Source organism: Algibacter sp. YIN40 (assembly GCF_057219435.1).
Map to the genome: position 1 here is coordinate 576,712 of NZ_JBXVVC010000001.1, position 115,343 is coordinate 692,054.

The window sequence follows — 115,343 nt, forward strand, 5'->3', positions numbered from 1 at the left end:
TTGTCAATAATTCCGGAAAGAATATTCTTTTTTGATATTTTGGATGCATATATTTTACCCATTCACTTCCTCCAGTTGCTTTTGCGGTTTCTCCACCAATATTCAAATAATGATTCGCTGTATTATAATGTGCCATTACCCATTTAATGTTAACAGTATAATCATAATGCCTCATGGCCTCAACTAATTCTTTGTTTTCCTTGGCTTCTTTAGGTAAACTTTTAAACTTAGACCAAAGATTGTTTTTATTATAAAAACGAGTGAATCTAATAAACTCATCTTTATATTTTTCTTCAAAGGCTTCTAATAGGTAGCTCTTTTTTCCTGTTTTATAATCTTTACCAGCTGCTTGCCAATACAGATGTTCGAATGCATTTTCGTACGATGAATTTCTATCTATTGTACTTCTAAAACGTTTATCAATAAGGTTAATTAGTTCGGTAGAAGCAAATTCGATTTTTCGATATTGTGCGCTTTGAAAACCGCTTGCTGGGGTTAAAGTTGTCCTAAACTTATTGTATTGATCTATGTCCATTCCATCTCTCATAATATTGAAAGAGGAAGTAAGCATATCGAAGTAGCGACTAATTCGCATTAATTTTGAAGTAAACAAACGTGCATCAACCTCACTTTTCTCTGCTATTTGATGAATTTCACCTAGTATCATCTTAAACAATAACTCGTTTATTTGATGATACATTATAAATACCATTTCGTCTGGAAGAACTGTACGTTGCACCTGAAGATTTAAGAGTGCATCTGTTTGAATGTAGTCCCAATAATTAATAGGTTTGCTATATAACAATCCTTCTAAATGGGTTTCAACGTCTTGACCAATTTGGTCGTATTTTTCTTTGAGCTGGTTGGTTATTTTTTTGTCCAAAGTTCCTTTAATTATCTACAAATATTCTAAAAGGATGTTTTAAGCCTTTAAAGGCTTCTAAATCTGCTCTTAGTGACCCAACAGCAAGATCTGCCTTGATGCGCAAAGGTACTTTATTTTTGTCTTTTGACACCCATAGCGTTAAACTTTCTTCCTCCTTAAAAACTCTTCCTGCCATAACATATGGTCTAAATTTTAAAGACTCTACTTTACCAAAATCTGTACTTATGGTTTCTTCTCCTAGGTACTTTAGTTTAAACCCGTAATTTTCACCATCAAAAAACATATCTATCATTACCTCATCTCCAATTTTTAGATTGCTAGTATCCAAATTATTACGCAAATAATAAAACGTTGAAACCATATCTTGAATGTTTGGTTTCGTATTGTAAACAGACTTTTTCTTGTGTTTTTTATCATTTACATAAGCTTTATTGGCTTCTTGGTCAAAATCTATTTCTAAGTTTTTAGTGTGACCTCCTTCATCTATATTTCTAATAAACCTATATGGTATGATAGTTTGTTTATCAAAATAACTTTCATACCTGTCTTTTACCTTAAAAAACCATTTAATCATACCCGTAGTCCAGCCCTTGCCTACAACATGATAAACATCTTTATTGTTTACTTTGGAATCTTTAACGGTTAAAGTTGCATTTCCCGCTTTTAAAAACCCGCTATAGCTCATCTTGAATTTGAACCACTCTCCTACAGCAAAAGAAGACTCTTTACTTGCAATAGGCGTAGTAATGTCTTGTGAAAAAGACAACTGCATTGTACACAATGTAATTATTATAAGTAGTATTCTTTTCATTTAAATTGGATAATTGTAATATAACTTTAAGCATATTACTTTATTGTTATACTCTAGAAATTACAATTACTGTTCCAAAAGTATTAAAACAAAAAAACTCCATCAAAATTATTTGACAGAGTTTTCATAAATAATATTAACTTTTGCTAAAGTGTACCGCGATTTGCTTGTTCTCTTTCAATAGATTCAAATAAGGCTTTAAAGTTTCCAGCTCCGAATCCACGAGCACCCATGCGTTGTATAATTTCAAAGAATAACGTGGGGCGATCCTCAACCGGTTTTGTGAAAATTTGAAGCAAATAACCTTCTTCATCAGCATCAATCATTATTCCCAAACTTTTAAGAGTTTCTATATCCTCTCTTAATTCATGGCTATGTTCTTCCAGTCTGCCTGGAACCGCTCTATAATACTCCTCTGGCGGAATAGATAAAAACTCTACACCTCGTTCTCTTAAACTGGTGACTGCTGTTATAATATCGTCTGTAGCCACAGCAATATGTTGAACACCAGCACCTTCATAAAAATCGAGATATTCCTCTATTTGAGAACGTTTTTTACCTTTTGCTGGTTCGTTAATTGGGAATTTTATTCGTCCATTCCCATTACTCATTACTTTACTCATAAGTGCTGAATATTCGGTATGGATTTGCTTATCATCAAAAGACAAGAAATTCTCAAACCCCATAACATCTTCATACCATTTAACCCATGTATTCATTTGTCCCCAACCTACATTACCAACCATATGGTCAATAAACTTTAAACCTATGGGCGTTGGATTATAATCACTTTTCCATTCTCTAAAACCTGGTAAAAAAGAGCCTTTATAATTTTTTCGCTCAACAAACATGTGCACGGTTTCTCCATAGGTGTAAATTCCGGCTCGAACTACTTCACCATTATCATCCTTTTCTACAAAAGGTTCCATATAAGATTTTGCTCCTCTACTCGTGGTTTCTTGATATGCTTTTCTGGCATCTTCAACCCAAAGCGCAATAACTTTAACACCATCTCCATGCTTAACAATATGATCGTTAATTGGTGATGTACTATTTAATGGTGTTGTTAATACTATCTTGATTTTATCCTGTTTTAACACATAACTTACCGAGTCTTTTGAACCCGTTTCTAAGCCTTTATAAGCGTAGGATTGAAATCCAAATGCTGTTTTATAAAAATGTGCCGATTGCTTAGCGTTACCTACATAGAACTCGACATAATCTGTTCCTAAAAGCGGCAAGAAATCTTGCGCACCTTCAAATATTTTTTCTAAACCGTAGTTTACTGTTTTTATTTCTTTACTCATTGTTTTAAAGTTTATTCGATTATGAGTTTAATTGTTTATTCGTAAATTTAAATTTCAACACTTATTTAATAGCCCTGATTGAAGTGGCATCCTTTTTTGGTTTTTCTTCAAAAAAGATACAACGGAAAGCAGGAAATGGCTTCTAATAAACAATTTATTCTAACCAAGATTTATAATAATCTTCATCGGCTATTTTCATAGCTTCCTCGGTAACCATTAATGGCTTAAATGTATCTACCATAACCGCAAGCTCATCTGTTTTTATTTTACCTATACTACGCTCTGTAGCTCCTGGGTGTGGTCCATGTGGAATACCCGCTGGGTGTAACGAAATATGACCTGCATCGACATCATTTCTACTCATAAAGTCTCCATCCACATAATATAAAACCTCATCACTATCTATATTGCTATGATTGTATGGAGCAGGAATCGATTCAGGATGATAATCGTATAACCTAGGCACAAAACTGCACACCACAAAAGCATCCGTCTCGAAAGTTTGATGCACTGGTGGCGGTTGATGAATTCGACCTGTTATTGGTTCGAAATCGTGAATTGAAAACGCATACGGATAATTATACCCATCATAACCTATAACATCGAAAGGATGTGAGGCATAAACCATTTCAATAATATCATCTTGTTTTTTTACTTTAATTAAAAAATCGCCAGACTCATTATAGGTCTCTAGTTCTTCAGGTCTGCGAATATCGCGTTCACAAAATGGCGAATGTTCTAATAATTGCCCGAACCAGTTTCTATAACGTTTTGGCGTGTATATTGGTCGGCGTGATTCTACAATAAAAAGTCTATTATCTTCTGTATCAAAGTCTATTTTGTAAATAATTCCACGAGGAACCAATAAATAATCTCCATATTTAAAATCAAGATTTCCCAACATGGTTCTTAACTTTCCAGTACCTTTATGGATGAAAATTAATTCGTCAGCATCGGTGTTTTTATAAAAATAATCGCTTGTAGATTGCTTAGGTGCTGCCAATATAATAGAACAATCACTATTAATTAAAACTGTTTTTCTACTTTCTAAAAAATCTTTCTCTGGACTTACTTGAAAACCTCTTAAACGATAGGACTTAATATTATTTGCTTTAGCAATCTTAGGCGCAACACTATATTGATTTTTTATTTCTTTAACCTGTGTTGGTCGTTGCTCATGATAACTGTTTGTTGACATACCGTCAAACCCAATAGTTCCAAATAATTGTTCATAATATAAACTACCATCTGGTTTTCTGAATTGAATATGTCTCTTATGCGGTATAATTCCTAATTTATGATAAAATGGCATATTTTAAAATTTAAAAAATGAATAATAAATGCGGTCTTAAGTTGAACTTAAACTGCTAAATAACTCGTATTTATAAAGATACAAAAAGTATACTCATTCAGGATTTCTCTTGATGAGATAGTGAAGATATGATAGTAAGTCTTTCCAAAAGAGCTTCATAGTGGTACAAATATCGTAAATAATATTGATAATTAGATATTAGATGATTTTTATGAGACCCCTCACGCTAGCCATCGGGATTCAGGAGAATGAAAAAGCGAAATAGTTTAAAACCAGAAACCAATATTAAAAAACCAAGTGCTTTGTTTCTGCTCTGGAGAATAACTATATTTTGTTTGAATGGGGCCAAGAAATGTATCAATGCCATACCCTAGTGCATAACCTCTGTAATCTGGAAGTGTGAACCATTCTCCCGTTTCAAAGATATTGTCATCTATATTAGCCCAATTTGCTTCTGCAGTAATATGGTGTTTTTTAATTATTTCATAATCAGCTATAAAAGATGCTTTAACAAAACTATTTCCTGTAAGTGACACAAAATCATAACCTAAAAATGGAATAAAATTATTTATTAAATTGTTGCCATAACCCCCCAAAGCGAAATCTAATGCTTGAGTCGATTTATCTCCCAATTTAAACCCGCCGCCTACTTGTAAATTAAAAGCCAGCTTTTTAGAGACACTAAAAGCATATCCTAAGTCTGCTTTTGATATGGAAAAATTATCAAAAGTCTCGTTAAAATGCGATGCAAATAAATACATATGCATATCGCCGTCAAAATAAAAACCTTTTTTCGGGAAATATTTATTATCGTAAGTATCTAACTTAAGCCCTCCAAATACACTAAAATAGTCGGTGTTTTCAAACTGAAATTCATCTCCAACGTTATTACCTAATAATGTTTCAGAATCTATTTTTAAACGCTTATGTTCAGCTCCAATACTAAGTGCAAAATCTCTTAAAAATATAGTTTGTAAATAAAATTGATTGGTTTGGTCTCTGAGTTTTACATCAATTTTATTTAACTCTGATGTTACTATTTGCTCTTCATCCAGCAATAATTGCGCACTAATATTTTTTTCAAATTGATTGTACCTAGATCTTATACCCACACTCCAATAAAAACCTTTATCAATTAAATATTCGAAATTATAACGCACATTATCCCCAAGAATAATATCTAATGAAGCCAAATCATTTTTAAAAAGTAAACGTTTTTTAGTTAGATTTAGAAGAGCCGCACTCTTATATAAATCGTCATAATGAATTCCTAATTTGAAAAAAGTATTGACCTCAGACTCCTTTATGTTTGAAACTAAATCATAGCCTTCTTTATCTTCAGAGTTCTTTAATTGATATTCGAATGAATCAAAATTATTTGTAGCGACTACATTATTAATGCCTTTTCTAAAATCCTCATAACTGATAGTTTCTTCATTTTTAAATTTGAGTTTTCCTAATACATAAGACCTAGTATAATTCTTATTACCTGTTATTGTTATACTATTAATTTTAATACTATCTGTTACAGGTGGTTTTAACTTTAAGTTATCAATCTTTTTTCTTGACGCTAACTCTCTAAAAATGTTTAATTTAGACATGGCGGCATATCTGCCTGCTTCTATAATTTTATCGCCATCATTAAACGACACTACATTAAAATCCTTGATATTAGGTTTAATATACACATCAGTTTTCGGGACCTTGAGCTTCATATCTTTAATCGTCCTAAAATTATTAATTTGAATGAGTACATCCGGAGCCGATGTTAACTCCTTTCGATTAAGCAAGTCGTCTTGTACATCAACTCCAATTATAATATCAACGTCTTTAGCGCGTAACTCATCAATTGGATAATTATTCACGACACCACCATCAATTAGAACGGTATCATCAATTTCTACTGGCTGAAACAATGATGGTAAAGCCCCACTAGCCATAATTGCCTGTGTTAAATTACCCTCATCTAAAATTACCTGTTTACCTGTTTCGGCATTTGTAGCAATACAGAAAAACGGAATTGGGAGTTTACTAAAATCCTTTATCTCATTTACATGCAACGTCAATTTTAATAATAAACTATAAGTATTATAACCTTTGGAAAGCGCCGATGGTAACTTAATTTTAAAATTATCGAAAGGCAACTTTATCGCATACTTTTCATTATTGTCTCTTTCTGAAAATGACTTGGATGCTCTTGGTAAGTCATCGTTAATAATCTCATCAAAATTGATTTCTTGAAACAAAGAATCTAATTGCTTTCCTGAATACCCAGATGCATATAACGCCCCAACAATAGCCCCCATACTTGTTCCTGCTATATAATCGACTTTAACGCCTAAACTATCCATCACTTTTAAGACCCCTATATGTGCCAACCCTTTTGCACCACCGCCACTAAGTACTAGACCAACTTTGGGTGTTTTTTCTTGTGTTTCATTTTGCGCTGGTGCGGAAAACAAAACAAATAAACATAGGGTTAATATGATAATTTTATGATTCAATAAACACTTTTTGTGATTTTAATTTTCATGATAATAATTATAAATCTTTTCAGCTCTTGATAAACCAACAACTGCTTCCAATTCATCCAATTTCGCATTGGCAACTCGTTTTGCCGATTTAAAATGCTTTAGCAGTTCCACTACTGTTCTTTCGCCTACGCCATTTATGGTTTCTAGTTCGGTATTTAACGCACTTTTACTTCGTTTATTCCTATGATGCTCAATACCAAAGCGATGTGCTTCATTACGTAATTGTTGTATTATTTTTAGTGTTTCACTTTTTTTATCTAAATATAACGGAATTGGATCGTTTGGGTAATATAATTCTTCTAAACGTTTTGCAATACCAACAATGGCAATTTTCCCTATTAAATTAAGAGCATCCAAACTTTTTAGTGCAGAAGATAATTGTCCTTTCCCTCCATCTATGACGATTAATTGTGGTAAATGTTGCGCTTCTTCTTGCAATCTTTTATATCTACGATACACCACCTCTTCCATAGAAGCAAAGTCATCTGGTCCTTCAACAGTTTTTATATTAAAATGGCGATAGTCTTTTTTACTAGGCTTACCGTTTTTAAAAACGACACATGCCGCAACTGGATGGGTTCCTTGGATGTTTGAATTATCGAAACATTCTATATGTCGAGGTTCTTTTGAAAGGCGTAAATCAGATTTCATCTGTGCCATAATTCTATTGGCATGTCTATCGGGGTCAACGATTTTCAATTGTTTGAAACGCTCCATTCTATAGTACTTTGCATTTCTAAGCGATAAATCTAAAATATGTTTTTTATCACCCAATTTAGGAATAGTAACTTTAATACCTTCTCCCAAATCAACCTTAAAAGGCACATAAACTTCTTTGGAATTAGAATGGAATCGCTGCCTAATTTCTGTTATTGCTAATTCTAGCAGTTGTTGGTCGGTTTCGTCTAATTTCTTTTTTATCTCTAATGTATGGGAACGAATAATAGAACCATAGGAAAGTTGCAAAAAGTTAATATAGCCATAACTTTCATCACTCATTATAGAAAACACATCTACATTGCTAATTTTAGGATTTACAATGGTCGATTTTGCTTGATAATTTTCAAGAACCTCAACTTTCTCCTTTATTTTTTGAGCCTCCTCAAACTGCATGTTATCGGCGAACTGCTTCATCTGATTTTTAAACTGAGAAAGCGAATCTTTGAAATTTCCTTTTAAAATTTCCTTTATCGCTTTTACACTTTCGTTATACTCAGTTACAGTTTCTAACCCTTCGCAGGGTCCTTTACAATTTCCTAAATGATATTCTAAACATACTTTATACTTACCAGCTTTTATCTTTTCTTCAGCCAAATCATAATTACACGTTCTCAGGCTGTATAATCCTCTAATCAAATCTAATAAGGTATGAACTGTTCTCCCACTTGTATAAGGCCCAAAATACTCACCACCATTTTTAAATACACGCCTTGTTGAAAATACTCTAGGGAATCGTTCATTTTTTATACAAATCCAAGGATATGATTTGTCATCTTTAAGCAGTACGTTGTAACGTGGTTTATGTTTTTTGATGAGATTGTTCTCTAGTAAAAGAGCATCGGTTTCTGTATCTACTACAATATGCTTAATACTATCAATTTTTTTTACAAGGACTCTTGTTTTTCCGTTTTCATGCGTTTTGGTGAAATACGAACTAACTCGCTTCTTTAAATTTTTAGCTTTTCCAACATATAAAATAGTGCCTTCAGAATCAAAATACTGGTAAACTCCCGGTTGATTTGGCAAGGTTTTTAATTGTATGTCCAAGGTAGGTTTACTCATCTTTCTCAAAGGTATACTAAAAGTAACATAGTTAAAAATTCGATATGCTTTTTTAGTATATTGCAGTTAAATTATAGGTAATTAGTGAACATTGTTATTCTTTCTCGGAACGAAAATTTGTATTCTACAAGAAGACTTATAGAAGAAGGTGAAGGTCGTGGTCACATTATAGAGGTCATAGATCCGCTAAAATGTGATATTATAATCGAAAAAGAAAAACCTACTATATACTACAAAGATCGTTATCTAGATTACGTAGATGCTATTATCCCTAGAATAGGAGCCTCAGTTACTTTTTTTGGTTGTGCTGTAGTCCGACAATTTGAAATGATGAATGTGTTTACATCTGTTACTTCTGATGCCATTATTAGATCTAGAGACAAATTAAGAAGTTTTCAAAGGCTTTCGAAAGCTGGAATTGGGATGCCTAAAACAGTTTTCACTAATTATTCTAGAGATGTGGAAGAAGTGATTTCTCATGTTGGTGGAACGCCAGTAATCATCAAACTTCTTGAAGGTACTCAAGGCTTAGGTGTTGTTTTAGCTGAAACCAAAAATGCTGCGGAGTCTGTACTTGAGGCGTTTAACGGGTTGCAAGCCAGAGCACTTGTACAAGAATATATTGCGGAAGCTAAAGGTGCAGATTTAAGAGCATTGGTTGTTGATGGTCATGTTGTTGGAGCGATGAAACGCCAAGGGCGTGAAGGTGAGTTTCGTTCAAATTTACATCGAGGTGGTTCTGCGGAAATAGTAAAACTTACTGAAGCCGAAATAAAAGTTGCAATGAAAGCCTCTAGAGCTTTAAAACTCCCTGTTTGTGGAGTAGACATGCTAGAGTCTGGAAGAGGCCCACTACTCCTTGAAGTGAATTCGACACCTGGGCTAGAAGGAATAGAATCTGCTACTGGAAAAAACATTGCTAAAAGCATTATTACCTACATAGAAAGAAATAGACGTTAGTCTTCTTTAAAAAATGCCATAATACGAATGAGTGCTGAAAAAAATATACTGACGATTCTTAACGAAACTATTGCTCCTGGAGAAAGCAAAGAAGTCAACTTTGATGTTGCTAACTTGCATACCTCAACTCCCGTAAACGTTCCTGTTATTATTGAACGTTCTAAAAAACCTGGGCCAACAGTTTTATTTACTGCTGGTATTCATGGCGATGAGGTCAATGGTGTGGAAATTGTAAGACAAATAATAGCTAAAGGTATTAATAAACCAAAATGTGGAACTATTATCTGCATGCCAGTTATTAATATTTTTGGATTTATAAATTTAAAACGAGAATTTCCAGATGGCCGAGATTTAAATCGCGTATTTCCTGGTAGTTCAAACGGTTCTTTAGCTAGCCGTGTAGCCTATAAATTGATTAAAAAAGTCGTTCCAAACGTCGATTATATTATGGATTTCCATACTGGCGGATCCGGCAGATTTAATGCACCACAAGTAAGAATTATTCAGGGAGAACGAAAACTTAAGCAATTAGCCAAAACGTTTGGAGCGCCCTTCGTTCTATACTCTAAAAACCTAAATAAATCATTTAGAAATACTTGTTTTAAAAAAGGCATTCCTTTATTGCTTTTCGAAGGCGGCAAGTCATTTCATATAGACGATTTGGTAACTAATTCTGGAGTTAATGGCGCAAAGCGTGTTCTAAGTCATTTAGGCATGTTAAGTTCAAAATATAAGGCCTCAGCACCTAAGAAAAATTGCATATTTATTAGCGATAGTAAATGGAAGCGTGCTAAATATTCGGGTATGTTTAAAGCTGCTGCCAAAATTGGTTCTAAAGTAGAAAAAAATGATATTATTGGTAATATAACAGACCCTTATGGCAAGTTTAATTATTTTGTTAGAGCAGATAATTCAGGATATATAATTAATGTAAATGAAGCACCAATTGTATATCAAGGTGATGCTCTATTCCACATAACTACGAAACTTTCACGATAAAATGACTAAAAATGAATTACGTAAAAAATATAAATCATTTCGGAACGAATTATCAATAGACCAGATTGAAGATTTGAGTATCGCTATTGCTAATCAAACATTGAAACTTCCAATTTGGAGACATACATTTTATCATATTTTCCTATCAATAGAAGAACATAAAGAAGTCAACACTGATTACATTTTAAATATTCTATCTGGAAAAGACAAAAATATTCTTATTTCCAAAAGCGATTTTAAAACAGGTGATATGACGCATTTTTTACTAACCGATAATACTGTTATTAAAAATAACAACTACAACATTCCTGAACCTGTTGATGGGATAGAAATTTCTAATGATAAAATTGAAGTGGTTTTTATTCCGCTTTTAACATTTGATTTAGTTGGGAACCGTGTTGGCTATGGCAAAGGATTTTATGATCGGTTTTTAGCTCATTGCAAACCTGAAACTATAAAGATTGGCTTATCATTTTTTGATGCTGAAGATGAAATTAATGATGTTTATGAAAGTGATGTTAGACTGGATTATTGCGTGACACCACTAAGATTTTACAAATTCTAAGCAATACAAATAAACTATAATATATCTTTAGGTATAATCTTTCGTGTCCAAGTTTTTAATCTTTTAAACTTGTTCACTTCTGAATCTGGATTGAAATCTAAAGTGGTTTCCCAAGAATTTTCAGATTTAAATTCTTCTTCCATTCCTTTTAAAACTCCGCTTGCAATTTTTTCCGAATTTACAATAACAATACACTCTGTATTTAAATTGGCACTTCTGGGATCTAAATTAAAAGTACCAATTACAGTAATCTTATTATCTATCACCATAGATTTGGCGTGAAGACCAAATATGGGTTGATGATTCAATTTTTCTTGTAACTCTCCGGTCATTATTTTCTTTCGCTCAGCAGCATCTGGTCTAAATTCAAAAATTCGAACGCCTGTATTTAGCAATTTTTCTCTATCTGATTGATAACCACTAAACGCTTCCATGTTATCTGTAGACGCCAAACTATTTGTAAGTATTCGAACAGACACACCACGTTCTACAGCTTTTTTAAATAAATTTCTACTCAACTCTGTTGTAATTAAATATGGAGTTTGTATTTCAATAGACTTTTCTGCTGCTCTAATTAATTTAATTAAAGCATTTGTAGAAATCCCACCGCCACCTAAGCCTTCATTTCCATCATTTTTACCGGGTGCATCTGAAATAAAAGAAACATCATTTAACCATACCAAATCACCTGAATTTTTAATAGTGCTGAACGTTGCAGGTAAATTCTCTATCCTTTCTCTTACTTGTGGCCAAAAGTTCTCTGGGTTACAAGCATATTCATGCAAATTATTAAATGTGTTTTCAGGGTATTTTTTACTAGTGTCTTCCTTAATAATATTGGAAATCTTTGTACTCAAGGTATCATTCCAGAATTCGTTAAAAGACTTTTTCACATTATCTGATTCTTTTCCTAACAACAAAATATCTCTATCTCGAAAGTTATACTCATGATCGTAATCGAAATATTCATTAGCAATATTGCGTCCACCTGTTATAACAACTTTGCCGTCAACAATAAATGTTTTATTATGCATACGCTGGTTTGCATCTCTAAAATCTGTAGCAAATTTTTGAATTTTGCTGAAAATATTCTTACCTAAATTAACACCTGGATTATAAATTTTTACAGTTATATTTTCATGTGAATTAAAAGTTAGCAAATCTTCTATATCTGCATCAACCATAATATCGTCTACCAGGATTCTTACTTTAACACCACGGTCTGCAGCTCGAACTAAATAATCGCAGGCTATTAGTCCAACATTATCCGTTGAAAAAATGAAATACTGGATATCTATTGTTTTTTCTGCGTATTCACTTAACCATGCTCGAGCTACCATTGAACCACTCCCATCTTCCAGAACATAAACACCCGTTTTAGTTCGCATTAATTCAGACACATCTTCTAATTCTTTAGACAAAGAAACCTTATCATTTCTATGAATCTGTGAACAAAAATCGGTAATAACCTGTTGATTTTTAGATTCGTTACACGATACGAATAATACTAAAAGTATAATCCAAATATTATTAATTTCTAAGCTTGAATTCATTTTTTGAATAATAATTGACAATGCACTAATTATAACTGTTAAAAACACCCCAAGATAGTGAAATGAAAATACTTGTTAATCCCTACTTTATTTTAGAGACTAGTGGTTTATACAAACTGAAGTTAATCTATTGAAGTTTTTTTGGAAATGCTTTCTTATTAAAAACAATAAGCATTATAAAACCAGTGCTTATGGCCATATCTGCAATATTAAAAACAGGTTCAAAAAATGTAAAGAATTCTCCTCCATAAAAAGGCAACCAATCTGGCAAATACCCTTTATACAATGGAAAATATAGCATATCAACTACTTTACCGTGCAAAAAGGTATCATACCCTCCTGTTTCTGGTAAAAAGGATGCTATCTGTCCTTCGCTGCCACTAAACCAAACACCATAAAAAACAGAATCGATTATATTACCTAGAGCGCCTGCAAAAATTAATGTAATTGCTAATATCAATACTTTTGGGCTTAAGTTTTTGGTTGCTGTATAGAGCCAATAACCTATTCCAAAAATAGCGATTACTCTAAATAGAGTTAGAAATATTTTTGCAGAACGATCTGAGATAAAAGATACAAAATCACTAATTTTTGTACCCCAAGCCATACCATCATTTTCTATAAAATATATTTTAAACCAAGTAAATACTTCAACACTATCATGAAGCATGAAATGCGTTTTAATGTATATTTTACTAATCTGGTCGATAAGTAAAATTATTATAATTAGTATTATAGATTTTTTGAGTGACATCTTTTTAATTTAAGACCTTTCGACTTTAGTCTATGCTGAGCGCAGACGAAGTACTCAAGGTGAAAAAGTATTTAAACAAAAAACGCCTCAAAAACAAATGAGACGTTTCAAATATATAATTTAAATAGGATTATTGCATGTTTTTAGCTTCAATGCTTAATGTTGCATGAGGCACTAACTTTAAACGTTCCTTATTAATTAGTTTTTTTGTAACACGACAAATACCATAGGTTTTGTTTTCAATTCGAATCAATGCGTTTTTTAAATCGCGAATAAACTTTTCTTGTCTTATAGCTAATTGTGAATTAGATTCTTTACTCATTACCGCGCTCCCTTCATCAAAAGCTTTAAAGGTTGGAGAAGTATCTTCTGTACCATTATTGTGGTCATTCATGTACGCACTTTTAATAAGCTCTAAATCGTGTTGTGCTTTTTCTATTTTTTCTTGAATTAGCGTTTTGAATTCAGCTAAATCTGCATCGGAATATTTTACATTTTCTCCCATAATTTAATGTTTTTGAATAAAGAGTTTGGTATTTACATCATCAAAAGCAACATCTATACCTTCGTTTATTTGATCCTTAATTTCTAATTCTTCGGTTAACGTCTCCGTTTTAATATACTCAATATTGGTGTGAACGGCACTAATTATTTGTTCATCCTTTTGAAGTATGACATCAATTCTGTCCGTTACTTCGAAACCAGAATCTTTACGTAAATTTTGAATACGGTTTACTAATTCTCTAGCAATCCCCTCTTCACGTAATTCTTCTGTTATTGTAACATCTAAAGCCACAGTTAAGGCGCCTTCATTTGCAACCAACCACCCTTCAATATCTTGTGATGTTATTTCTACATCTTCAAGCCCTAAAGTAATATTTTTTCCATTAATTACAACGTCTAAAACACCCTTTTGCTCTATTTTTTTTATATCTGTAGAGGTTAGTTCTTTTATGGCATTGGCAATCAGTTTCATATCCCTACCAAATCGTGGTCCTAATGTTTTGAAATTAGGTTTAATCTGTTTTACCAAAATATCTGAAGCATCTTCCAAAAGTTCTATTTCTTTTATATTTACTTCATGTTTTATTAATGCTGAAACTGCTAAAATTTCTTCCTTCTGTTGTCTACTATCAATCGGAATCATTATTTTTTGAAGCGGTTGACGTACTTTAATCTTTTCCTTAGCCCTTAACGATAATACTAGAGAAGATATTGTTTGTGCGCTTTCCATCTTCCTTTCTAAACTCTTATCAACAAAAAGTTCATCATAAACTGGAAAATTTGCTAAATGTACACTCTCAAATGCTTCTCTTTTGGTAACTGAATTCAAATCTAAATACAGTTTATCCATAAAGAAAGGCGCTATTGGTGCTCCTAATTTAGCAATAGTAGACATACAATTATATAGCGTTTGATATGCCGAAATTTTATCAGCTTGATAATCCCCTTTCCAGAAACGTCTTCTACTCAGTCTTACATACCAATTACTTAGGTAATCTTGGGTGAAATCTGAAATAGCTCGCGCTGCTCTTGTAGGCTCATAGTCTGCATAAAATGCATCTACCTTCTTTATTAAGGTATGTAATTCTGATAATATCCATCGATCGATTTCTGGTCGATCTTCCAATGAAATTTCCTTTTCAGAATAAGTGAATTTATCAAGGTTTGTATATAACTGAAAGAATGAATAGGTGTTATAAAGTGTTCCGAAGAACTTACGTTTTACCTCTTCTATTCCCTCTAAATCGAACTTTAAATTATCCCATGGATTCGCATTACTAATCATATACCACCGTGTGGCATCCGCTCCATAAGTTCCTAATGTTTCAAAAGGATCTGCTGCATTACCCAAACGCTTGGACATTTTCTGTCCATTCTTATCCAAAACCAACCCGTTAGACACAACATTTTTATATGCTATAGAATCAAAAACCATAGTTCCTATAGCATGAAGCGTGTAAAACCATCCACGTGTTTGATCAACTCCCTCAGCAATAAAGTTTGCTGGGAAAGTGGTGCCTTTATCAATTAAATCATTATTCTCAAAGGGATAATGCCATTGCGCATAAGGCATCGAGCCAGAGTCAAACCACACATCTATTAAATCACTTTCACGGAACATTTTCTGTCCAGAAAGTGACACTAAAACAATATCGTCTACAATGTTTTTATGCAAGTCGATTTTTGCATAGTTTTCTTCGGAATTATTTCCAACTTCAAAGTCTTCGAATATATCTTTTGCCAGCACTCCTGCTGAAACAGCTTTAACCATTTCTGTTTTTAGTTCTTCAACAGAACCAATGCAGATTTCTTCTTTACCATCTTCTGTTCTCCAAATTGGTAGCGGAATTCCCCAATAGCGTGAACGCGATAAATTCCAATCGTTTGCATTTGCCAACCAGTTTCCGAAACGTCCCGTTCCAGTAGCTTTTGGCTTCCAATTAATCGTTTCGTTCAGTTCAAACATACGATCCTTAACATCGGTCACTTTAATGAACCAAGAATCTAAAGGATAATATAGAATTGGTTTATCGGTTCTCCAACAATTTGGATAACTATGCTTATATTTTTCAACCTTAAAGGCTTTGTTTTCTTCTTTTAATTTTATCGCTAACTCAACATCTATTGATCGTTCTGGTGCTTCACCAGTATTATAATATTCATTCTTTACATACTTGCCAGCAAACTCTTTCATTTCTGGTCTGAATCTACCTTGTAAATCAACGAGTGGGACCAAATTACCATTATCATCTTTTACCAACATTGGTGGCACTTCTGGTTTTGCCAGTTTTGCAACCAAAGCATCATCTGCTCCAAATGTAGGTGCGGTATGTACTATTCCCGTGCCATCTTCAGTTGTAACAAAACCTCCAGAAATTACTCTAAACGCATCTTGAGGGTTGTCATTTGGTAAAGCGTACTTTAATAATTGCTCGTATTTAATTCCAATTAAATCAGCGCCTTTACATTCTGCAGCTATTAAAAATGGAATCTTTTTATTTTCTTTTGAATACTCTGAAAATTCAGAAACATCTTCAGTCTGATAATATTTACTATCGAATTGTTTACCAACTAAATTTTTGGCAAGAATGACATGAGTAGGTTCGAAAGTATATTGGTTGTATGTCGCAACTACAACATAATCAATCTTTAATCCGACCGTTAAAGCAGTATTACTTGGTAAAGTCCAAGGCGTAGTTGTCCAAGCAAGAAAATGTAAATGATCAAATCTTTTTAAAAATTCTGGTAATGTGCTTTCTATTGCTTTAAACTGAGCAACAACAGTAGTATCAGTTACATCTTGATATGTTCCTGGCTGATTTAGTTCATGTGAACTTAACCCTGTACCCGCTTTTGGTGAATATGGCTGAATAGTATAGCCTTTATAAAGCAAACTTTTGTTGTAAATCTGCTTTAATAACCACCAAACCGATTCCATATATTTAGGCTCGTAGGTAATATATGGATCTTCCATATCTACCCAATAGCCCATTTTTTCGGTAAGATCGTTCCAAACATCTGTATAGCGCATTACCGCTTTACGACAGGCTGCATTATAATCTTCTACAGAAATGGTTTTTCCTATATCTTCTTTTGTAATTCCAAGTTCTTTTTCAACGCCTAATTCAATAGGTAGTCCATGTGTATCCCAACCAGCTTTACGTTTTACTTGGTACCCTTTCATGGTTTTGTAACGTGGAAATATGTCTTTTATAGCACGAGCTAGAACATGATGCACTCCAGGAAGTCCATTTGCCGATGGCGGACCTTCATAAAACACAAATGGTTCGTTACCTTCTCTTGTAGAAACACTTTTTTCAAAAATGTTATTTTCTTGCCAATACTGTAGTATATCATTTGCTACTTTTGGTAAGTCAAGTCCTTTATATTCAGGAAATTTAGCGCTCATTTACTATTAAAACTTATAAGTTCGCGAATTTAAGGAATTTTGATAAAAAAGAAGTGAAAAACACGAATGAAGTATATATCTTTATAATATTAAATAAATATGCAAATTGAAACTATACAATTAATTCTACCAAATCCTCAATCTTAGAAATCAATTGAATTTTAATAACGTTGTTTTTAAGTGAAATTTTATTGTATTTAGACACAAAAATGGTTGCGAACCCCAACTTTTCAGCTTCCAAAATACGCTGTTCAACTCGCTGCACTGGCCGAATTTCTCCTGACAGTCCAACCTCTGCTGCAAAACAAAAATCTTTTTGTATTGAAACATCTTCATTAGAAGATAAAATGGCGGCGACAACAGCCAAATCGATGGCAGGATCATCAACCGTGATACCTCCCGTAATATTTAAAAAGACATCTTTTGCTCCTAGCCTAAAACCAGCTCGTTTTTCTAATACTGCTAAAAGCATATTTAAACGTTTTGCATTAAACCCCGTAGCACTGCGCTGTGGCGTACCGTAAACCGCAGTACTCACCAAAGCCTGTACTTCAATCATCAAAGGCCGCATGCCTTCAAGAGTAGCAGCAATTGCATTACCACTTAATTCTTCATCTTTTTTTGAAATTAATATTTCTGAAGGATTAGAAACTTCTCTAAGTCCTGACCCTTGCATTTCGTAAATCCCTAATTCGTTAGTAGAGCCAAAACGATTTTTATGTGCTCTTAGAATTCTGAATACATGATTTCGGTCGCCTTCAAACTGTAAAACCGTATCAACCATATGTTCTAAAATTTTAGGCCCTGCTATGTTACCATCTTTTGTAATATGTCCAATCAATAAAACTGGAGTTGCTGTTTCCTTGGCAAATTTTATAAGCTCTGTAGTACACTCTTTTATTTGTGAAATACTTCCTGAAGAAGATTCAATATAATCGCTATGCAACGTCTGTATAGAGTCAATAATTACTACGTCAGGCTGGAGCGAAGCGATTTGTTTGAAGATGTTTTGAGTTTTTGTTTCAGTTAAAATATAGCAATTATTATTATCTGGATTAATGCGTTCAGCTCTCATTTTAATTTGTTTCTGACTTTCTTCACCCGAAACATACAAAGTTTTATACGGTAATTTTAATGAAATTTGAAGCAACAATGTACTCTTCCCAATTCCTGGTTCTCCTCCTAGGAGTGTTAATGATCCAGGTACAATTCCACCACCTAAAACACGATTGAATTCGGAATCAAAAGTATTTAGCCTAGGTTCTTTAGAAGTATCTATGTCATTAATTCTTAAAGGAACAGAAGCTCGTTTTGCATTTGAAGTTGGCGTTTTCCAATCACTCTTTTCAGGTTTTTTAATAACTTCTTCTACAATAGTATTCCACTCTTTACAAGCTGTACATTGTCCTTGCCATTTTGCATATTGGTTGCCACAACTCTGACAAAAAAAAGAAGTTTTTACTTTAGCCATTAATACCCAAAATCTTCCTTAATTAAATCGGCTTTTTCCAACATTAAATCTTTTGTCAAACCTGCAATTTCATCAAGGATATAAGCCGACTGATATGTTCTCATAGCCTTTTTAGGCTCACCGGTTTCTTCGTAAAAGCGTGCTAAATAATAGTTTCCTAACAAGGTTTTTGGGTATTGCTTCCTAGCTATTTTACCGAGCTCTTCATAATACTGAAAGTTCTCGTTTTTTTCGATAGACGCTGCTATTGCTTTAAAATCATTAATTAATATTTGCTTATCTATAGCAAACAAATCGTAAATAGTTTGATATTTTTCTTGTAAATAAGTGACCGGAGAATCTTCTAATTTTAGGATTGATTCTTTATACTCTTTTTTTGATATTGGTTGAAATACAAAAAATATGCTTTCTATAGCCTTTGGAATCGCATGCGCTGGGACTGAATAATGTGAAGCTCCTTCGAAAATATCATAATTGTATAAAACATTTTTATTGTCTACAGATGCTATGCTTGTATTTAGAGCTTCTGTCATTTGCCTTATAGACTTAGAATCATTACTCGTTCCAGCCAAATAATAAAAAACCTTTGATTGTAATTTGCCAAGTCTTTCGGGAATATAATCCAACATATTTGGTGCTAACTCTGGACTTATAGCTATATAGGCTTGAAATAACGGATCGGATTTCAACAAATAATAATTGATAAAATTAGCTGTTTCCCCATGCCCTACTGCAACTCTAAAGTCAACTGTTCTATAGGTGCTTTCTATATATGGAATAAGTTCCATACCTAAAAACTCGAAAAACGACGCGCCTGTTTCAATTGGCAACGAGTTTTGCTCAGAATACAAACAGTCGTCATAGCGTTTATCTAATTGATTTACCCCAACCACTATGGCTTCTGGCATATCTTCCCAATAGGAATAATAATCTACGTTTCCAGCTACAGCCTCAAAAATATAATCACCATCTAAAGCAAGAATTATAGGATAGCTTTTATCTTCATTACTATTATAGCCGCGAGGCACTTGTATTTTAATTTCTCGTGTTTCTCCTAGTTTTGAAGATTCTATAGTTTCGTATTTAACCTGAGCGGAGGCAATATTCAACATACAAAACAATACTAAAAAAAAGGGGATTGATTTTTTCATTTTATGACGATTTGAGATTTAATAATGGCAAGGTATGAAATTAAGTGAAAGATTAAAAAGCTGTTTTCATTACTTTTCTTTCTTGAAAATTAAAATTTTCTGGATAATTTTAATGCTTTTTTCTTTTCTGTCTATTATAAATGGGAAGGTAAATCAAAGATAATCCACCAAAAATAATAACCAACAATGTTTGCGAACTCCACATAATCCAGCCGAAAGCACGACTAGGATCTTCTGGAATATTAAACAATAGAAATGCTAATACGATAGCCTCTGGATAAGAACCTATACCTCCATTTGTTGCTGCAATACTAAAACTTGCTGCGATAAAACCAATTAATATAGCTGCAAACGGGATGTTTTGTGTTTGTTCTAACGAAAATGATGTCACATAAAACATGAGTACATACATACCCCAGATGAATAGCGTATGAAAAATAAATGCCCATTTCTTTTTCATTTTGAAAATACTTAGCGCGCCTTCAATTAACCCATTCACAAAATTTCTAATTTTTAAGGCAACTTTAGACTTGCTCTTTTTTATAAATCTTGTAAATAAGAAGAGTAAAACCAGTAATCCTCCTGAAGTCATTGCTATTTTGGTTGGATTAAATTTTTCTACTAAAAACTCATAAATAAAATCGAATTGAAGAAAAAGTGTTACCGCTATAATCCCTAACATAACTAGCATATCTGCAATTCTTTCGGCTACTATAGTTCCGAATCCTTTTTCAAAAGGAACACCTTCATAATTAGTAAGTATAGACGCTCTAGCTACTTCCCCTGCCCTGGGGATAGTATAATTTATTAAATAGGTAACGAAAACAGCCATAATACTATTTCCTAATTTAATATTATAACCCATTGGCTCTAATTGAAATTGCCATCTATATGCTCTAGATAGATGACTTAAAAGTCCTAGAAACATACCAAGTAAAATATAGGTGTAATCCGCTTTTTTAACGTATTCTAATAATTCATCAATAGAGATTTGAGATAAAGAATACCAGACCAAAAAAACTCCCAATAATAATGGGAGTGTAATTTTTAGTATTCTTTTAATATTAAATTTCAAAAACTTATTTTAATAAATTAGTAGCTTCTTCTGGAAATACTAACGAGGGTTTAAAAACTTTAGCTTTTTCAATATCCATAAAAGCATAAGTAATTAAAATAAGGGTGTCTCCAACAGATACTTTACGAGCAGCCGCTCCATTAAGCGTGATTTCCCCACTGGTTCTTGGTCCAGGAATACAATATGTTTCAAGGCGTTCACCATTGTCATTATTTACAATTTGGACTTTTTCTCCTTGTATTATATTAGCGGCATCCATTAAATCTTCGTCTATAGTTATACTACCTATATAATTGAGTTCTGCACCTGTGCATTTAACTCTATGAATTTTAGATTTTACTACTTGAATTTGCATGTGGCAAAGATAATTAATTTAGTGCGATATTATCAATCAGTCTAATATCATCTGCATATACGGCAATATAGGCTCTATATGCTTTTTTCTTTGATTTTCTTTTGATTGGCTTTAAGGTTTTAGCATCTGCTATTATAAAATATTCCAATTCTAATAAATCATGATTAGCAAATTGTTTATCAACCCATTCCGTGATTTTATTAGCACTTTTTGTGCCAAATTTTTCTTTGGCAGATTTTAAAGTTTTATAAATGAAAGGTGCTGCTTTAGCATACTCTAGTTTTAACCTTGTATTCCGAGAACTCATAGCCAATCCATTAGTTTCACGATGTATTTTACATCCTACTACATTAACTGGAATGTTGTATTTTTCAACCAACTTCTTAATGATTTGTAACTGCTGAAAATCCTTTTCTCCAAAATACGCACTGTGTGGTTTTACAATTTCAAATAAACGCTTCACTATAGTACCAACACCATTAAAATGACCATTCCGAAATTTACCTTCCATTTCAAACTCCAAACCATCGAATTCAAAATTATTAGAAACCGTATTACCTTCATATATATCTTCCACTGTCGGCGCATAAACATATATTTTGTCTTTACTAACAGTTTTCAATAATTGGACATCGCTCTCCAAAGTCCTAGGATATTTTTCTAAATCTTCTTTATTATCAAATTGTGTTGGATTTACAAAAATACTAACAACCACCTTGTCATTATCCTCAAAAGCTTTTTTTACTAGAGCCAGATGCCCCTGATGCAATGCCCCCATTGTTGGAACTAATCCAATATTAAATCCGTCGGCTTTTAAAGATTCTAATAATATCCCTAATTGATTTTTTTCTGAGTAAACTTCCACTTTTTAATAAAAAATTAACGCTTGCAAACTTAAGATTTTACAACCAATCTGCATAAATTTTTGTACTTTTGCGTGTTTTTTATTTTGAATCTTCAAAAGCAACCCATTTATGAAAGATAAGAGGATATTATATGTATCATCTGAAGTAGTACCTTATTTACCTGAAACTGAAATTTCTTCAATGTCGTTTGAAGCACCAAGATTGGTGAATCAACAGGGTGGTCAGATAAGAATATTTATGCCAAGATACGGGAATATTAATGAGAGAAGACATCAATTACATGAAGTAATTAGACTTTCTGGTATAAACTTGGTAATAAATGATTTAGACATGCCTCTTATTATAAAGGTGGCTTCAATTCCGAAGGAACGTATTCAGGTTTATTTTATTGATAATGATGAATATTTCAAACGTAAAGCTACATTAACCGATGAAAACGGCGAGTTGTTCTCTGATAATGATGAACGAGCTATTTTCTTTGCTAAAGGTGTTATTGAAACCGTAAAAAAACTCAATTGGTCACCAGATATAATTCATGTTCATGGTTGGCTTGCTTCTTTACTGCCTTTATATTTAAAAGAATATTATAAAGACGAACCGTTATTTAACGAAAGTAAAATTGTTACTTCAATATACAATCAAAGTTTCAACGATACGTTAAATAAAGATATGTTTAATAAGATTAAATTTGACAATATAGATGAAGAAGCTTTTAAGTCGCTTGAAGAACCTACATTTAATAATTTAATGAAAATTGCAATTGATTATTCTGATGCTTTAATAATTGGTTCTGAAGAACTTCCAGAAGCTTTAGATAATTATTTAAAAGACTCAGAAAAACCTATTTTAGAATACAAAAGTAAGGATGAATTTGGTCCAGCTTACACAGAATTTTTTAATTCAGAAGTTTTAAGCTAAACTATTCATTAATTAAGATATATGAAGAAGATATTCAAAGCCCTTAAATTTACTGGAGCCGTTGCATTTTTAATTTTAACATTTATAGCTTGCGATAAAGAGTTTAATTCCATTGATAGCGATGTTCTAGGAAAAGAAAACTCGAATTTTAGCACAAATAAATTTGAGATTACACCTATAGCTTACAATAAAAAGCTAGAAGCAGTTCAGGTTAATGGACTAAATTCGAGTCTTTTAGGTTATTATGATGACCCTTTATATGGTTCAACAACAGCAAGTATAGTTACTCAGTTAGAGCCTACAACTATTGATCCAGATTTTGGCGAGAATGTAAAAATTGACTCGGTTATAATGAATATCCCATATTTTAGTAGACCTAACGGGACTGATGAAGATGGGAATATTCAATACATTATAAATGAGCGTGATTCACTATATGGTGATAATGACATTAAATTATCTGTATACAGGAATAATTACTTTTTAAGAGATTTTAATCCAACTTCACAATCGCAAGAACCTCAAAACTATTACTCAAAAGCTGAAAACACGGCTAGTAATGTTCAAAACTTTATAGTTACTGAAAATACAGCAGTTAATTTTGATACTCAAAAGGCTGAATTAATTTATGAAGATTTAACATTTTTTCCAAGCAACGAAGCAATTAAAACAAAAACTGGAGAGGGAGAAAACACAATTACAACAAGTTCTATTCCTGCATTAAGAGTAAAACTAGACACCCTTTATTGGAGAACAACGATACTAGATAAGGGCGGGGAAAGTATATTAAGTAATGCCAATAATTTTAAAGATTATTTTAGAGGGCTTTATATTAAAGCTGAAAACATAAATAACAATGGACATATGTTGTTATTAAATCTTGCATCAACTGATGCAGGGATAACTATATATTATACTAGAGATTCTAGCACAGATAATTCGGTTAGAACAGAAGGTAATTATTCAATGCGCTTTTCTGGCATTACATTAAATACATTTATTAATGATTACAGTTTCAATGCATTGCCCCTCGCAGATGGTGATGAAGATTTAGGTGATGAAAAATTATTACTAAAAGGAACAGCTGGTTCTATGTCTATTGTAGATTTATTTGGTAGTGAAGATTTGGATGGCAACATGGTTCCTGATGTATTGGATGATATAAGAAATGAATTCATTGATTCCGAAAACAATCCTACTAAACTTATTAATGAAGTTCGTTTAACAATTTTCGAAGATGAATTAAGTATTTCTCCTTCAGATGAAAATCATAAATATGATAGACTTTATGCTTACGATATTAATAACAACAATATAATTGCAGATTATAGTTTCGACCCTACCGAAAACCCTACTGACCCCTTTAATTCTAGAATTATCAGTTTAGGGCAAAGAGATACCATCAATACAAACGGTGCAGAAAGAATGGGTTATAAAATACGTATCACCGAACATATCAAAAACATTATTTTTAGAGATTCTACGAACACAAAACTAGGTTTAATTATTTCTAATAATGTTAACTATATTACAGGCGCTGAAATCTTAAATAATGATGACCTCGAAAGAATTCCAGCATCTACTATTTTAACTTCAAGAGGCACTGTATTGCATGGCAGTAATGATGGCATTGATGAGGAAAAGCGCATGAAATTAGAAATATTTTATACCGATCCAAATAACTAAAAAAGTATGTGTGGCATTGTTGGTTACATAGGAGCTAGAGAGGCTTATCCTATTATTATTGAAGGTTTAAAACGGTTAGAATATCGAGGCTATGACAGTGCTGGAGTAGCTCTATTTGATGGTACAAAACTTAAGGTAAGTAAAACCAAAGGGAAAGTTGCAGATTTAGAAGACCGTGTTGAAGTTGAAATAGATAAAAACGGCAGCCTTGGTATTGGACATACAAGGTGGGCAACTCATGGTGTTCCTAATGATATAAATTCTCATCCACATTTATCAAACTCTGGTAATTTAGTCATCATTCATAATGGTATTATTGAGAATTATGAATCTTTAAAGCAAGAGTTAATATCAAGAGGTTATTCCTTTAAATCAGATACTGATACAGAGGTTTTAATTAATTTAATTGAAGATGTAAAAAAGCAAGAAAAAGTAAAACTTGGTAAAGCTGTACAAATCGCGTTAAACCAGGTTATAGGTGCCTATGCCATTGCTGTATTTGATAAAACCAAACCAGATGAAATTGTGATTGCCCGTTTAGGGAGTCCTTTAGCAGTTGGTATTGGTAATGATGAGTTCTTTATTGCTAGTGACGCTTCTCCTTTTTTAGAATATACCAAAAACGCTATTTATTTAGAAGATGAAGAAATGGCAATCATTAGATTGGGTAAAGAAATAAAGGTTAGAAAAATAAAAGATGATTCACAAGTAGATCCATATATTCAGAGGCTCCAAATGAATCTGGAAGAAATAGAAAAAGGAGGCTATGATCATTTCATGCTTAAAGAAATTCATGAACAACCTAAAGCAATTACCGACACTTATAGAGGACGCTTAAGAAGAAACGAAGCGATAATAAAAATGGCTGGTGTTGAGGATAACATGAAAAAGTTTCTTAACGCAAATCGAATTATTATTGTAGCATGTGGTACCTCGTGGCACGCTGGCTTGGTAGCTGAATATATTTTTGAAGACTTAGCTAGAATTCCCGTGGAAGTGGAATATGCTTCAGAATTTAGATATAGAAACCCTGTTATTACAGAAAATGATGTCGTTATAGCTATTTCTCAATCTGGAGAAACAGCAGATACTTTAGCTGCAATAAAATTAGCAAAATCTAAAGGAGCTTTTGTTTTTGGTGTATGTAATGTGGTTGGGTCTTCTATTGCTAGAGAATCTGATGCAGGTGCATATACGCACGCTGGTCCAGAAATTGGGGTAGCTTCGACCAAAGCTTTTACTACGCAAATAACCGTATTAACTTTAATGGCGCTTCGATTAGCCAGTGCAAAAGGAACGATAAGTAGAGTAGATTTCCGTCAACATCTTTTAGAATTGGAAATGATTCCAAAAAAAGTTGAAAAAGCATTAGAATCGGATGCACATATAAAAATGATTGCTGATATCTATAAAGATGTTAGTAATTTTCTATACTTAGGAAGAGGTTATAATTTCCCTGTTGCCCTAGAAGGCGCATTAAAATTAAAAGAGATTTCTTATATCCATGCAGAAGGTTACCCAGCTGCTGAAATGAAACATGGACCAATAGCTTTGATAGATGAAAATATGCCTATTGTAGTAATAGCTACCAAAAAAGGGCACTATGAAAAAGTTGTAAGTAACATTCAAGAAATAAAATCTCGCAAAGGAAAAATAATAGGTATTGTTACCGAAGGAGATGTTCAAGTTAAAGAATTAGCAGATCACGTTATTGAAGTTCCTGAAACTCTTGATTCCTTATCACCTTTAGTAACAACTATTCCCCTACAATTGTTATCTTATCATATCGCTGTACTACTAAACAAGAATGTAGATCAACCAAGAAATTTAGCTAAATCTGTGACTGTAGAATAAAATCTGTGTCTCACAAATAATTATGTTTAATTACACATAATATAATTAAATTGATGTTTTTTATTAAAATCTCAGTTTTAGTAGGACTTTTTTGTTAAAAAATACTATGCGCGCATAATTTTATATTGATTTTATTTAATAGTGAAGCATATTATATTTATATTGCTCGAACAAATTAACTTAACTAATTTCTAATGAAGACAATTCTCCCAATTTTAATGTTTTTCTTTTGTGGATTAACATTTGCTCAAACAACTGTAACGGGTTCTGTCGTTGACGACAACGACCAGCCTATCCCGGGTGCTAATATAATTGTAGTAGGTACATCTACAGGGACTGTTACCGATTTCGATGGTAAGTTCTCACTTACTTATAGTCAAAACCCACCGTTTTCTATTCAAGCAAGCAGTGTAGGTTTTGAAACAGTATCTTCAGAAATCACCACCAATCCACAAGCCGTAAGTTTTGTGTTAAAAGAAGGTAATGAACTTGATGAAATAGTAATTTCAGCTTCAAGAACACCTGAAAGTGTTAGAGAATCTCCCGTTACTATTGAAAGATTTGATGCCAAGGATATTCAATTAGCAACCTCTCCTGACTTTTATTCAAGTCTTGAAAACTTAAAAGGTGTAGATGTTAATAAAGGAAGTTTAACTTTTAATGCTGTTAATACTCGTGGTTTTGCAACTTTTGCAAACACACGATTCGTTCAATTAGTTGATGGTATGGATAATTCTTTACCTGGATTAAATTTTGCTTTAGGTAATATATTAGGGTTAAGTGAGCTAGATGTAAATAGTGTTGAAATATTACCAGGGGCATCTTCAGCTCTTTATGGTGCTAATGCCTTTAATGGTATTTTATTTATGACCAGTAAAGATCCATTTATGCATCAAGGAGTAAGTGCTTATGTTAAAACAGGATTGACGGTACAGGATGAGGCTGGTGACAATCAATTTCATGATTTTGGATTTCGTGTAGCTCATGCATTTAGTGATAAGTTTGCTGCAAAAGCTTCGTTTTCCTATTTGAGAGGTACAGATTGGTTTGCATCAGACGATAACCAATACACACTTGGAGCAGTTGGTACAGAAGATGCTATATCAGCTTTTAGATCAGATCCTGCACATGATGGATTAAATATTTATGGCGATGAGGTGAAAACTTTATTAGACTGGGATGCGATTGCGGGAACACCAGCAGGAACCTTAGGCAAAAGCGAAGTCGCCAGAACAGGCTACAAAGAATCTGATTTAACAGATTATAAAGCTGAAAGTCTGAAAGCGTATTTCACTTTAAACTACAGGCCTTTTGGAAATAATACTGAAGTTATTTGGAGCTCTAAAATTGGTTCAGGGTCTTCTATCTATCAAGGTTCCAATAGATATGCGATAAAAGATTTTGCATTGCAACAACATAAATTAGAATTTAGAGGTGACAATTTTTTCCTTAGAGGGTATACAACTATAGAAAACGCTGGTAACTCTTATGATATGCGTTTTACAGGAATTAACATGAATAAAGTAGGTGCTACACAGTGGTTTGGGATTTATGCTCAAAATTATTTAGGAGGCGTATTAGGTGGTTTAAGCCCAGAGCAAGCTCATAACGGAGCTAGAGTAGCGGCCGATGTTATTACTCCTCAACCAGGTACTCCAGAATTTACAGCTCTTTTTAATAAAGTCACAAATGACCCAGATGTGGCTACTGGTTCTAAACTAGTGGACGAATCTAAAATGAACGTTGCTGAAGGTAATTACAATTTTAAAGATTTATTAAATAATGCTTTAGATTTACAACTGGGTGGTCAGTACAGACAATATTCATTAAATTCAGGTGGTAGTATATTTACAGATTACGATGGATCCATAGATTATAACGAATATGGTGCTTATCTGCAAGGTATCAAAAAACTAATGGATGACCGATTAAAAGTAACGGCTTCAGTGCGTTATGATAAAAATGAGTTTTTTGATCCTAGCTATTCACCAAGGCTTTCTTTTGTTTACGCTGCCGGAGAAAATAAAGAACATAACTTCAGGGCATCTTTTCAAACAGGATTTAGAAACCCAGACACTCAAGCACTATTTATTGGATTTAATGTAGGTAGAGCTATTTTAGTCGGTTCTGCTCCAGATAATTTAGATAGAAGATTACCTGGCACAGATTTAACTGGTAGAGATGCTTACTTTAATTCTTATACAAGAACATCTGCAGAAGCATTTGGGGCAGCAGTAGGTGCTGCAATCGCTGGAGGGACTAATCCAAATGTAGCTGTACAAGAAAACGCAGGATTATTAATGCCTGTTCAAGGTACTGGCGCAACACCTCTTGCTGAACAAGAGAAAGTAACAGCCTTTGATGTAGGGTATCGTGGCAAAGTAGGCTTTGTAACTGTTGATTTAAATGCTTATTACAATACTTATGATGGTTTTAGTGCTCAAAAACTTGTAGTGACTCCTAAATCGGGGTCGGTGACTGATTTATCGGGTGTAATTGATGTTGCAGGTGGTAACACCCAAGTTTTTAATGTATACACAAATTCAATCGGAGATGTTAGCTCCTATGGAGGGGTTATTGGTTTATCTACAAAAATTGCTAAAGACTTTAATTTAGGGTTTAACTACACCTATTCAAAACTAGATTTTGACCAAGCAACAGATCCAGATTTTAGTGCAGGATTTAATACACCAGAGCATAAGGTAAAAGTATCACTTGGTAATCCTAACTTATTTAAAGATTTTGGATTTAATATCAATGCGCGTTGGAGTGATGAATATTTCTGGCAAGCAACTATAGCCAATGTTATGATACCTGCAAGAACAGTTGTTGATGCTCAAATAAATTATTCTGTACCATCTATAAAATCTATATTCAAAATTGGTGGCACTAATTTAGGTGGCAAAGAATATCAAAGTGCAGTAGGGTCTCCTTTTATTGGTTCGCAATATTTTGTTTCATGGACAATAAACAATTAGTAGACTCTAAAAAGAATTTATTACTAATTATAATTTCTAAACACCTTCAAATTGAAGGTGTTTTTTATTCCAAAAAAGCTTTAAAAACAACTTTTATTTTAAATTAAAAAATATATCTTTGCAGCGCGAAAACAGAACGTGTTTTCACTCAATTAATTAGCATAACAAAAAGATATAAGTAATGGCTAAAGTTACAGGTAAAGTTGCACAGATTGTAGGTCCGGTTATCGATGTTGAATTCGCTGCTGGTTCAGAGCTTCCAAAAATTTACGATTCGTTAGAAATTAAAAGACCTGACGGTTCCTTATTAGTACTAGAAGTACAATCTCACATTGGTGAAGATACGGTTCGTACTATCGCTATGGATTCTTCAGATGGTTTAAGTAGAGGAACTGAAGTTACTGCAACTGGAGCGCCTATACAAATGCCGATTGGTGATGATGTTTACGGACGTTTGTTTAATGTAATTGGAGATGCTATTGATGGCCTTGGAGATTTACCTAAAGCTGGTAAAGCTGGGTTACCAATCCACAGACAAGCACCTAAATTTGAAGACTTATCAACGTCTACTGAAGTATTATTTACTGGTATTAAAGTAATCGATTTAATTGAGCCTTATGCAAAGGGTGGTAAAATTGGTTTATTTGGTGGTGCTGGTGTAGGTAAGACAGTATTAATTCAAGAATTGATTAATAATATAGCAAAAGGTCACGGTGGTTTATCAGTATTTGCTGGTGTAGGAGAAAGAACTCGTGAAGGAAATGACCTTTTAAGGGAGATGTTAGAATCTGGGATTATTCGTTACGGTGATGATTTTATGCATTCTATGGAAGATGGTGGATGGGATTTATCTAAAGTTGATAAATCTAAAATGAAAGAATCAAAAGCAACGTTTGTATTCGGACAAATGAATGAGCCTCCAGGAGCACGTGCTCGTGTTGCATTATCTGGTTTAACTATTGCGGAATATTTTCGTGATGGTGCTGGTGAAGGACAAGGGAAAGATGTACTTTTCTTCGTAGATAATATTTTCCGTTTTACACAAGCTGGATCTGAGGTATCTGCATTACTTGGTCGTATGCCTTCTGCGGTAGGTTACCAACCAACATTAGCAACCGAGATGGGTGCGATGCAAGAGCGTATTACTTCAACTAAAAGAGGTTCTATAACATCTGTACAAGCGGTTTATGTACCTGCGGATGATTTAACAGATCCTGCACCTGCTACAACCTTTGCTCACTTAGATGCAACAACAGTATTATCTCGTAAAATTGCTGAGTTAGGTATTTATCCTGCGGTAGACCCATTAGATTCTACTTCAAGAATTTTAACTGCTGATATTTTAGGACAAGAGCATTATGACTGCGCACAACGTGTAAAAGAGTTATTACAACGTTATAAAGAATTACAAGATATTATCGCCATCCTAGGTATGGAAGAGCTGTCTGAAGAAGATAAGCTTGCTGTTGGACGTGCTAGACGTGTGCAACGTTTCTTATCTCAACCTTTCCACGTAGCAGAACAGTTTACAGGTATTCCAGGAGTTTTAGTTGATATTAAAGAAACTATCAAAGGTTTTAATATGATTATGGATGGTGAATTAGATCGCTTACCAGAAGCTGCATTCAACCTTAAAGGCTCTATTGAAGAAGCTATTGAAGCTGGAGATAAAATGCTAGCTGAAGCTTAATTCAAATTGACAATTGTCAATTATTAATTATCAATTGGGAAACTATGTATTTAGAAATTGTATCACCAGAAGCAACATTATTTAGTGGCGAAGTAACTTCGGTATCTGTACCAGGTGTCAATGGGGAATTTGAAATGTTAAAAGATCATGCCCCTATTGTTTCATTGCTTAAAGAGGGGTTTGTTAAAATTTCAGGAAATATTGAACTAGATGAAGAAGTTCAGGGTAAATTTACTCAAGGTGATAAAAACACTACCTTATTAAAAATAAATTCTGGAACTTTAGAAATGAAAGACAACAAACTTATTGTTCTTGCAGATTAAAATTGAAACAACAATTAAGTTTTTTTGAACTTCATTTTATAAAAAATCTAAAAGCTTTCTAAAACTAGAAAGCTTTTTTTATTTATATTATTTTAAACTAATATTCGTTATATATAAATATATTTGAAATTGAAAGAGGTATTATGTTTCGAAAACTAATTTTACTTACATTCTTTTTAATCCCGTTATTACAATTTTCACAAGATTTTTCTGAATTATGGGAAGGCCATTTTTCGTATAATAATATCTCCGAAGTGGTTCAAGGAAATAGTAAAATCTATGCTTCTGCTGAAAATGCTATTTTTAGTTATGATACAGTAACAAATGAGTTAGAAAAAATAACAACTATAAATGGTTTGTCTGGTGAAAATATTAGTACTATAACTTATAGTGAAACCTTCGAACTATTAATAGTAGGTTACGAAAACGGATTGATTGAAATAGTATTTGACAATGACGATGATGTGCTATCTGTTGTTGATATTATCGAAAAACCAACCATACTTCCAACAAATAGAGGAATCAATCATTTTAATATTATTGATAATCTGGTATATATTGCCACAGACTATGGGGTTTCTGTATATGATTTAGAACGACTCGAGTTTGGAGACACGTATTTCATAGGAAACTCAGGGGAGCAAATTCAAGTTACCCAAACAACCGTATTAAACAATTTTATTTATGCTTCTTGTTTAGGAAATAATGGGATAAGAAAAGCGCAAGTCTCAAACCCAAACATTATAGATTTCAATAATTGGCAAACTATTTCTACTGGTAATTTTACTGCTATAGAGTCAATATCTAATCAACTTTATACTGTTAGAACAAACAGAATAATATATAGAATAGCAAATGATTCATTCACAGAATTATTTACATATTCAAGTATCCCAGAATCTTTAAAAACCGTAGATCAAAATTTAATTGTTGTTATAAGCGATACGGTTTATATATATGATGAAAATTTTAACACAATTACCCAAGCATCAACTAGTAGTGAATTTAATACCAATTTTACATCGGCTACTGTAGACTTAGAATTTATTTATATTGGCACAACAGATTTTGGTGTATTGAAGACTTCATTGGATAATCCGACTATTTATGAGGAAATTAGGCCAGATGGCCCTTTGCTGAATGTGCCATTTGCTTTAAAAGCAGGTCCAAACAATTTGTGGGTTACATTTGGGGAACACAATTTATTCCTTAACCCATATCCGTTAAACAGTAGAGGCATTAGTCATTTAAAAGAAAGTAACTGGATTAACACTCCATTTGATGATGTATTGGGTTCGCGGTGTCTAAAAACTATTACTCCTAATCCAAATAACACTAATCAAGTGTTTATTAGTTCTTATATAGACGGTTTATTAGAAATTAATGATGAAGCTCCTACTGTTTTATACGATCATACCAATAGTGGATTAGAATCTTGGGATTTTGCTCCAAATCCTAGCCTCATTAATATTAGAGTTGGACCAACAATTTTTGATGATAATGGCCTGCTATGGGTTCTTACAAACATTGTAGAGCGAGCCTTGAAAACATACAATCCTGCCAATAATCAATGGCAGTCCTATGATTTAAACGAAGTAATCGCAGACCCATTTGACAACAATGGTTTTAATGATTTGGTTATTGGAAATGACAATACAAAATGGATTGGAAGTTATTCCAAAGGACTCATTGCATTTAATGAAAATGGCAGTAATAAATTAATAAAAAATCTAACGACTGAAGAAGAAAATATGCCAACGGAACTTATAACAGCCTTGGCATTAGATAAAAGAAACCAACTATGGATCGGAACTTTTAGAGGGCTTAGGGTTTTATACAATACCACAAATTTTTTTAATGATGACGATATAAAAGCCGAGGAAATAATTATTCTTGAAGATGGAATTGCAAAAGAATTATTGTTTCAACAACAAATAACTGATATAAAAGTCGATGGATCAAACAACAAATGGATAGGAACTGGTGATTCTGGAATATTCTATTTTTCGTCTGATGGTCAAGAAACTATATTTCATTTTACAAAAGATAATTCACCCCTACCTTCAAATTTAATAAACGATATATCAATCGATCAAGAAAATGGTATTGTTTACATCGCAACTGGGAAGGGTCTTGTCTCATTTCGTGCTGGAGGATCGAACCCTTTTCAAGATTTAGAAAAAGCTTTTGTTTATCCTAATCCTGTAAGACCTAGATTTAACATAGTAGATAAAAAAGTAAAAATTAAAGATATTTCTGAAAACGTAAATATTAAAATAACCGATATCGAAGGCAATCTTGTTGCCGAAGCACAATCAAGAACCAATCAACGCTATAATGGTTTTAATCTAGAAATTGATGGAGGTACTGCCTATTGGAACGGTAAAAACCTAGCTAATAATATTGTAGCCTCTGGCGTATACCTTATTATGTTATCAGATTTAGATACTTTCGAAACAAAAGTTTTAAAATTAATGGTTGTTCGATAATGCTAGTTAACACAAATGCCATTGTCTTATCTAAAATTAAATACCGAGATAATGACCTGATTGTTAAATGCTATACTGAAAAATATGGGGCAATCAGCTTTTTACTTCGAGGTGTTTTAAAAAATAAAAAAGGGAATACAAAAGCTGCATACTTTCAATTACTATCTCAAATTCAGCTCGAAATTATTTATAAAAATAATAGGTCCTTACAATCTATTAAAGAGGTTAGGATAAATCAATTATATTCTAGCTTACATTCTAATGTGGTAAAAAGTGCTATTGTAATGTTTTTAGCTGAAGTCTTATCGAGTTCCTTAAAGGAAGAAGAAGAGAATGAACTCCTTTTTAGCTATATTGAAACTACCCTACAATGGCTAGATACACATTCTGATTACGCTAATTTTCATTTGCTTTTTTTACTTAACCTTACTAAGTATTTAGGATTCTATCCGGAAACTATTAATTCAGAATTTAATTTTTTTAATTTAGAGCATGGCAAGTTTGAAATAGAAGCTAAAAGTAAGCATAGTATTTCAGGAGAAAATTTAACACTTTTAAAACAGCTATTAGGCATAACATTTGATGCATTAAATACAGTGAAAATTAATACAAAGCTAAGGCAATCATTTTTGAATATGATTTTGCGTTATTTTGAATTACATTTGGGCAGTTTTAAAACACCTAAATCACTACAGATTTTTAATCAAGTTTTCAATTAATGAAATTTATTCAAACGATATTTTTCTTTCTATTCGCTTCAATTTGCTTACAGGCTCAACAAATAAAAGTTCTAAATAAACTAACTGACGAACCTGTTTTTGGAGTTGCAATCTACAACGCAGATAAATCTAAAAGTGTTATCACTAATTTTGAAGGCGAGGCATCTCTAGATAAGTTTACTACATCCGAAATTCTTTATTTTCAGCATTTAACGCATATCACAAAAACCATAGTAAAAAGTAATATAGATAATATTGTCTATCTAAATTCTAACACTCAAGGTCTTGAAGAAATTATAATTTCTGCTTCAAAATTTGAACAAAATAGTAAAGATATTCCTCAAAAAATTATAAGTATTAAAGCTAAAGACATTCAATTTACCAACCCGCAAACGAGTGCAGATATACTGGGAAATACAGGGCAAGTATTTGTGCAAAAAAGTCAATTAGGAGGTGGTAGCCCCATGATAAGAGGTTATTCTACCAATAGATTACTTATAACAGTTGATGGTGTTAGAATGAATAATGCCATTTTTAGAGGAGGTAATTTACAAAATGTTATTGCTATCGATCCTCTCTCTATACAAAACACCGAAGTAATATTAGGATCGGGATCTGTTATATACGGCAGTGATGCCATTGGAGGTGTGATGAGTTTTTATACTCAAAAGCCAAAACTTTCTTATACCGATTCGCTTCTATTTAAATCGAATGTTATGCTACGCTATGCTTCAGCAAGTGATGAAAATACAGGTCATTTAGATTTCAGTTTAGGCTACAAAAAATGGGGTTTTTATACCAATATAAGTTATAACAGTTTTGGGGATTTAAAAATGGGTCAGCATGGTCCTAAGGATTACTTAAGATCAGAATTTGTTAGCAGAATAAATAATGAAGATATTATTATTTCAAACAGCAATCCTTTAGTTCAAAAGCATTCAGGCTACAACCAAATTAACCTCATGCAAAAGGCGCGTTATGAAGCTTCGGAAAATCTAAGTTTCGACTTAGGTTTATACTTTTCTACCACTTCAGACATTCCAAGATATGATCGGTTAATTAGGTATAGAAATGATGCTTTACGCTCATCTGAATGGAATTACGGCCCACAAAAGTGGTTTATGTCAAACTTCCAAGCAACTAAGCTAAGTAGTCGATCTGTTCTTTATGATAAAATTAAAGTCACTATCGCATATCAAAATTTTCAAGAAAGTCGAATTGATCGAGATTTTCAGTCTGATATAAGAAACACAAGAGAAGAAGCAGTTGATGCCTACTCGCTAAATTTAGATTTTGAAAAAAGATTAAATGCAAAAACTGATTTCTTCTATGGTTTAGAATACATATACAATAAGGTTATGTCTGATGGTCTGGAAGAAAATATCAACACAAATATTACTTCTTCAACTGTTTCAAGATACCCCAATGGTGCTAGCTGGAAATCTGCAGCAGTCTACACTAGCGTAAAATATAAACCCAATGTAAAGTTTGTATTTCAATCGGGTTTACGATTTAATCATATTGTTTCTAAAGCTAATTTTAAAGAAAATAATACGTATCTAAATTTACCTTTCGAGTCTTCATTAAATAAATCTGGGGCTTTTACTGGAACAGCAGGAATAAGCTGGTTGCCAAACCCAATTTTAGAGTGGAAACTAAATGCCTCTTCGGCTTTTAGAGCTCCAAACATTGACGATATAGGGAAAGTCTTTGATTCTGAGCCAGGATCCGTTGTTGTGCCCAATCAAAATTTAAAACCAGAATATGCTTATGGTTTAGAACTAGGACTAAAAGTTAAATTGAAAAATGTTATACTTGATATGAGTTCTTATTACACCTATTTAGATAATGCCCTTGTGCGAAGAGATTATAATCTGAATGGCGAAAGTCAAATTCTATATGATGGTGAATTAAGTAATGTTCAAGCCATTCAAAACGCATCAAAAGCTTGGATTTATGGTTTTGAAGTTGGCATAAAAGCAAAGATAACTCAACAATTAAATTTGTTATCCCAGTATAGTATTATTGGTGGCACCGAGGAGAACGATGGTATTGAAGTTCCTGTACGTCACGTTTCACCTAGCTTTGGAAATACACATTTAACATGGAGTAATAAGCACTTAAAAATTGATTTTTTCGCAAATTACAATGGTGAGTTGTCTTTCAATCAATTAGCCCCTTCAGAGATTGAAAAAGACTTTTTGTATGCCTCAGATTCTAACGGCAACCCATACTCACCCTCTTGGTATACTTTAAATTTAAGGACGCAATACCAGATTGGAAAAACTATGTTATCCGCAAGTTTAGAAAATATAACCAATCAAAGGTATAGAACTTACTCATCTGGTCTAACAGCTGCAGGAACAAACTTTATTTTATCTCTAAAATATAGTCTTTAAAATTATTTTTTTATAAACTTTTTTGTTAAAATTTCTCCATTGGAAAGTTCAATTTTAGCAATATAAAGCGACCTATTCAACTTAGATAATTTGAAAGTTTCTGTTGAAGAATTTCCTTTTAATTTATAAATAAGGTTTCCAGAAAAATCAAATATCGAAATTCCATCAAGTACTAAATCGTTTGTTGATGAAAATGTAAGCTTATTGCCATAAAGTTCAACAATGTTTACTGCATTTTTTTCTAAAGAAATTAAACTTTTATTAGACCAAGTCTTTTTGAATACTATTTCAAAACGATCATTAAATTCCCCTACTTCAGAAGTGAATGTGTAATCTGAATCTGATAAGTTATAGGTGGTCTTTAATAAACGATCCTTTAAGTAAACCGTGTTCTGTGTTAAAAATTCACCCTGAAGTTTATCAATGGATAGTTTATATAAAGTAGGAACACTAATGGCAGTACTAAAGCCAAGTTTAACTTTTTCGTTAGGTGTTAAGTCTTGTGTGCTTTTGCCTTGAATCGCGAACTTTTTATCCGACTTCTTTATGATAGAATATAAAATGGCAGAGCTATTAGAAATTGTAATTTTTTGAGCATCATATTTATTGCCATCATCTAGACTAGTTGCGCCATCAACATAGCCAATCAATACTTGATTAAACACACCATTATCTGATGTTAAATTCAACCATAACTTATTATCCTGAGCGCTATTTTTAATCTTAGATTTTGGATTATAACTTTTAAAAAATTGACTATTATTTCCAGTTCCTCTAACTCGTAAACTATTATTAAAAGTCACAGATCCTTCACTAATATCTCCAGATGTTGAAATTGGAGTAGCGGCATCTGAATAAGCAACAAAAAAACCTTGACCAGAAGGAATAAATCGATTTGGTGGTATGCCATCACCTCCTTCTAATACACCCGTACTATTTATCATTGCATAATCTGAATCTGAAAAATTCAACGGTTCATTGCCATTAGCACTGGGGATAGGCTCTGTGTTTTGTGACCACAAATAAATAGCTCCATCCACGTCGCTATTCAATGCAAAAAAGGCGTCTGCACTTATTGCAGAAGGATAAGGGTTTCCAATAAAATTTAAGTTTGTATCATTGGTTTCTGAATCGTTTCTGTATAGAGGAACAGTAATTACTCCATTATTAAAATGGCCTTCAAATGTATAAACGAACTGTTTTGGAAGTCCAGGACTGCTTTCAAAAATAACCCGATTGTGTGTACTTGCATAGCCCAAACCGGGAGTCATTATAGTAGCCCCTGAAACCAATTGCCAATCATTCGCATTATCATCGATACCATCTTGACCAACAATTTGAACGTTATTATTATTCGTTTCCATGGTTGCATCCAAAAAATTTTGTGCATTATACCCAAAAATCCTTCCAGTTTGCGCATCAGATAAACCGTTCGAAATTGTCGTTCCACTAACTGGTGAACTCCAATACGTGTACTCATACCAATTGTTAGCTGGAGCAGTTTCTTTTTCTACTGTAATATTACCCGCACCAATTACTGTTGCTAGATCATTTATTTGAACAAAAGCACCTTGAGGTCTAACTATTATATTTCCATTAGCAATTAACTCATTCTGAACCTCAATATAATCATCATTATCTATAATAAGTGTACCCGAATTAACAGTTAAAGAACATGCGCTGAAACTACCATCGGTAGAGGTGTTGAAATCACCATTTATAATGGCTGCTGTTGAGCTAGTTGGTGGAATAGACCAATTCATCCCATCCCAAGTTGCAGTTAAAGGGCATTGACTAACATTTACAGCTCCATTAAAAACAAAATCATTGATACTAAGAGTTCCATTTGTATTAGTACCACCCCAAGCATAAACTCTAAACGTAATTGAACTAATAATGTTCTGATAATTAACACCAGATAAATCAACTGTTGATTGTGTAACTACCCCTGATCCACCAATAATAGGTGTTCCTATATTAGATGTATATCCATCTAAACTACTTCTAACAGCAATTTGTACTGGACCTGTATTGGAGCGTTCCACATTAAAAACAAAATTTGTAAAATCTATTTCATACCCAACATTAGGTGTAAGGGTAAAATAGAAATAATCGTTAGAATCAAATCCTGTTCTATTCCAATCTCTCGCATTATATCTATTGTTAGCATTATTCGCATTAATTGCAGGTCCCCTTCCAATACCAGAGACTGTTAAATTAGGGTCAACTACTTGACCTATAATGTAAGGGTCGTCGTTACTTGGATTATTTGTAGCTATATCATTAAAGAATATGGTTTGTCCATTTAGAATAATTGGACATACCAATATTATAACAATTGAAAAAAGTTTTTTCATTTAAGTTAAGTTTAATTTTTAGATTTGGTAAAATAAAAATTGAATTTGCTATTAATTAATTCCTATTACCTTAATCATAATGATTAAAAAACAAACATACACATTAGAGGAAGCTAAAAGAAAGCTAGAACACTATTGTGTATATCAAGAACGCTGTCATAAAGAGGTTAGGCAAAAGCTTCAAGACATGCATATGATTCCTGAAGCTATGGACATAATTATTGTCCATTTAATAGAGCACAACTTCTTAAATGAAGAACGTTTTGCCAAAGCATTTGTTAGGGGTAAGTTCAATATTAAAAAATGGGGTAGGCGTCGTTTGACTTTAGAACTAAAGAGAAAGGACGTTGCCAAAGCTAATATAAATGCCGCAATAAATGAAATAAATGAAGAAAATTACTGTAAAACGTTAAATGAGTTAGCTGAAAAGCGATTTTTAGCCCTAAATGAGAAGAACAAGTTCAAAAAAAAGAAGAAATTAATAGATTATCTTTTGTATCGTGGGTGGGAATCGCACTTAGTTTATGAAAAAGCAAATGAACTTATAAAGTAGCGTCTTTTTTATGTGTTCTTATTATTGCTTGTTCGTTCTTCCAATCAATCCATCTCTGACCTTTAATTCTACGCATTAAATTATCATAATTTCTCATAATAAAAACATTATAGACTGCTTTCGTAAAATTGACTGGGTTTCTTGCAATTGCGCGAAGACTCATTGAAAAACCAGGCGTTATGTAACGCATATAATGCCAATAACCTTCTGGCATGTATAAAACCTCACCATGATTAAGCTCAGTTTTATACCCTTTAGCCTTTTTTAGCATTGGCCATTTTTCGAAATCTGGATTATTAAAATCTATGTCTTCTCTTGTAATTAATGAATGTGGGATTTTATATAAAAATTTATTTTGCCTTTGATTAAAAAGAATACATTGTTTTTTGCCTTCAAAATGAAAATGAAAAATATTGGCTAAATCAATATCATAATGCATAAATGTATGCGAATCAACACCTCCAAAAAAAAGCATTGGAATCCCTTTCATTAGGCGTAAACCAAAATCGGGAAACGTAAAATCTTTTTGTAACGCTGGAATCTCCTTTAAAGCATTCCATAAAAAAATTCGATATTTCGTAGGTTCTCGTTTTAATAAATCGACATAATCACGCAGCTTCATTTTAGCATGTGGCTCATTAAACTCATCTTTATAATCTACAGGTCTATCATCGTAAAGCGGTACCGTAATATCTCCACCAACCGCTTTCATATAATCTAAATTCCATTTACTATATGCTGGCCAATCTTCAATAAAATGCTCGATAACTACAGGCTTCTGTGGTTTAAAATAGTGCTTTAAAAAATCCGTTCTAGTAATAGTCTTTACACGCGGAATGTCTTGTAAGTTTAGTGGCAAAGCTTAATTAGTTTGGTCTTCAAAGTTAAGAAAACGATATTAAAACCAAAATAGTATTTTAGTTAGTACGCCGAAGATGCTTCTTAAAACAAGCACCTTAAATTCCCTATATTCTTTCATACATTATCATATTAGTATTTATATAATTTTTAGATTTTCCGTATGTACAAGTTAAATATTAAGTAATTTAGTGAATTCGCTAAACCAATCGAAAAATGATAGTAAACGATACAAGCTTTCTTACTTTTTTTACTCCAAAAAATCCAAATAGTTTAGGAGCCATTTATTTTGACACAGGAATTTCGGCGGGGTTTCCGTTACCAGCAGAAGATTTTAAAGAGCAACGCCTGTCGTTAGACAAAGAGCTTATAAAAAATAAAGAAGCTACATTCTTTGCCCGTGTTAATGGGCAATCAATGATTGGAGCAGGATTAGATGATAATGATTTACTAGTAATAGATAGAAGTCTTGAACCTGTTAACAATAAAATTGCTGTATGTTTTTTAGATGGAGAATTTACGGTTAAACGATTGAAAGTAGACAAAAACGAGGTTTGGCTGCAACCCGAAAACCCTAATTATCCAATCATAAAAATAACGGATGATAATGATTTTATTATATGGGGTATTGTTACCAATGTAATTAAAAAGGTATAACTTATTTTATATGGATAGTATCACTTACAAAAGAGTTACTAATCAAGAAGAGTTATATCAAATCTTAGAACTTCAGCAAGTAAACATTGCAAATTCAATTTCGGAAGAAGAAAAATTAAACGAAGGATTCGTGACTGTAAATCATAGTTTCAAAATTCTAAATACTATGAATAATGCCTGTCCCCATATTATCGCAAAACAAAATAACAATGTTGTGGGTTATGCTTTGTCAATGGTATCCAAATTCAAAGACACTATCGAAGTTTTAGTGCCCATGTTTGAAGAAATAGACAAGAGCATTAATAACGATTATAGTTACATAGTAATGGGGCAAATTTGCATAGACAAATCCTTTAGAAAGCAAGGGCTCTTTAGAGGATTATATAATTATATGAGCCAAGAACTTAATTCAAACTATGATGTTTTGGTAACAAAGGTTGACACAAAAAACACAAGGTCTTTAAATGCTCATAAAGCTGTTGGGTTTCAAGTTTTAAAAAGCTACAAATCAAACAATCACCATTGGGAGCTTCTTATTTGGAATTGGAAATAAATCTATAAAAAAAAGCCATTGAGAGAAAAACTCACAATGACTTTTAATTAATATTAAAACTTCACTAATTAAACAATACCTTGTGCAAGCATTGCATCAGCAACTTTTACAAATCCAGCAATATTAGCCCCTTTTACATAATCAATATATCCATCATCATCCTTTCCATACTCGATGCAAGAATCGTGAATATTAGACATAATCTCGTTTAATTTATTGTCTACCTCTTCTCTTGACCATTTAAATCTTAATGAATTTTGAGTCATTTCTAATCCAGAAGTTGCCACACCGCCAGCATTCGAAGCTTTTCCAGGAGCAAACAATATTTTAGCCTCATGAAAAACAGTTATTGCTTCTTTAGTAGATGGCATATTAGCACCTTCGCTAACGCAAATGCAACCATTATTTACAAGTGTGGTTGCATCTGCTTCATGCAACTCATTTTGGGTAGCGCATGGCAAGGCGATATCACACCTCACTTCCCAAGGTGTTTTTCCTTCTATATAAGTAGCGTTTGGATAAGCTTTTACATATTCACTAATCCTTCCTCGTTTCACATTTTTTAACTCCATTACAAATGCTAACTTTTCAGCATCTATCCCTTCATTATCATAAATATATCCTGAAGAATCTGAAAGTGTCAATACTTTCCCTCCTAACTGATTTACTTTTTCCGCTGCATATTGTGCAACATTACCAGATCCAGAAATCACAACATTCTTTCCGCTAAAACTATCCTTTTTAGTTTTTAACATATTCTGAGCAAAATATACATTTCCATAACCTGTGGCCTCAGGTCGAATTAACGATCCTCCCCAAGTCATTCCTTTTCCAGTTAAAACACCAGTAAATTCATTTCGCAGTTTTTTATACATTCCAAAGAGAAACCCAATCTCTCTAGCACCTACTCCTATATCGCCAGCTGGAACATCTGTATTTGCCCCAATATGCCTAAATAATTCACCCATAAAAGCATGGCAGAATCGCATAATTTCGTTATCGCTTTTTCCTTTTGGATCAAAATCACTTCCTCCTTTTCCTCCACCCATTGGCAATGTTGTAAGACTATTTTTAAACACTTGCTCAAAAGCTAAGAATTTGAGAATACTCATATTAACTGTTGGATGAAAACGAAGACCTCCTTTATAAGGTCCAATAGCAGAATTCATTTGTATTCTATAACCTCGGTTTACCTGTATTTCACCAGAATCATCTACCCAACATACTCTAAAAGAAATAGCCCTTTCAGGCTCAACCATTCTTAATAATACATTTTTGCCATAATAAATATCGTGCTGAACGATATAAGGGATTACAGTTTCTGCAACTTCTTCAACGGCTTGAAGGAATTCAGGTTCACCAGAATTTCGCTGTTTCACCAGTTCTAAAAACTCTTCAATTATTTTTTCCATGCGATGGTTTTGTAATTAATATTTACTGAATTAATAATTTTAGAGCACAAATATACATTATCTGTAAAAAATATATCTTTTTTTTTTGAATTTCGTAACTTATTTTCATCAACCTCTATATGAGGTGACCACAATATTTGATTGTTAATTGAGTTTTTATATATTTGTTCGTATAACGCCCCAAAAAAGTTGCACCTAATTATGCTTAACTTAAAACATTTAGCTTTAATCTCTTGTTTGTTTGCTATATGTCAAACTGCCTATTCTCAATTAGGCTTTTCGCATGAAATAGGTGTTATTGCTGGCCCCGTAGAATTTAGATCTGACTTTGGAAGTCGTTTTGACGAAGCCACTAACTTAGGTAATTCTGGTATTGGTATTGGTATTGTGCACTATATTAACTTTGCTTATCGAGCAGATTGTAACTGTTATTCAACCGATACTTATTTTAATGACCATTTTAAATTAAGAAATGAGATTTCTTGGAATTACACCAATCTTGATCATCATGGAGAATGGGTTAGACCAATTTACACTTCGGCTAATGCTGATAAACTAAGAGCTCATAGTGGCGTGGCTGAAAATTTTGACATTGGGACACAAATAGAATACTTCCCAAGAAGCATCCGTTCTTTTCAGGCATTTAGTTATTTATTAGCTCCTTATGTTAGTCTGGGGATTCATTATACATCGTCTTCTCCCCAAGCAAGCACTAAATATGGTGATGGTAATGTTTTTGACGGAAGAAATATATATTCTTATTGGTACCAAGATCCAACATTTTTACCTCCCGTACCAGCAGGAGAAACGCGTCAATATCCAGTTGACACAAGCCCAAGATCAGATTGGTCTATGGTAACTAGTGTTGGTGTTCGTTATAAAATTGGTGTGCTTTCAGATTTATTATTAGACTTAAGATGGCAGCTTTACTTTAATGACTGGGTAGACGGTTTTAACCATAAATTAAGTTATAACAAATTTAATGATTGGTTAATATGGCTAAATGTAGGTTATATCTATTATTTAGATTAACCTAAAGCCTGTTTTAAATCGGCAATTAAATCGTCAATATCTTCAATTCCTACGCTTAATCGTATTAAAGAATCTACAACTCCTGTTTTTTCGCGTTCTTCTTTTGGTATACTCGCATGTGTCATACTAGCTGGATGACCAGATAAAGATTCAACACCGCCTAAAGATTCAGCCAAAGTAAAAACTTTTAAGTTTTCTACTGTTCTAATAGCTTCTTCATAATTATTTCCTTTTGTGGTAAAAGATATCATCCCTCCAAAATCTTTCATTTGCGCTTTTGCAATATTATGATTTGGGTGATCTTCAAACCCAGGCCAATAAACCTTCTCAATTTTAGGATGGTTTGCTAAATATTCGGCAACAGCTTTTCCATTCTCACAATGGCGTTGCATTCTAACATGCAAGGTTTTTATGCCTCGAAGCACTAAAAAACTATCCTGTGGCCCACAAATGGCGCCACTAGCATTTTGTATAAAATATAATTTATCTGCTAAATCTTTGTCTTTAACAATTAATGCTCCCATAACTACATCACTATGTCCTCCAAGATATTTAGTTGCGGAATGCATAACTATATCTGCTCCAAGATCTATTGGTTGTTGTAAATATGGTGTTGCAAACGTATTATCGACTGCTAATATTGTATTATGTTTTTTAGATATATCGCTTATAGCTTTAATATCTATAATGTTCATCATTGGGTTTGTTGGTGTTTCAACCCAAATAAGTTTTGTGTTCTCATTAATATAAGCTTCTATACTTGAAGCATTATGCATCCCTATAAAATGAAACTTAATACCAAAATCTTGAAAAATTTTAGTAAATAACCTGAAAGAACCTCCGTACAAATCATTTGTAGAAACAACTTCATCTCCAGGTTTTAAAAGTTTTATAATCGCATCAATAGCTGCTAATCCAGATCCAAATGCGAGTCCATAATTCCCATTTTCAATACTAGCTAAGGCATTTTCTAAAGCCCTTCTTGTTGGGTTATGGGTTCTAGAATATTCAAACCCTTTATGTCCTCCAGGAGTTGTTTGAGCATAAGTAGATGTTTGATAAATCGGTGGCATAACAGCTCCATAAGCTGGATCGTGTTCTTGACCTCCGTGTATAGCTTTTGTATTGAATTTCATATTCTTCGGTTTTTTAAGAATTCTACTATTAATTAAAACAATATTTAGAATCTTTGCACAAATGTAAGTTTTAATTCGTTCTATTCAAATGCAATAATTACCTTTAGTATATGGTTAACATATTACGTATGCCTTATAAGAAACACTTAACGATTATCTGTTCTTTTTTAATCTTCTTAAGCTGCAAAGAAGAATTAAAAATATCATTTTCAGAAATTAGCCCAACCATTGAAAACAATTCTTTAGTTGAAATAAACATTCCTGAAGCTATAGGAAATGAGGCTATCACAACCGCAATAAATGCAGTAATTCAAAAGACAGTGATAGCATTATTGCATATTGGAAACATTGATAACCTGAGGTCAAAATCTATTGAAGAAAGTATCTCTCTTTTTAATGAAGAATATAATTTATTTAAAAATGATTTTCCTGAAACAGAACAGCCTTGGGAAGCCCAGATTGATGGCGATATTATGTTTCAATCTTCAGAAATTATAAGTATTGCTATAACTTCTTATAAAGATACTGGTGCAGCCCATGGCGGTTTAAATATTTCATTTTTAAATTTTGAAACCGAAACCGGTAAACTCATTCAAAATGATAAGCTTATTTCAAATATAGAAGCCTTTAAAACTATTGCTCAAACACATTATAAACAAGCATTGAAAGAAAAAGACATAGTCACTAATGCCGAAGCTTTCGACCTGCCAAAAAATATTGCTTATAGTGAAGAAGGTGTTATTTTACTTTACAATCTATTTCAAATCGAACCTTATTCAACCAAAATAATTGAATTTACAATTCCCTTTGAAGAAGTTGAGTCTTACCTAGTTTTTAATAGCCTTTAAAAGCGCTAAAACATAACCGTAATGCAACCCTTCATGAATAGCAACAAATTGCAACGCTTCCGCTACATTAGTCAAAGTGTTTCCGGTTGTAGAAACTGTGTAAGTGTTGTAGGTTTTAAAAACACTGTTATTGTAATCTGTTTTGGTTTTTTCTATCGTAGAAAATAACAAACCCTTTATCTTATCTACTTCACTTTGATTTAAAGGACTTTCTGGTTTAGAATCTTTTCTATATTTATTTATCATCTCATCTGAAAGCGATGATGGTAATCCAGACAGCTTATAAACCAATAACTGCTCTGATACCACAATATGACCAATGTTCCAAATAATGTTATTATTGAATCCTCTGGGTATTTTATTCAAAACTTCTAATGTGTTCTTTTCTATTATTTTTTCGAAAATTGATCTAGTATTATTTAAAGTTTGAAATGTAAAATCCATATTATTTAATTTTTTGCTAAATATAGTTTTAATTTGTTTTTAGAAACCGTCTATATCATGAAAAAAGTATATTATTTAAAAACCTGTAGCACCTGTGTTAGAATTTTAAAAGATTTGAATTTGCCTCCAGAATTCATATTACAAGACATAAAAACAGAAGATATAACGGTTAAGCAACTTGAGCAAATGAAAGACCTTGCTGGTAGTTATGAAGCCTTGTTTAGTAAACGGGCTAAACTTTACAAGGAAATGGATTTGAAAAATCAAAATTTAAGCGAAAAAGATATTAAGCAGTATATCTTAGAGCATTATACCTTTTTAAGTCGTCCAGTGATAATTATAGGTAATCAAATTTTTGTTGGAAATTCGAAGAAAGTTGTTCAAGCTGCAAAAGACTTTATTGACTCTAAATAACTAGAATTAAGATTTAATTCCTTTGTCGCATTTTTGAGTACTTGTTTGAAGCCGTATTAGGTGGTAAAACAAGCTTTTCTTCCGAGCTTTTAGCAGTAGACTCAGTTTCTTTTATAGTACCACAAGACAAAAATAAAAGTACAATTCCTAAAATTAGTATTCTATATATGACTTATAATTTAATCCGAAAATAAAAATAATAAAATTTAACAATAATTTCAAAAAACAAAAAAGTCCAACATTTCTGTTGAACTTTTCTATTTGCTCCTTCTCTTGGCTTATTTCGGCTTTGCTCAGCATAAACTTCTCACCCAATCTAATCCACAAAAAAACTCGATACTTTCATATCAGGTTTTTGTTGCTCCCCCTAATATTATTTTGTCGAACCATTTTAATGATGAACTGTTGAAGTTTGCTAAATTTTATGAAAGCAAGGTCAACAGTCTTGTACCCTTGCGAAAAGGCTCGAATTATCGAACCTAAATAAGTTTGTTACAGATTTTTTGAAGGTAATTAAATATGATTCACATTGAATCAAGTACTAATTGAAACTTTCAGTTTTGATTAGCTTTCCTTCTCTATCATATTCTTTCCATGCTCCAGTTTTTTTACCATCCTTATATTTGATTTCTCGAGATACCTGACCATTATCAAACCAATTTTTCCATACACCATCCCTTTTGCCATTGATGTATTTATGTTCATAACTCGGTCTACCTTTCTCATGCCACCCTTTCCAAATACCATCTTCTTTATTGCCAATGTAAGTATGAGCATATAATAATTGCCCATTCTCAAGTACCCTTATATCAACATAATCCCATCTACCATCCTTAAACGAAATTTGATAAAATAATTGCCCATCCTCATCCCACCATTTCATAACTCCTTGGGGCTTACCCTCCTTGTATGTTCCCTCGCTTCGTAATTCCCCATTCTCATACCAGCTTTTAAAAACTCCATCTCGCATATAATTTTTGTAGCCACTTTCATATGATAATTGTCCATTCTCATGCCAACCTTTCCCTGCTCCATTTAATTCACCATCTTTGTAGTTGCTTACATAAAATAATTGCCCGTTCTTGTAACTCCTACTTATTTTACCTGTAAACCAAGTTTTTTCAATTTTTGAATAATCAATGGCATCAACTTTCTTTTCAATACCGCTGTCGGTCTGTAAAATTGTATAACCATCATCAATCCTCTCTTCATTGACCTTGTAAACATCTATGCTTTCAATATAGCCATCATGATTCCAACTTATCCAAGTGCCATACTTTTCATCATCTTTGTATCCTTCTTCTGATTTCAATTGTCCATTCTCATACCACCTTTTCCAAATTCCATCTTTTTTTCCATCTTTTACTGTTCTTTCCTCTTCTAATTGCCCATTCTTATACCAGCTTTTCATTACACCATTTGGTAAACCATCCTTCAATTTTATGTCCCATATTAATTTTAATTGCCCATTGTCATGCCAATCTTTCGGAACTCCACCTTGTATCCCATCTTTGTATGTGCTTTCTGATTTTAATTGTCCATTCTCATGCCATATTTTATAAACGCCATTCCACTTACCGTTTTTGTATACAACTTCTCTTTTTAATTGTCCATTCTCATACGATTCATTTGCAACACCTGTAAATGGTTTTCCTTTATATAAATACAAAAATGAATTTAATGAATCCCTAATTTGTTCTATCTCCTCATAAGGAACGCTTTTTGTCTGTCCGTTACATTGATAATTGCCTAGTATCAGGAAAGCGGTAAACAATAACACATTCAACTTGAGATATGTAATCCTTTTAGTTTGTAATTTCATAATCGTGGTGCCTGTTTGTTTAGTCATTTTAATGTGTCTTTTCTGAAATAATCTCACCGTCTTCGTAGGTAAGTTTTCCATCCCGATTCCATTCTTTATGGCTTACTAATTCCCCATATTTGTATGTTTCTTCTCTAGCTAACTTCCCATTTTCATGCCACCATTTCGAAACACCATCTGGCATTTCATCTGCCAATTCCATTTCACCGTTTATTGTTTCTTCTGACCATAATTGCCCATTTTCATACCAGGTTTTAATAATCCCAAACCTTACTCCATCCTTATGTGGTTCTTCTTTTTTTAATTGTCCATTCTCATACCACTCTTTCCAAACGCCATCATCATTACCATCATTGTATATGCTTTCACTTTTTACTTGACCATTCTCATACCACTCTTTCCAAACGCCATCATCATTACCATCCTTGTATATGCTTTCACTTTTTACTTGACCATTCTCATACCACTCTTTCCAAACGCCTTCTTTATCAGGGTAACTAAAAGTTCCTACGTATATTCCTTCCTCTTCTACCTGCCCATTGTCATACCATCTTCTCCAAATTCCATACCTTTCTCCGTCCTTGCATGCTTGTTCTTCTTTTAATTGTCCATTCTCATACCACTCTTTCCAAACACCATCCAGTATGCCATCTATATATGTTTTTTCCGATTCCAATTGCCCATTATAATACCACTCTTTCCAAACTCCATCCTTTTCTCTGTACTTATATGTTCCTTTTTGTTTTAAAAGTCCATCATAATACCACTCTTGCATAATACCATCTGCTACACCATCCTTATAAGTAAACTCCATTTTTATTTGTCCGTTCTCATAATAATTTTCCCATACTCCAGATTGAGAACCGTCCTTGTACGTACCTTCCGTTGCTATTTGTCCGTCCTCATGCCACTCTTTAAAAACTCCATCCATCTTACCATTCATATAGTTGTGTTCACGAAATAATTGTCCATTATAATACCATGTTTTAAACACACCATCCCCTTTACCAATTATGTATGTTTCTTCTGACCATAATTGACCGTTTTCATGCCACCTTTTCCAGATACCATCACTATTACCATCCTTAAATATTTGTTCCTCTTTTAATTGTCCATTCTCATACCATGTTTTCCAAACTCCATGCTCTATCCCAACTTTGTATGTTTTTTCAGATTCTAATTGCCCGTTATCATACCATACCCTATGTATACCTTCCGCTTTACCGTTCTCAAACGTTTCTTTTCTTTTTAATTGTCCATTATCAAAAAATTTATTGGCAACACCTGTAAAAGGTTTTTCATGATATAAATACATAGGATTATCTAATAAATCGGTAATCCTTTCTAATTCGTCATAAGAAATACTTTTTGTTTGTGCATAATTTTGATAATTACCTATTATAAGTAAAGCTGTAAATAATAACACATTCAACTTGAGATGTGTTATCCTTTTGGTATGTAACTTCATGAAGTGCTTATTGTTTAGATGCACAATATAGATAAATAAAATTGGGCATAAAAAAACCACCTAATTTCTTAAGTGGTTTACTCTTTTGCTCCTTCTCTTGGGCTCGAACCAAGGAGGCAATCTATCTGAAACCCAATAACTTAATTCCTTTCTATTCCTTGGGAATTCTAAAACCAATATTAATCCCTTAAAAATTGTTATTAATTCGAAATAAAATATCCATTTAATCTTTCATTAGTTCTATCATTTTTGGTAATTGCGCTTCTTTATCAACCAATTTGCCATCATGATAAAATAAAATCAACTCCAAAGGCAAGCTCTTCCAAGCTAATTTTGCTACGTTATCCGGACTAATATTATGCCTCCCAAGTGTTTTCTCAGTAGGCCAATCAATACTAGGAAAAGAGACATATGCAAGTTCTGAACACACAATTTTATCGGTAGTATTTACATCAAAATTGAAATCATACTTTTTTCCTAATTGCCTAAAAGCCATTAGAAGTGCTTCCTTAGTTAAATCTTCATTCTTTTCATCTTTAAAAACGGGTCTTAAAATAGCAAAATCATCAATATTCATAAACTCATCTAAAGTACTTAACTTCACTCCAGAGCGAAGTGCTTCTATAATTTGATGCTCTTCCTTCGATGTTGCATCTAAGTCATTACTAACCTCGGTTGCGTATTTTTTAACGTATGGGTTATTCCATAAATCCAATTCTATAAGTTCTGCCTTAGTTCCTGTCCAAATGGCTACATGCCCAAAATGACCCGGGATAAACTTGTCTGTTAGCCTAAAAGGTGTTTTTTCTAATAAAATGTCTAAGGGCTTTAACTCTCTTATAATTTTTTCCTTGGCTATTGTATCTCTATAAAGCTTTCCTTTTCTTGACTCAAATAAACCCATTGTATTTCCGAATAAACCACTTAGCATATCAAAACCATTTTCGGAAGATTCTGAAATCATTTCACTCGTAATTCTTTCAAAAGCAACAAATTTCTTAGAGGCTACTTCTTTAACTCTAATTTTTTTCACATAGTTATATGATGGGCTTGACTCTATTAATAATTTTAAATAAGAATAATCAGAATCTTCATCAAAATCATCTAAAGTCTCCTGTGCTTCTTCATAAAAGGTAATAGCACGTCTTACTCTGTGACGTGTTTCTATAGAATTAGCGTTTAATGTCACTTCATCCAACTTATTTTCCATAAGCCCAAAACCCATATCGGGATCGTTAACAAGCCTTCTAAGTCTAGTGTCTTGCTCGAATAACACAATCCCTATGAAATAATTATCATATAAGGTTAGTGCAGCTCCCAATGAAAGCATTAATCCTTTTAACCTTAATTTTTTGTCAATATTAAAATCATCAAGAGTAGCATCTTGAACATCAACAGCACATTCATAAGAATTAGCTAGGGCCAGTAAATCTTCTCTAATTTCGAGATAGCTTTCCGAACCTTGTTTTAAAATCAATAAATCTCTACTACTTATTGGAGCGTCTTTATCCATATTTAATTGACTCACGACTTCAAGCATTTCAGCTCTTGCTGCCAGACTATATTCTACCATTAGTTGAAGTTTATCATAATCTTCTTGAAAAATTGAATCTGGTTGAATCCCATTTTCTAACTTAATCAGCAAGCTATTAAAGCATTCTAGCTCTCTAACTTTATTGTTAGATACAATTTTAGAATAGGTGTAAGCAGAAGCTCCTATTATAATTATAAGAAGTATAATAGATACTTTTTTGATTGTGTTTTTATTCATATAAATAGATTAGTTGATACACATTTAAAAGAGGTCTTTAAAGACACTAAATTTATGACTTCACCAAGGTACAAACTTGTATCTAAAGTTTAAAAAATTTATTCTATCTCTTTAACTATGGATCCAAAAACAAAAAAAAAGACCTTACATTTCTGTAAAGTCTTTTCAATTTTGCTCCCTCTAATATTGTTTTGCCGAACCATTTTAATAAAGAATTGATGATGCCAGAAATATTGGTAGAATTTTATGTGGGTAGGAAGATTAAATTCCCAATTAATTTTCATAAAAAAGTTGACTTGAATGGTTATTTTATGGTTTATAGCTCCATTACTTAATTTTAGATTAGCCCTTTATGTTTAAACTGAAATATACATTGAAGTCACATAAACCAATTTGTTGTATTGTGATATGAACTAATATTTCCTAATTCTGAGTTTTTTGATGCTTTTATTTTCCTGAGAATAGCAATATAGAGTTGGATGGATTTTTAAAGGTTTAAGCATCTATTGATCAATTTAATTTCAATTCAGGCATCTTGAAGTTTACTATATTATTCTTCTGTATAGCTCTGAGCATTTGTAGACTCATCTTGTGTGTCTTGATTTTATAAATGATGAACCAGTGAAGTAATATTAATCGAACATGTTTATTTGTTTAAACTTGGTTCTTTTTTCAGTAATGTGGTTCATACATATAGTCGGAAATCAATTGCCTTAAATCCTGATGTTTATCAATTTGAGCTAAATTAAACTCAAATGCCTTTTCGGCAACTGCGACAGCAATTTCTAACGACAAATTTCTAATTTCTGACAATTTTGGATATAAAGAACCCATATTGATATCATCTTCTTTAACCAATTCGGCAAGTGTTTTGGCAGCAACTAAAAAAAATTCGTCTGGAATAATTCGAGCTTTAGTGGCTATAACTCCCATTCCAATCCCTGGGAAAACATAAGCATTATTACCTTGTCCTGGATAATATTCTTTACCATTGAGACTTACCTTGTCAAAAGGGCTTCCACTTACAAAAATGGCATTGCCTTTACTCCATCTGTATGCCTGCTCAGCCGTACACTCTGCTCTTGAAGTTGGATTAGATAAAGCGTGAGTTTTTAGTACAATATTTTGGGAATCAACTCTCCATTATACCATTGCTCTTTCCAACTCAATTTAATATTCTTGTCCTATGTTACATCTAATATTGCCCATTGGAATTTGATTAATTCTTAAAGCAACGGATATATTTTCCAAAACCAAATCGGGAATTATTAAATTCAAGTTTGTGAGTGTTATACATAAGCCATATGTCACTCGCATTCCAATTATTAGCTATGGTAGAAGTCCACCAGGAAACGTACTTACCCGTATATGCAAATTCTCCATTGTAACCTCTTACACCTCCTGGAAGGCCCGAAAAACCACTTTCATTACTGCCATTGTTATTTTCAACCCATCCGCTTTCACTTTTCATTTTTTTGCCAGCTAACTTTTTATCACCTATATTTTTTCTTAATTCAATCCATTCTTTTCTTTTTGGAATATGCCATCCTTTTGGACTCAATTCACGAGAATCATTAACGTCATACCAATTATATAATTTTCCATAAATAGTTCCATTTTCCACAATATTATTATAATAACACCAGGCAGGCTGTTTGTTTTTATCAGCATTTATCCATTCCTCTTTTGATTTAGCTTCAGGAATAGAATCTCCATTTCTAAAGATACTTACATTCAAGTTCTCTGCCATATATTCCTTATTCCCAATTAATACAGTGTTATAATTGTTGCCATCCATATCAGTGACTTGTCCTCGAATAGATAAACTTATTAGTAGAGCAATGCCAAAAAGTAAAATTTGTTTTTTCATAAAAAATAGTTTTAAAGTTTATAACAAACCATTCAAGGACAGTAAAATGACATTGTGAATACAGTACAATTAATAAAATAACTTTTTTTTAATTACTAACAATTTGATTCAATACCAATTTCATACAGCTTTCAATCTCATCTAAACTTAACGAATTAAAATCTCCTATAGGTTCATTAGTATCTTTATGAAACAATCTCGGCTCTCTTGAGACCGTAAAAAATTCGGCTTCACTATCGTAAGGGATAGGAGAATTTTCGAAAATAGAAGAAAAGTCTTTGATCTCCTCATCCTTTTCCCATAAAATATCTCCTTTATTATTAGTTGATATAATATTAATCTTCACTTTAAAACTTAATGAATTACCCTGGTAATTTTTGTTTAGAGTAGCAGGGTTAGTTGATTTAAATACTATTTTTATGCTAATGTACTCATCAACGTCCGACTTCTTAGCTGCCTTTTTTAATCTTACACTAGGAAAGTGTTGCATTTTAGTTCTTCCAGTTACGTTACTCGCAATATTTCCGAGCATATTTCCCATATTAACTTTTTTAGTATCAGCAGTATTAACTGATTGAAATTCTTTATTCGTTTTTATAATTTCAGTAAAATCTTTTAAAATAGCTCTTACCCTGTTAATGTTGAAATATTCAAAATCCAATTCTTCTCCAAAGCGTACATTTTCTTTACCAGAAGATATCCTTCCATAATAAACAAGATATCCATCTTTGTCCTTAATTAATTGGCGTTCCATCAATGACTCATCAACATCAATTACCACTTTATGAATATGTGCTGTAGATGTTGTTGCATTATTCATTGAAGAGAAACTAAAATAAAGAATACATAATACGAGTACTGAAATAAATTTTTTCATAAAAAATTATAGTTTAAAGGTTTATAGTGAACTACTCAAAAGACTATAATTCTCAAACTATAAGAAGAAGAATATCTTGAATTGAAATAGCAAGTTAAGATAAACATTAGGAAAAGAGATTTAATTCAACCAATTTCTTTAATAGAACTGTAAAACGTTCTAAATGGTAGAGGGTTTAATCTTATCTTTAAACAAAAAAAAGCAACACGCTTCTCGTTAAAAGATTTGTATTGCTTTATTCACTAACCACCACTTAAAAGACAGTTTAAAAATTAAATTGTTACAATTCTAACCAAATACTACCACAGAACTCTAAAACGCTCTAATTGGTCTATGTGTAAGACTTATAGTTCATTAAACAATGTTTTTTAATATTAAATAAAACAAGGGAGCAATTCAATTAAGTGTCGCTCCCTTGCCAACTAACCAATCAACTATGAATATTCACACAGCAAGGTTAATTTCAATAATAAAGAAACAAATAGTTTAATCATCTAACAATGATATTGGTTAGTTTAATAAAAAAATGAAATTAGTCTCTCTTATTAACTTATCTAAACTGATATTACTCATTGCTCATAGTTTATACTATAATTACATTTATTGCTTAAAGAATGTAGTTATGAAGGCAATAAAAATACATTTAAAAGCAGTTGCACTATTCTTCTCAATTCTAATATTACTTCAAGGTTGTACAGTTTATAAATCGGCTAATGTTACACTTGAAGAAGCAGTTAGGGCAGATACGAAAGTTAGAATTAAAACTAATGACAACCAAACTTTGAAATTTAAAAATGTCGACGCAGAAAATGGAATTTATTATGGGAATATGTATAAGAAAAGCACATGGGTTAAAACTGCTATAAATGAAGACAGTATTACTATAGTACAAGTCAAAGACAAAACATTATCAACTGTTTTAAGTATTGCAATACCACTTGTAATCATAGGTGGTATTTTGGTCGTTGCGGTTGATGCAAGTATGGGCGGTTACGGGTATTTGTAATCCATCTAACTAAATACTACCACAGAACTGTAAAACACTCTAATAGGTCAATGTGTAGGGGTAACTGATATCCCTCATTGTTTATTGGTAGTGATGTAATTAAGTTTATTGGTTATAAAAAATGTAATCATGAAAAATTCTGCAAAAATATTTTATTGGACGCCTCGTATTATTTGCATTATAGCCATTTTATTTATAAGCTTGTTTGCATTGGATGCATTTTCACCTGAACTTTCATTTTGGGCACAAATAGGTGGATTTTTAATGCACCTCATTCCTTCTTTTATTTTATTAGCCATACTCATTTTGGCTTGGAAAAAGGAATTTATTGGTGGTATCCTATTTATGATAATTGGTTTAGGTTTAAGCCCTATTGTTTTTTCGCATAATTATAGAATGAACCATTCTATTTTTATGAGTCTTGGTATTATTCTAACAATTACAATTCCTTTTGTTATAGTTGGCGTCCTTTTCATTATCAGTCATTTTAAGCGAAAAAAATCAATAGACAATCAATAAGTATAAATCATGTTTTATGGTTTAATCTAGAAATGAAAATGGAGTTACATCGAGGGTTATGCCATTGACAAGTTCTTTGTTGAGGTTGTTTATGATGCAGAGCATAATGTTATTACAGAAGTAAGGAGTTTTAAATATGGTAATAGTCTGGATAAGTATTGTCCAAAAATTTAATAAGTATTAATCCCCAAAACACGAACGATAATCTTAATCTTACCAAATACTATCTCTTTCATTTTTAATCAGATATTGACTTGAGGGTATAAAACAATGTTTCTACTAAATTAGAACCATCACTCGAAGAGTGTTTTTTATTATCTCGCTTTATCTTTCTCATTTCCTTACGTGTCACACCTGTTGCTAATTCTTTGGAATTATTTTCTTTGAGAAGAAAAATAAAATTAGTTTGAGGTTCTACGAGCACCTCAATTTGTTTGAAATCGACAAAATTTATGTAAAGAATTGTTTCATCTTCAACTTCTAAACTAAATTTACCGTCAAAATTTGTGGTAGTTTCTTTGGTCGTTCCCTTTGCATTAATTGTAGCTCCAATTAAGGGTAAGCCATTGCTGTCAATTATTTTACCAGTTACTATAAAGTTATTTCTAATTTTTTGAGTCTCGGTTTCTTGACCTGATACAAATAAAGGAATAGCAATAAAAAATAATAGTAGTTTTTTCATTGGTTGATTGTTTCCTTAAAGATATAAATTATTGATTAAACCAAATACTACCACAGAACTGTAAAACACTCTAATTGGTTAATGTGTAAGGCTTATGGCTTACTTCAAAAGAATCTATCTTTGGCTAAACTAGGTTTGATCAAGGTTACCAAAACCGATGAGACTTTGATTGTTGAACTTCTGGATTAAAAAAGGAAGAATCATTGAATAAAAAAGAACCTCACTTTGAGGTTCTTTTCGTTTTGTAATGAAATATATTCTTAATTCTTTCTAACCTTTTTTACCAAAGTAGCCATAACCACTTTTTTCATATCTCTTAAGGCTATACCATCTTGAATAGCTTTTTGCTGTTCTGCTGTTAAATCACCCCAATCACCTGGGTCAGAATTAAAAGCCGAAGCTAAATCTTTAAACATGTTCACAGTAATATGAGATGCATATGTATCGCTACCAACTGGCAACATAATTCGCATTAAGCTCCAAAATTCTTTGCTGCCAGCATCTACTTCTTGTTGGTGCATAGGTTGAAAAACTTCCATTTCTGCCTTTTCGTAATCACTATAATTTCCCATACCTACTTTCATGAAATCCAAAAACGCAACTGTTCCCAAGGGCATTTCATTGGTTCCAGTAGTCCTAGCAATATCCTCTAAATATAATCTTACAGCTAAATCCCTGGTTTTACCTGCCTTATAGATTTTCTTCGTAACATCCTCTTCACTCATATCTGGGTAGGCAGCTTTAACATTCTTCATAAAATCGCCTCCTTCAAACATACTTGTTGCTTCTTTATGTAATGTCACAGTCATATATTGATACCCTTGATGTTCACCACCTGGTGATAATTGCCAAAGGTCCCAACCGATAATGTCTCCATTATTAGCACGTTGTTGGTGGATTTTCTCCCAGAAATTTTCGGTTTCCCAATAGGCCATCTCTTGTTCGTTGTCGACTTTCATCATTTCAAAAACGAGAAAGAGTTTGTCTTGTGCAAAAGAGGAGATCGTAAATAAGATTAGGGCAACGATGATTAGTGTTTTTTTCATAATTATTGATTGGATTAGTTAATAATTGGTTTTGGATTATTAAAATACTCATTTTTAATGAATTATAAAAATGAATTAGTAAAAACTAAATAGTTCACTCCAATAATTTGAAGTATTCTAACAAAATTTTCATTAATTTCCCTTTAGATCGTCAATGCTAAAATGAATCGATTTGTTTAACCCATGTTGTTTATGATAGTGAGCAGAATGTTATAACAGAGGTTAGGAGTTTTAAAAGTGGGCAAAGTCTGGATAAGTATTCTGCAAAAATTTAATCAGGATTAACCCCCAAAACACAAACGATAATTATTCTCTAACCAAATACTACCACAGAACTCTAAAACGCTCTGCTTGGTCGATGTGTAAGGCTTAAAATAGATTGATTAATCTTTTTTTAATTCAGTTTTACTACAAGCAAAGGCAATCACTTATTTCATTCTGTAATAACTTTGCATTTGTCAAACCCAAGTTATGCAATACACAAAACACTTCTCTTTTTTAGCAAAAGAAAACGGTCAACCTCAACTAACATCCGTACAATTTAGGCGTATGATGAATATCATTTATTTAGAGGGCGTTGTTTATGGCTTAAAGAAGGTGAAGGATGCGAACAAAAATACAGATCAATTTTATAAATATGATATGCTAATTTTAAAGGAGCAGATAAAACTCACTGAAATAACAGGAAATGTAAAACCAGTAGAATTAATTAAAGAAATGATGAATTTTTAAGATTGAATGTAAATTTCATACCTTTAAGTAGTGAGAAAAAAGAATAAAGATAAACGCAAGTATAATTACTTTGATAACTATAAAAACAAAGTTAGTGGAACAGCCTTTTTAGGATTTGTCTATGTTGTTATAGCAATAGTTGCCTATTTAGTTTATACCTTGTTGCAATAATAAAATCCAACCAATGAAAAAACTAATCTTCATTTTATTGCCCATCCTCTATCTAAATGTTCTTAATAGCACAGCACAGGGAAATGAAGCACAGGTTATTTCCGATACTATTACCTTCTCGTTCGATATGATTAATTGTAACGGGAAAAAGGATGGACTATCAAAAATTTATCATAAAAATGGAAAGATTAAAGTAAGTGGAGTTTGTGAGCAAGGAAAGCAAGCTGGTCTCGGTAAATCCTTTTATGAAAGTGGCAAACTAGCAAGTATGGGAAATTATAAAAACGGTTTACCAGATGGATATTTTGATAGTTTTTATGAAAGTGGTCAAATAGCTAACAAAGTTTCTATGAAGAGTGGTGTTCAACATGGTAGTAATATATCATATTTTGAAAACGGAAATAAAAAGCGTGAAAATTTTTTTACAGATGGTGTTATTAATGGAATCTCTAAGGCGTGGTATGAAAATGGACAGTTAGAACAAGAAACGATGGTAAAAGAAGGCATACCAAACGGTATTGCGAAACAATGGCATAAGAATGGTCAGATAGATTCGGAAGGAACAATGAAGGATGGAAAAATGGATGGCTTTTGGAAAGGATGGCATGAAAATGGGCAGTTGAGAAGAGAAGTAACAATTTTGGATGGTAAGATGGAAGGCAATAATAAAAAATGGCATGAAAATGGACAATTAAAAGAAAAAGGTAGTTACAGGGATGGTAAAGAAGATGGTATTTGGGAAGAATTTAATGAGAAAGGCGAATTAAAAACGAAGATTACTTATAGATTCGGTATTAAGATAAAGACAGAAAACTTCGATTAGTAAATTATAAATGACCCTCTACAAATTCAACGTTCTAACCCTAGAAGAAAAACAAGCAACTGTTTGGGATAAAGGAGTGTTTTTAGACAACTACGTCACTAAAGACATTCGTATCAACTGTTATGCAATAGATAAGTTCTATATTGAGGTTGTTTATGATAACTTGAAATATTGGGCTTATTCGTGAAATGTGTTACAAATGTGTTACAATTGAAAAACAAAAAAGACCTTACATTTCTGTAAAGTCTTTCTCTCACTAAGCTCCTTCTCTTGGGCTCGAACCAAGGACAGTAAATAGCTGTATGTTAATTAAATGCAAGTTCAGTGTTATAATTAACACCTAATATTACTCTAGTTAAGAAACCTTTACAGTCTGGACGGGACACGAACCCTCTAAAATAAAATTGCTCCACTCACCTATTGTTTTAACCAAAATTATATGAGGCCAAGGTTAACATGGATTCTAATTTGGAAAATGTTAATATACTTAAGCGAGTTTAGAAAATTAATTTAAATTATAACTACTACAACCTGAAGATTGTAATACTTCGAGATTAGAATCAAAATTTGAATCTAAGATATTACCATTTTTTTTATGACAAAAAGGACAAGGATTCATATCTCCATCTGTATCAATATACATTCCCTTTTTTCCAGCACTAAAGCAGCCTTGTCTTCGCTGATAATAGCCATGATAAGTAATTATAGGATATGTACTGTACTCCTTTGTAAAGTTCATTTTTATAAAGAATTTTTCTAATATCTCAATCTGTTCTTGATTTATAAAAACATCTTTATTAGCATAATGCCCCACGGCTTTAGGCTCTAAGAATTGCACAAAAGATACCTTTAACTTTTTAGCTAATTTCATATAATCCATTAAATTCTTTTCGGAAATAAACTCCCTTGTAACACATAATGATAAGGCTGTGATAAGATTATTACTGTTGGCATTTTTTACCGCTTCTTCAACCCAATAATATGCATTTTTAAAATGCCTAAATGTATTATGCTTTTCTGGAATAAAATGATCTAAACTTATAACTGCTCCCGTTAAGCCTGCTTCTTTAAGACGTTTAGCATTTATGTTATTTAATTTAAATCCAGATGTTACAACCCAAAAATGGGAGGTGTTTTCGGCGTAATTTAAAAGGTCTATCACTGCATCCATTTTTAGTAATGGTTCACCTCCAGATAAGTGTATTTGGCTCACACCTTTATCTTGAATTGCCTTTACTATATCCTGTAATTGAATATCTGATAATGATTCCTTTTTATTTAAATTATCCCATTCAAAACAATGTTCACACTGTAAAGCACATTTTTTAGTAATAGCAAAAAATACATTATTAAACCTAGTAATCGCTACGCTGGTCACTGGCTTAAAATCATTTAAGTTAGAAGCGATATATGTTTCATAAATACTACTGTTCCATCCTGGAATGTAAAGACCCATGTGGTATTTACCGTTGACGTACACCATTTTCTGAACCTTGCTGTTTCCCAAAAAACTTCTTCTTAATTTAATTAAATAGCGTAGCGATCGTATCCAGTCTAGAGGATTATTGTAGCATTTTATTATAACTTTTAAGAAGGTGAATTTAATTTGTAATTGGATTAATTTCAACTTTAACCCAGTAATCATTTTTGGGCCTTTTGAAGTATCAATTGTTGTTGAAATTAATTCAATTTCTTGTGCCTTTTTTTCTTGTAGCTCTGTTATCATGCAAATTGTTATTTCGTGCTTGCGGCTACTAAATCGAATTGGGCTTCAAAATCTATTAAAGCTTCATATTCAAACATTGAAAAATCAGTAAAAGTTCCAGCTTCCTTAAATAATTTAAGCTTTTGAAAATTAGGCAAACCTTTATAATCTCTTATATAGTTATAATATCCTCTGTTCTTTAAAAAGAAGGATCTTTTTAAATCTGGATTATTTTCACTGGTTGTAAAAGTTACTACCACTTCATCCCCTACATTAGGTTGCACAAAATAGTTATTATCTGCAGCTAATAATAGAGGCGTTACATCTACTCCATTATCATCAATAGCTTTACTAGGCGAAATATAATTTATATCTAATACTACGTTTTTTGTATAATCAATACCTGCATAATCCAATTCCCAAAACATAAACCCAGTTTCTAATTTAATCACAACCTCTTCTCCTTTTACATTATTTAAATTTATTGGTACTGCAATATCTCTTGTAGCCATTGGGCCTACTGTATTAATTTTTTCTACCAAGTCCCATCCTTTATCGGTTTTTAAATACACTGATAAAGGAATGTTTTGTTCATTCATCCATAGCGTACTTTTATCAGCTGAAACATTTTGCTGATCTTTTTGAAATTGATTGTAATAAGTTCCGAATTGCTCATTAAACTTACCAAAAACATAGTCTAACCACATAGAGTTTTTAACCGTTAAAAATAATTTTGCGTTATCTGTTTGTTGTGGCTTATTAAAACTTAATTCAATATTTCTTGTACTACTAGACGTATTAAGTTGCGAATTAAATAAATAAGAAGTATCATCCTTAGCTAATGCAGGGTTGCTGTCGCTAGTCCTATTATCAACTTGTACATTAGTTGGCGAAATTATATTAGAAAATGTATGAGGATTTCCATTTTTATCGAGTAGCACTATAAGATCTTTAGCATGTTCTATCTCCATCAACTGGACAAAATCTGTATGTTGAATCTCTTTTAATTCATTAGTTATCTTAATACTATACTCATTATTAACTGGATTTAAATTAGGCAGTAGCAAATAATCATCACGCATTTGATTAGCTGTAATCATTCCTGGATAAAGTTCACCTGTAAAAACAAATTCCTCACCATTATCGACATAAATAAATGGGCAAGAACTCTTAGTTAATGCAACAATAATTGCGATTAAAGCTAATGTTCCAACGATACCTCCAACAACACTTAAAATTGCTCGTCCAGTATTACTATCATTTACTGAAATCGAATTAATTTCTGAAAATGGAATCGTTGTATGATTACCAAAATTATGTGTGGTATTTGAGGTAATGTAGAAATGTACTTCATTTAAAACATTTTTACCTCCTTTATTTTTATGTGTCCTTTTACTTTCTCTTGCTTTTTTTGGTATGTGTGTAGCACCAACCTCTTGAACAACACCTGATATAGACTTATCACTTTCATTTACTTCTAAATTGCTTAAATGCCAAATATCTGATCCAGCGTGAATAATAACATATTTTTGATTTTTAGCAAAATCATCTACTTGACCTGCAATGGTTTCAGGGCTAGTAGTTAAACTTCTGACATTATAGTATGAGCAACCAATAACCAGATTTAAAAATATGAGTGTTAAAAAAACGGATAGAAAAGATGCCAACTTTTTATTCTGAACAAAAAAGTGAAGTGGACGAAATTTTGGACTTGCTAGAGATTTCATTGTATATAAGAATTTCTAAGAAAGTCTTATTCAACAATAGATTGGAGACGTGAGTCTATAATTATCTAGAGATAAATTATAGTTACTTGAAAGATAAGTTATTCTTTAATAACAAACAAGCTTGTCTACACACAAATTACGCTTCCCATCTACGTCGTCGCATAAAAAGTGTTCTTCTAGAAACAGTAATTAAAAAATTACTCCCTCTTCAGGGGCCGAACCTCAATACACAACATCTTTAATATCAGAACATTAAATTCTTAAAATAAAAAAGGACACCTTTATGATGTCCTTTAATTTGAAATTTACTCATATTTCCATATAAATCCTCCAGCAGTTTTATACTCTCTTCTACAAGCCTTTGCAATGCTTGATGAATTTACTCCAGTTTTGGATGATGCCTCAGCAACCGATTTATATTCATACAAAGTACGACCTTCCAAATCCATTTGTATTACGGTTTTCCTTCTTTCATCTTTTAACTTTATTGGGGAAGAATGAGAAGAATAAGACCAATAGTAGCCTTTGCAGGTTTTGTTTTGACCTGTACAGGCATTACCCACACATGTTTTATATGCACTAACTGCATTTGCTGCACTTTGCAAACTATCATAAGTATTTACTAGGCTTCCATCTTCAATACTATATTGATAAACTGTCTTTTTTATTCCTCCACCTGAATCTGAATTGTATCCATTCTCTTTACTATCATATTTAATGATACACTCTTTTTCCTTTTGAGCTAATTCATCTATCGAACTAGACGTATCAATTTGCTCCCAATTGAAAGCTTCAGAACCATGAGTAGCTATGGCCTCATGAAAATATCCCTGCTTACCTCTATTTGCACGTTCAGAATGGTCTAGTTTTCTTTGATGGATGCTGTTTGTAGTTGCACCAATGTAAACCTCTCCTGTCTCTTTATTTGTGACCTTGTAAATAATTCCTTTACTTTTCATCTTCATTTTTATTTTCATCAGTACATTTAGTTGAAATATAGTACCCTTTAGATGGATTGACTATTTTATTATTACTTACTAATTCACTTAAATAGGCCTTTGCCTGTCTATCCTTTACGGAAAGAGTAGAGGTTATATGATAAACCAATTCACTTGTTTTAAATGTCGTGCAAGTATGTTGATCCAAATATTCAACGACTTTTTCTCTATTCCCATCGTTTCTTCTTCTGTCTTTTCTATTAATTAATTCCATTTCATTTACATCACGTGAAAAATTTAACCAAGTTGATGGATCAATAGAAAACTCTTTAACCGTTTCATCATCATCAGGGGCATATCTAAAAAAAACATTCTTCACATATCTAATTTTCTTAGGTGTCTGTGTAACTGCAATTGCAAAATCTGACTCTTGTGCAAATACCGAGCTTCCTTTGATGCTATCCATATTAATTACATTATCACCCATCTTTGGCGTATGATGGATGCAAATAAGTGTTATGCCAGTTTTATAGCATATATCTCTCAATTTTTGCATGACTTTTTCAGCGTCAGCACTATTTTCTAGTTTACCTGGATTCATTCTAGTAATACTGTCAATAAATACTACTTCAGCTTTTGAATCAATTATCATTTGCTCAAGTGCTTTCCAATCTTCATCTTTAATAATTTTACTAGTGAAATCTATTGGCTGAAACAAATAGTTTTTAGCAATAAGATCTTTTTCGTCCTCTCTTAAAACATCAAACTGTTTCTCATTTCTCTCAATACGATTCTCCCAAAATTCTTCTAATCCTACAAAAAGTACTTTTTTAGGTATCCCGTCTAGAGGATAGCCAAAAAATTCTTTTGTGCCACATGCTAAACTCATGGCTAAATTTTCACAAAAAATTGTTTTTCCACTTTTACTGGGGCCGAATACTAAGCCAATAGATTTTTCCTTTACACCACTAAATAAGTATTTTGGTTTAGGCCTATTTCTTCTGGCCACTAACATCTCTTCTAGAGTTAAAAAACTCTTCATATTTTCTTTTTTATATTTCATAAAAAATTTATTTATTGAATCATCACTACGATCATCCATCTAATGCAAATGAAATAAATTTTGGTCTGTTTTCTGGATAAAAAAAAATGTATCCACTTATAAATCAATGATTTAAGCGTGGCGTAAAAAAAGAGGCTAAAAGCCTCTTACTAATTTTTATGTAACTTTTTAATTAAATTAACTAACTGAAGAAAGATCTATTAAATATTTTACTCAGAACTTCAGTTGATTGAGAAGTAGAAGCATGACCATTAATAAACTTATTTCCCTGAATACGAGAATTAACCATTGGTTTATAGCCTTCTCCATCAAAATATTCGACATTAGCATCTAAGAACCTAAACAGGTCTGACTCTGTAATTCCAGAAATAACTCTTTTATCGAGCATTGATTGAAATAGCCAAATGACCTGATTCTTTTTAAGTTTAAACTTTAACTTATCGCTAATTTGATAATCCTCTGAATTAAAGTTTGAAGTATAGTCATAAATTTTATTGAAATGCAGGGTAATAGATTCTATAATCTTATTTTCCATGTTTGAATTTTGCTTTAAGTCTTCAGCCAAAATATTAATTTTTTTCAACTGCATTTTTTTAAATCCTTCCAGGTTTTCCCCAGCATATATCCCCTTACTATTTAATTTTTTTATAAAATTTGAACAATACTTATCAAAGGACAAGTTTAAAGCTTTATCGAACTCTTCGTAAAAATCTATATCTATTAAATCATGTTCTAAATCTACTTTTACTTCTTCAAATCCAAATTCATCTTGAATAATTCTTATTGATTTACCAACGACAACTTCGGATTGAATATTGGACTGATTTAAATCTACTTTCGGATTTTCACCATTACTAACAATATCCTTGTAGAGGGTATCATTTAGCAAAAAATCCTTTTTGATTTGTTCTATTTCTTTTTGGGATTTCGGAATCCCTCGGTTAAACTCTATTAACAAGCTTCTATTATCCATTAAAATTTGGTTTATGCATATAATGCATGCAATGCAGTTATTAATAACTTTTGCAATATAATTAGAACGTTTTAGCTATTTATAATAATGCAGAAAAAGTTTAATCCTCAAATTTTTAGTCAAAAAGAGGGTTCTTGGGTTAGTAGAGGAAAGAGTTTGAATTAAAAATAAACTCTTTCTCTACTTCTCCGATGCACAGAATACATTTTCAGTGGTTTTATTGATAAAGGAGAAACCGTCTCAAAAGCTTGGTTATACAAAATACAGCATAACTCCTCTGACAACATTTTCAATTTATCAAAATATCGAAATGATGATAGAAATAGGCACTGCCATTAATTACAAACACAATTTTTAAGTCAGCAGTAACTTTTACTGCCTCCACCCAAACTATTTGCCCTTTAGTAAGCTGTCCTATTGGGTTTAAAACAATCACTTTAAAGGGGCAAAAAAGTTGTTTAAGTAAATTGTTCCAAGTCACTACATAAAGCCATTCAGAACTGCTATATTTAAGTTGTTCAGCCAGGTCTTGTTTATTCATTTCATTATATAAAATTTAACGATATAGCTATTAGCTTAAGAACCAGTTTTCAGTTTGGTTTTGCATAGAATTAGCTAGTCCAGTAACAAATTCAAAGGCATTGGCATTACGCTCTAAATTTGAGTCTATATAACTAGACTTATTCGCTTCTGTAAAAAGATTATATAACCTCCAAAGGTTAATTGAGCCATCTTCATTTCTATTAAAATTTTCATCTTGATAATAGTTTCTTACCACTGTTCCAATCTGATTGTCATTCAATCCAAATGCCAACTTGCCAACTTTTTCTGCCTTATTTAAGTGTTGGTACATACGCATTTTGCCAATGGTGTGTGCAAATTGTAATTCGTCTAGATTAAACTTGCTGATTCTCTCTAGGTTACCTAAAAATCTATCTTTATCAAAAGATTGTATTAACTCATTGATTTTATCTTTCAATTCTGCCACAGTACTTATTCTTATATCTGCATTTAATCCATCTGTGCTAATGCATAGGTTAGTACACACCAAATTTTTAAATCCTATAAAAACTTTAAATTTTTCAAGATTCCTTTTACTATATAAATTCTCCTGATTCATTGCCCTTACTCCTCCGATGGTTAGAGACAAATTATTGTTATTCACATTTTCTGTCAAACTAGGCACTTCAATCATGAAGGCACAGCGTTGATAATAAATGGTCTTTTCCTCTGCTCTTAACTCCTTTACAGGTTTTCCAATTGCCGAAGGAACTCTTCCTTTAATGACATGGGAAATCCTAATATTAGGCTGTAAAATTTTAGCCCCTGAAAAATTAGACTGAACTATCTCATTAGTTGCATCAATAAATTGAGCATGTGAAATCGTTGTCTCATTATCACTATAAACTGGTATAATACACTCTCTTTTTAAGTGAGAGAGTGTCACCTGTTCTGTATTAGCTTCTATAAAATTTCCTTGTGATATAGTAACATCTTCTTCTGATATAATTTGATTTTCTATGTTTGTATTAACTGTTATCAATTCCATTTTGTTGGTCTTTAGATTGTTGAATAATTTGTGTGTTTGGTATGATTTGGGATTGCATGTTATCCAATAATGCTTTCTTTTTTAGAATCATTGGTTTAATGACATCTTGAATTTCAGTATATTTTGAATAGATATGCCTCAATGCCTCCACTGACTCACAGGCATTAATTTCTAATTCAATTTTTTTCTCTACTTCTCCGATGCCTTTAACACACCATTCATTTATCTTTTTTCCAGTACTTGCATTGATAATGAACTCTGGCTTGTCTATAAATAAGCCTGTTCTATCCTTTGATGCCTTTGCATTATGTGCACTATCTATATCAAATACAATTGTAAATTCATAATCTAAATCATTTCTTTGTATTGCTTTTAGGCCTACTTTTTCAGGAATCATTTTACCATTCTTCTGATTCAATACATAGTCTTGTTTTACACGCATTGTAGAAATGATATGTGCATTTGAACGCAGTATTTTATTGACGAAGGCATTTTGCCTTGGTGTTATCTTCCCCCAATTGGTAAAACTGTTACCCAGCATATTACTATGTACATCTAATAAGTAGTCCCAGCAGTGTGATATACTGTCAATAATAATGACCTCCATACCTTCTTTTTCACATAGTTCAATAGCTTCTATGTATCGTTCTGGTGAATATGGTGAGTCCATTGAAATCACATTATAGTCACCTAAATGAGCGTATAGATCTGCACTTTTATTCTCTGTATCTATTATAGCTGTTTTGGTGAAGTCTCCACCTAATAATCCCTTTGCAATAAGCAATGAAGAGTACGTTTTACCACTTCCTGCACTACCTTGTAAGGCTAATTTTATTTTTGCTTTTTTCCTTTCGGACTTTCGTATTTCCATTATAGTTGTTTTAAATGTTTGTAAATAAAAAAGGACCTATACATAGATTGTATAAGTCCTTGACTCGAATAAGATGTTCTTAATATTACATCACGAAATCATCTTCAATGAGTTGATTTTGCACTTGAAACAACCCCGAAAAGTCATCTGCTGTTGCTCTGTCAGCATTACTTAAATGTGACATGTTGATTTGAGGATTTCCCTCTTCTGTAAAGCTAAGATTACACAAATAATCTCTTCCTTCTTCAATGCCATGATTATAATTTGATGCATAACACATAGCTGTACGTTCCACTTCTTCACCACTTGGTAGGTTAAATTTTAGCGTTACAATTTTGTAGTTTTTACCATTTGAATTTTCTAATGCCTTTTCTCCAATTTTAAGAAGTCTTGCATTAAAAAGAAACTGCTTTTCGCCTGTTTCTCCATTAATAATTTCCTTGTAATTTGTCATAATTCTGAATATTAATTATGAGATAAAGCCCATCCCTATCTCCCAAAATATAAAAAAGGTAGGGGGTGAAGTTTAATTTAAGTCATGTGCGACTTTGATTTGAAAAAAAAAAATAAAAAAATTATTTCGGGAGAATCAATTGTAGTACGTTTTTTGTTTTATTTTGAATAATAATAAATTTTTTATTATCAGTTTCTAGATAAACTGTCATATTATTATATGGAGGTCCATCCTGATCAGCTCCTTCTGCTTCTTGTCTATAACTGGTTTTTTCTATGTTATTGACATTATAAATAATGTTATGATTACCATCCGGAAAGACTACTTTTATTTTATTTTCATTATTGAAATTAAAGAAAACCGTATAATCCTTAAATTCTTCTCCATCACAAATATAAGAACCACCTTCAACTGTACAGTACCTTGCGAGTCGATAAGTTACCTTGAAAGGTTCTCCATTTTGATATTCTCCACCGTATTTAAAGTTGCCTTTGAGGTTTTGATTTTCCCCGTAATCGTAATAATCGTCTCTTAATTTTAATAGTTCCTCAGCGTTGTCTTTAAGGTTTTGACAATAAACATTCGAAGAAAAAAAGATTAAGCTAATAAATATTAATAGTTTTTTCATTGTAAATAAGTTTTGTTAAGTTATTATAATATTGATTTGGTTTTTTTTAGTACAAATGGATAAGGTGGTCAAAACAATTTAAAAATGATTCATTTATTAAATGCCCCATTAGATTTCATTTTTGTTAACATTTTTAAATAGCCCTCTTTTTCACTAACACATCCATTCCACTGACATATATTAGTTTCATATATTCCATCGTTTTTTTTTGTGTAACCGGAATCATAAGCAAATATGAAATACTCTTCTCCAACTGCAAAATGATCTCCACAGTCACCAAAGCCAAGTCCAGTAATGATTTCTATTGACTTACCATTAATTCCTTTAAAAGCATTTGATATTTCAATTGTATATAACTGAACCTTACGTGTCTTTCCTTTATCATCGCTTTCTAGTTCACAGTATTCAACATTCTTTACTATGCCCGAGAAAATAATTTCTGAACTTGAAATATGTTCTTCCATCCCTTTATAATTATTGCAACTACAAGCATAAATTGTCATAGTGAAGTTTAAAAATAATAAAGTAATAACTTGCTTAATCATTGCACATGTTTTTTAATTAATAAATAATGTACTTGTTTATTCTAAACACAATTTGAGAAGGTTTATTGACATTAATTATATGATAAAATTAATCTTTAGGCAAAAACTCCGTTTGATATAAACTACCCCAATCTGTGAATAGCTCCTGATACTGTGAAATAAAAACCATATGACTATGTAAATTCGCATCAACTCTATCTTTATAAGCTGAGGATTTAACACCACCTACCATATTAATCCATTGGCTAGTCATTTTCAATGCAAAGCATTGTCTATTAATCTCTCTATGAATCCAGCTGCTTGAAGGGTTGTAGCCTAATTTTTTAGACTTATATATTACAAGGACAAGAATCTGTTCATATATTTCAGGGTTATTCGACATAATTCCGTCGGTTATATAACCTCCGTCTATTGCACAATTTTCCCAAGTAGTAAGAGGTTCGGTTTGAGCAAGTGTGAATAAACTTACTAATAGAGCTAATGTTGTCAATAATTTTTTCATAATATTAAGTTTTGTTAAGTTATTTTAATATTGATTTGGGGCTTATATAAAGCCTATGTAATGCTACAAATTAATAGGGAGGGAATGTTACGGAATACCGTAATGTAATTATTCAAACATACAAATAAATAAGAAAAAGACTATAATAATTGTTCATTCATTTTTTTGAACTACCAGAACTTTGCAGTCTTGTGTTATTTTCATATTAGAATGTCCTAATAAACATAGTTACATGTATAACAGACCTCTTTAATTTTGATAAAAAAAGTTGACAACTTGACTCTGACAACTTTGACAGGTTATTTATAGCTTTTTTAAAGGTATCGTTATATGAGTACTATATTTATCTCTAAGGAAAAATGTTTCGGAATACCGCAGTTGTCATTTAAAACTTTGGTGAATACTTATCAAGACTATGCCCATATTTAAAACTTCAGTTGGAATTTCCAGAGTAGGCTAGAACTAGCAATTACTTATAGTTCATTGTTGTTCACGGGCTTTTATAATGTTCAGTAAATCAGTCTAATTGATAAATATCATTTTTTAAATTAAATAAATGACTTATTTTTTGAAAGACAATAAATTTACAATTTAGAAAGTAAGCAAAGATCAAGGAAGCTTTAAAAAAAATTTTCAAATTATAAACTATTAAAAATAAGTATTATGAAAACAATAATAATGATATTTTTGATTTTAGGGTTTATAATTTTAAGTAGCTGTACCCAGAAAATAGAGGTAAGTAAACTGCTTGATAATTCTGAAACGAGAAATGAAATATTTGAAGCAATTGCGAGCGACCATGACCAAATGATGTCATTTATGGAATCAATGCAAAGTAATGAACATGCTATGCAAATGATGCAAGGTAATTATATGATTATGGGAAATATGATGAAGGGTCGTGGTATACATATGATGATGAAAGATAGTATGATGATGCACAATATGATGGGTAACATGATGAAGAACAAAAAAATGATGGTGAATATGATGCAAATGATGAATAATGAAGGAATGATGAGCTACGAATGTATGCAAGCCATGATGAAAGCAATGAATGGGATGGGAATGATAAACCAAGATGAAGATAATAATAAGTAATTATTAAAAATATTTAACAACTTAAAAATTAGTTTAATTATGCACCACGGTGACGGACATTTTTTTGGAATGCATTTTCTATGGTGGCTTGGGGGGTTATTTGTGCTGATTGTAATTTTTTGGTTTTTTTATAAAACATCTTTTCGAGAACCACAAAAAGACGACGCTTTGCAGATCCTTAAAAAACGATTTGCTAATGGTAAAATCTCGAAAGAAGAATATGAAGAGTCAAAGAAAATTTTAGAAGCGGATCTTTAATTATTTAAAAACTAAATAAGCCCTCTGTTGTATTTCTAAGAAGTCGAGTTTTGTTGTTTTAGTAATTGCTGTTAAAACTTAGGAGCATACTTATCAAGACTATGCCCATATTTAAAACTTCTGACTTCGGTTATGGTGTATGCTCTGAATCATATACTACCTTAAATGTTTATATTTGATTTATAATTAAAATAAAATTATGATTTTAGGAGTTTCAGAATGGCTAAGCGATAAATTAGGTTGGAAAACATCTCATATCCGTATTGCTTTTGTAGTATCAGTATTATTCTTTGGAGTTGGTATTGGTCTTTATTTAATTCTTTGGATAGTTAAAATGTTTTCAAAATAAGAGTAAAAGGAAGCTAACCACACCCCTTTAATCTATTCATCTCTAAACTAATCTTTTTCTGTACTACTTTATTGTAATAATTTTTGTAATCTTCATACTTAAATGCCTAAAAAAAACCTTGTTACTTGAATAACAGACCTCTTTAAATTCCAATAAAAAAGTTATGACTAAACAAGCAAGTAAATCTTTTTCACAAAAAAAACAATCATTTGAACTTAAAGAAAAACTTTTAAAACAGCAATTAGAGATAAAAATTGAGTGGAGCATTCTTAAATCAAAAAGTTATTTCAAATTTGAAGAATATACTGATGATACCATTGAGTATTTAAAGTTCATGGTTAATGAACATATTAAACATAAAGGTATTCTAGAGCATTATATTGATTTCATTGAAGCTACCGATGATGCAACAAAAGCGAATAGTTTTCTTGAAATATATCTAGAATTAAAGCTATTTCATTATCAAAATAGAATAAGTAACAACCTCATTTTCAACAAATCAAAAGTTGAACCAAAGTTAAAATTTTTACTTTACTATAATGATACACTAACTAATAATAAATATTGGGAATACTTACGTAAATTCTTCAAAAAACCTGAAAAAATTAAATCCTCCAATAGAGTTCTGAAAGGATTATTTTCTAATAAAAGGAAAGGGAGGGAATTATTAATGAATTTAAAGGAAATAGAAGAATTTAATTCTCTCAATAATAATATTACTATTTATAGATGTATGAGTAAAGAAGAATTTGATAGTGAGGACTATGGTGTTCTTTGGACTTTAAATGAAAATAACGCTAAAAATCAACTAAAAAGTAAATTCTATGCAAATGAAGGAGTGTCTTATAATTATGGAAATAACCCCATTATCCATTCTCTTCAAATCGAAAAGAATGATATTGTCGCTTACTTCAAAAAATATAACACACCAAAGTACGAAAGAGTGATTTATGTAGATAATTAATTTGTAAGGAATGTAAGGTAAGTTGAAATTATATAATAGTTATTTTTACTATATATAGCTTACAGTAAAACAAGTTACCTTACCTTCCTTAATTTTTTATTTTAATGCTAATTTCACACTGAACCAGCCTACTATAACTATCTTGGATTGTTTTCTTACTAGAATATATTTACAAAGCACTTGACTATGTCTTCAAAAAACATGCAGAAACATGTTCTATGTATTGGGAAAGTAGTGAAACAGGGTTTTGAGTATTGGTTAGATTAGACTTTTCTTTTCTACTATTCCAATGAAGTTGGCCACCAATAATATTAAGCCTAATTAATTTCTAATAAAAAAGTTGACAACTTGACTATGACAACTTTGACAAGTTATTTTCACTAAATTTAATACCACTATATAAATTTTGTTATATTTTATTTTGAAATGCAAAAATCAATATTTAAAATATCTAAAATGGACTGTTCTTCTGAAGAGCAACTAATCCGTATGAAATTAGACAAGTTTACCTCAATTAAAAATCTTGATTTTGATATTTCCAATAGAAAACTAACGGTCTATCACATTGGAGAAATAGAACAAATTGAAAAATCTATTATTGATTTGAACTTAGGTGCTAATAAAATAAGTTCTAACTACACAGACCAAACCACATTTAAAGAACAAGCAAACCAGAAGAAATTACTTTGGATTGTATTTACCATCAATTTTGTATTCTTTATTATTGAAATGACCTCTGGCTTGATTTCAAAATCAATGGGACTTGTAGCCGATAGTTTGGATATGTTAGCAGACTCTCTAGTATATGCAATCAGTTTAATTGCAGTAGGATCTTCTATAATATTACAAAAAAGAGTAGCTAAACTTGCAGGATATTTTCAAATTACACTAGCAATAATTGGGTTTTTAGAAGTTTTAAGGAGGTTCTTTGGAGTTGCCATTCTACCTAATTTCTCTACCATGATTACTATTTCAGTTTTTGCCTTGATTGCAAATGGCGTTTGCTTGTATTTATTAAACAAGTCTAATAGCAATGAAGCTCATATGAAAGCTAGTATGATATTTACATCAAATGATATAATTATTAACTTGGGAGTAATAATAGCAGGATTTTTAGTAAAATGGTTAAACTCTAGTGCACCAGATTTAATAATAGGAACTATTGTTTTTATATTAGTTATACAAGGTGCTATCAGGATATTAAAACTTGGGAGGTAAAACAAAAAAAGGCAATCTGATGTTCATATACTGCTTGCCTAAAATCTGCTATTAATCTAATAAAATCTTTACTTTGTTATTTAAATTTAAGAATTTAATTAAATAAAAAAGATGAACAGATGTTCACCTTTTTTGCCCCAAATCTACCATGAACTTAACCTACTTATGCTTATGGTGATTCAAACATATACAACTTATTTCATTTAAACATCACTTTTCTATATATCACTTATATTATTGTTAAAGGGAGTTCAAATTATTTATTTGTAGTTGTTTTCAACCTCTCCATCTCCAAACTAATCTTCTTCTGGACCACCTTACCATAACTATCTTGAGTTATTTTCATATTGCTATGACCTAATAGTTCACTAACAATTTCCATAGGCACATCATTATACAGTAGCACAGTTGAAGCAAAGGTTCTTCTTGCCATGTGCGTGGTCAACCTCTTTTCTATACCAACTAAATCAGCTATTTCCTTTAAATAAGAATTATAACGTTGATTACTAATTCTAGGAAAGACATAATTTTCATTATTAGAATACTGCTCTAAGATTTCCAGTACTTTTGGCAATAATGGTATTGACAGTTCTTTAGATGTCTTCTCACGCTTCATTCTAATCCACAAGTTGCCGTCAAAACCTTTAATGATATTAGATTGTTTTAAATTCATAAGCTCTCTATACGGAAGCCCTGTATAGCAAGAGAACACAAACAAGTCCTTAATAAATTGTAACCTAGATTGTGTAAACTCATGCTGTTCTAATAGTGTTAATTCTTCAGGAGATAAAAACACTACTTCTGTTCTAACCGTTTTAGTTTTATAAAGTATAAATGGGTCTATCTCTAGATAGTTTTCAGCCAAGGCAGCTCTAACTACTCTTCTAAACCTTTGTAAAGATTTATTAATAGTAATTTGCTTCTGTTTCTTTACCACTTTTAGATAGTATTCAAAATCATGTAAAAATTGTAATTCTAACTTTTTTAGTGGGTAATCATTAGTTTTAAACTGCCACTTAATGAATGATTTTACATCTTTTTTTATATAGTTAAACTTATTCCATGTTTCTTGTTTTATATCTATCCCTATAAGGGTTTTAAGCTTCCTTAAGTAGCTTTCAAAGTATTCAACTACATTGTGCTCTTTTTGTGTTTTCTTGCCCTTATACAGGCTGTAAATATCCTCAACATTGAAATGCTCTTCTTTAACTTGAAGCAATAAAAAAGCCCTATTAATTTTTGTTTTAATAAGGCTTAGTTGGTTGTTGATATATTCAGAATCTGGTTCTGGTGGTTTGACTAGTTGTTGTTTGTTTTTCCAGTTACTTGGGTTGATGAATAGTCCTGTACTAAAGGATTTTCTAATTTTATTATATGTTAGCCTACACATCAGTGATGCTCTGCTATCTTTTCTCTTCCTACTTGTAGATATTACAAATAGGATACTCAATTTATGTGTATTCATTTCTTAAAATTTTAGTGGATTAATTACAGTATAAAAACTGCAACCTTTTTAATTTGGACTGCAACCTTATGTGCAACCCTTTTTCTACCAAATAACTTGGCAACTTGGCATTTGAAGTAAAATGTAAGTAATGCAGTGAATGCATGTATTACAAGGAAAGTTTATTGCACAAAAAAAGTCCAACATTTCTGTTGAACTTTAATTTTGCTCCTTCTCTTGGGCTCGAACCAAGGACCCTCTGATTAACAGTCAGATGCTCTAACCAACTGAGCTAAGAAGGAGTGTTAATTATATTTATTCTTAAGCTTTTTAGTAATTTCAGAATGCTTTACTAAATTCTGAATATACGTTTTGCTTTTCATTTTCTTTATATGAGTTTCTATCTTCCTTGCTTGAATCCTAGATTTACATTCAATGGAATAATATAAAACCCAATCTGATACTTGTTTTGTAAAAGCAGTATCATAGAAACCTGAATTATGTTGTTTAATTCTTTCTTGTAAATCTATCGCTTCACCTATATAATATTTGTCAAGTGATTTAGAATACAAGATGTAAACAAAATTCATTATAAACTATTTAAAAGAACTAATCTCACTTTTGCTCTAACCTCCCGATAGCTATCGGGATGAGCTAAGAAGGAGTGTGCTTTTCGCTTTTGCGAGCGCAAATATATACATATTTTTATTTACAACAAATTTAATAATTAAATTATTTAATCAAAAATTGCTTTGTAGATATCATTTCCATTGGCAAATAAAACTAAAGCTATTAAAATGAAGAACCCTACCATTTGTGCATACTCCATAAACTTATCTCCTGGCTTTCTTCCAGACACCATTTCATACAGCAAAAACATAACATGTCCGCCATCTAAAGCTGGTATTGGTAATAAGTTTAAAACACCTAACATAATGGATAAAAAGGCTGTAATGCTCCAAAATGCTTGCCAGCTCCAAGTGTTTGGGAAAATGTCGAAGATAGCTTTAAAACCACCAACACCTTTATAAGCTCCTGTACTTGGTGTAAAGATAGCACCCAATTGATCCCAATAAGATGCCATTTTATCTTTTGCCTTTTTTAAGCCTACTGGAAAAGATTCAAAAAAGCCATATTTTTTTGTGTCAAAATCATAATATCCTAAAGCTTCCAAAGTTTCAGGGGTAGATCCTCCAGCATAAACTAATCCTAGTTTTCCTTCATTAGAAATTGATAGAGGCAAACTAAATACTTCGCCATCTCGCTGAACTTTCGCAGAAACGTCTTGTCCTTTAAACTTTTTTAAGCCTAATTTAACTTCATCAATATATTTTGTTGAATAGTTGTTCAAAGCAAGAACAATATCTCCTTTTTTAATTCCACTATTAACGTTATAAGAAGTATCAGGTACCTGAACAACTACAAAAGGCATCCTTAAATTTATAAACGCTTTTTCTTTAGCATCTATAATTTGAGAAAGAAAATCTTCTGGCATTTTAACAGTTGATTTGTTCCCATCTCTTTCAATGGTAACTTCACTTCCGAAAAGCACTTTTTCTGGGATTTGAGAAAAATTTTCTATGTCGTCGCCATCAACAGCTAAAATCTTATCTCCAGTTAAAAGACCTGCCTTATTTGCTACCGTACTCTCTATTAAAAGACCATCTTTTATGTTTTCATTTGGCAAAAACCTATCTCCATAAAAATAGCTCATCCCAACATATATTAATATTGCCAACAGAAAATTAACTGTTACACCACCTAACATAATAATTAAACGTTGCCATGCAGGTTTAGAACGAAACTCCCATGGTTGTGGTTCTTGAGCCATTTGTTCGGTATCCATACTTTCATCTATCATTCCAGCTATTTTAACATAACCTCCTAATGGCAGCCAACCAATACCGTATACTGTCTCCCCTATTTTTTTCTTAAATAATGAGAACTTAACATCAAAAAACAAGTAAAACTTCTCTACCCTTGTTTTAAACAGTTTCGCAGGGATAAAATGTCCTAACTCATGCAATACAATTAACAAAGAGAGACTCAGTAAAAATTGAGATATTTTAATAACAAATTCCATATAATCTTCAATCAATTTTTTATAATCGCACAAAAGTAAGCTTTTAAACCAACTTTAAAAAGACAATTAAAGAATGTCCAGATTTTTAACATGAATTTAAGTTTCAATTGAATTCCTGTTAATTAATTTTCATCGTACTTTTGTGGAAATTTAAGAGTCAATGCTATCATTTTTTAAAGATTACAAGAAGTTTGCTATTGTTTTTGGGGTTGTTTCTTTAATCATAATTATCCTAATTTATAATACATTAAATGTATATCAACCACTTCCAATTTACCAACCTGTTATGGTTAGCACAGAACTGGTAGATAGTACCATTCAGCATCAAAAAAAATATCATAAAATAGCAGATTTTTCATTTACAAATCAAAACGGACAAACCATTACCCAAAACGACTATAAAGATAAAATCTATGTTGCCGACTTCTTTTTCACTACATGCCAAACTATCTGCCCAATAATGACCAATAATATGGTTCAAATACAAAACGAAATATTGGATGATTCAGACATTATGTTGCTTTCTCATTCTGTAACTCCAGAAATTGATTCTGTTGAACAATTAAAGCGATATGCGTTAAAAAAAGGTGTGAATGACAACAAATGGAATTTAGTAACTGGTAACAAAAAGGATATCTACCAGCTAGCTAGAAAAAGTTATTTAGCTGTAAAAGATAATACTTATGCTGGCCCGTTTGATATGGTTCATACAGAAAATTTTATGCTCATTGATAAAAAAAAGCAAATTCGAGGGTTCTATGATGGAACTGATTCTGATGATATTAATCGCCTGCTAAGTGATATTAAAATTCTGAAAAAGGAATACGATTAACACTTTTTTAATTACAATTTTTATAGGCTAGTTTTTTAGCTTACTTTTGCTTCTTTAAAATCAATCTAAATAAGCTTGCAATACACTTTAGCACATTTAAAACGAGGCGAACGAGCTATTATTACTGATGTTTCGTCTAATCGTATTCCTCTAAAACTTCTAGAAATGGGTTGTTTACCAGGCAATATTGTAGAGCTTGTTCAGGTGGCACCATTCCAAGATCCAATGTATTTAAATATTAACGGATCCCACCTAGCCATTAGAAAAGAAACTGCTTCTCATATTTTAATTGAAAAAGAGACTAATGAGTAAACAAATTAATGTTGCTTTAATTGGTAATCCGAATACAGGGAAAACTTCTGTTTTTAATGCCTTAACGGGACTTAATCAAAAAGTTGGCAACTATCCAGGTATTACTGTTGAAAAAAAGGAAGGTATTTGTAAGCTCCCAAGAGGTGTAAAAGCACATATAATTGACTTGCCTGGAACTTATAGTTTAAATGCTTCCTCATTAGACGAAAATGTGGTTATCGAGTTACTTTTAAATAGAAATGATAAAGATTTTCCCGATATAGCAGTCGTCGTTAGTGATGTTGAAAATTTAAAACGAAACCTCTTACTTTTTACTCAAATTAAGGATTTAGAAATTCCTACACTACTTGCCATTAATATGGCAGACCGAATGAATTATAAGGGTATTTCATTAGACATTGCTTATTTAGAAGAACATCTTCAGACAAAAATTGCCTTAATTAGTACTCGAAAAAATACGGGTATCGACAATTTAAAATCTTTAATTGCTAGCTATAAAGATATCTCAATTGCACCTTGTTTAAATGCTTCTGAAATTGACAAAGAATACTTTGATAATTTACGCAAGGCATTCCCAAATCAGTTGCTTTATAAGCTATGGTTGGTTATCACGCAAGATGTTAACTTCGGAAAAACAGATAGAAACGAAATTGATCCCGTTGCCGATTTTAAAACCAAAAGTAAAAGCGATTTAAAACGCTTACAGCAGAAGGAAACAATAAAACGCTATCAGTTTATAAATAATGTGCTTAAAATCGGTCAAACCATTGATGCTTCTCAAGCCAAAGATTTGCGTACTAAACTTGATAGAATTTTAACTCATAAGTTTTGGGGTTATGTAATTTTCGCCATTATACTCCTCACAATATTTCAAGCCATTTACGATTGGGCTGAGCTACCAATGGACTTTATTGATAGTGTATTTGCTTCGTTAAGTGAATGGACAAAAAATGTACTTCCGGATGGCGCATTTACAAATTTATTGGCTGAAGGTATCATTCCAGGGCTTAGTGGCATTGTTATATTTATACCACAAATTGCCTTTTTGTTTTTGTTTATTGCCATACTTGAAGAAAGCGGCTATATGAGTCGTGTTGTCTTCCTTATGGATAGAATCATGCGTCGTTTTGGGCTAAGCGGAAAAAGTGTTGTTCCGCTTATTTCAGGCACTGCTTGTGCTATTCCAGCTATTATGGCTACGCGAAATATTGAAAGTTGGAAAGAGCGTTTAATAACTATTTTAGTAACGCCTTTTACAACGTGTTCGGCAAGACTTCCAGTTTATTTAATTATTATTTCATTAGTAATTCCCCAAGGAAGATTTATAGGTCTAAGTTATCAAGCCTTAACCCTTATGCTATTGTATTTAATAGGATTCGGTACAGCGGTGTTTTCAGCTTATTTACTGAATAAGATATTAAAAATAAAGAGCAAATCCTTTTTTGTAGTCGAAATGCCTAATTACAAATTACCGCTTTTTAAAAACGTTGCATTAACCGTAATAGAAAAAACTAAATCCTTTGTTTTTGGAGCTGGAAAAATCATTTTAGCAATTTCAATTATACTTTGGTTTTTGGCGTCTTACGGTCCAGGGGAACAATTTAATAATGCCGAAGAAATAGTAAAAACAGAATATGGCTCGGGCAATTTAACTGAAGAGGAATTACAACACAAAATTGCGTCTCATAAATTAGAACACTCATTTATTGGCATAACAGGTAGAGCCATTGAACCTACCATAAGACCACTTGGATACGATTGGAAAATAGGTATTGCCATTGTAAGTAGTTTTGCTGCTCGGGAAGTTTTTGTAGGTACATTGGCAACTATTTACAGTGTTGGGAATGATGACGAAGACACTATTAAAAATCGAATGGCAGGCGAAGTAAATCCAATTTTAGGAGGACCGCTCTTTACATTTGCTTCAGGAATATCATTGTTATTGTTTTATGCTTTTGCGATGCAATGCATGAGTACATTAGCCATTGTAAAACGAGAAACCAATAGCTGGAAATGGCCTATATTACAACTAGTAATAATGACGGCTTTTGCGTATATTGTAGCTTTAATAGCATTTCAATTTTTAAAATAAATCACCTTGAACATTCTCATTCAAAACATATTAGCAGTATCTATTTTAATTTTAGCTTTATGGTATGTTATAAGGAAATTCTTAATTAAACCTAGCAAGAAAAATTCTAAATCTTGCAGTACCGATGATTGCGGGTGTCATTAAGTTTTAAAAAAAACAATCCTCAAATAATATTTCCAATTTCCAAACAAGGCCTTTTAAGCAATCAAATTATCTTAATAGGGACAACTTAACAAAAACACAAATACTCTCTCAAACGAGCTAAAACATGCATTATATTGGTTGCGCAAGTTTAGTTTTGGCTAAGGACTTATTGGTTGTTTAGAATATTAAACAAAAGCCACTTTTGTAAACCAATTAGTTATAAACTACCCAAGTTCCTGATTAAAAAGAATAAAATTGTTCTTAAAAAAGTTTTATAATGACAATCTTATACCTAAAGACCAACCTTTTAAGGTCTCGAGTTTAAACTCTTTATTTATAAATTTGCAATAAACCATGAAAGTCAAAAAATAAAATAAACCAACGTTTATATGGTGTATTTAATTATTTTAGATATATTTGAAAATATTTTTAAGTATACTTAAATTTTATTTAAAGCATATATAAATGTCAGTCGCAGTCGAGAATTTCATTAAAGCCATCTACAAAAATGGTGTTCAGGATAATAAAGATACCAAACCAGGTAATATTGCGAAAAAATTAGGTATCTCGAATGCAGCTGCAACAGATATGGCAAAAAAACTTGCAACACGCGACTTGCTGCATTACAAAAAATACCAAGCACTTGAGCTTACAGAAAAAGGAAACAAGTTCGCTTTAAATTTAGTAAGAAAACATAGATTGTGGGAAGCGTTGCTTTTTAAACTATTTGATATGTCCTTACATGATATTCATAGAGAAGCCGAATTACTAGAACACCAAACATCCGATTTTCTTGCAAATAAAATTAGCACCTATCTACGGAATCCTAAATTCGATCCACATGGTGATCCTATACCTAGTGAAAAAGGACATATTATAACGGAAAACAACACATTCCCTTTGTCAAAATCGAAAGAAGGTAAAACATATATCATTTCAAGACTCCTTAGTGATGAAAAAGAGTTCTTTGATTTTTGTGCTCTTCATGGATTAAAATGTGGAAATTCCATTACGGTTACCAATCAATTAGAATTTAATAAAATGACCCAAATCTACATTAACAATAATACGCTTCTTCTAAATGAAGATTTTACAAATATCATATTTGTTAAAGAAATAAATAGCGACTCTAATTCATCTCCTGAATCAAATCAGAATAATTATAAATTATTCTAAAACTATAAACTATAATTAATTAAACTACTAGATGTAAATTTTAACTTTAATGAAAACTATTCGATTACTTTTAATACTAAACATACCTCTATTTGTTTTTGCACAACAAGAGGAAAACTCACTAGGTGCATTAATCACTGATAGACCAGATGCAACCGAATCACCAACAACCATTCCAGTAGGTTATATTCAAGTAGAAACTGGGGCTTTCTATGAAAGTTTTGAGGAAAACAATATTAAAAATGAAACGTTCACATTTAACACTACCTTAGTAAGGTTAGGTGTCTTAAATAATTTAGAATTAAGACTAGGTTGGGATTTTGTTGAAACCAAAACAAATACGACCGAAAATATTTTAAGCGGTTTTAATCCACTATTACTGGGTGCTAAAATTTCAATTTCAGAAGAGAAAGGTGCATTCCCAGAAATAGGATTCTTGGGCCATTTATATTTACCCTTCGCTGCTGCAACAGATTATAAACCTGAAACGACTGGGGTGGATTTTAGGTTTTCATTTGCACATACCCTAAATGAAAACTCAAGTTTATCATATAACTTAGGGGCACAGTGGGGAGACGATTCTTCAGAAGCAGCATATGTATACACGCTAGCTTATGGTTTAGGTATAACAGAAAAAATTGGAGTTTATGCAGAACTTTATGGTGATTTACCAGAAAACAATAAGGCCAATCATTTGTGGGACGCTGGATTCACCTATTTAATCTCCGATAACGTGCAACTCGATGCAACAGTTGGCTCTAGTATTACAGATGGTCAAGATATTTTATTAAGTGGTGGCGTCAGTTTTAGATTGCCAACAAAAAAGAATTAAAATGAAAAAAACAATATTATTTTTTAGCATAGCCTTATTATTTTTCAGCTGTAAAAAAGAAAAAAAGACTAACGACAAATTAAACATTGTAACTACTACTTCCATGATAACTGATTTGGTTAAAAACATTGGAGGCGATTATATAAATCTACAAGGTTTAATGGGTAGCGGTGTCGACCCGCATTTATACAAAGCCAGTGAAGGCGATGTTAGCAAGTTAGCAAATGCAGATATTATTTTTTATAACGGATTACATTTAGAAGGCAAATTGGTTGAAGTTTTTGAAAAAATGAAAAACATAAAAACTATTGCCATTTCTGATGCATTGGATAAAAACACTTTAATAGGTTCAGAATATTTTGCTTCAAATTACGATCCTCATATTTGGTTTGATGTAACTTACTGGAAACAAGCAACAAAATTTGTTACTGACAAACTTTCCGAAGCAATTCCTGAAAAAAAGGCAATTTTCCAAACTAATAGTGACGCCTATTTAAAACAATTAAATGCACTTCACCAAGAATTAGAAACCACTATAGAAACGTTACCGGAAGAAAAACGTGTTTTAGTAACAGCACATGATGCTTTTAACTACTTTGGAAAAGCCTTTAGTTTTAACGTAGTAGGCTTACAGGGTCTTTCTACAGCTACTGAAGCTGGTGTACAGGACGTTCAAAAATTATCAAGTTTTATTATTGAAAACGATGTTAAATCCATATTTATTGAAAGTTCGGTACCAAAACGAACCATAGAAGCATTGCAAGCTGCGGTCAATTCTAAAGGTCATAACGTAACCATTGGAGGTTCTCTGTATTCTGATGCTCTTGGAAATTTAGGGACTATAGAAGGCACATATATTGGTATGTTTAAATACAATGTAAATACAATAGTAAACGCATTAAAATAATGACCAAAATAGCGGTACAAATAGACGATTTAACTGTAGCTTATAACTACAAACCTGTTCTTTGGGATATCGATTTAGAAATCCCTGAAGGTGTTCTTATGGCTATTGTGGGTCCAAACGGTGCTGGTAAATCAACACTTATAAAATCTATATTGGGCATTTTAAAACCCATTGCAGGCAGTGTAAGTATTTATGGAAAGTCTTACGAAAAACAACGTTCTCTAGTGGCTTATGTGCCTCAAAAAGGAAGTGTAGATTGGGATTTCCCAACCACAGCATTAGATGTTGTAATGATGGGAACCTATGGAAGTTTAGGTTGGATAAAACGTCCTGGGCAAAAGGAGAAAAAAGCGGCACTCGAAGCTTTAGAAAAAGTAGGAATGCTCCCTTTTAAAAACCGCCAAATAAGTCAACTTTCAGGTGGACAACAACAGCGTATTTTTTTAGCACGTGCGTTAGTTCAAAACGCGTCTATCTATTTTATGGATGAGCCTTTTCAAGGTGTAGATGCTACAACTGAAATAGCAATTATTAATATTTTAAAAGAATTGCGAAAAGCAGGTAAAACTGTTATCGTAGTGCATCACGATTTACAGACCGTTCCTGAATATTTTGATTGGGTGACCTTTTTAAATGTTAAAAAAATAGCCACAGGTCCAGTAAAAGACATTTTTAATGATGATAACTTAACTAAAACTTATGGAATTAATTATAAAGTGAGTGTTCAGGAATAGTTAGAAGAAAATTAAAAAAACGATAAAAAACCTAAAACAGCTAAAAGTTAACACCCAAATTCGGACAAGGTCTGAAGCATCAATCTGCAGAAATAGAGAGTGAAGAAATGAAATCGCAAAGCACAGCTTTATGCGTGTAATTTCGAAAGCGAATGTTCCTCAGGAATTTCCTCAGATTGATTTGATTTTTTGGTTCGTTTTGTGTCGAGACAAAATGAACAATAATAAATTCAAAAAGATAAAAATTAATTAAATAGTTTCTGCCTTGCAGAAATGACAAAATGGATTTACAAGAATATTTTTCTTTAGTCTTTAGTGATTACACTCTAAGAACCATAACGCTAGGTACTGCAATCTTAGGTGCCGTAACTGGCATGCTAGGCAGTTTCGCTGTATTAAGAAAACAAAGCCTTTTAGGGGATGCTATTTCACATGCTGCATTACCAGGAATCGCCATTGCTTTTTTAATTACAGGTGCAAAAGACAGTAATGTTTTATTATTAGGTGCGTTAATTAGTGGACTAATTGGTACCTTTTGGATTCGTGGTATTATCAGTAAAACTCATTTAAAATCAGATACCGCTTTAGGGTTAATTCTATCATTATTTTTTGGCTTTGGAATGTTGTTATTAACCTTCATTCAAAAACAACCAAACGCAAATCAAGCAGGATTAGACAAATATTTGTTTGGTCAAGCTGCGACACTTATTGAAAGTGACGTTTGGCTAATGGCAATTGTAACTGGCATATGCCTATTTGTGCTATTGTTATTTTGGAAAGAATTTAAAATTCTTCTTTTTGATGCAGACTACACCAAAACCCTTGGATTCAATACCAAGTTTATAGATATATTAATTACAAGTTTTATAGTATTGGCAATTGTTTTGGGACTCCAAACGGTAGGCGTAGTATTAATGAGTGCCATGCTATTAGCTCCGGCCGCCGCTGCGCGACAATGGACAAATAGTTTAAGCGTCATGGTCTTTTTATCTGCTTTATTTGGAGCCTTTTCAGGTGTATTTGGCACAGCTGTTAGTGCAAGTCAAAACAATCTATCAACTGGCCCTGTTATCGTGATTGTGGCCGGTGTTTTTGTTTTAATTTCATTCATCTTCTCTCCTAGTAGAGGTTTGCTCTTTAAGCAAATACGATTTATTAAGAATCGTCGCGACTTACAGCTTCACAAAACACTAGCATTCATGTTCCGAATTGCTGAAACACATGAAAATATTTCGCACCCTCATGCTATTAAAATTTTAAATAATTTTCAAGGGTTTACAAAAGGAACGTTACAAAAATTAGTACGAAAAAATTATGTGAATTTAGATGGAAGCATGTGGAGCTTAACAGAAGAAGGCTACAATATGGCCTCTAATTTGTACAATCAACAAACGAAAAATAATGAGTAGCGCACAAATTGAAATACAACTTATTGCAAGCTTGGTTGCTATTGCATGTGCCATTCCAGGCACTTTTTTAGTACTACGAAAAATGGCTATGATAAGTGATGCCATCAGTCATTCTATTTTACCAGGTATCGTGATTGGATTCTTTATTACGCAAGATTTAAATTCTCCCTTACTTATTTTATTAGCTGCTCTAACAGGTATTATTACAGTTGTTTTAGTTGAATATATTCAAAAAACTGGGCTGGTAAAAGAAGATACTGCTATTGGCCTAGTATTTCCTATTTTATTTAGTATTGGTGTAATTCTAATAGCTAAAAACGCTAACGACGTACACTTAGATGTAGACGCTGTATTGTTGGGTGAACTAGCTTTTGCCCCTTTTGATAGGTTTATTATTTCAGATTTTGATATGGGTCCAAAATCATTATGGGTTATTGGCTGTATTTTAATAATCACTATCGGGTTATTAATTGCTTTTTTTAAAGAATTAAAAGTAAGCACTTTTGATGCTGGATTAGCCGCATCCTTGGGCTTCCCCCCTGCGATTATTCACTATGGTCTAATGACAGTATCCTCCGTTACAACGGTAGGTGCTTTTGATGCCGTAGGCGCAATTTTAGTTGTCGCACTTATGATTGCTCCCGCAGCAACGGCTTACTTACTTACTACCAATTTAAAACGCATGCTTATTTATGCCATTTGCTTTGGTGTCTTTAGTGCAATTGCTGGATATTGGTTGGCGCATTGGTTAGACGCCTCCATAGCTGGATCTATTACTACTATGTTAGGCGTGTTGTTTTTAGCTGTTTATTTATTTGCACCAAGCAAGGGTGTTATAGCTGTTTTATATAGAGAAAAACAACAACGCGCCGAAGTTTCTTTATTGACCTTTTTATTGCATTTAAGAAATCACAGTGAAGAAGAAGAACGCCACGTAAATCACCTAAATGAACATATAAATTGGCAGAAAGTGAGATCTAAAACAGTTTTGGAATTAGCTCTGAAAAATAATATGATTCTGATTGAAAAAAATATTGTTTCTTTAACTGAAAAAGGAAATCAGTTTACCTCGCAGGCTATTGATTATATTATTACTAATGAAGATGCGCAAATAGAACATATGAAAGATGATTTCTTTTTGTTTAGAGGTTAGCTTATGGCAAAACACAACGAACTCGGTAAAAAAGGAGAGCAACTAGCAGTCGATTTTCTGTTGAAAAACGGTTACGATATAATTGCGCGCAACTACCGATTTGATAAAGCCGAGGTTGACATTATCGCACAACAAAAAGATGTCTTAGCTATTATTGAAGTAAAAACACGTTCCACAACCAATTTTGGAAACCCACAAGATTTTGTTAAGCCAAAGCAAATTCAACGCTTAGTAAAAGCGGTTGATGAATATGTAAATGTTAATGGTTTAGATGTTGAAGTTCGGTTTGATATTATTGCTATTGTAAAAGAAGATAAAAACTTCAAAATTAAGCATTTAGAAAATGCCTTTTATCATTTTTAAAACTTAATCAGTTTCAAAGTATTCCTTTAAAGCTTCAAAGTCTTCAGGTTTCGAAACAATCTCTTTATTCTTGTTTAAAATGAAGTAAGTTGGAGTTGCTGTTACACCATATTTATTACCTATTTCATTATCCCACTTACCTTCTCCATAAACATGAATAAATTCCGGATAACTATACGTAAGGTCTTTCCATTTGTATACTTCGTCCTCTAACCCTATGGCAATAACTTTAATTAATTTATTTTGTTTAGATCTTAAAAAGGTCTGCAACTGTGGGATTTCATCTAAACAATGAGAACAAGTGCTACTCCAAAATACAATAACATAATGCTCTGCTAAGGATAACTCGCTTAAGTTTTTGGTTACACGATTTTCCTTTTCCTTAAGTTCTAATGAAAAATCTGGCGCTTTATTCCCTATTGAAATGTCTTTAAACAAAATCAAGGCATGTAAAAGTTCTTGATCGTTCAAAGAAACTGCTAAATCCATTAAATATTCCTCGGCAATATAATTAGCAACTAGCTCAATATTTAAATCTGCCATTTGTTGCCACAATATTGTAAGCAAATTTATTTTAATTTGCGCTGGAGTTCCTTCAATTCTTGAATAAAATATTGCTATGTTATTTTTGTAGTTCTCTATATCATTTTCAGAATTTGCACCTCTACCAAAAACGTAATTAAGCATACGCTCTGTTAAAAAATTAGAACTTTGAAGCGTTTTATTATTAAAATTCACGTGATCAAAGTAGTGTTTCTCTAACTGTCTCAAATAGGTTTTAACGTCTACAGCACCCTCGGGAATAAAAGGTTTATTCGCTTTTATAAAATGAGAAACAATCGTCCCTTTAGATGCTTTTTCAAAACTATCTTGTGTTTCTTTCTGAGTCTTAAATATTGTTGACAATGCTATAGTATCCTTATCCTTATTTTCATCTCTAAAATAATTACCAATGCTATTAGTAACCATCAACATACTATTGGTATAAGATTCTAGTAATTTATTTTCTAATGAAGACTGAAATTTTAAACCAGTTTCAGAATTAAAAGATATCTCAATATCTTCTTGAGCGTTATAAATAATATCGAAATTATAATCTTCTTGAGGAACTGCATAGACCAGTCTATACATTCCTTTTGTGTGAGTAGAATCTAACTGAAACTGGAAAGTGCCATCTTTTTGTATCTCGGCATTTGATACATACTCCGATATGGTTGGAGTTACTTTATATAGTAATGCGAAATTATAGTCTTCAGCAGGAGAAAATGTGCCTTTTATTGTATGCTGTGCCAAAAGCATGCATGGAAATAAAACAATAATAAAAAATATACTTTTCAAGGTTGTCTTTAATTTATTTTAAATAAAACAATAACTAAGCCACAATAGGCTTTAAGTTCTCTAAAGCTTGTTTTACGGATTTAACATTTTCAAAAGTTAGCATCAAACGCAATCCGTTTCGTGTTTGTTTTTCTTTCATTTTACAGGCATTTGGATGTGTTTGAACAAACTGTAACACCTTCGTAAAATTTTTACTTTGATAAAACCTACTTTGTTGATCATTGATAAAATAACCAATTAGTTTACTTTGTTTCATCACCACTTTTTCAAAACCAATTTTAGTTGCTAGCCACTTTATTTGGACACTATTTAGTAAATCGGTCACTTGTTCTGGTAATTCTCCAAATCGATCCAATAATGCTACTTCAAAAGTATGTAATTCTTCTTCGGTTTTTATATTATTAAGTTGTGTGTATAGATTTAATCGTTCAGTAATATTATTTACATAATTATCTGGAAATAGTAATTCAAAGTCCGAATCGATAGTGACATCTTTTACATAAACTTTATCTTCATTATCATCCTGATATAACTCTTTAAACTCGTTTTCTTTTAGCTCTTCTATCGCTTCATTTAGTATTTTCTGATAGGTATCAAATCCTATTTCATTAATAAAACCACTTTGCTCACCACCTAACAAATCTCCTGCGCCACGGATTTCTAAATCTTTCATAGCAATATTGAAACCACTTCCTAATTCTGTAAATTGTTCCAAAGCAGTGATACGTTTTCTGGCATCATCTGTCATTGCTGAGTATTCTGGAGTAATGAAATAACAGTATGCTTTTTTATTACTTCTACCTACCCTGCCGCGCATTTGGTGTAGGTCACTCAAACCAAAGTTATTGGCATTATTTATAAAAATAGTGTTAGCATTTGGTACGTCTAAACCACTTTCAACTATTGTTGTGCTAACCAAAACATCAAAAGCACCATCCATAAATGCAAGCATAAGTTGCTCTAACTTCTTCCCTTCCATCTGTCCATGACCAATACCAATTTTTGCATCAGGTACCAAACGTTGAATCATGCCAGCAACTTCTTTTATATTTTCTATGCGATTATGAATAAAGAAAATTTGCCCACCACGTTGAATTTCATAACTAATCGCATCCCGAATGGTTTCTTCACTAAAGCGAATTACATGACTTTCTATTGGGTAACGGTTTGGTGGCGGTGTTGTGATCACTGATAAATCTCGGGCAGCCATTAAACTAAATTGCAAAGTCCTAGGAATAGGCGTTGCGGTTAAAGTAAGTACATCGACATTCTCCTTTAGAGTTTTTAGTTTTTCTTTAACTGCCACTCCAAACTTTTGTTCCTCATCTACAATTAATAATCCTAAGTCTTTAAATATTACATTTTTATTAACCAATTGATGCGTTCCTATTATTATATCGACTTTACCATTTTCAAGACCTTCCAAAGTTTCTCGTTTTTCTTTAGTGGTTCTAAATCGGTTGAGATAATCTACCGTTACCGGGAAGTCTTGCAAACGTTGCTTAAATGTTCTCGAATGTTGATAAGCTAAAATAGTTGTAGGAACCAAAATGGCTACTTGTTTCCCATTATCTACCGCCTTAAATGCTGCACGTATTGCTACTTCGGTTTTACCAAATCCAACATCACCACAAACCAAACGATCCATAGGACGTTCGCTTTCCATATCGGCTTTTATGTCTGCAGTCGCGGTACTTTGGTCGGGAGTATCTTCATATATAAAGGACGCTTCCAATTCATGTTGCATGTAACTATCGGAATTGTACTGAAAACCTTTTTCTGTTTTACGTTTAGCATAAAGTTTAATTAAATTAAATGCTACATGCTTAACACGGGCTTTTGTTTTCTGTTTTAGGGTTTTCCATGCCTTACTACCCAATTTATAAATCTTAGGTGGTTTGCCATCCTTACCATTAAACTTGGTGATTTTATGTAACGAGTGAATACTTAAATATAGCACATCACGTTCGCCATAAACTAACTTAATAGCTTCTTGTTTTTTACCTTCTACATCTATTTTTTGAAGTCCACCAAAACGTCCAATACCATGATCGATATGAGTAACATAGTCTCCAATATCTAAACTTGTAAGTTCTTTTAATGTAATGGCTTGCTTTTTCGCATATCCATTTTTAAGATGAAATTTATGATAGCGCTCAAAAATTTGATGATCGGTATAACAAACTATTTTGTTATCATGATCTATAAAACCTTGATGTAGTGATAAAATTATAGTTTTATAATCTTTAACATCTAAGTTCGAGTCATCAAAGATATCATGAAACCGTTTTGCTTGCTGTTCGCTTACACATGCAATATAATTAGTATACCCCTTTTCGTGATTTGAATTTAAATCTTCAATTAATAGATTGAATTGTTTATTGAATGCAGGTTGTGGTTTGGTATTGTATTCGATAATTTGAGAATCTTCAAGTCGCTCTGAATGACAAAAGACACTTTGTGACCCAAACTCAATTATCGAAAAATCGAGTAATTGTTTTTTTAGTAATTCTGAATTGCAAAATAACTCGTTAGGTTTAGCATGCTTGATGTTTGCAGATAGTCCATTAAAAGCTTCCTCTGCTTTTTCGTAAAAATCATCGATTCTTGAAAATAATAAATCGACATTTTTTAAACAGATTACAGTTTTTTGAGCGATATATTTTAAGAAACTTTGTCTACTTTCTTGTAATAATTTATTCGCTACATTAGGAATAATATTGATTTTTTTAACTTGCTCTAAAGACAATTGTGTCTCTACATCAAATGTTCTAATTGTATCTACCTCATCACCAAAAAATTCAACTCTATAAGGCTCATCGTTCGAAAAAGAAAATACATCTACAATACCGCCTCGAACAGAAAACTCTCCAGGTTCGGTAACAAAATCAACCCGCTTAAACTGATATTCAAATAATACTTCATTTACAAAATCTATTGATAGGTTATCGCTCACTCCTACTTTAAGTGTATTTCGCTCTAGCTCTTTTCTTGTTACTACTTGCTCGAAGAGGGCATCTGGATAAGTAACTATAATTGCCGGTTTTTTTTGTGAATTAATTCTGTTTAAAACTTCGGCTCGAAGAAGTACATTGGCATTATCGGTTTCTTCTATTTCATACGGTCTTCTATAACTCCCAGGATAAAACAGCACATCTTTCTCATTTAATAATTGTTCTAAATCATTTAAATAATGTGCCGCTTCTTCTTTATCGTTAAATACTAATAGAAATGGTTTTTTAGCTTGTTTAAAAGCTGTAGAAATAACAAAGGAAAAAGAAGAACCAACGAGACCTTTTAAATGTGCTTTACTTTGTGACTGGGCAATATTATTTTGCAGATTTTGCGTTTGCAAAGCCTGAACATAGGTTTGAGAGATACGGGATTTACTCACCTAATTTTATTTTTGAGCTGCAAATATAGGGTTTAGATATCTTTTATTTTAGGGGGAATACATAAATATTTATTACTATTTACAAATTAGTTCGGCATTTGCGTTAGGGATTGCAGCGACATCCTTTTTTGAGGTACGAGAAAAAGATATAGCGCAAAGCCCGACCCTTGTGGTAACGTCAAAAAAATAAAATTTCAATTTAAAATCTTAAAAAAAATATGTACGTTTGCAGCACTAAAAAAGAAGTATATATGTCGTTTGCAGATTTATTTGATAGTGGGTTTAAAAAGCGTAATGAGAGTCATTTTGCATCAATTGTTCGCGTGGCAATGGCAGATGGTGTTATTACTGATGATGAAAAGTTGTTTTTGGACAGATTAGCTCAGCACTTGGAGATTGGTAAAAATGATTATAAGACTATATTAAAGGATTATCTGTCTCACCCAATAAATCCCCCTGTATCTTACGATTTGCGTTTAGAACGTTTATACGATTTAGTGCGAATGATACATGTGGACACCATTACAGGTGATCCAGAAATGTTATTACTAAAGAAAATTGCTGTTGGTCTTGGGTTCCATGCCGTAAACGTAAAATATATTATTGACAAAGCGCTAACACTTGTAAATAATGGTGCTGATTTGGATGATTTTGTAGACCAAATAAAGAATATGAATAGATAACTTTCTGTGATTTATATACAAAAAAAGCAAACCAATTAGGTTTGCTTTTTTTGTATATAATAATTGTTTAAAATTTAAGCCATTTCCTTATAACCTAAATAATCTTAACTGTTAAAATTATGCAGGAGCATTAGTAGCTGCTGTAGTAACAGTTAAATTTTCAATATCTCTATCAAATAAATACAGCCCTCCTTTGTCGTCGCCAATCATATTAATTTTATCTAAAATTGTACGAGCTACAGCTTCTTCCTCTATTTGTTCTGCCACATACCATTGTAAAAAGTTATGAGTTGCATAGTCTTTTTCCTGAAGACTGTTGTGTACCAATTCATTGATGCTTTGGGATACAAATACTTCATGCTCAAACAATTTTTCAAACATTTCCTTAATCGATTTAAAGGTAACATTAGGCGCCTTTAATTCTGAAATTTTCGCATGACCACCACGTTCATTTACAAACTTCACTAGCTTCAGCATATGTTCTCGTTCTTCATCTGATTGTGCATACATGAAATTAGATACTCCTTCTAATCCTTTTACTTCAGCCCAACATGCCATGGCTAAATAAATTTGAGAAGATTCTGCTTCAATTCTTATTTGATTATTTAAAGATTCTTGTATAGTTTTTGATAACATAATATTCTTTTTTGTAAAGTTACAGAATTACTTTGATGCTTTCAATTTGGTTCAATAAAAAAAGGTTATCCTTTTATAGATTAACCTTTTTCAACTATTAATAATATTTAATCCTACTGAACCGTAAGCGTATATTGTGGTGTTGGATTCAATGGACAGAAATACACATATTCTCCTTTTACTAATTTAGTAGCATTCGTTTTTTCAGTTTTACCTTCTTTAACAACCGTTGTTACATAAGCTGTTTTAATATGATTTTCTGGCTTACTAGCATCTTTGCCTTTTGGAACTAAGACTAAACCAACTTCTTTTGCGGCATGATTGTTTGATACTTCAAACACGTAAGTTCCCTCGCTTACCGTTAAGGCCTTTTGAACAAATTCTCCTTTTGTTTGTTCTAACGAAATAGTTTTTGCTGCTTTAGTCATTGTGTCTTGAGCATTAGAATTTATTGTGAATGCTAATGCGATTACTAAAATTGATACTACTTTTTTCATGGTACTTTGTTTTATTATTTATGTTAATTAATTATGCGTGGTAATAGCGTTCGTTAATGATTTTGCCATCTTTCCACTGCGTTCTATTTACTTGTTCAAATTTGTGATGTTGCCCATCATTTGTTTTAAATTCCATTATAGCTTCGTAATATGAATAATCTTCTGTTACCGCGACATTATACATATCATATCTAATAAATTCTGTCACGGTTGCTAATAATTCTTCTTCGGCTGCGATACAAACATCTTTACCTACTTTAGGCTCTCCGTTTGCTTCTTGTAAAACCACATCGTCGGCTAAATATTTGTTCATGGCTTCAAGAAATTGTCCTTTTCTTAATAATTCTTTAAGGTCTACTAATGCTTCTTCTATTTTTGTTTCTGTAATTGTGCTCATAATTTTTATTTTTAAAATGATTTATTTTTTGAATTTATTGTTTGTAATTCTTGGTACAAAGTTGCAATCGTTTTAAAGGTTACACCATGTAATTTATTCCTTTTGACTTGTCAATTTTTCCTTTATATATTTGAAGTAATTGAATTTGATACAACATGTGGTTTTTCAGCATCACAATAATAATCGTGAATATATTTTTGTTCACAATGTGTTTTTGGAGAAATAGTATTTAGTACTTCTTTTCTTTTCCCTCTAAATATTTCAATTAAATTGAATATTGATATCTGTTTTAAATTCATGACTTTGTTGTTTTAATTATACAGTGCAAAGATGAATCGGAAAAGGGTTCTATAAAATGGTAAGGTCGCCTTAATACTTGTCAATTTTTCCCTAAGATACTTTTTTTAACTGCTTTTTGAAGTCGGTAGGAGACAAAGTAGTATGCTTTTTGAATAATCGACTTAAATGTGATGCATCTTCAAAACCAACTTCATAAGCAATTTCTTTTGCTGTTTTGTCTGTGTAGATCAATAAACGTTTAGCTTCAAGCACTACACGTTCGTGGATAATTTGTAACGGACTTGTCTTAAATTTAGCAAAAGTATTAGAGAGTGTTTTAGGTGATTTAAAAAGTTTATCAGCATAAAACGATACACTATGCTCGGTTTTAAAATGAGATTCTACCAACATATTAAAATCGCGTAGCAAATCAATTTTAGTGTTTTTTGTGGTTTCCACAAAACCTTCTTTAGATTTTAGTAAACGCGTACTTATGATAATGAAACGTGCCATAAGCATTCTCAACATTTCGGCTTGAATAGTATCTTTAGTTTCTAATTCGTCCAAAAACACTTCATGAAGAATATTTAACTTTCTGTTTTCTTTAGACTCTAATTTTATTATTGGTATATGTACATTTCCAAAGAATAATAATCCAGCGCAACTTACTTCTTGGTCGTGGTCTTTAATACAATAAAACTCTCTGTTAAATTGATATACCACTAATTTTTCACCTGAAATATATTGAAAATATTGCACTGTAGTTAAAGCCAAAACGCTATTGGGTTCGATCCTATACGGAATGCTGTCTACTATAATTTCTGCTTTAGTATTAGCAGTTCTAACAAATGTGTATAAGTCTGGTTGTTTTGAGGTTTTATAAGATTCTAAAAGAGTTTCATCTCCTATTTTAAGAATAGCATTGGTAGAGAATTCTTTAAATGTTTTTTGCATAGATTCTTTGTCTGAATCTTTTTTAAAACATTACAAAACACAATTTTGATTTATCCTAACTTACTTGCAACCCATTCCCAACGCCACCTGAGTTATCAGGATTAACAAATACTAATTTGCCTTCAGGGGTTTCAGTCATTAAAATCATACCCTGGCTTTCGACACCTCTTAAAGCTCTTGGGGCTAGATTTACTAAAACAGTTACACGTTTTCCGATTACTTCTTCTGCTGTAAAACTTTCAGCAATTCCGGACACTATAATTCTTGTATCAATTCCGGTATCAACCTTAAGCCTTAAAAGCTTTTTAGTTTTAGGCATTTTTTCGGCCTCCAAAATGGTGCCTACTCGAATGTCTAATTTTGCAAAGTCTTCAAATGTTATAGTGTCTTTTTGAGGTTCCACAATAGCATTAGCTATTTCGTTAGCTTTTTTACTAGCTTCTAATTTATCGAGTTGTTTTTGGATGGTTTCATCGTCAATTTTAGAGAATAGTAATTCTGCTTTTCCTATTTGATGGTTTGCTGGAAGTAACACGTTTTTGGCTGAAATATCGTTCCATGAGTTCTCGATACGATGCTCCTGTACCGCATCACTCGAACTGACATTGAGTATGTTTTTCAACCTGATTGAAGTAAACGGTAAAAAAGGCTCACTTAGAGTTGCTAAAGCTGAAGCTATTTGAAGCGCTATGTACATAATAGTTTTTGTACGTGCTTCATCAACTTTAATCACTTTCCATGGTTCAGCATCAGCTAGATACTTGTTTCCAAGTCGCGCTAAATTCATAAGTTCTTGTCCTGCTTCTCTAAAACGATAACGTTCTATAGAGCTTGCAATAACATCTGGAAATGCTTTAATAGTGGACAGAGTTTCTTCATCTACGTCATTAAAATCTGAAGGTTCTGGAACAATACCATCATAATATTTATTTGTTAGTACTACCACACGATTTATGAAGTTTCCAAAGATAGCCACCAATTCATTATTATTTCTTGCTTGAAAATCTTTCCAAGTAAAGTCATTATCTTTTGTTTCTGGAGCATTGGCATTTAAAGCGTAGCGCAACACATCTTGCTGTCCTGGAAATTCCTCCAGATACTCAGGCAACCAAACTGCCCAATTTTTTGAGGTTGATAATTTGTTACCTTCTAAATTTAAAAACTCATTGGCTGGCACATTATCTGGCAAAATATAACTGCCCTCAGCCTTTAACATCGCAGGGAAAATAATACAGTGAAATACGATATTATCTTTACCTATAAAGTGTACTAATTTAGTGTCTTTATCTTTCCAATATAACTCCCAATCTTTTCCTTCACGTGCTGCCCATTCTTTGGTTGATGATATATAACCTATAGGCGCATCAAACCAAACATACAACACTTTTCCTTCGCCTCCCTCAGCTGGCACAGGAATGCCCCAATCTAAATCTCTAGTTACTGCTCGAGGACGCAACCCATCATCAATCCAGGATTTACATTGACCATAAACATTAGGTTTCCAATCTTTTTTGTGCCCTTCTAAAATCCATTCTTTTAAAAATGCCTCATGTTTATCTAAAGGTAAAAACCAGTGTTTCGTTTCTTTTAAAGTTGGGGTATTACCTGTAATGGCTGATTTTGGATTTATTAAATCGATTGCATTATGACTTGTACCACAGTTTTCACATTGGTCGCCATAACTTTCTTCATTTCCACATTTAGGACAAGTTCCTATTACAAAGCGATCTGCTAAAAATTGGTTCGCTTGAGCATCATATAACTGTTCTGAAGTTTCTTCTATAAACTCCCCTTTTTCATTTAAGGTCTTAAAAAATTCCGACGCAGTTTCATGATGAATTGGTGCCGATGTGCGGGAATAATTATCATAAGTAATACCGAAATCCACAAACGATTTTTTAATAATCGCATGATACTTATCCACAATATCTTGAGGCGACACACCTTCCTTCTTCGCTTTTATAGTAATTGGCACACCATGCTCATCACTCCCACCAATAAACGCTACATCGTTTCCTGTTAAACGCAAATAACGCGCGTAAATATCGGCTGGAACATAAACACCGGCTAAATGCCCTATATGTATTGGACCGTTTGTGTAAGGAAGCGCAGTGGTGATTGTATATCTTTTCGGCATTTAATTATCATTTTGAAGCCACAAAAGTAATCAATTACCAAGCGATTTAGAAAAAAAATGTACATTTACATTATGTCAAAAAACCTACTAACGTTGAGTTTATATTGTGTTGTTTTTTTCTTCGGAATAAAGACAATTAATGCACAAAATGCGAACATTGAAAAACAAAATAGCACTTTGAAACAACCATCATATTTAAAAGCAGGCGATACAGTAGCTATTGTTGCGCCATCTGGGATTTTAAAAAATAGAACCAAAGAAGTAGAACAAGCTAAAAGCCTTTTAAAAAACTGGGGACTTCATGCCATAGTTGGAAAGCACGTATTTAACAAGGACAATCATTTTGCTGGAACCGATGATGAACGCTGTGAAGATTTTCAAAAAGCTTTAGACAATCCTAAAGTTAAAGCAATTTGGTGTGCTCGAGGTGGCTATGGAACAGTTAGAATTTTAGACAAGTTAGACTGGTCAAACTTCAAACAAAACCCAAAATGGATTATTGGCTATTCAGATATTACAGCTATTCACAATGACATTCATAATGTTGGGGTCGAAAGTATTCACGCAATGATGTGTACTAGTTTACAAGACGATTTAAGTACTATAGAAGAAACTGTTTCAACATTTAAAGATGCGATTTTTGGCAATTCTTTAAGTTATACTATAAATGGATCTAATTATAACAAAACTGGCAATTCCACTGGTCAATTAGTGGGAGGAAACCTGACTATGTTGCATACGATGCTTGGTTCTAAGTCAAGTATTGACGTTTCTGGAAAAATACTTTTTATAGAAGAAATTGGTGAATATAAATATCATATAGATCGCATGTTACAAAGTTTGAAACGCGCCGGCTATTTTGAAAATTGTAAAGGCGTTATTGTAGGCCAAATAACCAAGCTAAGAAAAAACACCACCCTTTGGGGAACATCCATTGAGCAACTTATTTTAGATGCATTTGAAGACTACGATTTCCCAATTGCTTTTAACATGCCAGCAGGTCACGAGAAAGATAATCGTGCAATAATTTTAGGTAGAACTATTCAATTGTCAGTTGATAATGGACAGTCTACAATTACTTTTAATGATTAATCCTATATTCAAATTTTTTCAATTAACATTGGTCTACAAATGGCCATTGCACTATAACTTCTAGCTCAATAGTATCAGAAATAATATCATCCTTTACTACGCCTAATGTTCCTTTGGATTCATAATTAATCCCCCAAAGAATTCTATCAATAGTAAATTTTGAAGTCATGACCTCTTTCTTATCAATGAGATTAAATTTTGGTCTAAATTGAATTTCCTTTGTTATACCTTTAATAGTTAAGTTCGCAATGATTCTTACAGAATCGTTAGATTCATAGATGACGTTATTTATCTGAAGCTTCGCATTGGGGTACTTTTTCACATCAAAAAAGTCTTCATCTTTTAAATGATTCACTAGCGTTTCATTGTGCTTCCCATCTATATTTACAATTGATGCCATCTCAATTATAAATTCTCCTCCTAGAATATTTCCATTCTTCTTTAATACGTGTCCGTTTTTAAATTTGACCGTTCCATTATGTTTGTTTATTTTAAATAAATTAGAACCTTCCCATTTAACGATACTGTTTTTTATATCTAATTCAACACGATTCACGTCTCTATCTAAAACTGGACTATTTAATGCAGATATTAAACTTTGACTATTTATACTTAATGTAACACAGATAATAGCTGATAATGATAAAATGATTTTTTGCATGATTTTTTATTTTTCAGTAAAACTAATACGGATAAGTGTTTCCTTTTGTAAAAAAAATGTAAAAGAAGTGCAAAACGGATGCAAAAGTTGTAGATTTTAACTTAATTCACTACTTTTTAAATTCATTTTATGAGAATAAAACCAATATATTATTCCTTCTTAGCATTAACAGCTATCTGCATCACTTTTGCAGCCTTTCAAAGTCCTAATAATAACGAAAATTTCTCTGAAAAAATTAAAGTGGTACTTAGAGATGCTGGCAACAAACTTTTGTTAGCTAACAGAGACTCTTCTTCATTAATCCTTCCCATTAGAAAAGTAAAAGAGAATAGATACGAAATCGCTTTTGAAGGGAATTTATCTATAACACCAGACAGTTTGGTTGCGATAGTAAATTCTAGCCTCCAAATCGCAAAATTACCCAAACGTTATATAGTAGAAGTCATTAATTGTAATACCCTGAAGGTTTCATATAGTTTTCAAATTACTGGAACAAAGGAACAAAACATTGTTCCTTGCCTGGGACGGGTTTTACCATTAGATTGTTATACCGTACAAGTCTTGTTTATTGAAAATGATTCTTTCATGAGTGCTAACAAAAACCTAATTATAATTGGTCTCCTTATTTTAATTTTAACATTAATGGCAATAACTTATTTTAAACGAAAACCAAAAACCAATCTAATTAACAAACTTGATGACCATATAAAAATTGGTAATTATAAATTTTATGAAGCGCAAAACAAATTAGTTAAAGATGCAGTTGAAATAAAATTATCTACCAAAGAGTGTGAACTTATGAACATGTTTAGCTCTCAGCAAAACCAAGTGATAAAACGTGATGTTTTAATTAAAAAAATCTGGGAGGACAATGGTGTTTTTGTTGGTAGAAGTCTTGATACATTTATTTCTAAGCTTAGAAAAAAGTTTAAAGATGATGACTCAATAAACATTATAAACGTTCATGGTGTTGGCTACAAATTAGAAGTAAATTAAAACTACTATTATTAATTTATATTACTAGAATTCAACTACTTCATTTAAAATTGTTCGTTTAACGAAAAAAACGAACAATCAACTAATAATTTCATCGGTTTTTGTAAAATGACATACTCTTGCACGCTTATTTAATAATCTAAAAAATACCTACAAATGAAAAAATTACAATTACTTTTAATCGTTATGGCTCTTATGGTTTCTGTGCAAGTTAATGCAACTGATAACCCTATTAACACACAATTTAATTTAAACAATCCTGATGTTCGTAAATGCTTAATTGAAGCTTCAAAAAGTGAAGGGTGGAAATTAGAAGCATACTACATCAATTCTAATGAGAAATTAGTATTGGTATTTGGAAAAGACGGTGAAACAAAAGTTTACGCTGCTAAATAAATACTACTACACTTTTATCTTTTACTAAAGCCAACTTTCCTTATTGAGTAGTTGGCTTTTTTATTTGTATTTTTCAAGTATTAAAATGGGGTTTTACGATTTATCAAAAGAAGAACGCATTGTTTTGGTTGAAAAAATCAATCAAGAAATTGCTTGGGATTTATCTTCAAATAAAACCAAACGTATCCTTACCTATTTTTCTGATGAAGACACCTATATTCGAAAAACAGCCTATTTGGCTATAGGCAAACTTTTTTATTCTAATCCAGAATTACAGAATACTATTCTATCCACATTAACCTGTTTATTAAAACTTGATTCCTCAACTGCACTCGATATAGATTCGGACAAAGTGCGTCAAACAGTTGTTAATACTGCTGGAGAAATTGGCAAATTTCACTTTGATAAAGTGCAAACGTTTTTTGATATTGGTTTGTTTGATAAACATCATTCCGTAAGAAATGCTGTTATTGGTTCGGTTAAAAAAATGGGAGGAAAGAACCCTATACCTGTTTTAGCTTGGGCAAAAACGTATCTTAAACATCCAGATAAAGAGATTCGTCGTGAGATTTGCCATGGTATTGAACTACGAGGTCGCACACACCCTCAAGATATTTTACCGCTTTTAAAAGAATTAGAATTTGACGAAACCAAACGTGTTTCTGACACTTTAATTCATGTTATAGGACAAATAGCTTATAAAAATGGTTGTTTAAAAACTGTTATTGCGCATCTTAATAATTGGGAAAACAAACCGCTAATTGAAAAAGCATTGGACCAAATAGTTGATGTTCATAATCGATATAAAAAATTTGCAGTTTTAACGCAACAAGAGGCTATTGATTATATTGATTTGAATTATAAGTATTAACTAGCACAATTAACACACAACAAACTTTGCGGACGAATTAAAATCCTACCAACTGGAATGGATTTTTTACATTTTAAGCAAATACCAAAATCTTCAGTTCCAAGCCTATCAAGAACTCGTTTTAGATTTCCTAACTTTATTTCAGCTTGACGTAAAGAGGCTTCATTAACACTTTTATTATTGATAGCATCCATTCTACTCACACGTCCAATAGACACATCTGGAGCAATGGGTTTGGTTAAGTCACGATACTCCAAAATTGATTTTTCAGTTTTAGTAATCTCTTCTAGTATCTTTATTTTGATGTCTTCTTGGTTCATTGTAAAATATTATTTACAATCATCTATCGTTTCTAAGACCTTATTATAACTCAATTTTAATTGAGTATCAAGCTGATTTATAACATTTAAAATTTTGAAAAGCCTTTGAATATCTCCTTCTTGTAATGCATCAGCAGCTTTATCAATTTCCTTTTTAACTCTTGATTGAAGATTATACAAGCTTTCTAATTCGTATAGACAATTATAATCAAACTCATTTGCAATATTAATGGCGCGGATAGTTTCCCAAGCAATAGAAGTAATATCTGGAATTTCTAGAACCATAAAAGTATCTCCAGTATAAAGATATTTTTGTGAGTCAAACTTAACTGAGTCTATAACTCTAAAAAAATTTGAATACTCTTTTTTTAGTTTCATTCGTTCCTCAGGAGTCGCAATAATTTCAGAAGAAGTCTTATTGTAAATTGTTGAATATTTTTTATACGCTTCTACAATTTTTTGATTAGGTAGTCTTGCTTTATCTAATTCAATTCTGTTATTAGCTATTTCTTCTTTGATTTTTGAAATGATAAGCGTCTTTTCATTATTAGCTTTATTTGAGGAACTCCAATTGTTAATGCTCAAGGCAATAAGGATTCCTAAGACTACAAGAACAATTTCTCCAACAGCATATTTTAAATAATTTTTAGTGTCGTTTGCCGAAATCATAGTTTTTCGAATTTTGCGAAAAAAATTTATCACCTCTTATTTTTTTAATATTATTAAAACCTTCTTTCTTTCTGGATTTGTTCATAAGCTGCTTGTACTTGCCTAAATTTTTCTTCAGCACCTTTTTGATGTTCTTTTCCTAAGTGAATCACTTTATCTGGATGGTATTTCTTAGCCATTTTTCGATAAGCCTTTTTAATTTCATCTACCGTAGCATTTTTATCTATTTCTAAAACCTTATAAGCATTATCACTACTGTTATAAAACATTGCTTTTATACTTTCGTAATCTCGAGAGCTAATACCTAAATAGTCAGCAATCGTATAGATTTGTTTTACCTCATCCTCTGTCACAACGCTATCAGCCTTTGCAATTCCAAACAAAAAGTGCATAAGTTGTAATCTTGAAGGATGATCCATCATTTGACGAATCTGTAAACAAACAGGCCTTACAGAAACATTCTGTTTGCTAATATTCTTAAAAAGCTTAAACGCATGATTTGCACGCTCCTTGCCATACATATTTACAAACTGCTTTCTTACATAATCTAATTCTAGTTGATCTTGTACGCCATCTGCTTTAATAACTACAGAAGCTAATACTAATAAACTCACTTCAAAATCTCCCGATTGTGTTTGTGGGTGCTGTCTAGGTTGAGTTCTAGAAGTGGTTCTCCTTCCTCGTGTAGATTGTCCTTCTCCCAAAAACGGACTGTTTTTACCATCTGCCATAGCATCAACAACGCTTCCTAATGCTAATCCAATAATTGCTCCTATTGGACCGCCAAACGACCAACCTATAGAAGCTCCTATCCATTTTGAAAAACTCATGTAAGTAATAGATTTTAATTATGACCAAATATACTATTTGTTAGTAGATTGCATTTATATTTTGTTACACAATTGGTATCTTTGCAATCTAAATTGTTAATTATAAAAATTTAAAATATGTATCCAGCAGAATTAGTAAAACCAATGCGTGAAGATTTAACAAATGTTGGTTTCGAAGAATTACAAACAGCCGAAGCTGTTGATGCTGCTTTAGCAAAAGAAGGGACAACTTTAGTGGTTGTAAATTCAGTTTGCGGTTGTGCTGCAGCAAATGCACGTCCTGGAGCTAGAATGAGTTTACAAAATGCCAAACGTCCAGACCATATTACAACAGTTTTTGCAGGTGTTGATAGAGAAGCGGTAGATACGGCTCGTGGTTATATGATTCCTTTTCCTCCAAGTTCACCATGTATGGCATTATTTAAGGATGGTGAATTGGTGCATATGCTAGAGCGCCATCATATTGAAGGTCGCCCAGCAGAACTTATAGCAGAAAATTTAGTTGACGCTTATAATGAGCATTGCTAGAAACTTCACAACCTAATCCTCTCTATAAAGGAAAGTAAGGAATACTAATAGTTTTAAAGACATTAAACCACGTTAATTAACGTGGTTTTTTTATTCTTCTACGCAACCATATTAAATCTGCTACATCTAATAAATAAATTACAAAAAGATGAGAAATTTATTATTCAAATTTATATTAGTGTCTATTTGCTTATTATTCTTTTCTACCCAATGTGATGAGGACCGGCTGCCCATTCAAGAAGATGAGCAACAGGAATTGGCTACTTTAAAATCTGAAATTGAATCTTTAGCAAGTAGCTCTATTTGCAATGAATCTACAGAATGTAAGTTCATTGGTCTTGGAAGTAAACCCTGTGGAGGTCCTTGGAGTTATTTGGTGTATTCCACCTCTATAGATACTGAAAATTTAAAAAGCCTTGTTGAAACTTACAACAATAAAGAAACTGCTTTTAATACTAAATGGGGTATTGCATCAGATTGTTCGATTGCCATCCCACCAACTAGTATTGAATGTAAAAATAACAAGTGCGTTCCTGTGTTCTAAAGGTTAGTTTATTTATTTTTGGGGCATGTTAAAATTATTGTCCTACCCACTAACTATTGTCTATAATATCTTTTTTTTATTGACATTGTTAGTATTTCATCCCATTCAATGGTTCTGTTTCAATGTATTGGGTTATCAAGCACATAAAAATAGTGTTGATGCCTTACAATTTTGTCTACTACGATGTGCCAACATATTAGGCACGCGCTTTACTTTTAACAATCCCCACATCATTCCTTTCGGGCAACCACTTATTATTGTTGCAAATCATCAAAGCATGTTCGATATATCACCAATAATGTGGTATATGAGAAAGCATCATACAAAATTTATAAGTAAAAAAGAACTCGGTAAGGGTATTCCTAGTGTTTCCTATAACTTACGCCATGGCGGTTCTGTTTTAATAGATCGGAAAAACCCTAGGCAATCGTTACCAGCCATTATGAAATTTGGAGAATATATTGAAAAAAACAAGCGTGCTGCCGTTATTTTTCCAGAAGGAACCCGAAGTAAAGATGGCCATCCCAAAAAGTTTCAAACCAAGGGCTTAGAAATTTTATTTAAAAAAGTCCCATCGGCATTGATTGTTCCAATATCGATTAATAATTCTTGGAAAATAGTTCGTTACGGTAAATTCCCGATGGGTTTAGGAACTCACATTGCTTTCACTGTTCATAAGCCTATAAATTTAGCTACCTTTGCAGATAAGCAAGCACTTATTGATAGTATTGAAAATACTATAAAAGCCCATATTCACCCTTAACAATATATTATGTCGTTGAAAAATGTAAGATTGGAAGTCATGAACTTTTTAGAAAAAGATGTTGATTCCTTAATGGAAAAGTATCTAATTCCAATAGACAGTATCTGGCAACCAACAGATTTTTTACCAAATTCTGAAACAACTGATAGTGCCTTTTTTGAAGAATTGACAGAAATAAGGGAATTGGCAAAGGAACTCCCGTATGACTTTTGGGTTGTTTTAGTAGGTGATATGATTACTGAAGAAGCTTTACCAACTTATGAATCTTGGCTCATGGATGTAGAAGGGGTCGATCAAGTAAATGGTGGTGGAAATGGCTGGTCTAAATGGGTAAAACAATGGACTGCCGAAGAAAATAGACATGGCGATGTCTTGAATAAATATCTTTATTTATCTGGACGCGTTAATATGAAAGAAATTGAAAAGACTACGCACTACTTAATTGCAGATGGCTTCGATATTGGCACCGACAGAGATCCTTATAAAAACTTTGTTTACACAAGTTTTCAAGAATTAGCAACTTATGTTTCGCATAATCGCGTAGCAAAACTTGCAAAAGAAAAAGGAAATAAACGCTTGTCTAAAATGTGTAAAATTATATCTGGTGATGAAATGCGCCACCATAATGCCTATTCTGAATTTGTGGAACGCATTTTTAAAGTGGACCCTAGCCAAATGATGATGGCTTTTCATTATATGATGAAACAAAAAATAACGATGCCTGCTCATTTTTTGAGAGAATCTGGCGGACAAATAAGTTCTGCTTTTGAAGAATTTTCTAATACTGCTCAACGCATTGGAGTATATACTTCTAGAGATTATGTAGATATTTTGCAAAAGCTTATAACTAGATGGGAGATTGATAAAATTACCAATCTAACTGATGAAGCTGAGAAAGCTAGAGATTATTTAATGAAGCTCCCGGCTAGAATGTATCGCTTATCGGAACGCATAAAGATTCCTGAAAACTCTTATCAGTTTAAGTGGGTTGAACCAGCGATTGTGAAATAGTAGCAATGTCTTCTGAAGAAATAATTGAAAAAACTATAGAATTTGTTAAAGAAACCTTGGCTAATGCAGAAGGCGGGCATGACTGGTTTCATATAGAAAGAGTATATAAAAATGGGCTATTAATTGCCAAAAATGAGCGTGTAAATACATTTGTGGTCCAATTAGGAGCATTACTTCATGACATTGCAGATAGTAAATTTCATAATGGCGATGAAAGTAAAGGCCCAAAAGTAGCGCGTGAATTCCTTTTCAAACTTAATGTTGATTCATTAGTGATAGAGCATGTTGTTAATATTATTGAAAATATATCTTTCAATAAATCCTTAGAAAACACCGAGTTATTTATTTCTGAAGAATTAAAAGTCGTTCAAGATGCCGATCGGTTAGATGCTATTGGCTCTATTGGTATTGCAAGGTGTTTTAACTATGGTGGTTTCAAGAATAGACCCCTTTATGACCCAGATATTGCTCCTAACCTGAATATGAGTAAAGAAATATATAAAGCTTCAAATTCACCAACAATAAATCATTTCTACGAAAAGCTTCTTCTTCTTAAGAATAAAATGAATACTAAAACTGGGAAACAAATTGCAAAAAACAGACATGAGTATATGTTAGATTTTTTAGATCAGTTTTACAGCGAATGGAATGGGAAATTGTAATGATTTAATTTACAGAATATTAACCTCCATTTAAAAGGTAAAATAGCATCAAAATTGGTCAAAATGGATGCTTTATACACCAATCTCTCGATATATCTTTGTGGTGTTAAACTTTAAAAAGCTTAATCATGAAAAATACTATTAAAAATAAAACAGTAATGGGACGAGACAACATTAGATTTATACTGTTCCTAATACTATCATTACCTGTGATAACGGGATTATTACTTGTTTGGTTTGAAATTAAATAACAACGTATAAAAAAATCCTTTACATTATGTAAAGGATTTTTCACTTATATAATTTATTAAATACTTAATTCTCTTGAGCAACTTGAAGAGCCGTAATTTTATATTCTAAGATAGATAATTCTTCAGCATTTTCAATTATATCTTCCGCCGATAAATCATTATTTTTATTGATATAGTCCAATATTCCTTTTCTTTTATAGAAGTAGTATTTTAATGCTTCATTTATCTTATCCATAAGTTTTTTAAATTTATTGAATTATAAGTTTTATTTCTTTTCTATAATGAGAAGCACTATTGCCAGTTATATCGCTAAAGGTTTTATTAAAGTGGGAGAAGTTATTGAATCCACATTCAAAACAAATATCAGTAATACTCATCTGGCTTTCTTCTGATAATAACTTTGTAGCGTGAACTACGCGGTATTCGTTAACCACTTGAGTAAAGGTTTTTCCTGTTGCTTTTTTAAAATATCTACAAAAAGCTGGTACTGTCATACTAACTTTATCGGCTATTTCATCTAGACTAATGTGGTTTTGGAAATTCGTATTAACATGTTTAAAAATAATAGCAATTTTAGCACTATCCTGAGCATCTGCTTCAAATGCAAATCCATCAGCATTTAAAAGTGAATAATCATCTGTGAAAGCAAGAAAATTCAATATTTCCAAAAATTTAATAACGCGTTCCAAGCCTGTATACTCAAGTAAATTATCAATTTTAGGTCCTATAATTTGCTTTGTTTCAATTTTAAAACGAATCCCTTTTTTTGCTCGGTCAAATAAAGATTTAACGTTTGCCATCTCTGGTATTTCTATAAAATCATTACCTAAAAAATTAGATTTGAAATGTATTGTAGTTTCTGTACCATTAGAGGTTAATCTGTCTGTAAAACCGTTATGTGGTAAATTAGAACCTATTAATATGAGTTGGCTATTATTAAAATAGGACAAATGATTTCCTATATGTGTTTTACCCTGTCCTTTATTAACATATACTAACTCTAGCTCTGGATGAAAGTGCCAATACGCATCATTCTTATCTACATTCTTAATATGTTGATTAACCAAGAGAGAACTTCCAAAACTAGGGCTTAGCTTTTTTAGTGTTGGTTTTTTATTAATCATTGCAGGTTGTTTTTATTACAAATTTAATATTAATTATGCATACATTATATATACAATTACCCATATTATATGTTATTTTAACTTAACATAAGCTTAATGTTTATTTAACAGTTAAAATAACATACAAATTAGCAAAAACTCATGTTCTCTAATTTGTAAATGACATCTATCTTTGCCTTGTATAAATGGTACAAATACCAAATCATGAAAAAAAGAATTAACAACCTAAAAAAAGGAATATTAATGGTAGCAATGTCGGCTACGGTTATGGGGTTCGCTAGCGACTTTAATAACACTACAATTAATAAAGGAGCTAAAAAAACAGCAATTACTTTTGTTAATGTAAAAAGAGGTAATGTATTAAAAATAAAAGATAGTTACGGAATTACCTTGTATAAAGAATTAATCGATCATTCTGGAATGTACACTAAAGGATTCGATTTATCTGAATTACCAAATGGAGACTACATTTTTGAAATGAATAAAGATGTAGAGATAAATACAATTCCATTTACAGTCTTTTCAAATGATGTTATTTTTGATAAGGAAAAGGAAAGGAAAATTTTCAAACCTGTAACTAGAGTTCAAGGTGATTTTGTTTTTGTTTCGAAACTAGTTCTAGACAACGAATTTTTAAACATTAAAATTTATTTTGAAACAGTAAATAATGGTTTCGATTTAGTACATTCAGAAGTTGTCGAAGAAAACAAAACAATTAATCGCGTGTTTAAATTATCGCAAAAAGGAAGTTATAAAATAGTTTACCATTCTCAAGGAAGAGAATTTATAGAATACATTAATAATTAGTTTTAATGTCTTATTTAGTTTAGTTTAGTTGTTAAAGTGGGCTGTGGTGGCCCACTTTTTTTTTGCCCAATTCTTTCCTTTTCTTTTTCAGCCAATTTATTATCTCCTAGCAAACTACCACTTTACCTATTAGCTAAAAAAATATAATATACTGTATTAATCAAACATTATGCTATATTAATTTAACCTAAAATAATAGGTAAAATACCACATAAATTAGTCAAAATCAGTGCTTTAAGAACCAAATTAACCTTATACATTTGTCATGTCGAACGTTAAAAAAACCAAATCATGAAAAACACAATTAACATCACAAAAAAAGGAATCTTAATGGTAGCTCTATTGGCTACGGTTATGGGTTTCGCAAAAGAAGCTTCGTTTACTATTAAAAATGAAGCTGACAGAACTTCACTCGCTTTACTAAATGTAAAGAAAGGAAACTTGCTAACTATTAAAGATACTAATGGTATTGTATTATTTAAGGAATCTATAAAAATATCCGGAACATATACAAAGGGATTTGATCTTACATCATTGCCCGATGGTTCTTACTTTTTTGAATTAGATAAAGAAGTCGAAATTAGAACTATTCCTTTTATTGTAAAATCTAACGCTGTAGTATTTGAGAAAGAAAAGGTAATTGTATCATTCAAACCAATTATTAGAATTGATGATGATATGATTTACATTTCAAAATTAGCCTTAGATTTAGAACCGTTAAAAATTAAATTATACCATGAAGACGCTTCTTATCTGTCTACTAACTATGAATTAATTTATTCTGAAGAAATTAAAGACATTCAAACTATCGAGCGCGTTTATAAAATAGACAAAACAGTGCCTGGTAATTATAAAATAATTCTTATTTCTGAAGGAAGAAAATTTGTAGAACACTTTAAAATTTAAACAATCTAGTTACTAAAGCGTTTTAAAAGCGGGCTATTATAATTTAATAGCCCGCTTTTTTATTTTATTAAAACAACTTTAATTGCCTTTGTTTATATTGCTCGTGCAAATCACAATTCAGCTTCGAAATCTTCTTGTCCTTAAAATACTTTTGTCTAGCCAATTTCACCAAATTATTAATCTGTTCGGCTATTTTACCTTCCCCTCGCATTCTTGTTCCAAATCTAGAATCGTTTAAATTTGCTCCATGGCAATTTTCAATTTGATGTAAAACCTTATCTGCTCGATCTGGCATGGTTTTTTTTATCCAGTCTGTAAATATTTCACCAATAGCACCATTCAATCTAACTATTGTATGACCAATTGATGATGCACCATAATCACGAGCAGCTTTTGCCAAAGGCAAAATTTCATGACTATTAATAGAGGGAATTATAGGAGCAATCATCACGTTAACAGGAATCCCGTTTTCGGATAAGGTTTTTACAGTTTCCAATCGTTTTTTTGTAGTTGCTGTTCTAGGTTCTAAAATACGTCTGGTATGTTCTGATAATGAGGTAATCGACATATTTACACAAACCAAATTATCCATTGCTAAATCTTTCAATACACCTAAATCTTCTAAAATTCTGGAATTTTTTGTAATGATTCCTACAGGATGTTTGTATTTTAAAAAGACCTCCAGACATGCCCTCGTTATTTTAAATTGTTTTTCAGCTGGTTGGTAACAATCTGTGTTCCCTGACATAACAATGGGGTATGCCTTCCAGCTTTTTTTCTTTAAAAGCTCTTCCAAAAGTTTTGGGGCATCTTTTTTTACCAAAATACGTCGTTCAAAATCTAAACCTGCACTGTACCCCCAATATTCATGAGTGTTTCGCGCATAGCAATAAACACACCCATGTTCGCAACCTTGGTAAGCATTCATAGAATATGCCATACCTACATCTGGACTTTTTACTTTATTAACTATGGTTTTAGGAAATACTTCTAAATAGTGTGTTCTGTTTTTATCGGCCTCTTCTCCATCTTTTTGGCAGAATTCTAAAAAATCGTCACGCATTTCGTGACTTAATTCGAAAAAACGATTTGGGACATTGAACTGTGCGCCACGTCCTTTTATTGGAGACTTGGGATTCATAATAGTAAAATTAAAGGTTAAGTTTGCCCTTTAAAATTACTTCTTATTTCTGCTGAAAAGTGTTAAAGTAAAAATGGGTTATTAACAAATATGAATTTAATTTTTTATCAATTTCTCTGTTATACTTATGCCTTGTTGGTCCATTAATTTTAAAATATACACGCCGCTATGTAGCGTCTCGGAAAAACTTTGAAAATCTGAAACCGTGCTTGTCTTATAAACTTCTTTACCTAATATATTATATAGCATAATAGTTTGTATTTGAGATTTAGTCTCAATATTCACACTGCCTCTAAACGGATTAGGATAAATTTTAGTGTTTTTAATTATAGAATTCTCTATAGTTAACGTTTGACCATTACCAGTAAATAACTCATCAAAGTAGGCCGTTGCCTCTCCAGGATCCTGTAAATATACCCCGGCTTTCCAATAGCTTGGGTATGTCCAATATGAAACATTCACATTTACTTTTTCCACACCATCTATATCAATAATCATGTTGCCGTTCACCAATCGGACGTCACAGTTAAAGTATCCTGTAGGAGCTAGCCCTAAATCTATATGTGAAGTGTTGGAACCTCCAGTATCTGTCTTATACGCCGCCCAAAGATGATTGATTGGTGTCTTGGTTTGGTGCTTGTAGATTCTTAACAATGGCTTATTTGGTCCACTTCCAGCATTTGCATCATCATGAATTTGTATCACGGTTACCTGCTCGCAATCAACGGTCTGCTGAACAATATTAATCCTTGCATGTAATGAACGATCGGCTTGTGTAAGGTCCCAATTGTTTTCATATCTCAATTCGCTACGGTTACTGTCACCTGACTGATTAAAAGCCATTTTATCTACATCTGCCACATAAAAGTAGCTGGATGTATAGGGATTAGTAGAATGGGTTAATGAAGAATTTGATGCCGCTGTGCTGCTAGTAGGTGCCTGAAATTTGCATTCATCTAAAAAATCTTGAAATCTGGCTATCTCGTAAGGCGCATTAAAGGGCTGCCCAAAAACACCTGTAACAGCTAAAATGATACAAATAAATGAGACTAATTTGAGCTTTGATTTAAGTACAAAAATGATATAACGAGTTTTAGTTATTTTTGGTTGTATTAAATAGAAATTCATCATGATTAACGTTATTATATGAAGCTATTAAACATTGGTTAACCAATTTATGAAAATTATTTAATAATTCAAATATGCTCTTTGCACGATAAATAAAGTATAATATTGTTTAAGGGGTTTTGACAGACTTGAATTTATCTGAGAATGAAACCAAAAAAATTATTTTCCCGGAAAATTAGCCTTACGTTTTTCTAAAAACGCTGAGGTACCTTCTTTAAAATCTGCAGTACCAAAACAATGTCCAAATTCTTCAATTTCAACATTATAACCATTTACACCATCATTAAAATTGGCATTTATAGCTCTTATTGATGCGCTAATTGCTACTGATGAGTTTCTAGAAATTTTAGACGCTATTTTTTCGCAAAGTGGAATTAATTCTTCCAAATTGGTTATATGGTTTACTAAACCGTAGTTTAATGCTAGATTAGCCTCAATCATACCAGCCGTCATAATCATTTCCATAGCGCGACCTTTCCCAATTAATTGTGGTAAACGTTGAGTACCGCCATATCCAGGGATTACTCCCAATGATACTTCTGGTAAGCCCATTTTTGCATTATCGCTAGAAATTCTAAAATGACATGCCATTGCTAATTCTAACCCGCCACCAAGGGCAAAACCATTAACTGCAGCTATTACTGGGGTTTCTAAATTTTCAACAAAATTAAACAACAACTCTTGCCCTTTTGCTGCTAATTCCGCACCTTCTTCAACATCAAAATCAGCAAACTCACTAATGTCTGCACCAGCTACAAAAGCCTTTTCGCCACTACCAGTTAAAATAATAGCTTTGATCTTTTTATCTTTATTTGCATGATAAAAAGCATCGTGTAACTCTTCAATAGTTTCTTTATTTAGAGCATTTAACTTTTTAGGGCGATTTATAGTAATGGTGCAAATTCCATTTTGGGCTGTGATGAGAAGATTTTCGTAATTCATTGTTTTCAATAACTTAAATGTGATTAAATTTAATCTGACAGAATTGATTAGAATTTCTATTAATTCAATACACTTCGACAAGCTCAGTGTGACATTATGGTTTCTTTTTTTATTTAAGGTCGTTTGACAATTATTATGTCAGGTTGAGCCTGTGTAAATCGATATTGCTCATCAGTAATTTGAAATAATTCGACGAGTTCAATATGACATTACTACTACTTTTTAAGTAGCCTGCCTTTCTAGCAACTAATTACTCTTTTGGGAAAGATACTTTAAATACCGTGCCCTTATCTTTTACTGATTTAAAAGTGATACTTCCTCTATATGTTTCAACTATGTTTTTTACCATGGCTAAACCAAGTCCCATCCCACTCGTTTTGGTTGTAAATTTTGGCTCAAAGACTTTGCTTTTGTTTTCTTCAGAAACACCAGAACCATTATCGCTAACTGTTATAACCACCTTGGTTTTTTTCTCACTAACGTTCACAATTATTTTTGGTGTTTTATCTTCTGGAATCGACTGAATACCATTCTTAACCAAATTTGTAACCACACGTATAAGTTGTGTTCTGTCAAACTTGGCAATTATTTCCTTGGCTTCTGCATTAAACACTATATAATCTTCATTGAAAATATCTAAAGCCAATTTCACGATTTTT

At 32.1% G+C, this 115,343-nt stretch carries 113 protein-coding genes and 1 tRNA gene (2 of these 114 only partly in view); 51 read left to right on the top strand and 63 right to left on the bottom strand.

Annotation, left to right across the window (positions count from 1 at the left end):
• The 6 genes from AC2D6V_RS02805 to uvrC form a co-directional block, all read right to left on the bottom strand.
• Positions 1-883 carry the 5' portion of a tryptophan 2,3-dioxygenase family protein gene (locus AC2D6V_RS02805; RefSeq protein ID WP_484646525.1) on the bottom strand. 35 nt of this gene lie to the left of the window's left edge, so only the first 883 of its 918 coding nucleotides appear in the window; its start codon is at positions 881-883; the stop codon falls past the left edge of the window.
• A gap of 7 nt (positions 884-890) precedes the next feature.
• Positions 891-1,697, bottom strand: a complete 807-nt coding sequence (locus AC2D6V_RS02810; RefSeq protein WP_484646526.1) for a DUF3108 domain-containing protein — start codon at positions 1,695-1,697, stop codon at positions 891-893.
• A gap of 146 nt (positions 1,698-1,843) precedes the next feature.
• Entirely contained in the window at positions 1,844-3,004 is a 1,161-nt protein-coding gene (hppD, locus tag AC2D6V_RS02815; protein ID WP_484646527.1) for a 4-hydroxyphenylpyruvate dioxygenase, read from the bottom strand.
• A 154-nt stretch (positions 3,005-3,158) separates the two neighbouring features.
• On the bottom strand, positions 3,159-4,316 hold the full coding sequence (locus AC2D6V_RS02820; protein ID WP_484646528.1) for a homogentisate 1,2-dioxygenase: 1,158 nt from the start codon (positions 4,314-4,316) through the stop codon (positions 3,159-3,161).
• A gap of 266 nt (positions 4,317-4,582) precedes the next feature.
• On the bottom strand, positions 4,583-6,820 hold the full coding sequence (locus AC2D6V_RS02825) for a patatin-like phospholipase family protein (RefSeq protein WP_484646529.1): 2,238 nt from the start codon (positions 6,818-6,820) through the stop codon (positions 4,583-4,585).
• An 18-nt stretch (positions 6,821-6,838) separates the two neighbouring features.
• Complete coding sequence (gene uvrC, locus AC2D6V_RS02830) at positions 6,839-8,632, bottom strand: excinuclease ABC subunit UvrC (protein ID WP_484646530.1); 1,794 nt, start codon at positions 8,630-8,632, stop codon at positions 6,839-6,841.
• A gap of 84 nt (positions 8,633-8,716) precedes the next feature.
• Here uvrC and rimK point away from each other — a divergent pair, with 84 nt between their 5' ends.
• From rimK to AC2D6V_RS02845, 3 genes are read left to right on the top strand one after another with little or no spacing between them, the layout of a single operon-like run.
• A complete protein-coding gene (gene rimK / locus AC2D6V_RS02835; protein WP_484646531.1) occupies positions 8,717-9,592 on the top strand; it encodes a 30S ribosomal protein S6--L-glutamate ligase in 876 nt (291 codons plus the stop codon).
• A gap of 27 nt (positions 9,593-9,619) precedes the next feature.
• Positions 9,620-10,591 carry a succinylglutamate desuccinylase/aspartoacylase family protein gene (locus AC2D6V_RS02840; RefSeq protein WP_484646532.1) on the top strand — a complete coding sequence of 324 codons (972 nt, stop codon included), beginning with the start codon at positions 9,620-9,622 and terminating at the stop codon, positions 10,589-10,591.
• A 1-nt stretch (position 10,592) separates the two neighbouring features.
• The gene (locus AC2D6V_RS02845; RefSeq protein ID WP_484646533.1) at positions 10,593-11,156 is read left to right on the top strand and encodes a 5-formyltetrahydrofolate cyclo-ligase; all 564 of its coding nucleotides are present in this window, start codon (positions 10,593-10,595) and stop codon (positions 11,154-11,156) included.
• A 14-nt stretch (positions 11,157-11,170) separates the two neighbouring features.
• On the opposite strand, the gene AC2D6V_RS02850 is transcribed toward AC2D6V_RS02845, so the two are convergent.
• The 9 genes from AC2D6V_RS02850 to panC all read right to left on the bottom strand — a co-directional run bounded on the left by AC2D6V_RS02850 (position 11,171) and on the right by panC (position 22,293).
• Positions 11,171-12,709, bottom strand: coding sequence for a phospholipase D-like domain-containing protein (locus tag AC2D6V_RS02850; RefSeq protein WP_484646534.1), 1,539 nt, complete (start codon positions 12,707-12,709; stop codon positions 11,171-11,173).
• A gap of 127 nt (positions 12,710-12,836) precedes the next feature.
• Positions 12,837-13,463 carry a lipoprotein signal peptidase gene (locus AC2D6V_RS02855; RefSeq protein WP_484646535.1) on the bottom strand — a complete coding sequence of 209 codons (627 nt, stop codon included), beginning with the start codon at positions 13,461-13,463 and terminating at the stop codon, positions 12,837-12,839.
• A 130-nt stretch (positions 13,464-13,593) separates the two neighbouring features.
• Positions 13,594-13,968: a TraR/DksA family transcriptional regulator gene (locus AC2D6V_RS02860; RefSeq protein ID WP_484646536.1), complete on the bottom strand. Its 375-nt coding sequence runs from the start codon at positions 13,966-13,968 to the stop codon at positions 13,594-13,596.
• A gap of 3 nt (positions 13,969-13,971) precedes the next feature.
• Complete coding sequence (ileS, locus tag AC2D6V_RS02865; protein ID WP_484646537.1) at positions 13,972-17,376, bottom strand: isoleucine--tRNA ligase; 3,405 nt, start codon at positions 17,374-17,376, stop codon at positions 13,972-13,974.
• 112 nt (positions 17,377-17,488) lie between these two features.
• Positions 17,489-18,847, bottom strand: coding sequence for a DNA repair protein RadA (radA, locus tag AC2D6V_RS02870; RefSeq protein ID WP_484646538.1), 1,359 nt, complete (start codon positions 18,845-18,847; stop codon positions 17,489-17,491).
• Positions 18,847-19,998, bottom strand: coding sequence for an alpha/beta hydrolase (locus tag AC2D6V_RS02875; RefSeq protein ID WP_484646539.1), 1,152 nt, complete (start codon positions 19,996-19,998; stop codon positions 18,847-18,849). Before AC2D6V_RS02875 ends, radA begins: the two co-directional genes overlap by 1 nt.
• A gap of 109 nt (positions 19,999-20,107) precedes the next feature.
• The gene (locus AC2D6V_RS02880; RefSeq protein WP_484646540.1) at positions 20,108-21,073 is read right to left on the bottom strand and encodes a lysylphosphatidylglycerol synthase transmembrane domain-containing protein; all 966 of its coding nucleotides are present in this window, start codon (positions 21,071-21,073) and stop codon (positions 20,108-20,110) included.
• A gap of 4 nt (positions 21,074-21,077) precedes the next feature.
• Complete coding sequence (gene panD, locus AC2D6V_RS02885; protein ID WP_484646541.1) at positions 21,078-21,428, bottom strand: aspartate 1-decarboxylase; 351 nt, start codon at positions 21,426-21,428, stop codon at positions 21,078-21,080.
• A 13-nt stretch (positions 21,429-21,441) separates the two neighbouring features.
• Positions 21,442-22,293: a pantoate--beta-alanine ligase gene (gene panC, locus AC2D6V_RS02890; protein WP_484646542.1), complete on the bottom strand. Its 852-nt coding sequence runs from the start codon at positions 22,291-22,293 to the stop codon at positions 21,442-21,444.
• 109 nt (positions 22,294-22,402) lie between these two features.
• Here panC and AC2D6V_RS02895 point away from each other — a divergent pair, with 109 nt between their 5' ends.
• From AC2D6V_RS02895 to AC2D6V_RS02935, 9 genes are all read left to right on the top strand, one after another.
• Positions 22,403-23,212 (top strand): glycogen/starch synthase, encoded by an 810-nt coding sequence (locus tag AC2D6V_RS02895; RefSeq protein WP_484646543.1) that lies wholly within the window; start codon positions 22,403-22,405, stop codon positions 23,210-23,212.
• Positions 23,213-23,233: 21 nt separating this feature from the next.
• Complete coding sequence (gene bamH / locus AC2D6V_RS02900) at positions 23,234-24,898, top strand: BamH family beta-barrel-assembly machinery protein (protein ID WP_484646544.1); 1,665 nt, start codon at positions 23,234-23,236, stop codon at positions 24,896-24,898.
• A 6-nt stretch (positions 24,899-24,904) separates the two neighbouring features.
• Complete coding sequence (gene glmS / locus AC2D6V_RS02905; RefSeq protein WP_484646545.1) at positions 24,905-26,752, top strand: glutamine--fructose-6-phosphate transaminase (isomerizing); 1,848 nt, start codon at positions 24,905-24,907, stop codon at positions 26,750-26,752.
• Between the two features lie 194 nt (positions 26,753-26,946).
• Positions 26,947-29,730, top strand: a complete 2,784-nt coding sequence (locus AC2D6V_RS02910) for a TonB-dependent receptor (RefSeq protein ID WP_484646546.1) — start codon at positions 26,947-26,949, stop codon at positions 29,728-29,730.
• A gap of 181 nt (positions 29,731-29,911) precedes the next feature.
• On the top strand, positions 29,912-31,420 hold the full coding sequence (gene atpD, locus AC2D6V_RS02915) for a F0F1 ATP synthase subunit beta (protein WP_484646547.1): 1,509 nt from the start codon (positions 29,912-29,914) through the stop codon (positions 31,418-31,420).
• A 44-nt stretch (positions 31,421-31,464) separates the two neighbouring features.
• Positions 31,465-31,743, top strand: a complete 279-nt coding sequence (locus AC2D6V_RS02920) for a F0F1 ATP synthase subunit delta/epsilon (RefSeq protein WP_484646548.1) — start codon at positions 31,465-31,467, stop codon at positions 31,741-31,743.
• A gap of 143 nt (positions 31,744-31,886) precedes the next feature.
• A complete protein-coding gene (porZ, locus tag AC2D6V_RS02925; protein ID WP_484646549.1) occupies positions 31,887-34,232 on the top strand; it encodes a type IX secretion system anionic LPS delivery protein PorZ in 2,346 nt (781 codons plus the stop codon).
• Positions 34,232-34,951, top strand: coding sequence for a DNA repair protein RecO (recO, locus tag AC2D6V_RS02930; RefSeq protein WP_484646550.1), 720 nt, complete (start codon positions 34,232-34,234; stop codon positions 34,949-34,951). The genes porZ and recO overlap by 1 nt, the downstream gene beginning before the upstream one ends.
• Positions 34,951-37,350: a TonB-dependent receptor plug domain-containing protein gene (locus tag AC2D6V_RS02935; protein WP_484646551.1), complete on the top strand. Its 2,400-nt coding sequence runs from the start codon at positions 34,951-34,953 to the stop codon at positions 37,348-37,350. Before recO ends, AC2D6V_RS02935 begins: the two co-directional genes overlap by 1 nt.
• Positions 37,351-37,352: 2 nt before the next feature.
• Here the strand turns inward: AC2D6V_RS02935 and AC2D6V_RS02940 are convergent, their stop codons facing one another.
• A complete protein-coding gene (locus AC2D6V_RS02940) occupies positions 37,353-39,707 on the bottom strand; it encodes a T9SS type A sorting domain-containing protein (protein ID WP_484646552.1) in 2,355 nt (784 codons plus the stop codon).
• 79 nt (positions 39,708-39,786) lie between these two features.
• On the opposite strand from AC2D6V_RS02940, the gene AC2D6V_RS02945 reads away from it, so the two are divergent.
• Positions 39,787-40,260: a regulatory protein RecX gene (locus AC2D6V_RS02945; protein WP_484646553.1), complete on the top strand. Its 474-nt coding sequence runs from the start codon at positions 39,787-39,789 to the stop codon at positions 40,258-40,260.
• Here the strand turns inward: AC2D6V_RS02945 and AC2D6V_RS02950 are convergent.
• A complete protein-coding gene (locus AC2D6V_RS02950) occupies positions 40,250-41,119 on the bottom strand; it encodes a cupin-like domain-containing protein (protein ID WP_484646554.1) in 870 nt (289 codons plus the stop codon). The genes AC2D6V_RS02945 and AC2D6V_RS02950 overlap by 11 nt on opposite strands.
• 215 nt (positions 41,120-41,334) lie before the next feature.
• Between AC2D6V_RS02950 and AC2D6V_RS02955 the strand changes: the two genes are divergently transcribed.
• Together AC2D6V_RS02955 and AC2D6V_RS02960 are read left to right on the top strand one after the other, a co-directional pair.
• Positions 41,335-41,775: a LexA family protein gene (locus tag AC2D6V_RS02955; RefSeq protein ID WP_484646555.1), complete on the top strand. Its 441-nt coding sequence runs from the start codon at positions 41,335-41,337 to the stop codon at positions 41,773-41,775.
• Positions 41,776-41,785: 10 nt separating this feature from the next.
• Positions 41,786-42,328, top strand: a complete 543-nt coding sequence (locus AC2D6V_RS02960) for a GNAT family N-acetyltransferase (protein WP_484646556.1) — start codon at positions 41,786-41,788, stop codon at positions 42,326-42,328.
• A 68-nt stretch (positions 42,329-42,396) separates the two neighbouring features.
• On the opposite strand, the gene gdhA is transcribed toward AC2D6V_RS02960, so the two are convergent.
• Positions 42,397-43,740, bottom strand: coding sequence for an NADP-specific glutamate dehydrogenase (gene gdhA, locus AC2D6V_RS02965; RefSeq protein ID WP_484646557.1), 1,344 nt, complete (start codon positions 43,738-43,740; stop codon positions 42,397-42,399).
• 201 nt (positions 43,741-43,941) lie between these two features.
• Between gdhA and AC2D6V_RS02970 the strand changes: the two genes are divergently transcribed.
• The gene (locus AC2D6V_RS02970) at positions 43,942-44,772 is read left to right on the top strand and encodes a THC0290_0291 family protein (protein WP_484646558.1); all 831 of its coding nucleotides are present in this window, start codon (positions 43,942-43,944) and stop codon (positions 44,770-44,772) included.
• Here AC2D6V_RS02970 and AC2D6V_RS02975 read toward each other — a convergent pair.
• Positions 44,769-45,929 carry a cystathionine gamma-synthase gene (locus AC2D6V_RS02975; protein ID WP_484647509.1) on the bottom strand — a complete coding sequence of 387 codons (1,161 nt, stop codon included), beginning with the start codon at positions 45,927-45,929 and terminating at the stop codon, positions 44,769-44,771. The genes AC2D6V_RS02970 and AC2D6V_RS02975 overlap by 4 nt on opposite strands.
• A gap of 89 nt (positions 45,930-46,018) precedes the next feature.
• Between AC2D6V_RS02975 and AC2D6V_RS02980 the strand changes: the two genes are divergently transcribed.
• Positions 46,019-46,756: a DUF3298 and DUF4163 domain-containing protein gene (locus tag AC2D6V_RS02980; protein WP_484646559.1), complete on the top strand. Its 738-nt coding sequence runs from the start codon at positions 46,019-46,021 to the stop codon at positions 46,754-46,756.
• Here the strand turns inward: AC2D6V_RS02980 and AC2D6V_RS02985 are convergent.
• The gene (locus AC2D6V_RS02985; RefSeq protein WP_484646560.1) at positions 46,736-47,200 is read right to left on the bottom strand and encodes a DinB family protein; all 465 of its coding nucleotides are present in this window, start codon (positions 47,198-47,200) and stop codon (positions 46,736-46,738) included. The two genes, AC2D6V_RS02980 and AC2D6V_RS02985, sit on opposite strands and share 21 nt — an antisense overlap.
• A 57-nt stretch (positions 47,201-47,257) precedes the next feature.
• Here AC2D6V_RS02985 and AC2D6V_RS02990 point away from each other — a divergent pair, with 57 nt between their 5' ends.
• The gene (locus AC2D6V_RS02990; RefSeq protein WP_484646561.1) at positions 47,258-47,614 is read left to right on the top strand and encodes an arsenate reductase family protein; all 357 of its coding nucleotides are present in this window, start codon (positions 47,258-47,260) and stop codon (positions 47,612-47,614) included.
• Between the two features lie 541 nt (positions 47,615-48,155).
• On the opposite strand, the gene AC2D6V_RS02995 is transcribed toward AC2D6V_RS02990, so the two are convergent.
• From AC2D6V_RS02995 to AC2D6V_RS03020, 6 genes are all read right to left on the bottom strand, one after another.
• The gene (locus AC2D6V_RS02995; protein WP_484646562.1) at positions 48,156-49,463 is read right to left on the bottom strand and encodes a toxin-antitoxin system YwqK family antitoxin; all 1,308 of its coding nucleotides are present in this window, start codon (positions 49,461-49,463) and stop codon (positions 48,156-48,158) included.
• Position 49,464: 1 nt separating this feature from the next.
• Positions 49,465-50,904 (bottom strand): toxin-antitoxin system YwqK family antitoxin, encoded by a 1,440-nt coding sequence (locus AC2D6V_RS03000; RefSeq protein ID WP_484646563.1) that lies wholly within the window; start codon positions 50,902-50,904, stop codon positions 49,465-49,467.
• A 223-nt stretch (positions 50,905-51,127) separates the two neighbouring features.
• Positions 51,128-52,675, bottom strand: coding sequence for a YiiX/YebB-like N1pC/P60 family cysteine hydrolase (locus AC2D6V_RS03005; protein ID WP_484646564.1), 1,548 nt, complete (start codon positions 52,673-52,675; stop codon positions 51,128-51,130).
• 672 nt (positions 52,676-53,347) lie between these two features.
• A complete protein-coding gene (locus tag AC2D6V_RS03010; RefSeq protein ID WP_484647510.1) occupies positions 53,348-53,797 on the bottom strand; it encodes a malic enzyme-like NAD(P)-binding protein in 450 nt (149 codons plus the stop codon).
• Positions 53,798-53,894: 97 nt separating this feature from the next.
• Entirely contained in the window at positions 53,895-54,545 is a 651-nt protein-coding gene (locus AC2D6V_RS03015; RefSeq protein ID WP_484646565.1) for a fibrobacter succinogenes major paralogous domain-containing protein, read from the bottom strand.
• Between the two features lie 88 nt (positions 54,546-54,633).
• A complete protein-coding gene (locus AC2D6V_RS03020) occupies positions 54,634-55,422 on the bottom strand; it encodes a hypothetical protein (protein WP_484646566.1) in 789 nt (262 codons plus the stop codon).
• A gap of 622 nt (positions 55,423-56,044) precedes the next feature.
• On the opposite strand from AC2D6V_RS03020, the gene AC2D6V_RS03025 reads away from it, so the two are divergent.
• Positions 56,045-56,428, top strand: a complete 384-nt coding sequence (locus tag AC2D6V_RS03025; RefSeq protein ID WP_484646567.1) for a hypothetical protein — start codon at positions 56,045-56,047, stop codon at positions 56,426-56,428.
• Positions 56,429-56,557: 129 nt separating this feature from the next.
• Positions 56,558-56,947, top strand: coding sequence for a DUF7670 domain-containing protein (locus AC2D6V_RS03030; protein ID WP_484646568.1), 390 nt, complete (start codon positions 56,558-56,560; stop codon positions 56,945-56,947).
• A gap of 238 nt (positions 56,948-57,185) precedes the next feature.
• Here AC2D6V_RS03030 and AC2D6V_RS03035 read toward each other — a convergent pair whose 3' ends face one another.
• Together AC2D6V_RS03035 and AC2D6V_RS03040 are read right to left on the bottom strand one after the other, a co-directional pair.
• Positions 57,186-57,629, bottom strand: coding sequence for a carboxypeptidase-like regulatory domain-containing protein (locus tag AC2D6V_RS03035; RefSeq protein ID WP_484646569.1), 444 nt, complete (start codon positions 57,627-57,629; stop codon positions 57,186-57,188).
• A 260-nt stretch (positions 57,630-57,889) separates the two neighbouring features.
• Positions 57,890-58,675, bottom strand: coding sequence for a hypothetical protein (locus tag AC2D6V_RS03040; protein WP_484646570.1), 786 nt, complete (start codon positions 58,673-58,675; stop codon positions 57,890-57,892).
• A gap of 471 nt (positions 58,676-59,146) precedes the next feature.
• On the opposite strand from AC2D6V_RS03040, the gene AC2D6V_RS03045 reads away from it, so the two are divergent.
• From AC2D6V_RS03045 to AC2D6V_RS03055, 3 genes are all read left to right on the top strand, one after another.
• On the top strand, positions 59,147-59,407 hold the full coding sequence (locus AC2D6V_RS03045; RefSeq protein WP_484646571.1) for a hypothetical protein: 261 nt from the start codon (positions 59,147-59,149) through the stop codon (positions 59,405-59,407).
• A 184-nt stretch (positions 59,408-59,591) separates the two neighbouring features.
• The gene (locus AC2D6V_RS03050) at positions 59,592-60,401 is read left to right on the top strand and encodes a toxin-antitoxin system YwqK family antitoxin (protein WP_484646572.1); all 810 of its coding nucleotides are present in this window, start codon (positions 59,592-59,594) and stop codon (positions 60,399-60,401) included.
• Between the two features lie 10 nt (positions 60,402-60,411).
• Positions 60,412-60,588 (top strand): hypothetical protein, encoded by a 177-nt coding sequence (locus AC2D6V_RS03055; protein ID WP_484646573.1) that lies wholly within the window; start codon positions 60,412-60,414, stop codon positions 60,586-60,588.
• Positions 60,589-60,906: 318 nt separating this feature from the next.
• Here the strand turns inward: AC2D6V_RS03055 and AC2D6V_RS03060 are convergent, their stop codons facing one another.
• From AC2D6V_RS03060 to AC2D6V_RS03115, 12 genes are all read right to left on the bottom strand, one after another.
• Entirely contained in the window at positions 60,907-62,127 is a 1,221-nt protein-coding gene (locus tag AC2D6V_RS03060) for a radical SAM/SPASM domain-containing protein (protein ID WP_484646574.1), read from the bottom strand.
• A gap of 8 nt (positions 62,128-62,135) precedes the next feature.
• Positions 62,136-63,833: a hypothetical protein gene (locus tag AC2D6V_RS03065; RefSeq protein WP_484646575.1), complete on the bottom strand. Its 1,698-nt coding sequence runs from the start codon at positions 63,831-63,833 to the stop codon at positions 62,136-62,138.
• 305 nt (positions 63,834-64,138) lie between these two features.
• A complete protein-coding gene (locus AC2D6V_RS03070; protein WP_484646576.1) occupies positions 64,139-64,792 on the bottom strand; it encodes an NUMOD1 domain-containing DNA-binding protein in 654 nt (217 codons plus the stop codon).
• Positions 64,782-65,813, bottom strand: a complete 1,032-nt coding sequence (locus AC2D6V_RS03075) for an AAA family ATPase (RefSeq protein WP_484646577.1) — start codon at positions 65,811-65,813, stop codon at positions 64,782-64,784. Before AC2D6V_RS03075 ends, AC2D6V_RS03070 begins: the two co-directional genes overlap by 11 nt.
• Positions 65,814-66,015: 202 nt before the next feature.
• A complete protein-coding gene (locus AC2D6V_RS03080; protein ID WP_484646578.1) occupies positions 66,016-66,807 on the bottom strand; it encodes a hypothetical protein in 792 nt (263 codons plus the stop codon).
• Between the two features lie 289 nt (positions 66,808-67,096).
• Entirely contained in the window at positions 67,097-67,348 is a 252-nt protein-coding gene (locus tag AC2D6V_RS03085; protein ID WP_484646579.1) for a hypothetical protein, read from the bottom strand.
• A 30-nt stretch (positions 67,349-67,378) separates the two neighbouring features.
• Entirely contained in the window at positions 67,379-68,356 is a 978-nt protein-coding gene (locus AC2D6V_RS03090; RefSeq protein ID WP_484646580.1) for a DUF3871 family protein, read from the bottom strand.
• Positions 68,337-69,227, bottom strand: coding sequence for an AAA family ATPase (locus AC2D6V_RS03095; protein ID WP_484646581.1), 891 nt, complete (start codon positions 69,225-69,227; stop codon positions 68,337-68,339). The genes AC2D6V_RS03090 and AC2D6V_RS03095 overlap by 20 nt, the downstream gene beginning before the upstream one ends.
• A gap of 85 nt (positions 69,228-69,312) precedes the next feature.
• Complete coding sequence (locus AC2D6V_RS03100; RefSeq protein ID WP_484646582.1) at positions 69,313-69,681, bottom strand: hypothetical protein; 369 nt, start codon at positions 69,679-69,681, stop codon at positions 69,313-69,315.
• Between the two features lie 121 nt (positions 69,682-69,802).
• The gene (locus tag AC2D6V_RS03105; protein WP_484646583.1) at positions 69,803-70,309 is read right to left on the bottom strand and encodes a hypothetical protein; all 507 of its coding nucleotides are present in this window, start codon (positions 70,307-70,309) and stop codon (positions 69,803-69,805) included.
• Between the two features lie 89 nt (positions 70,310-70,398).
• On the bottom strand, positions 70,399-70,854 hold the full coding sequence (locus AC2D6V_RS03110; protein WP_484646584.1) for a hypothetical protein: 456 nt from the start codon (positions 70,852-70,854) through the stop codon (positions 70,399-70,401).
• Positions 70,855-70,942: 88 nt separating this feature from the next.
• Positions 70,943-71,356, bottom strand: a complete 414-nt coding sequence (locus tag AC2D6V_RS03115) for a hypothetical protein (protein WP_484646585.1) — start codon at positions 71,354-71,356, stop codon at positions 70,943-70,945.
• An 819-nt stretch (positions 71,357-72,175) separates the two neighbouring features.
• Between AC2D6V_RS03115 and AC2D6V_RS03120 the strand changes: the two genes are divergently transcribed.
• The 5 genes from AC2D6V_RS03120 (at position 72,176) to AC2D6V_RS03140 (ending at position 75,246) form a co-directional block, all read left to right on the top strand.
• Positions 72,176-72,457 carry a hypothetical protein gene (locus AC2D6V_RS03120; RefSeq protein ID WP_484646586.1) on the top strand — a complete coding sequence of 94 codons (282 nt, stop codon included), beginning with the start codon at positions 72,176-72,178 and terminating at the stop codon, positions 72,455-72,457.
• Positions 72,458-72,496: 39 nt separating this feature from the next.
• Positions 72,497-72,715, top strand: a complete 219-nt coding sequence (locus AC2D6V_RS03125) for an SHOCT domain-containing protein (protein ID WP_484646587.1) — start codon at positions 72,497-72,499, stop codon at positions 72,713-72,715.
• Between the two features lie 199 nt (positions 72,716-72,914).
• A complete protein-coding gene (locus AC2D6V_RS03130; RefSeq protein ID WP_484646588.1) occupies positions 72,915-73,064 on the top strand; it encodes a PspC domain-containing protein in 150 nt (49 codons plus the stop codon).
• A gap of 163 nt (positions 73,065-73,227) precedes the next feature.
• Complete coding sequence (locus AC2D6V_RS03135) at positions 73,228-74,028, top strand: hypothetical protein (protein WP_484646589.1); 801 nt, start codon at positions 73,228-73,230, stop codon at positions 74,026-74,028.
• Between the two features lie 426 nt (positions 74,029-74,454).
• Positions 74,455-75,246, top strand: coding sequence for a cation efflux transmembrane domain-containing protein (locus AC2D6V_RS03140; protein ID WP_484646590.1), 792 nt, complete (start codon positions 74,455-74,457; stop codon positions 75,244-75,246).
• A gap of 256 nt (positions 75,247-75,502) precedes the next feature.
• On the opposite strand, the gene AC2D6V_RS03145 is transcribed toward AC2D6V_RS03140, so the two are convergent.
• The 4 genes from AC2D6V_RS03145 to rseP form a co-directional block, all read right to left on the bottom strand.
• Positions 75,503-76,711 carry a tyrosine-type recombinase/integrase gene (locus tag AC2D6V_RS03145; protein ID WP_484646591.1) on the bottom strand — a complete coding sequence of 403 codons (1,209 nt, stop codon included), beginning with the start codon at positions 76,709-76,711 and terminating at the stop codon, positions 75,503-75,505.
• A gap of 207 nt (positions 76,712-76,918) precedes the next feature.
• Positions 76,919-76,992: transfer RNA gene (locus tag AC2D6V_RS03150), tRNA-Asn, on the bottom strand.
• A 3-nt stretch (positions 76,993-76,995) separates the two neighbouring features.
• Complete coding sequence (locus AC2D6V_RS03155) at positions 76,996-77,280, bottom strand: GIY-YIG nuclease family protein (RefSeq protein WP_484646592.1); 285 nt, start codon at positions 77,278-77,280, stop codon at positions 76,996-76,998.
• A gap of 146 nt (positions 77,281-77,426) precedes the next feature.
• Positions 77,427-78,773: an RIP metalloprotease RseP gene (gene rseP / locus AC2D6V_RS03160; RefSeq protein WP_484646593.1), complete on the bottom strand. Its 1,347-nt coding sequence runs from the start codon at positions 78,771-78,773 to the stop codon at positions 77,427-77,429.
• Between the two features lie 160 nt (positions 78,774-78,933).
• Between rseP and AC2D6V_RS03165 the strand changes: the two genes are divergently transcribed.
• The 11 genes from AC2D6V_RS03165 (at position 78,934) to AC2D6V_RS03215 (ending at position 88,727) form a co-directional block, all read left to right on the top strand.
• Positions 78,934-79,605: an SCO family protein gene (locus AC2D6V_RS03165; protein ID WP_484646594.1), complete on the top strand. Its 672-nt coding sequence runs from the start codon at positions 78,934-78,936 to the stop codon at positions 79,603-79,605.
• Between the two features lie 75 nt (positions 79,606-79,680).
• Positions 79,681-79,917 carry a FeoA family protein gene (locus AC2D6V_RS03170; protein ID WP_484646595.1) on the top strand — a complete coding sequence of 79 codons (237 nt, stop codon included), beginning with the start codon at positions 79,681-79,683 and terminating at the stop codon, positions 79,915-79,917.
• Positions 79,910-82,009 carry a ferrous iron transport protein B gene (gene feoB / locus AC2D6V_RS03175; protein ID WP_484646596.1) on the top strand — a complete coding sequence of 700 codons (2,100 nt, stop codon included), beginning with the start codon at positions 79,910-79,912 and terminating at the stop codon, positions 82,007-82,009. Before AC2D6V_RS03170 ends, feoB begins: the two co-directional genes overlap by 8 nt.
• Before the next feature lie 6 nt (positions 82,010-82,015).
• On the top strand, positions 82,016-82,153 hold the full coding sequence (locus AC2D6V_RS03180; RefSeq protein ID WP_484646597.1) for a FeoB-associated Cys-rich membrane protein: 138 nt from the start codon (positions 82,016-82,018) through the stop codon (positions 82,151-82,153).
• 465 nt (positions 82,154-82,618) lie between these two features.
• The gene (locus AC2D6V_RS03185) at positions 82,619-83,329 is read left to right on the top strand and encodes a metal-dependent transcriptional regulator (protein WP_484646598.1); all 711 of its coding nucleotides are present in this window, start codon (positions 82,619-82,621) and stop codon (positions 83,327-83,329) included.
• Positions 83,330-83,378: 49 nt separating this feature from the next.
• A complete protein-coding gene (locus AC2D6V_RS03190; protein WP_484646599.1) occupies positions 83,379-84,161 on the top strand; it encodes a transporter in 783 nt (260 codons plus the stop codon).
• A 1-nt stretch (position 84,162) separates the two neighbouring features.
• The gene (locus tag AC2D6V_RS03195; RefSeq protein WP_484646600.1) at positions 84,163-85,068 is read left to right on the top strand and encodes a metal ABC transporter solute-binding protein, Zn/Mn family; all 906 of its coding nucleotides are present in this window, start codon (positions 84,163-84,165) and stop codon (positions 85,066-85,068) included.
• Positions 85,068-85,802, top strand: coding sequence for a metal ABC transporter ATP-binding protein (locus tag AC2D6V_RS03200; protein WP_484646601.1), 735 nt, complete (start codon positions 85,068-85,070; stop codon positions 85,800-85,802). Before AC2D6V_RS03195 ends, AC2D6V_RS03200 begins: the two co-directional genes overlap by 1 nt.
• A gap of 281 nt (positions 85,803-86,083) precedes the next feature.
• Positions 86,084-87,211 (top strand): metal ABC transporter permease, encoded by a 1,128-nt coding sequence (locus AC2D6V_RS03205; protein WP_484646602.1) that lies wholly within the window; start codon positions 86,084-86,086, stop codon positions 87,209-87,211.
• Entirely contained in the window at positions 87,204-88,364 is a 1,161-nt protein-coding gene (locus AC2D6V_RS03210; protein ID WP_484646603.1) for a metal ABC transporter permease, read from the top strand. The genes AC2D6V_RS03205 and AC2D6V_RS03210 overlap by 8 nt, the downstream gene beginning before the upstream one ends.
• A gap of 3 nt (positions 88,365-88,367) precedes the next feature.
• Positions 88,368-88,727 (top strand): YraN family protein, encoded by a 360-nt coding sequence (locus AC2D6V_RS03215; protein ID WP_484646604.1) that lies wholly within the window; start codon positions 88,368-88,370, stop codon positions 88,725-88,727.
• A 3-nt stretch (positions 88,728-88,730) separates the two neighbouring features.
• On the opposite strand, the gene AC2D6V_RS03220 is transcribed toward AC2D6V_RS03215, so the two are convergent.
• Together AC2D6V_RS03220 and mfd are read right to left on the bottom strand one after the other, a co-directional pair.
• The gene (locus AC2D6V_RS03220) at positions 88,731-90,065 is read right to left on the bottom strand and encodes a TlpA family protein disulfide reductase (protein ID WP_484646605.1); all 1,335 of its coding nucleotides are present in this window, start codon (positions 90,063-90,065) and stop codon (positions 88,731-88,733) included.
• A 34-nt stretch (positions 90,066-90,099) separates the two neighbouring features.
• Positions 90,100-93,459 (bottom strand): transcription-repair coupling factor, encoded by a 3,360-nt coding sequence (gene mfd, locus AC2D6V_RS03225; protein WP_484646606.1) that lies wholly within the window; start codon positions 93,457-93,459, stop codon positions 90,100-90,102.
• Between the two features lie 251 nt (positions 93,460-93,710).
• Here mfd and AC2D6V_RS03230 point away from each other — a divergent pair, with 251 nt between their 5' ends.
• A complete protein-coding gene (locus tag AC2D6V_RS03230; protein ID WP_484646607.1) occupies positions 93,711-94,142 on the top strand; it encodes a tellurite resistance TerB family protein in 432 nt (143 codons plus the stop codon).
• A 117-nt stretch (positions 94,143-94,259) separates the two neighbouring features.
• On the opposite strand, the gene AC2D6V_RS03235 is transcribed toward AC2D6V_RS03230, so the two are convergent.
• From AC2D6V_RS03235 to metG, 6 genes are all read right to left on the bottom strand, one after another.
• Positions 94,260-94,778 carry a ferritin gene (locus AC2D6V_RS03235; RefSeq protein WP_484646608.1) on the bottom strand — a complete coding sequence of 173 codons (519 nt, stop codon included), beginning with the start codon at positions 94,776-94,778 and terminating at the stop codon, positions 94,260-94,262.
• Between the two features lie 113 nt (positions 94,779-94,891).
• Entirely contained in the window at positions 94,892-95,275 is a 384-nt protein-coding gene (locus AC2D6V_RS03240) for a cupredoxin domain-containing protein (RefSeq protein ID WP_484646609.1), read from the bottom strand.
• Between the two features lie 31 nt (positions 95,276-95,306).
• Entirely contained in the window at positions 95,307-95,672 is a 366-nt protein-coding gene (locus AC2D6V_RS03245; RefSeq protein ID WP_484646610.1) for a hypothetical protein, read from the bottom strand.
• A 122-nt stretch (positions 95,673-95,794) separates the two neighbouring features.
• Entirely contained in the window at positions 95,795-95,971 is a 177-nt protein-coding gene (locus tag AC2D6V_RS03250) for a hypothetical protein (RefSeq protein ID WP_484646611.1), read from the bottom strand.
• 91 nt (positions 95,972-96,062) lie between these two features.
• Positions 96,063-96,905: a helix-turn-helix domain-containing protein gene (locus AC2D6V_RS03255; protein WP_484646612.1), complete on the bottom strand. Its 843-nt coding sequence runs from the start codon at positions 96,903-96,905 to the stop codon at positions 96,063-96,065.
• Between the two features lie 55 nt (positions 96,906-96,960).
• Positions 96,961-99,042: a methionine--tRNA ligase gene (gene metG / locus AC2D6V_RS03260; protein ID WP_484646613.1), complete on the bottom strand. Its 2,082-nt coding sequence runs from the start codon at positions 99,040-99,042 to the stop codon at positions 96,961-96,963.
• A gap of 177 nt (positions 99,043-99,219) precedes the next feature.
• Here metG and AC2D6V_RS03265 point away from each other — a divergent pair, with 177 nt between their 5' ends.
• The gene (locus tag AC2D6V_RS03265; protein ID WP_484646614.1) at positions 99,220-100,134 is read left to right on the top strand and encodes a S66 peptidase family protein; all 915 of its coding nucleotides are present in this window, start codon (positions 99,220-99,222) and stop codon (positions 100,132-100,134) included.
• 22 nt (positions 100,135-100,156) lie between these two features.
• On the opposite strand, the gene AC2D6V_RS03270 is transcribed toward AC2D6V_RS03265, so the two are convergent.
• On the bottom strand, positions 100,157-100,795 hold the full coding sequence (locus tag AC2D6V_RS03270) for a YceI family protein (protein ID WP_484646615.1): 639 nt from the start codon (positions 100,793-100,795) through the stop codon (positions 100,157-100,159).
• Positions 100,796-100,924: 129 nt separating this feature from the next.
• On the opposite strand from AC2D6V_RS03270, the gene AC2D6V_RS03275 reads away from it, so the two are divergent.
• From AC2D6V_RS03275 to AC2D6V_RS03285, 3 genes are all read left to right on the top strand, one after another.
• The gene (locus AC2D6V_RS03275; protein ID WP_484646616.1) at positions 100,925-101,791 is read left to right on the top strand and encodes a helix-turn-helix domain-containing protein; all 867 of its coding nucleotides are present in this window, start codon (positions 100,925-100,927) and stop codon (positions 101,789-101,791) included.
• Between the two features lie 156 nt (positions 101,792-101,947).
• Positions 101,948-102,187 carry a hypothetical protein gene (locus tag AC2D6V_RS03280; protein WP_484646617.1) on the top strand — a complete coding sequence of 80 codons (240 nt, stop codon included), beginning with the start codon at positions 101,948-101,950 and terminating at the stop codon, positions 102,185-102,187.
• Positions 102,188-102,230: 43 nt separating this feature from the next.
• Positions 102,231-103,058, top strand: a complete 828-nt coding sequence (locus AC2D6V_RS03285; protein WP_484646618.1) for a HEAT repeat domain-containing protein — start codon at positions 102,231-102,233, stop codon at positions 103,056-103,058.
• Here AC2D6V_RS03285 and AC2D6V_RS03290 read toward each other — a convergent pair.
• From AC2D6V_RS03290 to AC2D6V_RS03300, 3 genes are read right to left on the bottom strand one after another with little or no spacing between them, the layout of a single operon-like run.
• The gene (locus tag AC2D6V_RS03290; protein WP_484646619.1) at positions 103,055-103,378 is read right to left on the bottom strand and encodes a TraR/DksA family transcriptional regulator; all 324 of its coding nucleotides are present in this window, start codon (positions 103,376-103,378) and stop codon (positions 103,055-103,057) included. The genes AC2D6V_RS03285 and AC2D6V_RS03290 overlap by 4 nt on opposite strands.
• Before the next feature lie 9 nt (positions 103,379-103,387).
• A complete protein-coding gene (locus AC2D6V_RS03295; protein ID WP_484646620.1) occupies positions 103,388-104,047 on the bottom strand; it encodes a DUF6090 family protein in 660 nt (219 codons plus the stop codon).
• A 53-nt stretch (positions 104,048-104,100) separates the two neighbouring features.
• Complete coding sequence (locus AC2D6V_RS03300) at positions 104,101-104,877, bottom strand: TerB family tellurite resistance protein (RefSeq protein ID WP_484646621.1); 777 nt, start codon at positions 104,875-104,877, stop codon at positions 104,101-104,103.
• A gap of 117 nt (positions 104,878-104,994) precedes the next feature.
• On the opposite strand from AC2D6V_RS03300, the gene AC2D6V_RS03305 reads away from it, so the two are divergent.
• The 5 genes from AC2D6V_RS03305 (at position 104,995) to AC2D6V_RS03325 (ending at position 108,385) form a co-directional block, all read left to right on the top strand.
• Positions 104,995-105,405: a BrxA/BrxB family bacilliredoxin gene (locus AC2D6V_RS03305; protein ID WP_484646622.1), complete on the top strand. Its 411-nt coding sequence runs from the start codon at positions 104,995-104,997 to the stop codon at positions 105,403-105,405.
• A gap of 148 nt (positions 105,406-105,553) precedes the next feature.
• Positions 105,554-105,949: a hypothetical protein gene (locus tag AC2D6V_RS03310; protein WP_484646623.1), complete on the top strand. Its 396-nt coding sequence runs from the start codon at positions 105,554-105,556 to the stop codon at positions 105,947-105,949.
• Positions 105,950-105,974: 25 nt separating this feature from the next.
• Positions 105,975-106,712 (top strand): lysophospholipid acyltransferase family protein, encoded by a 738-nt coding sequence (locus AC2D6V_RS03315; RefSeq protein WP_484646624.1) that lies wholly within the window; start codon positions 105,975-105,977, stop codon positions 106,710-106,712.
• A gap of 9 nt (positions 106,713-106,721) precedes the next feature.
• Complete coding sequence (locus AC2D6V_RS03320; protein ID WP_484646625.1) at positions 106,722-107,723, top strand: acyl-ACP desaturase; 1,002 nt, start codon at positions 106,722-106,724, stop codon at positions 107,721-107,723.
• Between the two features lie 5 nt (positions 107,724-107,728).
• Complete coding sequence (locus AC2D6V_RS03325; RefSeq protein WP_484646626.1) at positions 107,729-108,385, top strand: HD domain-containing protein; 657 nt, start codon at positions 107,729-107,731, stop codon at positions 108,383-108,385.
• 106 nt (positions 108,386-108,491) lie between these two features.
• Here AC2D6V_RS03325 and AC2D6V_RS03330 read toward each other — a convergent pair whose 3' ends face one another.
• The 3 genes from AC2D6V_RS03330 to AC2D6V_RS03340 are packed head-to-tail and all read right to left on the bottom strand — an operon-like array spanning position 108,492 to position 109,760.
• A complete protein-coding gene (locus AC2D6V_RS03330; protein ID WP_484646627.1) occupies positions 108,492-108,680 on the bottom strand; it encodes a DUF2649 family protein in 189 nt (62 codons plus the stop codon).
• A 20-nt stretch (positions 108,681-108,700) separates the two neighbouring features.
• Positions 108,701-108,871: a hypothetical protein gene (locus AC2D6V_RS03335; protein ID WP_484646628.1), complete on the bottom strand. Its 171-nt coding sequence runs from the start codon at positions 108,869-108,871 to the stop codon at positions 108,701-108,703.
• A 13-nt stretch (positions 108,872-108,884) separates the two neighbouring features.
• Positions 108,885-109,760 (bottom strand): AraC family transcriptional regulator, encoded by an 876-nt coding sequence (locus AC2D6V_RS03340; protein WP_484646629.1) that lies wholly within the window; start codon positions 109,758-109,760, stop codon positions 108,885-108,887.
• A 204-nt stretch (positions 109,761-109,964) separates the two neighbouring features.
• On the opposite strand from AC2D6V_RS03340, the gene AC2D6V_RS03345 reads away from it, so the two are divergent.
• Together AC2D6V_RS03345 and AC2D6V_RS03350 are read left to right on the top strand one after the other, a co-directional pair.
• A complete protein-coding gene (locus AC2D6V_RS03345; RefSeq protein ID WP_484646630.1) occupies positions 109,965-110,567 on the top strand; it encodes a hypothetical protein in 603 nt (200 codons plus the stop codon).
• 291 nt (positions 110,568-110,858) lie between these two features.
• Positions 110,859-111,473, top strand: a complete 615-nt coding sequence (locus AC2D6V_RS03350; RefSeq protein ID WP_484646631.1) for a hypothetical protein — start codon at positions 110,859-110,861, stop codon at positions 111,471-111,473.
• 67 nt (positions 111,474-111,540) lie between these two features.
• Here the strand turns inward: AC2D6V_RS03350 and AC2D6V_RS03355 are convergent, their stop codons facing one another.
• The 4 genes from AC2D6V_RS03355 to AC2D6V_RS03370 all read right to left on the bottom strand — a co-directional run.
• Positions 111,541-112,614, bottom strand: coding sequence for a PA0069 family radical SAM protein (locus AC2D6V_RS03355; protein WP_484646632.1), 1,074 nt, complete (start codon positions 112,612-112,614; stop codon positions 111,541-111,543).
• 96 nt (positions 112,615-112,710) lie between these two features.
• Positions 112,711-113,745, bottom strand: coding sequence for a polysaccharide lyase family 7 protein (locus AC2D6V_RS03360; RefSeq protein WP_484646633.1), 1,035 nt, complete (start codon positions 113,743-113,745; stop codon positions 112,711-112,713).
• Positions 113,746-113,901: 156 nt separating this feature from the next.
• Complete coding sequence (locus tag AC2D6V_RS03365; protein WP_484646634.1) at positions 113,902-114,684, bottom strand: enoyl-CoA hydratase/isomerase family protein; 783 nt, start codon at positions 114,682-114,684, stop codon at positions 113,902-113,904.
• Positions 114,685-114,934: 250 nt separating this feature from the next.
• Positions 114,935-115,343, bottom strand: the 3' end of a protein-coding gene (locus AC2D6V_RS03370) for a sensor histidine kinase (protein ID WP_484646635.1). Its footprint extends 998 nt past the window's final position; only the last 409 of its 1,407 coding nucleotides appear in the window; the start codon falls outside the window, past its right edge; its stop codon occupies positions 114,935-114,937.

Excerpts from the sequence above, each read along its gene's own strand:
- AC2D6V_RS02810 (WP_484646526.1), bottom strand. The coding sequence starts at position 1,697 with ATGAAAAGAATACTACTTATAATAATTACATTGTGTACAATGCAGTTG.
- hppD (WP_484646527.1), bottom strand. The coding sequence starts at position 3,004 with ATGAGTAAAGAAATAAAAACAGTAAACTACGGTTTAGAAAAAATATTT.
- AC2D6V_RS02820 (WP_484646528.1), bottom strand. The coding sequence starts at position 4,316 with ATGCCATTTTATCATAAATTAGGAATTATACCGCATAAGAGACATATT.
- uvrC (WP_484646530.1), bottom strand. The coding sequence starts at position 8,632 with ATGAGTAAACCTACCTTGGACATACAATTAAAAACCTTGCCAAATCAA.
- AC2D6V_RS02840 (WP_484646532.1), top strand. The coding sequence starts at position 9,620 with ATGAGTGCTGAAAAAAATATACTGACGATTCTTAACGAAACTATTGCT.
- AC2D6V_RS02845 (WP_484646533.1), top strand. The coding sequence starts at position 10,593 with ATGACTAAAAATGAATTACGTAAAAAATATAAATCATTTCGGAACGAA.
- AC2D6V_RS02850 (WP_484646534.1), bottom strand. The coding sequence starts at position 12,709 with ATGAATTCAAGCTTAGAAATTAATAATATTTGGATTATACTTTTAGTA.
- AC2D6V_RS02855 (WP_484646535.1), bottom strand. The coding sequence starts at position 13,463 with ATGTCACTCAAAAAATCTATAATACTAATTATAATAATTTTACTTATC.
- AC2D6V_RS02860 (WP_484646536.1), bottom strand. The coding sequence starts at position 13,968 with ATGGGAGAAAATGTAAAATATTCCGATGCAGATTTAGCTGAATTCAAA.
- ileS (WP_484646537.1), bottom strand. The coding sequence starts at position 17,376 with ATGAGCGCTAAATTTCCTGAATATAAAGGACTTGACTTACCAAAAGTA.
- radA (WP_484646538.1), bottom strand. The coding sequence starts at position 18,847 with ATGGCTAAAGTAAAAACTTCTTTTTTTTGTCAGAGTTGTGGCAACCAA.
- AC2D6V_RS02875 (WP_484646539.1), bottom strand. The coding sequence starts at position 19,998 with ATGAAAAAATCAATCCCCTTTTTTTTAGTATTGTTTTGTATGTTGAAT.
- panD (WP_484646541.1), bottom strand. The coding sequence starts at position 21,428 with ATGCAAATTCAAGTAGTAAAATCTAAAATTCATAGAGTTAAATGCACA.
- AC2D6V_RS02895 (WP_484646543.1), top strand. The coding sequence starts at position 22,403 with ATGAAAGATAAGAGGATATTATATGTATCATCTGAAGTAGTACCTTAT.
- bamH (WP_484646544.1), top strand. The coding sequence starts at position 23,234 with ATGAAGAAGATATTCAAAGCCCTTAAATTTACTGGAGCCGTTGCATTT.
- glmS (WP_484646545.1), top strand. The coding sequence starts at position 24,905 with ATGTGTGGCATTGTTGGTTACATAGGAGCTAGAGAGGCTTATCCTATT.
- AC2D6V_RS02910 (WP_484646546.1), top strand. The coding sequence starts at position 26,947 with ATGAAGACAATTCTCCCAATTTTAATGTTTTTCTTTTGTGGATTAACA.
- atpD (WP_484646547.1), top strand. The coding sequence starts at position 29,912 with ATGGCTAAAGTTACAGGTAAAGTTGCACAGATTGTAGGTCCGGTTATC.
- AC2D6V_RS02920 (WP_484646548.1), top strand. The coding sequence starts at position 31,465 with ATGTATTTAGAAATTGTATCACCAGAAGCAACATTATTTAGTGGCGAA.
- porZ (WP_484646549.1), top strand. The coding sequence starts at position 31,887 with ATGTTTCGAAAACTAATTTTACTTACATTCTTTTTAATCCCGTTATTA.
- recO (WP_484646550.1), top strand. The coding sequence starts at position 34,232 with ATGCTAGTTAACACAAATGCCATTGTCTTATCTAAAATTAAATACCGA.
- AC2D6V_RS02935 (WP_484646551.1), top strand. The coding sequence starts at position 34,951 with ATGAAATTTATTCAAACGATATTTTTCTTTCTATTCGCTTCAATTTGC.
- AC2D6V_RS02940 (WP_484646552.1), bottom strand. The coding sequence starts at position 39,707 with ATGAAAAAACTTTTTTCAATTGTTATAATATTGGTATGTCCAATTATT.
- AC2D6V_RS02945 (WP_484646553.1), top strand. The coding sequence starts at position 39,787 with ATGATTAAAAAACAAACATACACATTAGAGGAAGCTAAAAGAAAGCTA.
- AC2D6V_RS02955 (WP_484646555.1), top strand. The coding sequence starts at position 41,335 with ATGATAGTAAACGATACAAGCTTTCTTACTTTTTTTACTCCAAAAAAT.
- AC2D6V_RS02960 (WP_484646556.1), top strand. The coding sequence starts at position 41,786 with ATGGATAGTATCACTTACAAAAGAGTTACTAATCAAGAAGAGTTATAT.
- gdhA (WP_484646557.1), bottom strand. The coding sequence starts at position 43,740 with ATGGAAAAAATAATTGAAGAGTTTTTAGAACTGGTGAAACAGCGAAAT.
- AC2D6V_RS02970 (WP_484646558.1), top strand. The coding sequence starts at position 43,942 with ATGCTTAACTTAAAACATTTAGCTTTAATCTCTTGTTTGTTTGCTATA.
- AC2D6V_RS02980 (WP_484646559.1), top strand. The coding sequence starts at position 46,019 with ATGGTTAACATATTACGTATGCCTTATAAGAAACACTTAACGATTATC.
- AC2D6V_RS02985 (WP_484646560.1), bottom strand. The coding sequence starts at position 47,200 with ATGGATTTTACATTTCAAACTTTAAATAATACTAGATCAATTTTCGAA.
- AC2D6V_RS02990 (WP_484646561.1), top strand. The coding sequence starts at position 47,258 with ATGAAAAAAGTATATTATTTAAAAACCTGTAGCACCTGTGTTAGAATT.
- AC2D6V_RS02995 (WP_484646562.1), bottom strand. The coding sequence starts at position 49,463 with ATGACTAAACAAACAGGCACCACGATTATGAAATTACAAACTAAAAGG.
- AC2D6V_RS03000 (WP_484646563.1), bottom strand. The coding sequence starts at position 50,904 with ATGAAGTTACATACCAAAAGGATAACACATCTCAAGTTGAATGTGTTA.
- AC2D6V_RS03005 (WP_484646564.1), bottom strand. The coding sequence starts at position 52,675 with ATGAATAAAAACACAATCAAAAAAGTATCTATTATACTTCTTATAATT.
- AC2D6V_RS03015 (WP_484646565.1), bottom strand. The coding sequence starts at position 54,545 with ATGAAAAAACAAATTTTACTTTTTGGCATTGCTCTACTAATAAGTTTA.
- AC2D6V_RS03020 (WP_484646566.1), bottom strand. The coding sequence starts at position 55,422 with ATGAAAAAATTTATTTCAGTACTCGTATTATGTATTCTTTATTTTAGT.
- AC2D6V_RS03025 (WP_484646567.1), top strand. The coding sequence starts at position 56,045 with ATGAAGGCAATAAAAATACATTTAAAAGCAGTTGCACTATTCTTCTCA.
- AC2D6V_RS03030 (WP_484646568.1), top strand. The coding sequence starts at position 56,558 with ATGAAAAATTCTGCAAAAATATTTTATTGGACGCCTCGTATTATTTGC.
- AC2D6V_RS03035 (WP_484646569.1), bottom strand. The coding sequence starts at position 57,629 with ATGAAAAAACTACTATTATTTTTTATTGCTATTCCTTTATTTGTATCA.
- AC2D6V_RS03040 (WP_484646570.1), bottom strand. The coding sequence starts at position 58,675 with ATGAAAAAAACACTAATCATCGTTGCCCTAATCTTATTTACGATCTCC.
- AC2D6V_RS03045 (WP_484646571.1), top strand. The coding sequence starts at position 59,147 with ATGCAATACACAAAACACTTCTCTTTTTTAGCAAAAGAAAACGGTCAA.
- AC2D6V_RS03050 (WP_484646572.1), top strand. The coding sequence starts at position 59,592 with ATGAAAAAACTAATCTTCATTTTATTGCCCATCCTCTATCTAAATGTT.
- AC2D6V_RS03055 (WP_484646573.1), top strand. The coding sequence starts at position 60,412 with ATGACCCTCTACAAATTCAACGTTCTAACCCTAGAAGAAAAACAAGCA.
- AC2D6V_RS03060 (WP_484646574.1), bottom strand. The coding sequence starts at position 62,127 with ATGATAACAGAGCTACAAGAAAAAAAGGCACAAGAAATTGAATTAATT.
- AC2D6V_RS03065 (WP_484646575.1), bottom strand. The coding sequence starts at position 63,833 with ATGAAATCTCTAGCAAGTCCAAAATTTCGTCCACTTCACTTTTTTGTT.
- AC2D6V_RS03070 (WP_484646576.1), bottom strand. The coding sequence starts at position 64,792 with ATGAAAAGTAAAGGAATTATTTACAAGGTCACAAATAAAGAGACAGGA.
- AC2D6V_RS03075 (WP_484646577.1), bottom strand. The coding sequence starts at position 65,813 with ATGAAGAGTTTTTTAACTCTAGAAGAGATGTTAGTGGCCAGAAGAAAT.
- AC2D6V_RS03080 (WP_484646578.1), bottom strand. The coding sequence starts at position 66,807 with ATGGATAATAGAAGCTTGTTAATAGAGTTTAACCGAGGGATTCCGAAA.
- AC2D6V_RS03085 (WP_484646579.1), bottom strand. The coding sequence starts at position 67,348 with ATGAATAAACAAGACCTGGCTGAACAACTTAAATATAGCAGTTCTGAA.
- AC2D6V_RS03090 (WP_484646580.1), bottom strand. The coding sequence starts at position 68,356 with ATGGAATTGATAACAGTTAATACAAACATAGAAAATCAAATTATATCA.
- AC2D6V_RS03095 (WP_484646581.1), bottom strand. The coding sequence starts at position 69,227 with ATGGAAATACGAAAGTCCGAAAGGAAAAAAGCAAAAATAAAATTAGCC.
- AC2D6V_RS03100 (WP_484646582.1), bottom strand. The coding sequence starts at position 69,681 with ATGACAAATTACAAGGAAATTATTAATGGAGAAACAGGCGAAAAGCAG.
- AC2D6V_RS03105 (WP_484646583.1), bottom strand. The coding sequence starts at position 70,309 with ATGAAAAAACTATTAATATTTATTAGCTTAATCTTTTTTTCTTCGAAT.
- AC2D6V_RS03110 (WP_484646584.1), bottom strand. The coding sequence starts at position 70,854 with ATGATTAAGCAAGTTATTACTTTATTATTTTTAAACTTCACTATGACA.
- AC2D6V_RS03115 (WP_484646585.1), bottom strand. The coding sequence starts at position 71,356 with ATGAAAAAATTATTGACAACATTAGCTCTATTAGTAAGTTTATTCACA.
- AC2D6V_RS03120 (WP_484646586.1), top strand. The coding sequence starts at position 72,176 with ATGGAATCAATGCAAAGTAATGAACATGCTATGCAAATGATGCAAGGT.
- AC2D6V_RS03125 (WP_484646587.1), top strand. The coding sequence starts at position 72,497 with ATGCACCACGGTGACGGACATTTTTTTGGAATGCATTTTCTATGGTGG.
- AC2D6V_RS03130 (WP_484646588.1), top strand. The coding sequence starts at position 72,915 with ATGATTTTAGGAGTTTCAGAATGGCTAAGCGATAAATTAGGTTGGAAA.
- AC2D6V_RS03135 (WP_484646589.1), top strand. The coding sequence starts at position 73,228 with ATGACTAAACAAGCAAGTAAATCTTTTTCACAAAAAAAACAATCATTT.
- AC2D6V_RS03140 (WP_484646590.1), top strand. The coding sequence starts at position 74,455 with ATGCAAAAATCAATATTTAAAATATCTAAAATGGACTGTTCTTCTGAA.
- AC2D6V_RS03145 (WP_484646591.1), bottom strand. The coding sequence starts at position 76,711 with ATGAATACACATAAATTGAGTATCCTATTTGTAATATCTACAAGTAGG.
- AC2D6V_RS03155 (WP_484646592.1), bottom strand. The coding sequence starts at position 77,280 with ATGAATTTTGTTTACATCTTGTATTCTAAATCACTTGACAAATATTAT.
- rseP (WP_484646593.1), bottom strand. The coding sequence starts at position 78,773 with ATGGAATTTGTTATTAAAATATCTCAATTTTTACTGAGTCTCTCTTTG.
- AC2D6V_RS03165 (WP_484646594.1), top strand. The coding sequence starts at position 78,934 with ATGCTATCATTTTTTAAAGATTACAAGAAGTTTGCTATTGTTTTTGGG.
- feoB (WP_484646596.1), top strand. The coding sequence starts at position 79,910 with ATGAGTAAACAAATTAATGTTGCTTTAATTGGTAATCCGAATACAGGG.
- AC2D6V_RS03185 (WP_484646598.1), top strand. The coding sequence starts at position 82,619 with ATGTCAGTCGCAGTCGAGAATTTCATTAAAGCCATCTACAAAAATGGT.
- AC2D6V_RS03190 (WP_484646599.1), top strand. The coding sequence starts at position 83,379 with ATGAAAACTATTCGATTACTTTTAATACTAAACATACCTCTATTTGTT.
- AC2D6V_RS03195 (WP_484646600.1), top strand. The coding sequence starts at position 84,163 with ATGAAAAAAACAATATTATTTTTTAGCATAGCCTTATTATTTTTCAGC.
- AC2D6V_RS03200 (WP_484646601.1), top strand. The coding sequence starts at position 85,068 with ATGACCAAAATAGCGGTACAAATAGACGATTTAACTGTAGCTTATAAC.
- AC2D6V_RS03205 (WP_484646602.1), top strand. The coding sequence starts at position 86,084 with ATGGATTTACAAGAATATTTTTCTTTAGTCTTTAGTGATTACACTCTA.
- AC2D6V_RS03210 (WP_484646603.1), top strand. The coding sequence starts at position 87,204 with ATGAGTAGCGCACAAATTGAAATACAACTTATTGCAAGCTTGGTTGCT.
- AC2D6V_RS03215 (WP_484646604.1), top strand. The coding sequence starts at position 88,368 with ATGGCAAAACACAACGAACTCGGTAAAAAAGGAGAGCAACTAGCAGTC.
- AC2D6V_RS03230 (WP_484646607.1), top strand. The coding sequence starts at position 93,711 with ATGTCGTTTGCAGATTTATTTGATAGTGGGTTTAAAAAGCGTAATGAG.
- AC2D6V_RS03235 (WP_484646608.1), bottom strand. The coding sequence starts at position 94,778 with ATGTTATCAAAAACTATACAAGAATCTTTAAATAATCAAATAAGAATT.
- AC2D6V_RS03240 (WP_484646609.1), bottom strand. The coding sequence starts at position 95,275 with ATGAAAAAAGTAGTATCAATTTTAGTAATCGCATTAGCATTCACAATA.
- AC2D6V_RS03245 (WP_484646610.1), bottom strand. The coding sequence starts at position 95,672 with ATGAGCACAATTACAGAAACAAAAATAGAAGAAGCATTAGTAGACCTT.
- AC2D6V_RS03250 (WP_484646611.1), bottom strand. The coding sequence starts at position 95,971 with ATGAATTTAAAACAGATATCAATATTCAATTTAATTGAAATATTTAGA.
- AC2D6V_RS03255 (WP_484646612.1), bottom strand. The coding sequence starts at position 96,905 with ATGCAAAAAACATTTAAAGAATTCTCTACCAATGCTATTCTTAAAATA.
- metG (WP_484646613.1), bottom strand. The coding sequence starts at position 99,042 with ATGCCGAAAAGATATACAATCACCACTGCGCTTCCTTACACAAACGGT.
- AC2D6V_RS03270 (WP_484646615.1), bottom strand. The coding sequence starts at position 100,795 with ATGCAAAAAATCATTTTATCATTATCAGCTATTATCTGTGTTACATTA.
- AC2D6V_RS03275 (WP_484646616.1), top strand. The coding sequence starts at position 100,925 with ATGAGAATAAAACCAATATATTATTCCTTCTTAGCATTAACAGCTATC.
- AC2D6V_RS03280 (WP_484646617.1), top strand. The coding sequence starts at position 101,948 with ATGAAAAAATTACAATTACTTTTAATCGTTATGGCTCTTATGGTTTCT.
- AC2D6V_RS03290 (WP_484646619.1), bottom strand. The coding sequence starts at position 103,378 with ATGAACCAAGAAGACATCAAAATAAAGATACTAGAAGAGATTACTAAA.
- AC2D6V_RS03295 (WP_484646620.1), bottom strand. The coding sequence starts at position 104,047 with ATGATTTCGGCAAACGACACTAAAAATTATTTAAAATATGCTGTTGGA.
- AC2D6V_RS03300 (WP_484646621.1), bottom strand. The coding sequence starts at position 104,877 with ATGAGTTTTTCAAAATGGATAGGAGCTTCTATAGGTTGGTCGTTTGGC.
- AC2D6V_RS03305 (WP_484646622.1), top strand. The coding sequence starts at position 104,995 with ATGTATCCAGCAGAATTAGTAAAACCAATGCGTGAAGATTTAACAAAT.
- AC2D6V_RS03310 (WP_484646623.1), top strand. The coding sequence starts at position 105,554 with ATGAGAAATTTATTATTCAAATTTATATTAGTGTCTATTTGCTTATTA.
- AC2D6V_RS03315 (WP_484646624.1), top strand. The coding sequence starts at position 105,975 with ATGTTAAAATTATTGTCCTACCCACTAACTATTGTCTATAATATCTTT.
- AC2D6V_RS03320 (WP_484646625.1), top strand. The coding sequence starts at position 106,722 with ATGTCGTTGAAAAATGTAAGATTGGAAGTCATGAACTTTTTAGAAAAA.
- AC2D6V_RS03325 (WP_484646626.1), top strand. The coding sequence starts at position 107,729 with ATGTCTTCTGAAGAAATAATTGAAAAAACTATAGAATTTGTTAAAGAA.
- AC2D6V_RS03335 (WP_484646628.1), bottom strand. The coding sequence starts at position 108,871 with ATGGATAAGATAAATGAAGCATTAAAATACTACTTCTATAAAAGAAAA.
- AC2D6V_RS03340 (WP_484646629.1), bottom strand. The coding sequence starts at position 109,760 with ATGATTAATAAAAAACCAACACTAAAAAAGCTAAGCCCTAGTTTTGGA.
- AC2D6V_RS03345 (WP_484646630.1), top strand. The coding sequence starts at position 109,965 with ATGAAAAAAAGAATTAACAACCTAAAAAAAGGAATATTAATGGTAGCA.
- AC2D6V_RS03350 (WP_484646631.1), top strand. The coding sequence starts at position 110,859 with ATGAAAAACACAATTAACATCACAAAAAAAGGAATCTTAATGGTAGCT.
- AC2D6V_RS03355 (WP_484646632.1), bottom strand. The coding sequence starts at position 112,614 with ATGAATCCCAAGTCTCCAATAAAAGGACGTGGCGCACAGTTCAATGTC.
- AC2D6V_RS03360 (WP_484646633.1), bottom strand. The coding sequence starts at position 113,745 with ATGATGAATTTCTATTTAATACAACCAAAAATAACTAAAACTCGTTAT.
- AC2D6V_RS03365 (WP_484646634.1), bottom strand. The coding sequence starts at position 114,684 with ATGAATTACGAAAATCTTCTCATCACAGCCCAAAATGGAATTTGCACC.